The organism is Mesorhizobium sp. CA8 (assembly GCF_020164955.1).
In the GTDB taxonomy this organism is placed as follows: domain Bacteria; phylum Pseudomonadota; class Alphaproteobacteria; order Rhizobiales; family Rhizobiaceae; genus Mesorhizobium.
Map to the genome: position 1 here is coordinate 1 of NZ_JAIUHG010000029.1, position 87,653 is coordinate 87,653.

The following is an 87,653-nucleotide window of genomic DNA, read 5'->3' on the forward strand; positions in this document are numbered from 1 at the left end:
ATCGGCAAGCAGCCCGCCGGCGAAGGCGCGCGCCTCCGCCAGCGTCTTGTTCATTTTCCAGCTGGTCCCGATCCAGACTTGCTTCGGCTGCGGCATGCGATGGTTCACTCCGTTGCGCCGACCAGGGCCCGGGCCGTCGGCTCGTCGGTGATAAGGCCCTTCAACCGCGCGCTCTTCAGCACCGCACGTACTGCCTCGATCTTCGTGGGGCCGCCGGCGATGGCGATGATGCGGCTTTCCGCCGGCCCGTCCAGATCGACGGCGAGCGTGCGGGCGGTCAAGGTTGTCTCCAGCACCCGGCCGCGCGTGTCGAAAAAATGGCCGAGCATTTCGCCGACGCCACCGACGGCAGTGATCTCGGAGATTTCACGCGGCTCGATCATGCCGGTCGCCACAAGCTGGGCGCCGGCATCCGCCGTGCCGATGCCGACGAATTTCAGTCCCGCCCGGTTCGACATCTCGAATATCTCCCGCACGCCGCGCTGCGCCAGGAGTACTTCGCGGTCGTCTGCGGAATTGGCAAAAAAGGGGACCGGCATGACGTAGGCCTGTGCGCCGGTCTTTTCGGCGAGTCGGTGCATGACGTCGTGCGGATTGGCGGCATAGTTGCGGGTCAGGCCGCCGAGCAGCGAGACGAAGCGGACGCCGGCTGCCTCGAAGCGCGGCAACTGATGCACCGCGGCGGCGAGCGTGCGACCATGCCCGATACCGATGACCCTGTCTTCGCCGCGCTCCATCTCGCGACGCAGGAAACTGGCGCCCGCCAGCCCCAGCGCCCGCAGCGGCAAGCCTTCCTCGCCCAGATCCGGCGCAACCTCGCAGAAATCCAGTCCGAACCGATCGCAGAGCTGGTTCTCCAGCAGGACGCATTCGACGATAGCGCCGTCGATCGAGACTTTCACCGCGCCGTCGGCCACCGCCCGGGCGATCAGACGATGCGCCTTCACCGAAGGCAACCCGAGCCGCTTGGCCACCTCGGCCTGAGTGAGACCGCCTGCATAGTGCAGCCAGGCGGCGCGGATCGCGAGCGACCCTTCCGCGTCCAGTTTACCCGGTCGTTTCAAAACATGCAGTCCTTTATCGCGCGTTTGGGCGTCATCGGCAGCCGGCTCAGATATTCAGGCTTTGCACGCCGGTGTCGATATGCGGCGCCCAGAAAGCTATGCTCTCGGCGATCTGAGCGATGACCTGCCGATCCTCCGGCTCACGCTCCTTGAAACTCAGCTCCAGGCAGATCTCGTTCTCGACGGCGCCGCCTTCGGCCAAGGCCTGTAGCAGCGGCTTGGGTTGGATGCGGCCCCTGCTGTTGAACGCGGCGGTGAAGGGGCGGTGTCCACCCTTGTCCATAAGGCTTTGTTTGATATGGATGATCGGCGACACTTTGGGCACCGCGCGCGCCCAGGCATAGGGATCGTAATCATCCGGATCGGCACTGGTCACGTCGCCGTGGTCGATGTCCGCCATCATCCACATCGGCACCGCCATTTCGGCTTTGGTCAGCCTGTCCTGCAGCTTCAGGCATTCGGCGATCGTCTGGCCGAACTCGCGCCCGATGCTCATCGGTTCCCAGAAGACGTATCGCAGCCCGGCACCTTTGGCATGCTCCGCCACCTCTGCCCAGCAGTCGATGGCGATCCCGATCAGCTCCTCGCGCCGGGCCGGATCGTCATAATCCTTGAAGGTGAAGATGGCGAACTGGGTGCCGATGCAAACGCCGCCGAGGTCGGCGGCAATGTCGGCGAAAGTTTTGAACCAGTCGACATAGTATCGGCGAACATCGCGGTCGGGATGGCCGAAATGGTTGAGCCGGCCGTACGGACCGGTCATGCCGCTGGTGACGCGGACGCCGGTGCGCCGCAGGGCCGCCGTCATCTGCCGGGTCAGCCGCCGGATCAGGGGCGCTGGCCAGCTCGGATTGATGAACTCGTGCGTCAGCTGCAGGTCGCGCAGCCTGAGGTCGCGGGCGACCGTCTCGATCAGGTCGTCCGGCTCGGCAAAGCGGTTGACCAACGGGTTGGTGTTCAGCGAAAGTGTCAGCGCCATGGCGCGTGGGTCCGGAACGTGGTTGCGGGTCGAGGTCGCATCAGATTTCACGCGGCCTCGGCCAGGCGCTCGGCGTCAAACCACATGGCGAAGGCGCCCCGTTCGGCCTCGGTGAGATGCAGGTGGTGCTTGGTGCGCCGCAGCAGGATGTCGTCGGGCGCGCGCGCCCACTCCTTGGCGACGAGATAGCGCACCTCCGCCTCGTAGAGCAGGCCGCCGTGATGACGTCCAAGGCCATCGAGCCCGGCCGCGTCTTTGACGAGGTCCCTGGTGCGCGCACCGTAGAGCCGCCCATAGTGATGGACGAGATTGCGCGGCATCCACGGATAGGTCTCGCGCAGACCGTTGGCGAAGGTCTCGTAGTCGGCGTTGGGGATTTCGCCGCCGGGCAGCGGCGCGGTCTCGGTCCAGTCCCCGCCCATCTTCGGGAAAATATGCTTCAGCCGGTGCATACCGCGCTCGGCCAATTCGCGGAAAGTGGTGATCTTGCCGCCGAAGACGTTGAGCAGCGGCGCGCCGCCGCTCTCGTCGAGGTCGAAGACATAGTCGCGCGTCACGGCGGAGGGATTGCCCTTGCCGTCATCGAACAGCGGCCGCACGCCGGAGAAGGAGTAGAGCACGTCCTGGCGCCGCAGCTTCTCCTTGAAATAGCGGTTCACCGCCGCCAGCAAATAGTCGATCTCGGCCTCGTCGGCCCTGACGTCCTCGGCGCGGCCGTCATAGGCGATGTCGGTGGTTCCGATCAGCGCCATGTTCCCCTCATAGGGATTGATGAAGATGACGCGTTTGTCATGGTTCTGCACCAGATAGGCATTGGCGCCCTGCCAGAACTTAGGCACGATGATGTGGCTGCCTTTGACCAGGCGCACATTGCGCGACGAGTTCGATCCCGCGACACGGCCGATGACGTCCGAAACCCACGGACCGGCGGCATTGACGAGACAGCGGGCGCGAAAGACGCGCGTTTCCCCCGTCATCGCGTTTCTCGTCGTCACCATCCAGGCGCCATTCTCACAGCGGGCTGAGACGGCAGGCGAGCGGGTGAGCACCTCGGCCCCGCGTTCGGCGGCGCCGACAGCGTTGAGCACCACCAGCCGCGAATCGTCCACCCAGCAGTCGGAATATTCGAAGCCGCGCGTATATTGGTCGAGCAACGGCGTTCCTTCCGGATCGCGCTCGAGGTCGAGCGTGCGCGTGCCGGGCAGCCGCTTTCGGCCGCCCAGATGGTCGTAAAGGAACAGGCCGAGCCGCACGAGCCAGGCCGGCCGATCCTGCGGGCTGTGCGGCAGCACGAAGCGCATCGGCCAGATGATATGGGGCGCGGCCTTGAGTAGAACCTCGCGCTCGATCAGCGCCTCGCGCACCAGCCGGAACTCGTAATATTCGAGATAGCGCAGACCGCCATGCACGAGCTTGCCGGAGCGCGAGGACGTGCCCTCGGCAAGGTCGTCCTTTTCGCATAGCACGACCGACAGGCCGCGGCCTGCTGCGTCCCGCGCGATGCCGGCGCCGTTGATGCCGCCGCCGATGACGAAGAGGTCGACCATTTTCGGCTCAGGCCCCATCCTATGCTCCTTGCGGCGTTTCGGCGGCAGCCGTGTTGCGGCGCTGGGCGGCGAGCATGTCCCAGGCTGGCCCCAGGGCATGGCGTGCCGCGCCGAATGCGGGAAACAGCCCGTCATAGGCGCTCATCAGCGCCGGATCGGGCGCCTCGGCGGGCCCGAGCAGCGGCGTGACCCAATCGGCGATGCAGGCGCCCATGTCGGGGTAGGCGCCGATGGCGACCGCCGCCATCATCGCGCAGCCGGCGGCACCCGCCTCCTCGCGCGATGAGACGCGCACCGGCGCGTGAACCGCCGCCGACAGGATGCCGCGCAATCTTTGCGAGCGGGCCGCGCCGCCCGACAGCCGCAGCTCCGACGGCAGGTCGCCCATGGCAGCGTAGCAGTCGCGCATGGCAAGCCCCAGTCCCTCGATGACGGCACGCACCAAGCTCGAATAGCGATGGTTGACAGACAGGCCGACGAAGCCGGCGCGGGCGTTGGCGTTGACGAACGGCCCGCGCTCGCCCGCCTCCGAAATATAGGGGTGATAGACGATCTGGCCGGGCTGGCTGTCGCCGAGCCAGTGATCGATGCGGGCGACCAGATCGCGATGACCGGCCTCCTGTCCGAATTCCTTCAGCACGTCCGCGGCAAGACCGAGAACCCAGTCGATGTTGAGCGTGGTCGCCATGTTGGTCTGGACCTGCGTCACCAAATCCGGAACCGGGAGTGTGATGACGTAACCGGAGCCCTCCTTGTTGAGGTGCACGGCGCCCGTCGGCACGGCGCGCATGTGGACGCCGGTCGAGCCCACGATCGAGCAGGCGACATCCCCCTCGCCGCCGCAGACCCCGGCGCCGAGCGCGGTCATGACCATGTCGACATAACCGAGGCTGACGGGAGTGCCGGCTTTCAGTCCGGTCTCGGCCGCTGCGGCTGCCGTCAGCGGATGGGTCACCATGGTGCCGTCGATGATCTCGGGCAACAGCTTGCGCCGGCCGGAAAGGCCTAGCGCCTCGATGACGGCGTCGTCGTAGCGGCGGGTACGAAAATTGCCGAAGGTGAAACTTGATTCCGAAGGATCGGTGGCGCGCACGCCGGTCAGGTTCAGATAGAGCCAGTCCTTGCAGTGCAGCGCCACTTCGGCACGGTCGAGAAGCTCGGGCGCGTGGCGGTCCATATGGGCCATCTGACTGCCTTGCTGGCAGGTGTTGAGCCCGGTTCCCGTCGCCTCGAAACGGGCACGGCTAAGCGGGCCGGCAGCCAAGCGCTCGACGGTGGGCGCAGCGCGGGCATCGAGCCACAGCCATGCGTCGGCGACCGGCGTGTCTTGCCGACCGACGAGCCAGGTGCCGTCGCCCTGCGCGGTCACCGCGAGCGCCGCGGTGCGCGCCACAAGGTTTTCAACCTTGTCGCCGAGCCCTCGAAGCGCAGCGGTGCAGTCGCGCCAAGTCTGGGAGAGCGACTGCGTCGCCGAACCGTCGGCGCCGGACGCGTACCGGTTCGGAACCGAAGCGGACGCGATCTGGCGGCCGTTCAGCTCGAAGGCGACCGCCTTGATCACCGACGTGCCGGAATCGATACCTATGATGACGTCAGCGCCGGCCACGGATCTCTCCGCTTCCGATGCGACCATGCCTGGATCGGCAACAGGGCAATGTCCGTCTCCTCCTGATTTTCCCGCCCGAAGCCACCGGCGAACGGGTGGCGGCGAAAGATACGCCGTTGCGCACTCCTCCGTAACGGCGCCTACGCAGTCCACTCTAAGTTATCACGGAAATAACACAATGCATGATTTTTTTTGCAGACAACGAAAATTTTTTCAGCTACGCTGATATCAGTCAGGAGGAACTCGACGATCCGCCTTCCATCGTCTCCGGCAGGCGGACAGGAAAGCGGACAAACGGGCGGCCGGATGCTTCAGGCTTGTTTTCAACTTGCGCTGCAGCACAGTACGGCGTGTGTAATAACGATATAAATCAATTGTTTATCTCTGATAAATTGGCCATCGCAGCATGTTTCTGCCGTGCCTGCGAGATAGATCATCTCAATGATCGGCCATAGGATCAATCGAATGCGCGAGGCTGTTCCGAGAGATGCCGGTTTGAAAATCGTATGGCTAAAAGCCCCTTTCGACGGGTCACTATCGGGACCGAAGCGGAATTCCGATCTATCATACTTGACGCAAAAGATAACACGAATATAACATAGCGGTCGTAGAATGGACGTCGATGCAGCGGAAGGAAGACGCCGCATCGCCGGTCAAGGGTGGAGGAAATCGATGCAAGCAAGCGACCCGACCATGCGGCAGGCCTGCGTCGTGCATCCGCGACCATCGTTGCATCGGCCCCTGCCCGCCTCGTTTCATCGTCGGCAGGGCTCTGAATGATGAATGCCATGTCGGCCCCGAAGGCCCCGGCCGCGCCACGCCGCAGTCTCACGATCGCGATCGGTCTCGGCGTCGTGGTCTTTGCCGCGATCGCGCTCGACACGAAGGTGGTCCGGATCGGATCGTCTGCCGACGTTGGCCAGGAGGCGTTTTCGCCCGACCGGTTCGGCGAAAAGGAGTTCCCGCGCATCCAGGCCTTCGTCGTCGAGCACGCCGTCAACGCCGCCACCTTCGGACCGGCGGTGATGGCCGACAAGAACGCGGCCGCCAAGCAATACGGAACCGCCTCGTCGACCGGCGCGATCATCCCGATCAGGCTGACGGCGGTGGCGGGCGAAGCGAAATCCGGCGTCTACGAGCTCAAGGCCGACGGCGTACCGGCCGACATCCATATTCGGGTGCAGGCCGGCCCGGCCATCAACGGCACCGATCTGCGCGATGCGACGGGTGACATCGTCTTCGGCAAGTTCAAGAACCAGATCGAATACCAGGACGCCGGCTCGGGCATCAACCGCGCCATGAAGAAGGCGACCCTCGACGCTATCGACACCGCCGGCCTCTCCGGCAAGACGCTGGAGATCTTCGGCGTCTTCCGCCTCATCAACCCTAAGAACTGGCTGATCACGCCGGTGAAGGTCACCGTCAAATGAGCGACGCTGCGACCTCCCGGCCGGCCGGCGAAGTGGTTCTGGCGGCGCGCAACATCGCCAAGTCCTACAACGGCGTGAGGGCGCTGAAGGGCGTCAATTTCGACATCCACCGCGGTCAGGTGACGACGCTGTTCGGCGAGAACGGCGCCGGCAAGTCGACGCTGATGAAGATCCTCTCCGGCGTGGTGCAGCCGACCTCCGGCGAGATCGTTCTCGACGGCCAGCCCATCGTGTTTTCCTCCTCCACCGACGCGCGGAACCACGGCATCTCGATCATTCATCAGGAGCTTAGCCTCGCGCCCAATCTGTCGGTTCGCGACAACATCTTCATGGGGCGCGAGATCACCGGCCCGACCGGCGTCAACTACGCCGAGGAGGAACGCCAGGTCCGCAGGCTGCTGGCGGAACTCGAGGAGGACATCGATCCACTCACCCCTGTCGAGGAACTACGCCTCGGACAGCAGCAGATCGTCGAGATCGCCCGCGCGCTTTCGGTCGACAGCCGTATCCTCATCATGGACGAACCGACATCGGCGCTTTCCGCCACCGAGGTCGAGGTGCTCTTCAGCGTGATCCGCGACCTGACCGCCAAGGGTGTGTCGATCGTCTACATCTCGCATCATCTGGAGGAGGCGCTGCAGATCACCGATCATGCCGTGGTGCTGCGGGACGGCAACATGACCGCCTACGCGCCGCGCGCCGATATCGATCTCGAATGGATCGTGCGCAACATGGTCGGCGAGAACTATGATCTGGGCAGTCCGCCGACCGGCCATGATTTCGGTCCGGTCATGCTCTCGATCCGCGAACTGACCGTGCCGGATCCGGCCGGCGGCGGCTACAACGTCGTCGATCGCATGTCGCTCGACGTCAGGGCCGGCGAGATCGTCTGCATCTATGGCCTGATGGGGGCCGGCAGGACGGAACTGCTCGAGACCGTCGCCGGCAAGCTGAGTGCGACGTCCGGCGAGATCGTGCTCGAGGGCAAAGAGATTTCCCACCTCCCCATCGGCGAGCGCATCTCCCGCGGCCTTGCGCTCGTGCCCGAGGATCGCCAGCGCTACGGTCTCGTCCAGACGATGTCGGTCGGGCAGAATCTTTCGCTCGCCTCGATCATGGAATTCACGCGCGGGATATTCACCTCAGTCAAGCTCGAGCGGGCGCTGGTCCAGAAATCGATCCGGGACGTGACGGTCAAGACCGATGGACCGGACGTGCCGATCGGGTCGCTGTCCGGCGGCAACCAGCAGAAGGTGGTAATCGGCAAGATGCTCGCCACCGATCCTAAGGTCATCCTGCTGGATGAACCCAGCCGCGGCATCGACATCGGCGCCAAGGCCGAGGTGTTCCGGATTCTGGCTCACCACGCGGCGGCCGGGCAGGCCGTCGTGTTCACGACATCGGAAGTCAACGAATGCCTGTCGATCGCCCACCGCATCATCATCATGCGGCGCGGGCGGATCTCGGCCGAGTTCACTTCGGACATCACCAAGGAAAAGATCATGGCCGCCTCGGGCGAGGCCGTGGCGGCCTGAGCGGAGCACGGGAAAGAACAATGACGCAACCGAGCGCCGATGGCATCTCTTCCCCGGCCGCGGCCGTGAGGGGGACGACAATCAGCCCTATCAAGCTCTTGCTGAAGGGCCGCGCCTTCTTCGCGTTGATCGCCATCATCATCGTCTTCTCGTTTCTGTCGCCGAACTACCTCACCGTCTCAAACCTGCTGATCATGTCTTCGCATGTCGCCATCTACGGCATCCTGGCGATCGGCATGCTGGTGGTGATCCTGAGTGGCGGCATCGACCTGTCGGTGGGCTCGATCCTGGCGCTGTGCGGCGTGGTTGCCGGCGCGCTGATGCAGGGTGTCGAACTGACGCCGCTCGGTGTCATCCTGTTTCCACCTGTATGGGCGGTGGTCGTGCTGACCTGCGCGCTCGGCGCCTTGCTCGGCGCGCTCAACGGCATCCTCATCGCCTGGTTCAGGGTGCCCGCCTTCGTCACCACGCTGGGCGTCATGTACATGGCGCGCGGCATCGCGCTGCTGCAGACCAACGGCCTCACTTACAACAACCTCGCCGGCCGGCCGGAGCTCGGCAACACCGGTTTCGACTGGCTGGGCTTCAACCGGCTATTCGGGGTGCCGATCAGTGTGCTGGTCCTGGCCGCCCTCGCCGTGCTGACCGGGCTGATGCTCAGCCGCTCCTCCTTCGGCCGCTGGCTCTATGCCGCGGGCGGCAACGAGAACGCAGCCGATCTGTCGGGCGTGCCTGTCAAGCGGGTCAAGATCACGGTTTACACACTCTCCGGGATCCTGTCGGCCATCGCCGGCCTGGTGCTCTCTTCGCAGTTGACGTCGGCCGGGCCGACCGCCGGCACCACCTACGAGCTGACCGCGATCGCGGCGGTCGTCATCGGCGGCGCCGCGCTGACCGGCGGCCGCGGCACGGTGCGCGGCACCATGCTGGGTGCCTTCGTCATCGGCTTTCTTTCGGACGGCCTCGTGATCATCGGCGTGTCTTCCTACTGGCAGACCGTCTTCACCGGCGCCGTCATCGTGCTCGCAGTGCTCATGAACACCATCCAATACGGGGCCCGCGGCATCCGACAGTGACGCCGCGCCCCGCCAAAGAGCTTCTCCGGGACCGCAAGGAGACTGTGCCGGAAAGAAGGCCGAGACAAATCGGCAACCGCAATCCGAAACCGCAATATGTAGAGGGAGTGAGAGAAATGATCGATAAGACCAGAAGGATCCTGTTGGTCGCCGCCGCGGCGCTGCCGTTGATGGCAAGCCAATCCTGGGCGGCCGGCTTGATCAGCATCATCGTGACCGATCCGGCCAATCCCTATTGGCTCACCGAAGGCCAGGTCGCCAAGGCCACGGCCGAGAGCCTCGGCTACACCGCCAATGTCAGCGCCCACAAGGGCGACACCAACACCGAAAGCACGATGATCGACACCGCCATCACCAACAAGTCGGTGGCGATCATCCTCGACCCGGCCAATGCCGACGGTTCGATCGGCGCGGTCAAGAAGGCAATCGCCGCCAACATCCCGGTCTTCCTGGTCAACGCCGAGATCAACCAGGACGGTCTCGCCAAGGCGCAGCTCGTCTCCAACAACGCCCAGGGCGCCGCGATCGGCGCGCAGCAGTGGGTCGAGGCGATCGGTGACAAGGGCAACTATGTCGAGCTGTTCGGCAACCCGGCCGACAACAACGCGGCGACGCGCTCGAACGGCTACGAAACCGTGCTCACCCAGTATCCGGATCTCAAGAAGGTCGGCAAGGAAGTGGCCAACTGGGACCGCACCCAGGGCTACCAGAAAATGCAGTCGCTGCTGCAGGCCCATCCCGACATCGTCGGCGTCATTTCCGGCAATGACGAGATGGCCCTCGGCGCCATAGCGGCGCTGAAAGAAGCCGGCAAGCTCTCCCAGGTGAAGGTCGGCGGCTTCGACGGCTCGCCGGACGCGGTCGCCGCCGTCAAGGCGGGCGAGATGCAGTACACGGTGCTGCAGCCGGTGGCGGTCTTCTCGGCCGAAGCCGTGAAGCAGGCCGACAAGTTCATCAAGACCGGCTCCACAGGTGCTGCCTCCGAGAAGCAGCTTTTCGACTGCGCCCTGATCACCAAGGACAATGTCGACAAGTACACCGGGCCGTTCACGCTCTCCCAATGAACCTCCGGACTGGGGCGCGCGGCGTTGCGCGCCCTTTTTCCTGCCGCGCAAAGGCATTCGATGCGCAAAACCCTGCCCGCCCCCGAGGTGCCCGCTTGCCATCGGCGCCAGATATGCGAATGGCATCGGCAGGAGAGGCTTGGATGACAGATCGCGAGATTCGGCCCGAGCAGGCCTTGAAGACCCTTGCCGGGGATCAGGTGCCCGCCGACAGCCGCCACGCGCGCCAGCTGGCGCGCCGCCGGATGATTGCCGAGGCCGTCATGGTCGAGGGCACGATGCGCATCGAGGATCTCACCGAGCGCTTCGGCATCAGCCTGATGACCGCGCATCGCGACTTGGACGAACTGGTCGAGAAGGGATTGCTGCGCAAGACGCGCGGCATCGTCTCAGCCGCCCCGACCAGCCTCATCGAATCGAGCGATGCCTACCGCTCGTCGCGCCAGGCGGCGGAGAAGCGCGCGATCGCGCAGGCAGCCGCGGCCTTCCTGGAACCTGGCCAGGCAGTCTTTTTCGACGATTCCACCACCGTCCTGCAGCTCGTTCCGCACCTTGCCGCGCGCGTGCCGCTGACGGCGATCACCAATTCCATCACCCTGATGAACGCGCTCAAGGACACGCGCGACATGACGCTGCTCGGGCTCGGCGGCCAGTTCTACAACTGGTGCAATGCCTTCATGGGGCCGGTGACGGTCACGGAGATCCGGCGGCTGCGGGCCGATCGCGTCTTCATGTCAATGTCGGCCATCACCGACGGCATGGTGTTCCACCAGTCGCCGGAAATGGTCGAGACAAAGCGCGCGATGTTCGACAGCGCCGCCATGCGCATCCTGCTGGCCGATCACACCAAATTCGAGCGCCGGGCGCTGCATGCCATGTGCGCGCTGAACGAGTTCGACGTCATCATCGTCGACGACGGAACTCCACCGCGGCAGGTCGAGGAGATGAAGGCTGGCGGCATGACGGTCGTCGTCGCCGCCGCGCGACCAGAAGATGTTACAGTCGCCTGATTGTAACATCCGTTGATGTTAATTTCACATGATGCTATGCGAGAACCTCAGGAGATGCACGCGACGTGCATGGCGAGGAACGCATGCCCTGTCTGCTGGGGATCGATAGCGGCCTGACCGTCACCAAGGCGGTGGTTTTCGACGAGGCCGGCGCGCCGCTGGCCGTAGCCCGCCGCCGCTTGCCGCAGATCATCTCCGAACCGCGTCATGTCGAGCGCGACATGGACGAGCTGTGGCGCGCCGCCGCCGAGGCAATCGCGGAAGCGCTCTCCGGCTGCGGCAGGCCGGGCTCGGACATTGCTGCCGTCGCCGCCACCGCGCATGGCGACGGGCTCTATATGCTGGGTCGCGACCGCCGACCGCTCGGACACGGCATCCTGTCGCTGGACAGCCGGGCCGGAGAGGTCGCCGCCCGCTGGCAGACCGACGGTACGGCCGCCAAGGCGTTGTCGCGGACCGGCCAGACGCCGCACGCCTCGGCGCCATCTTCGCTGCTGGCCTGGATGCGCGAGCGCGAGCCGCAGCGCTTTGCCCGCATCGGCCATGTGCTTGCCTGCAAGGACTGGCTGCGCTTTTGCCTTACGGGAAGCCTGGGCACCGACCTCACCGAGGCCAGCACCTCGTTCACAGCCGTCGACAGCCAGGCCTACGCGCCGGACATCCTGCAGATCTTCGGTCTCGAAGCGCTCGGCGACGCGCTGCCGCCGGCGGCGCGGCCGGACGAAATCGTCGGAGCCGTCACGGCGCAGGCGGCCCGATCCACTGGCCTGCTTGCCGGCACCCCGGTCGTGGCCGGCCTGCACGACGTGACCGCTTCGGCGCTCGGCATCGGCGGCTATGGCGAAGGTGTAGTCGCGATAGTTGCCGGCACCTATTCGATCAACGAGACGGTCTCCACCGCGCCGCGCATCGACGCCCGCTGGTTCTGCCGCAACGGCTTGAAGCTCGGCGAATGGAACAACATGTCGATCTCGCCCGCATCGGCGGCAAATTACGACTGGTTTCTCGACACACTGTGCGGTTCCGAGCGGGCGGCGGCCGAAACCGACGGACGCTCGATCCACACCATCGTCGGTCCGGAAATCGAGGCGGCGTTGGCGCGGCCCTCGACGCTGCTCTTCCATCCCTATCTGTTCGGCTCGCCGCATGGCCCGGCCGCCAGCGCCGGCTTCCTCGGGCTGCGCGGCTGGCATGACCGCGGCGACATGCTGCGTGCGGTGATCGAGGGCATAGCCTTCAACCATCGCGTCCACGTCGATGCGCTGCGCGAAGGTTTTGCCCCGCGCGAGGCGCGGCTGACCGGCGGCATTTCCCGCAACCCGGTCTTCGCGCACATCTTTGCCGATGTGCTCGGCATGCCGATCACGGTGACCGAGACGGAAGAAGCCGCCGCATGGGGTGCTGCGCTCTGTGCCGGCGCCGGCGTCGGCCTGTTCGCCTCGCCGCGGCACGATCCGCGCGACGTCGCAGCGCTTGGCCGCACCTACCGGCCCTCCCCCGAGCGCAGCGCCGCCATGGACAAGCGGTACCGGCTGCACTGCGACATCGCTGACCGCCTGGCGCAAGCCTGGCCGTCAATCGAAGCGCTGGCGGAAGGGGGGGAGCGATGAACGCGGACAATCGCCGGCAGGACATTGCCGACTATGTCATACAGCATGGCGAGGCGCGCATCGACGAGCTCGTGACGGCATTCGGCGTCTCGCGCATGACCATCCATCGCCACGTCGACGAGCTGGCGCGCCAGGGTGTGCTGCGCAAGCTGCACGGCGCGGTGAGCGCGCAGCCGTCCGGCGTCTATGAAAGCCTCTTCCGTTTCCGCGAGACGCATGCGGCGGCGGCCAAGCGGGCGCTTGCCCGCGCGGCCCTGGCCGAGATCGAGCCGGGTCAGGTCGTGCTGCTCGACGATTCGACCACCGCCAACGCGCTCGGCCCGCTCCTGCCGCAGATCGCGCCGCTAACCGTCGTCACCAACAGCCTGTCGCTGGCGGAGCAGCTGGTGGACAAGGACGAGCTGAAGCTGATCCTGCTCGGCGGCGAATACCATCCGACCTACAATGCCTTCATTGGCCATATTTGCGAGAACGCGCTGCAGAAGATCAGGGTCAATCTGCTCATCTGTTCCGCTTCGGCGATCGACAAGACGGCGACGCTGATCCAGGACCCGCAGGTGGTGCGCGTGAAGCAGGCGATGGCCGCGGCGGCCTCGCGCAGCGTGCTGCTCATCGATTCCTCCAAGTTCGGCAGGTTAGCGCTGCACCTGTTTGCGGACCTCACCGACTTCGACCTGGTGCTCAGCGACGACGGCCTTCCCGAAGAGGTCGCCGGCAACTTGCAGGCGGCCGGGGTCAATCTCAAGATCGTGCCGGTGCAATGACCGGGACGACACGCGATGTCGATGTCCTCATCATCGGCGCCGGCATCAACGGCGCCGGCCTGTTTCGCGATCTGTGCGAACAGGGTCTCAAGGTCGCGATCGTCGACAAGGCGGATTTCGGTTCCGGCACCAGCGCTGCGCCGTCGCGGCTGATCCATGGCGGCATCAAATATCTCGAAACGGGTGAGCTGGGCCTCGTCGCGCAATCGACGCTGGAGCGCAACCTTTTGCTGCGCAATGCCCCGCATGCCGTGCGCCCGCTGCCGACCGTCATCCCGATCTTTTCCTGGTTGACCGGCATCGGAGCCGCGCTGCGCACCCTTTTCGGCAGCACGACCGCGCCGCGCAGCCGTGGCGCACTGCTGATCAAGATCGGCCTTGCCATGTATGACTTCTACGGCGCCCGCCGCCGCGTCATGCCGCGGCACAGCATGTGGTCGAAGGCGCGGGCGCTGAGCGAGATACCGCCTTTGACACCGGGCATCGTCGCCGCCGGCACCTATTATGACGCCACCGTCCGTCATCCCGAGCGGCTGGTGCTTGAACTTCTCCAGGATGGCGTCAGGGCCAGCCCTCAATCTATGGCTCTCAACTACGCGCAGTTGCTGGGCAGCGACGGCAGCGTTGTGCGCTTCGCACTGCCCGACGGCGGCGAGTTTGGTTTCCGGCCACGCATCGTCGTCAATGCGGCTGGGCCATGGATCGATCATGTCAACGCGGCGCTCGGCGCGCCGTCTCGGCTGATCGGCGGCACCAAGGGCTCGCACATCGTGCTCGACCATCCCGAGCTGCTGCAGGCGCTGAACGGCCGCATGATCTATTTCGAGGCCAATGACGGCCGCATATGCCTGGTGTTCGACTATCTCGGCCGGGCACTGGTCGGCTCGACCGACACCCGCGCCGCCGAACCCGACGCGGTACGCTGCGAGGATGATGAAATCGACTATTTCCTGGCAAGCTTGCGCGAGCTCCTGCCCGGCCTTGCCTTTGGGCGCGAGCAGATCGTCTATGCCTATTCCGGCATCCGCCCGCTGCCGGCATCGGACGGCACTGCGCCGGGCCTGATCAGCCGTGACCACTCGGCGCCCGTCATGGAAAGCGAGGGCGACCGGACCTGGCCGATCATCTCATTGGTAGGTGGCAAGTGGACGACCTTCCGCGGTTTCGCCGAGGAGGTGGCGGACATGCTGTTGTCCAGGCTTGGCCAGCCCAGGCGGGTGAGCACGCAAAGCCTCGCCATCGGCGGTGGCCGCGACTTTCCGGCCGATGCAGCCGCGCATGGCCGCTGGATCTCCGCCGTCACGGCTGAGACAGGCGCGTCGCCGGCCCGCGCGGAAGCAATGCTCGACCGCTATGGAACGACGGCCCATGTCATTCTAGCGCACGAAGCTGGACGGCAGGCCGAGCCGCTTGCCGGCTCATTCGAATACACGCAGGCGGAAATTGATTGGTTGGCGCGCAACGAACGCGTCGTCCATCTGGCAGACATTGTCATGCGACGAACGGCGCTGGCGATCACAGGCCGGCTCAATCGCAGCAGCCTTGCACAAATTGCCGACACGGCAGCGGCCGCGCTGGAGTGGAATGCCGAACGGCGTGAGAAGGAGCTGGAAGCGACTTCAAAGGAACTCACGGAGCGGCACCGATTTTGCTTTCAATAGCCGAGCTCCCATGACGGTCGATGCCGACGAGTTGAGCCGTGCCTAACGGCCACCGCGGCGGCGGCCAAAAGCCGCAAAGCCGCCGTGCCACCCTCCCCAACCGACCGCATCAAGATCGGCAATGCGGACGCGAGCGGCCAAAGCGCGCATTTCGTCGTTTGGCTTCATCTTCAGGTCGACGAAGGCGGCACACAGACCGGTCAGGAATTGGTGGTGTCGGTGCCATATGACGCGCAGATGACATTCGACGGTCTCGCCACCCAGGCTTTCGAGAAGGCGCACGCCATGCTTCGCGCCTGCTGCGAGATTGACGAGACCATGTGGTGGAAGCAGTTCAACCGCAGCCTGGCGCCGCTGCCCGAGTGGACGCCCGGCGCCCAGTAGTGGCAGGCGCCGAACCAAGCGCACTGAGGGCGGGTTCGATTTCGCATCGCCTGCCTCTGGCCCACGACGAAGTCCGGCATTGTCACCCTGCGATGCCCGCTCCGGGCGAAGGCAAAGCTCTGCTTGAATGGCCGACGTCAGGCGCAAAGCTGGGCGCCAAACTCAGGCAGCCGTTGTAAACTGCTCCTTCGACCTTCGAGATAAGAAAAGGCGAGCAGATTGAAGACGTGCTCGTCTTTTCTGGATAGCTATCTGGAGGCGTTGAGCGACGCGGCGTTGTCACAGCTTTGGGTCCCAATCCAAGGGGGCAATCACGATGAAACGCGATTGCCTTTTCCCAAACGGCTCTAACTACCAGGGCGCTGAAAAGTCAGCGAGCTGTCCGTTAATCCCTGCGAAGATGGTGGACCCAAGTCGCGCCTTTGCTCCAACGCCCTCAAAATCCTGATCTAATAATGATTGTGTTGAATGCGTTTCGCTGATTAGCTGTCTTGCATAAGTCCGGGACAAGGTTGGCAATGTTGTCCGGGGAGGACCGCGATGCCGGTGCTTGAAGTTCGCCATGTTTCCAAGAACTTTGGAGCCATCCAGGCCCTGACCGACGTCAGCTTCCAGGTAGAGCGGGGCGAAGTCGTGGGTCTCATGGGGGACAACGGCGCCGGCAAGTCGACGATAGTCAAGACAGTGGCCGGGAACTTCCCGCCGAACGACGGCGAAATCGTAGTGGACGGCGAGGTTTGTCAATTCCACAAACCCGTCCAGGCCCGTGCCAAAGGAATCGAAGTCGTCTATCAGGACCTGGCGCTTGCCGACAATCTAACGGCCGCGCAGAACGTCTTTCTTGGCCGTGAGATCAAGAAGGGCTTCTGGCCGATCAGGGTGCTCAATAAGCAGGCGATGATCGACCGCTCGGCAGCGCTGTTCGAAGAACTCAAATCGGAAACCCGACCGCGCGACCTGGTCAGGAAGATGTCGGGTGGGCAGCGCCAGGCGGTAGCCATCGCACGAACCCGGCTTTCGAACGCCAAGCTGGTGTTGATGGACGAGCCGACCGCCGCAATCTCCGTACGCCAGGTGGCGGAAGTGCTCGAATTGATCCGACGCCTCAAGGCGCAAGGGGTCGGGGTCATGTTGATCAGCCACCGCATGCCTGACGTTTTCGCCGTCGCAGATCGTATCATCGTGCTGAGGCGAGGTTCGAAGGTTGCCGACAAGCAGGTCGACAACACCTCGCCCGAGGAAATCACCGGACTAATAACGGGGGCCATCCGTGGCGAATAGTGCTCGGCAGTCGGTTAGCGTCAGGGAGTCGCTCGTGGAAACCAGCCGCCCGGCCATGGCGGACTTCATCCCGACCAAGGAGAAGACGGCACTGCAGCGTGTGGTTTCAAGTCAGCCATTCTGGGTGACAATCGCGCTCATTGCTCTCGTCATGTTGATGACAGCCATCGAGCCGAGCTTCGGCACCTCCGAAAACGTCGCCAACGTCACGCGCAACTTCGCACCTTTCGGCCTCATGGCGCTCGGCATGACGGTGGTGATCATCACCGGTGGCATCGATCTGTCGGTCGGCTCGATCATGGGCCTAGTGGCCATCGTCGCCGGCCTGTTCCTGACCTGGCACTATCCTTGGTACGTCGCCTTCGCTATCGGCCTTTTCTCCGGCCTGGCCTGCGGCGCGGTCAACGGGTTCTTTGTTGCTTATGTCGGAATGCCGTCCTTCGTGGTCACCCTCGGGATGCTGTCCGTGGCGCGTTCGCTGGCGGTCGTGTTCTCGGCCAACCAGATGCTTTACCAGTTCGGGCCCGATGCTCCGATCGTGAAGGCGATCGGCCAGGCGAGATGGCCACTGCATGGGCCGCAGGACTGGGCACCGCACTGGATACCGGGACTGTCGTCGCAGTTCTGGACCATGGTGATTCTGGCCCTGATCGTCGGCTTCGTGTTCAATTTCACTGCCTGGGCCCGACATCTGTTCGCCATCGGTGGCAACGAGGAGGCCGCCCGGCTTACCGGCGTGCCGGTCGACTGGATCAAATTCCAGGCCTATGTCTTCTCGGCTTTCACCGCCTCGCTCGCCTCGCTGCTGCTGCTTGGTTACAACGGCTCGGCCATCAACGCCATGGGCCAAGGTTATGAGCTGCGCGTGATCGCCGCGACAGTCATTGGCGGAGCCAGCCTCATGGGCGGCGCCGGCACGGCGTTCGGCGCGATAATCGGTTCGGCCTTCCTCGAGGTGATCAGGAATGCACTCCTGATGGCCGGCATCGATTCAAACTGGCAGGGTGCCTTCGTGGGCGCCTTCATCGTTCTTGCGGTTCTTTTGGGCATGCAAACCGGCGGCAGATCGATGCTCGCAGCGTCGCTGGCAGCCTTGATGCCCAAACGAAGCCGTTAGAAACCCGCCGGCGGGAGGCCTGCGGGATCACACCAAAGGAGGAGAACGTCCCATGAAAAAACATCTGCTCACGGCGGCCGTGGCGCTTGGCGCAATGGTGCTCGCCGTTTCCGGCGCCCAGGCGAAATACACCTTCGCCCTGGTGCCGAAGAACATGAACAATCCTTTCTTCGACCAGGCACGCGACGGCTGCAAGAAAGCCGAAGCCGAATCGAATGGGGCCTTGGAGTGCATGTATATCGGCCCCGGAGAGCATGGCGGCGGCGACGAGCAGGTACAGATCGTGCAGGACCTCGTTGCCAAGAAGGTGGACGGCATCGCCGTGTCGCCATCGAATGCCGCGGCGATGGCAGTCGCGCTGCAGGCCGCCAAGGAAGCCGGCATCCCGGTCCTCACCTGGGATTCCGACCTCCTGCCCGAGAACAAGGATCTTCGCGCCGCCTATATCGGGACCCACAATTATGAGATCGGCGTGAACCTTGCCAAGCTTGCCATGCAGATTAAGCCCAAGGGCGGCACGATCTGTATCCAGTCGGGCGGCGCGGCGGCGGCCAACCACAATGAGCGCATGCAGGGCATTCGCGATACGCTTTCGGGCACCAAATCGGCAGCCTCGCCCGGGGACCGGCTGACGGGCCAGAATGGCTGGACCGAAATCGAAGGCTGTCCGCTCTATACCAACGATGATTTCCCGCTTTCGGTGCAGCAATTCGAGGACATCATGGGGAAAAACCCGAACCTCGACGCATTCATCCCAACCGGTGGCTTCCCGCAGTTCATCCCAGACGCCAACCGAGCTGCGGTAGCCCCGTACAAGGACAAGATCGCCTCGAAGGCCCTGGCCCTCGTCGTCGCCGACACGCTTCCCGTCCAGATCGATCAGATGAAGGAAGGTCTCTCCCTTGGCCAGGTCGGCCAGCGGCCGTTCGAAATGGGCTACAAGACGATGATGGCATTGAAGGATATGAAGGACGGCAAGGCTCCGCCGGCTGACCCGACCTACACCGGCCTCGACGTCTGCACTCCGCAGACGGCGGATACCTGCGTCGCCAAATAGGGCTTTGGGCGGGAGGAACTCCCGCCCTTTCGTTGGAGCGAGATGCGGCTAAACTGAAGCATTCTCATCTCGCTCCAGGGGTTTCAATGTCGGAATTGTTCTCGCTCAACGGCCGTGTCGCACTGGTCACGGGTGCTTCGCGCGGCCTCGGCTTCGCCATGGCCAAAGCACTTGCGGAAAACGGTGCGACGGTAATCGTCAACGCTCGCGGCATGAACGCCCTCTCCGCGGCGGCGGAAAGGATCGGGGCCGAAGCCCTGCCGTTCGACGTTACCGACGCGGCGATCTCAAGGGCGGCGCTCCAAGGGATCGTCGAACGCCGCGGCCGCCTCGATATTCTGATCAACAACGCCGGCATCCAGCATCGCAGGCCTTTGGTCGAATGGGAGGACGAGGATTTCGACCGTGTGATTGCGGTCAATCTTTCGGCCTGCTTTCGCATGATGCGTGATGCAGCGCGCCTCATGCTGCCAAACAAATTCGGGCGCATCATAAACACTGGATCGGTTGCGGCGATCCTTGGCCGTCCCACCATTCACGCCTATGTGGCGGCAAAGGCGGGCCTGCACGGGCTGACGCGCTCCGCCGCCGCCGAAATGGGCCGTCACGGTATAACCATCAACGCGATCGCCCCCGGCTATTTCGCCACCGAGCTCAATACCGCGCTTATCAACGATGAGGCTTTCACCAAGTGGGTCGAAGCACGAACCCCTGCCGGCCGCTGGGCGCAGCCTGAGGAACTCGGCGGAGCCGTGGTGTTTCTCGCCTCTAACGCTGCCGCTTACGTCAATGGACATGTGCTGACGGTTGACGGAGGTCTATCGGTTTCCCTCTGACTTGCGAACCGCAGCCCGTCAGAGCCTATTCCGGAAGGCATTGTCGGCTTCGACGTCACGGCCGCGCGAAGGTGGCGGATCAGGTGCGGTGTTATTTATACCGGCTCGCCCGCCACGATCGCGAGCTGGTTTGGCAGGCGATTTTCGGAACTCGACGCTGATTCATCTGTCGTCAGGTCGAGGGCCACTGAAAGACCGTTCGCACCCTCGACGGGCCGCCTGTCTATTCCCGCGATTCGGCTGATCGACCCCATTATGAATGATCACGAACTCGTCACCGCCTAGTCTGGCAACAGTGTCGTCCTCGTTGTGGCTGTATTGAACACTGATCGACCCCTACGGCCAGGTGAATACCCGTGGAATGATATGTCACGGCCTCTGCGATGCCGAAACAAGCTCCGCTTTCAAGCGCGCCGTCTCCATCCCGACTGCGATGAAACGGCGCGCATGGCGGGCAAGCTCCATATTATCGGTCCACAGATTGCGCCAGATCGCTGTCTTCCTCGACAGGTTCTCGTCGACGATCTCCGAAGAGAAGGATTCGAAGCTGAGATCGTCGTTGTAGCCTATAGCCGTCAGCGCGTCGAAGATCGCGGCGAAATCGATGCTACCGGTGCCGAGAAAGCCGCGGTGGCTCTCGCCGATATGGACATAACCGATCTTCTTCGCGGCATGGCGGATGGCCAGCCCGACATCGGCCTCCTCGATGTTCATGTGGAAGGTGTCGAGATGCAGGAAGATGTTGTCGGAACCGGTGTCCTCGATGAAGGCCAGCCCCTGCGCGGCGGTGTTGAGCAGGTTGCTTTCGAAGCGGTTGACGATTTCGAGGTTGAGCGTGACTCCGGCCGCCTTGGCGGTTTCCGCGACCCTGGCGAGTGTCGCGGCGCTGCGGTTCCACTGGTCACGCGTCGGCGCCTCGGTTTGCAATCCGTGGCTGGTCGAGAGAATGCCGCCGACTTTTTGGCCGCCGAGATCGCGCGTGAGCGCGATCGTGCGGTTGAGGATCTCGACACCGCGGGCGGCGACGGCCTTGTCGGCGCTGGAGATGTCGCCCTCGGCCGGCAGGCCGATGCTGATGGCGACGCCAAGGCCGAGATCGGCGATGCTTTTGGCCAGCTTGCCGATATCGACATCGGCCGGATCGAGATAGGAGAACTCGATCAGGTCGAAACCGGCTTCTTTCGTGTTGGCCAGCGTGCGTTCGAGATCCGCCTGCGCCGAGCTCGCAGACCAAACGAAAGAGTGGATTCCAATACGCGACATGATCATCTCCATCCGATGGATAGGGCGCGGCCGGGTCGAACGACCCAGCCGCGCCAGCCTTGGGAGCAGCGTTAGCGAGCCGCCGTCCAGCCTTTGTAGTCCTTCAGGTTCTCGGCGGTGATCAGCTTCGGATCGAGCAGCACGGTCGGCTCGGCCGGCTTTTTGCCGGCAAGCACCTCTGCCGCCATCGTCAGCGACTGACCGGCCATGACATAGGGATCCTGCGAGGCTGAGGCCTTGATCATCGAGGTGCCGGATGCGAACTCCTTCTCGATGTCGGGGGCGCCGTCGACCGCTGTGATGATGAATTCCGAGCGATTGAGCTGCTTGGCGGCGAGCTGCGCGCCGATCGCCGTCGGGTCATTGATGGCGAACACCGCGTCGATTTTGTCGAAGCGAGTGAGCAGCGACTGGAACACTTTCAGGCCGCCGTCGCGCGAGCCTTCGGCGTTCTGGTCATCAGACAGGATCTTGATGTCCGGATGCTGCGACAGCACGTTCTTGCAACCCTTGACGCGCTCCAGGATCGAGGACGAGGCCGGGCCGTTGAGAATGACATAGTTGCCTTTGCCGCCGGTGTGGTCGACCAGGTACTGGCAGGCTTCCTCCCCGGCCTTGACGTTGTTGGTCATCACGGTGACGTCGGCGCCTGGCGCCGAGACGTCAAAGGCGGCGACCACAATGCCGGCCGCCTGCGCCTTCTTGACAGCGGGCGCGATCGCCTTGGCATCGACTGCATTGAGCATGATGACGTCCACGCCTGCGGCGATGAAGGAATCGATCTGCGAGACCTGCTTGTTGAGGTCATAGTCCGCCGACACCGACGTCACCTCGACCTTGGGATTGATCTTCTTGGCCGCGTCCTCGATGCCCTTGATGGTGGCGACGAAGAAGGGATTGCCGAGCAGGCCGACCGAGATGCCGACCTTGTTTAGGTCCTTGGCCGATGCCGGCGCGATGACGAGGGCCGCGAGGGCTGCGCCGCAGAGCAGTTTGGCGATGGTCTTCATTTACTTGCTTCCTCCGATTGCCCCGCGCCTCTCACGGTGCGTTACACAATCCGGCTCGTCTGGGCCGGCGACCAAGGTCAATCACGTTCTTGCTCCGGCCTGCAGCCGGTAACGGTCGAGGGCGACCGCCACGATGATGACCAATCCTTTGATGATGTACTGCCAGATGTCCGAGACACCGGCCAAAATGAGCCCGTTGGAGAGCACGGCGATGATCAGCCCGCCGATCAGAGTGCCCCAGATCGAACCGACGCCGCCGACGAAACTGGTGCCGCCGAGAATGACGGCGGCGATTGCATCGAGCTCGTAGGACTGGCCGAGTTGCAGGCCGTTGGCGGCGTAGAGCCGCGCCGCCGACATCACGCCGCCCAGGCCCGCGAGCAGGCCCGACACGCCGTAGACGAAGAGCAGCACCAGCGGCACCTTGATGCCGGTGAGGCGCGCCGCCTCGGCATTGCCGCCCACGGCGTAGATCCAGGTACCGAGCACGGTGCGTTTGAGCACCAGCCAGGACAGCACCACCACCGTCAGCGCGATGATGACCAGCCAGGGAACCCCGAACAGCGAGCCATTGCCGATAAAATCGAAAGGCAGATCGGGATTGAAGACTGTCGTATCCTCGCCGAGCAGGCGGGCGACGCCGCGCACGGCGGTGAGCGAGCCCAGCGTGACGATGAAGGGCGGCAGCCTGATGTAAGCGATAAGCAGCCCGTTGATGATGCCGAAGCCGAGGCCGAGCAGTATAGCGGCCGGAATGCCGAGCATGCCCCAGTCCGGCACCAGCGACACCAGCACCGCGACCATCGCCGAGGCGGCGAGGATCGAGCCGACGGAGAGGTCGATCCCGCCGGTGAGAATGACGAAGGTCATGCCGGCGGCGAGCACGATATTGATCGACGACTGCTGGGTGACGATGAGCAGGTTCGTGCCGGTGAGGAAGCGTGGATTGATGAACTGGAAGCCGACGGCAAGCAGGAGCAGAACCGGCAGCATGCCGAGCGCGGCGAAGGCCGTGCGCAGCCGCCTGCTCCTAACCGCTGCCTGATCCGCCGCCTTCGTCGCTGCTGAGCTGTCGATCATCGCTGGGCCGCTCCCGTCGCAAGTTCCATGATCTCTTCCTGACGCAGCGGCCTGCCTTCCGACGCCGTCACCTCGCCGGCGATAGTCCCGTCGCGCATGACCAGCACGCGGTCGGCCACCCCGATCACTTCAGGCAGTTCGCTGGAGATCATCAGGATGGCGATGCCCCTGCCGGCGAGGCTGTCGATCAGCCGGTAGATTTCCGACTTGGCGCCTACGTCGACGCCACGCGTCGGCTCGTCGAGGATGACGACCTTGGGTTCGGTCTCCAGCAAGCGGGCAAGCAGCACCTTCTGCTGGTTGCCGCCCGACAGCGACCCGGCATTGGCCTGCGCCGAACGGGTGCGGATCGACAGGTCGGCGATGGCTTTGGCTGCACGCCGCTCGGCATTGGCGAAGTCGCGAAAACCGCCGGCCCGCGCATCCCTGGTCAGCACGCCCATATTGATGTTGTCCGAGATGGACATGTCTAGGAACAGGCCGAGTTCCTTGCGGTCCTCGGTGAGATAGGCAATGCCGGCATCGAGCGCTTCACGCGGCGAAGCGATGGCGATCGGCTTGCCGTCGAGCTCCAGCTCACCTGTGCTGCGCCGGTCGGCGCCGAAGATGAGCCTGGCGAGCTCGGTGCGGCCGGAGCCGACCAGCCCCGCAAGCGCCAGCACCTCGCCGTGGTAAAGATCGAACGAGCAGTCCTTCAGCAACCCGCCGTCCGACATGCCGCGAACCGACAGCGCAACCCGGCGCTGGCTGTCCGGCGGTCGGTGATCCTTCTTGTAGAAGGCCGAGAGATCGCGGCCGACCATCATCGAGACGAGGCGCGAGGCGTTGAGATCGGCGCGTTCCAGCGTGCCGACATAGCCGCTGTCGCGCAGCACGCTGACGCGGTCCGCGAGCTGGTAGACCTCCTCCATACGATGGCTGATATAGATGATGGCGATGCCTTGCGCCTTCAGCGTGGCGATCACCTCGAACAGCCTATCGGTCTCACGCGACGTCAACGAGGTCGTCGGCTCGTCCATGACAATGATGCGAGCGCTGGTCGATAGCGCGCGGGCGATCTCGACCAGTTGGCGCTCGCCGAGCGACAGGCTAGAGACCAGGGCGCGCGCGGAAAAGGAGACGCCGAGCCGCTCGATGATTTCTTTGGCGCGACGGTTGCACTGGTCGCGATCGACGATGCCGAACCTGCGCGGCTCGTTGCCGAGGAAGATGTTCTGTGCCACCGTCAGGTTGGGTGCAAGCGACAGCTCCTGGTAGATCACGGCGATGCCGTGGGCGCGAGCTTTGATCGGGTCGCCCGTGGCGACCGGCGCTCCGTCGATCAGGATCTCGCCGCCGGGATCCGGCCGATAGGCACCGGAAAGCACTTTCATCAGCGTCGACTTGCCGGCGCCATTCTCGCCCATGAGCGCATGCAACTCGCCGGCATTGACGGTGAGCGACACGTCCCGCAGCGCCCGGACAGGACCGAAGGTTTTGGAGATATGGCGCATCTCCAGCACCGGCCTTTGCGGCGCGACATGGGCGGCGGCGCTCATTGCGCACCTCCTGCCGCCGCGCCGGCGATGTGGCGCCCGGCAATGAGGTCGCGCCAGTCGTTGCGGTAGCGGTCCAGGCCCCTGAAGTCCGCGGCGTGTACCGGCTCCGGCGTATCGGCGGCGAATTCGCGGCCGATGCTTTCGAATGCGAGCGCCGCGGCGCCCGTGGCGCTGCCTTCAAGCGTGGCGCCCTGCATGAAGGATTGCCCCGGCCGCAGTGCGGCCAGGAGAGCGGCAAGCAGCCCATCGGCATTCAGTCCGCCATCAACGATGACCGTATCTCGCGAACGGATCAGGTCGAGCGACAGATCGATCATCAGCGCCACATAAAGCAGCGCCGCGGCCGCGCGCTGCCCGGCATCGGAAATGGGCCCGACGATTTCGCCTGTCCGGCCCGGCAGCGGTCCGCCGGGGGCAAAGCTCGGCAGGGCCATGGTGCCGGCGTCGATCGTCCGCTGTATCGAGGCCGGCGCAATCGCGCCCTGCCAATTGCCGCTGATCACAGCGAATTCGCGCCCGCCCATGAAGCGGATCGTGGGCACCGGGCCGCCATCGACATCGACATTGACGAGCATGTCCCGTTCACGGTCGAGCGCCTCGAGCGGGCAGTCGGGGTTGAGCACGATGACCCAGGTGCCAGTCGATACAACGGTGAGCGGCCCGAGCTCCTGCCGCCGATAGGCATGCAGCGCGGCGTTGCTGTCATGGACGCCATTGTGGATGGCGACCGGCCTGCCGGCCCGGCCAAGCCGCCGCTCCCCGGTGACCACGCCGGCGCGCGCGAAGACGGGCATGTGGCCGCGCCAGCCTTCGGCGTCGACCAGCGAGGAGAAGTCGCGCCTGCGCGGCGCCCACAGATGCGAGTGGCAGCCGAGATAGGAGACTTCCGAAACGGCGCGACCGCCAAAGCGCCAGCTCCAATATTGCGGGTAGCCGAGGATGGCCTTCGCCGCCGAAAAGGCGTCGGGCTCCACTTCCTTCAGCCACAGCATATGGCGGCCGTAATTGAAGCCGAGCGGCAGGCGCGGCGAGAAGGTCTCGGTGTAATCGGGAATGCGGGGATCAATCCGCGCGGCGATGTCGGCCGGCGGCTCTTGTTCGTAGTCGAGGATCGGATGCGTCAGCGCCGTATCGCCGACTAGAGCGAAGGTGCAGCCATGGCCGGACACCATCAGGCCTTCGATGCCATGACCGTCAACGGCCCGGTTGACGGCGTCGAGCGCCCAATCATGCAGCGCTGCCTCGTCGAGCACACTGAGGCCGCCCTTGCGTATCCATTCGGGCTTCGTGCGCTGTTCGCTGAGGATGCGGCCGTCCTGGCCGAAAACGAACAGCTTGGAATTGGTCTTGCCGAAATCGAGTACCGCCACCTTCACTGGACGGCCCCCGATGAAGGAGCGATGCGCACGGCGACCCCGGCATCCTCCAGCATGCGCGCATCGGCGTCGGAAAGGCCGTCATCAGTCACCAGCGTGCCGATCCGCGACAGCGGCAGCGCGACGTTGCGGGCGTGAATCGACAGCTTGCGGCTGTCGGCCAGCACCACGATCTGGTCCGCGCACAAGCTGAGATCAATGATCGAGCGCACCAGCAGCGGATGCGATTCCAAAACGCCCTCGGGGCCCAGTCCCTGGGCGCCGAGAAAGAATTTCGAGGCATAGAACGGCACGGCCTGGGTGAGTGAATGGATTATGCCGGGCTCGCGGTGCAGATCGCCGCCGGCAATCGTCAGGCTGCAATGGCCGTGATCGCCGAGATACGCAGCGAGCGGCATGGAATTGGTAAAAAGGCGGATGTTGCGGTCGGCAAGCTTGACGCCGAGATGAAAACACGTCGATCCGCCATGGACGATAACCGCATCGCCATCGCGCACCATGGTGGCGGCGACGGCGGCGATCTGCCGTTTGGCATCGACTGCCAGATCGCGGTTCTCGTCATAGGGCCTGGCATAGGCGATGCCGGCCTGCGATGCGCCATCGAGCGCCGAAATGCCGCCATAGACTTTCCTGGCCTCACCGGCCTCGTCGATCTTGTCGATGTCGCGCCGGACTGTCGCCGCCGAAACGCCAAGCCGCTCCTGCAGCTCGCGCACCGAAGCGAACGGGCGGTCCCGCAAGAGCTCGACGATCTGACGCTGGCGGCCGGAGTCGCTCAACTCTTTCCTCCCGATAATGCCCTTTTGCACGGCATTTGGTGCAACTTACTCAGCATCGGGCGAATTGCAAGCCGATTTGATCATACTAGATCACTATTGACGTAAGTCGCTCGGGTCTGCGATATCAGCGCCAACCGCGCTCCCGCGATGGGGAATTGTTCAAGACCGCCGAGCCGTTGGAGGAAGCCATGCCGACCACGACCGATGCGCAGGAAATGGCTGCCCTGCGAGCGCTTTCGGCCACCATCGGCGCCGATCCGCATCTGACCCAGGCAGCCGGCGGCAACACATCGCTGAAAGCCGGCGACACGCTATGGATCAAGGCCTCCGGCACATGGCTGAAGGACGCTCTGACCGACGACATCATGGTGCCGGTGGCGATGGGTCCGCTCCTCGAGGCGGTCGAACGACGCGATCCGACCGCGGACAAGCCGCAGGCATTTGCGATCGGCGCCCTCAACCCGCGCGGCTTGCGGCCGTCGATCGAGACCACCGTGCATGCGCTGATGCCTCAGCGGGTGGTGCTGCATGTCCACTGTGTCAACACGATCTCGCTCGCCGTCCAGACCGATTGCGAGGCCGAGGCCACGCGGCGTCTCGATGGCGTCGCGTGGGCTTATGTTCCCTATCGCCGGCCGGGCCTGCCGCTTGCGCAGGGTATTGCCGAGCGGCTCAGGCCCGGGACCGACGTGCTGATCCTCGGCAATCACGGACTGGTCGTCGCGGCGGAGACTGTGGCCGAGGCGGAGCGTCTGCTGTATCGGGTGAGATCGCTCCTGGCGCGTCCGGCGCGGGAGACGGCGATCCCGGATACCGCGGCGCTGAGAGCGCTCGCCCGTGACAGCGGCTACCGGTTGCCGGCAGAAGCCGAGGCGCATGCAGTGGCGCTCGATGCGGACAGTTGCCGCATAGCAGAGGCCGGCAGCCTCTATCCGGACCACGTCATCTTTCTTGGCCCTGGCTCCGCGGTGGCAAGACCGGGCGAGCAGGTCGCCGACGTCGTTGCCCGGCTAGGTACGGACCCTGTCGCAATCCTCTTTCCGGGCGCCGGCGTGCTGATGCGCGGCGACGCAAGCTCCGGCGCGGACGCCATGCAGCGCTGCCTCGCGGATGTGACCGCGCGGGTCGACATCACGGCGCGGCTGAATTATCTCACCGACGCCGAGAATGACGAGTTGGTCAACTGGGATGCCGAGCAGTATCGCCAGAAACTCAACACTGCGGTTTAGGCGAATGGTGTCGCTTGCATTAGGCATCGACATCGGCACTTCCGGGTCGCGCGCCGTCGCGATGCGTCCGGACTTCTCCATCGCCGCGAGCGCCGCCGTGCCGCTCGAGCGCTTCGGAGCGAACGACCGCGATCCCGCCGTGTGGTGGTCCGCGGTCGGAACGACATTGCAGGAGTTATTCTCGCAAATCGATCGCAGAGCGGTGCGAGCGATCGCCGTCGACGGCACGTCCGGCACCGTGCTGCCGGTCGATCGCGTCGGGCGGCCGCTGGCCGAACCGCTGATGTACAACGACAAGGTTTCGGATGCCGCCATACTCGCCGCAATCACCGACGCGGCACCGGAGGCAAGCGCCGCACATGGGGCAACGTCCGGTCTCGCCAAGGCGCTCTGGTTCCAGCGCCTGCCGGACATCCATGCCGTGCTGCATCAAGCAGACTGGATCGCCGCACAATTCTCGGGTCGCTTTGATGTCAGCGACGAGAACAACAGCTTGAAGACCGGCTACGATGCCGAGGCGCGTCGCTGGCCGGAATGGATCGCGGCGACCGGCATGCGCATGGAGCTTCTGCCGACCGTCGTCAGGCCAGGCACCCTGAGCGGCAGGCTTACGGCCGCCGCCGCCGATCTGTTCGGGCTGCCGCGCGACGTCGCGGTGGTTGCCGGCACCACCGATGGCTGCGCCTCTTTCCTGGCGACGGGCGCGGCGACCGCCGGCGACGGCGTCACCGCGCTTGGATCGTCGCTGACCATCAAGATCCTGTCCGACCGGCCGATTTCGGCGCCGCGCTACGGCATCTACAGCCATCGGCTGGGCGATACCTGGCTGTCTGGCGGCGCGTCGAACACCGGCGGCAAGGTGCTCACGCAGCATTTTTCGCTCGCGCGCATCGTCGAGCTCAGCGCCGCGATCGATCCGGCGACGGAGTCCGGCCTCGACTATTATCCGCTACGCTCCGTCGGCGAACGTTTTCCCATTGCCGATCCAATGCTGCAGCCGCGCCTGCTGCCCCGACCCGAATCCGACGCCGACTATCTCAAGGCGATGCTGGAGGGCATGGCGGCCACCGAGGCGCTCGGCTATCAGAGGCTCGCCGAACTCGGCGCGCCGAAGCTCACCTCGGTCCGAAGCGTCGGCGGCGGCACTGCCAATGCCGCCTGGACCGCGATCCGGCAGCGCAAGCTCGGCGTCGAATTCCTGCCGGCCCTGTCCGACGAGGCTGCGGCAGGAACGGCAAGGCTGGCGCTGGCCGGCGCAAAGGAAGCGGGGCTGCTGTGAGTGCGAGACAGGCCGTACATCTCGACGGGATCGCAGCGCTCGCAGAGCGCTACGACGTGTTCCTGCTCGATCAGTTCGGCGTGCTGCATGATGGACAACAGCCCTATCCCGGCGCGGTCGAAGCCCTGTCGGCGCTGAAGCGCGCCGGCAAGACGGTGACGTTGATCTCGAATTCCGGCAAGCGGGCGGAGCCCAATGAACGGCGGCTGTTGAAGCTTGGTTTCGAAGCGGGAAGCTGGGACCATTTCGTCTCATCCGGCGAGGTGGCCTGGCGCGTCTTCAGGAATATGACGAACTTGGGCGAGCTGCGGGCTGGAACAAGATGCCTGCTGATCAGCCGCGACGGCGACCGTTCGGCAATCGAGGGCCTGCCCCTTGTTCTGACCGAGCGCGGCGAGAACGCCGAGCTGGTGCTCATCGCGGCCAGCGAAAGCGACCGCTACGACCTCGATCACTACCGCGGGCTTCTCGGCCCGGCCGCGGCACTGAAGATACCGTGCTTCTGCACCAACCCGGATCGGATCATGCTGACCGCGATCGGACCGCGTTTCGCCGCCGGCGAGATCGCCGATATTTATGAACGCCTCGGCGGCAGCGTCACCCGTATCGGCAAACCCTATCCGGCGATCTATGAGGCCGCGCTGGCGCTTGCGGGAAATCCGGCGCGCGGCAACGCGATTTGCGTCGGCGACAGCGTCGAGCACGATATAGCTGGAGGACGTGCCGCCGGCGTGGCGACCGCGCTGGTCAAGTCGGGTATATTGGCCGACAGCGGCGACCTGACCGCGCTTTTCCAAGAGCTTGGCGCGTGGCCCGACTACACTCTGGACGCGTTTCGCTGGCGTTGACGGGGAATTACAGCATCGCTTTTGATCCGGAATGTCAGGCGGAGATTCGCGGTCTTCCCAAGGGAACATTTGCCAGACGGCGAGCCTCCGGCTGATCGTAGCGTGGCTTGCGGCTCCGTTGCAAATTTCAGTCCGGCACAGAAACTGGCACCAAGAGCTTCACGCCGCGGCGATGATTTCAAACTGTTCAGCAATAGACGGATTAGGATTGTAGGCGTATCTCGCCTGTCGTTTGCGCATCACATCGACCATCTCGACCCGGCCAGGGTTGCAGTCCGCTTGCGAACGACTTGAAGCCGAGCATCGGCCGCGGCACCCGGCGAACGCCGTCTCCACTGTCGCGGATCGAGCCCGCGCGAGCGTACTATTATCGATGCCGGTCTATCGCTCGCATTCTCGAGCACGTCCACCATACGGTCCAACCCAGACCCGTCCGGAGCAAGTTTATAGCGTTTCTTCACAGTCACATCTTCTTTTGAGCAACATGGAACGAGAAGGCGCCGGAAAGCGGCTGAGACCCCCAACGTCGTCCCGACTTTCTCGCCAGCAGCTGGCGAAGGATTTGGTTTCGACGATTTTCGCTTGCAAGATGGCACTGGGCGAAGCGCCCCTGAACTTGTTATGTACTTCTGCGCCGAATCAACGACATACTGAGCCAGGGCCTATCGCAACGGAGTTTGCTGGCTACATGGCCCCTTGCGCTCCGACGATCGTCGACATCCCCCAAGCCCCCCGCCCGCTCGGCGATCGTCGTTCCTCTCAATGTGGTCTGCAAAAAACGCGCGCTGCCGTTCCGAAGAGCACAGCTCCCTGATCCAAGAAGCGAGCTATTCGGAGTCGGGTTTAATGCCGACCGTGTTGCCGTCACCATGCACCGCGTCGCGGTCCCAATCGTTGGTCTTGCCAGGCGTTTTGGCGGCCGCTTCCCGTTTTGCTTGACCAAGTATCTTTGGGCGGCTGGTGCTGCTGCTTTTCCGTATGTTTAGATTTGTCGCGGCGGGGCATTCAGACCTCCTTAGGGGGCACCAAATTTCTTAACCGACAGGCCAACGAACAGTTCCAGGTTGAACCCACCACTGCACCTCGCGTTGCAAGCTCAGAGGAAGCCGCGCAGGGAGATAAGCGATGCCTCGGATCGCGACCTTCAACGTCAATGGTGTCAACGGCCGCCTGCCGGTGCTCCTGAAGTGGCTTGGCGAGACCCGCTATGACGTGGTGTGCCTTCAGGAGCTGAAAACGTCCGACGACAAATTTCCGGTAGAGGCCATCCGAGGCGCCGGCTATGGCGCTGTCTGGCACGGCCAGAAATCCTACAACGGCGTGGCCATACTGGCGCGTGGAAGGAACCCGGTCGAGCGCCGCCGCGGGCTGCCGGGCGATCCCGATGATACGCACAGCCGCTATCTGGAGGCCGAGATCGACGACCTCGTCGTCGGCTGCATCTATCTACCCAATGGCAATCCCGCACCAGGCCCAAAGTTCGATTACAAGCTCCGCTGGTTCGAACGTCTCATCACCTATAGCAAATCGCTGCTAGGCGAGCGCACCGTCCTTTGTGGAGACTACAATGTCGTGCCCACGGAGATTGACGCCGTAGTACCTGCGCGGTGGTTGGGAGATGCCGTTTTCTTCCCGGGAAGCAGGAACGCCTATGCCCGCATGGTGAGCTTGGGCTGGGTGGACGCGATGCGTCGGATCCATCCGGGCAAGGGCATCTACACCTATTGGAATTTCTCCTATCGCGGAGGCTACGACCGAAGCTCCGGCCTGCGCATGGATCATCTGCTTGTAAGCCCGTCACTTGCGGAAACGATTCAAGCTGCAGGTGTCGATGTCGAGACCCGTGGGTGGGAAAAGCCGAGCGACCACGCGCCAGCCTGGATTGATGTGGGCGGACAAAGCAGGTCGCGCTGACCCATTCCTGCGCCCTCGGCCCGGCCTTTGCGCCTTTCCTCAGATCGTGGTGGCCGCTGCCGGATAGATCACTGACCCGTCGTCTCGAAGAACCGCGCCAGCCGTTGGTACGGCCTTCTCGACCCGGCCATTGCCCATCAGGTGGAAGACCTCTTCGCCATGGGCGAGAAGATAATCAGCTATAATCCGGCGGTGGCACCGCCACCAGACCGCCTCCGAGCACATCATCGCGCAGCGACGCGGCCGGAGTGCGAGCAGGCGATCGAGTCCGCTTCGAAATTCCGCCGAGAACGCGTAATCCGCGTAGTTGTGGAAGCTTTGGTTTCTCCACGCGCCGTTCGTTTCGGGCGGAACCGCATCCACCTTGCCGCGCCGCCCGCCGAGCGGCACCACAATTTCATAGGCGATCTGCGCCTCAGCGAGTGACGCAGCCAGGCGTTCGCTATCGAACTGCGGGTAGGCGCGGGACCCGGGCAGGCGCCTCACGTCGACGACGATGCCGATCCTCCCCTGCCGAAGGATATCGATGAATTCCTCAATTTTGCGGTTCGAATGCCCGACGGTGAAGAACGGTATATGCGAGCGGTTGGTCGACTGCTTGGAATGCATCCTACATGACGTGGCGGCCGCTTCATTGTTCCAAGCACCCCAGGGTTAGACCAAATCTCGGGACGAGAACTGAACTGGCCGGATACGGAGCATCTTCGGTCGCCGTGATCCGCCATGGCTGCGCCACAGGAAGCTAGAGGGTGCTCGAAGTCGGCTCGCGTAACTTCCTCGTGACCTGGAACGCGGGCCGGAACAATCGAAGAGACCTCCAGTTTGGGCTAGCTCAATCAGCTTGAGGCAGACCAAGTCCAATCGAATGGAGCATGCCATGAGATTCCCCCGCTGCACGACGACTGCGGCCGCCGTTTTTATATTCGCGACTTTCCCTGCTCTCGCCCAGACAAACGCAACCCCTGGGCCTACCCCGGCGACCGAGCAGCCCGGAGCCGGGCAGTTGCCGAATGTAAACGGACAAGCGGGCGGCCCGACACGTGAAATGATCCGCCAGATGGTTGACCAAGCCATCCGGGAGAGGATGCAACAGGATCGAAGCTCCGAGCTGGCCAACAATCGTCAAGAAGAGGATGACAACGCTCGGGACGATGCAGATCGTCATGGCGATCGTTGGCATAAAAACCGTGATGGCGGTCCGGCCGGTGAGCACAGGATGGCTGCACACCATGGCCCGCGTATGATGCGCGGCGCAGGAATGCGACTGATGTTCGCGTTTTTGGACACGAATGGCGACGGATCATTGTCTGAGAACGAGGTTCAGGACGCTGTCGGGCGGATCTTCTCTGCAATCGACCAGAATGGCGACGGCAAGATCGACATGGATGAGGTCCAGTCCTTCTTGCACGGCTCTGGCGGTGAAGACATGCAGTAGTAGCTCTCCCAGCAACCAGGCCAATACGGCGCTTCGCGATGCAGGCGTGCCAATCTCTGCATCGCTCGAATGGAGATGCTTAGAGGGCCCCGACAAGCACTACGCCCCACGGCGGATGGAGAATACCTATGCGGGGCACTCATTCATAAAGCTAAGCCTTGTCGAAGGCTCTCTTAGCGACTTCAGAAATTGCTGATGCTGCGAATGCTCCCGATCTTGGGCGCAGCACTAATCATTGACTGGCGGCGACGGAACTGCCCGTACGTTTCGTCGATGACGGGGGCTAGCGGTCGTCCCGATATGTCGCGCTGACGCCGGCTCTGAGAGCGTCGAGATCAAGCGCCATCGGCAGTCCGGCTCAGCACAAAAGAAGCGGCGCAGCTTCCATCGGCGATCCTTGACGCCGAAACAGCCTCCACCCCGGAACAGCTTGCAAGGTAGTGTGCTGGGAGTTCTGCAAATTCGCTGAGAGAGCCCGTTACGAGAAGGTGCGCGAGGCCGGCATCGTCGTGAGCCAGGCGGTGCTGATCGCGGTCGGCATCGACTGGGACGGGCGGCGCCAGATCCTGGCCGTGGAGATGGCCAATCGGGAAAGCCGCTCGGCCTGGAAGGACTTCCTCGTGGCGCTCAAGGCGCGGGGCCTCAGGGGCGTTGAACTGGTCGTGTCCGACGATCATGCCGGCCTGGTCGCGGCGATCGGCGAGGCGATCCCGGAAGCGGCCTGGCAACGCTGCTACGTGCACTTCCCCAAGAACGCGCTCGATCACCTGCCGAGGAAACATGGCGACGACTGCCTGCAGGAGCTCAGATGGCTCTACGACCGGCGCGATCTCGCCGAGGCCAAGGCCGATCTCGCCGCGTGGCTTGCCAAATGGTCGGGCCGCTATCCCAGGCTGACGACGTGGGTGGAGGAGACCATCGAGCGCACGCTGACCTTCTTTCGCCTGCCGCGCCAGCACCGCAAGCACCTGAAGTCGACCAACATTCTGGAACGCCTCAAGGAAGAGATCAGGCGCCGCACTTATGTCGTGCGCATCTTTCCAACGCCGAAAACTGCCCTCCCCCTTGACTCCCGTAAACGCATCTAAGAAACATATCATATGAATAGTATGAATAATAGAAAAGCCTTCAGCACGGCGCGCGCGTCGAGATCAGCAGTCGTGGTTTCGAGCGGCTCCACAGCGCTGCACGCCACCGTCGTCGAGCAAATCGGGCTCAGGATTGTGCAAGGCGCCTTCCTGCCCGGCGAGGCACTGCCCAATGCCGACGATTCCAGCGAGATGCTGGGCGTCAGCCGCACGGTCCTGCGCGAGGCGATCAAGGTATTGGCGGGCAAGGGGCTCGTCGAATCGCGGCCGAAGACCGGCACTCGGGTGCGACCGCGCTCCGATTGGAATTTCCTCGATCCGGACGTTCTGTCGTGGCGCTACGCCGGCCGCGTCAGCGCCGACGATGTCCGCGCGCTGTTCGAATTGCGCCGTGCCATCGAACCGGTGTCGGCCGCACTCGCTGCCCAGCGGGCAACGCCGGCGCAGATCGCCGAGATATACGCCGCACTGGCCGAGATGGAAGCGGTAAGCGATGACGGTGACCGCTTCACCAAGCCCGACCTGGTGTTCCACCAGACCATTTTGCGCATGACCGGCAACGAGCTGATCGGCTCACTGGCTGCACTGGTCGAAACCGCGTTGGTGATGAGCTTTCGCCTCTCCAACGACAATCCGGAAGGGCAGCGTCATTCCTTGCCGTTGCACCGCGAAGTGGCCGAGAAGATCGCCGCCGGTGACGCGCTCGGTGCGCAAAAGGCACTGCTGGTACTCATCGACAATGCCGAGGACGACGTGCGCCGCAGCGTCGAGAATCGCAACAAACGCCCCAATGGTCGGAGCCGGCAATCGTGAGCGAACCGAAACGCAAACTGCGGTCCCAAGCCTGGTTCGGAGGCGAAGGCAAGAACGCTTTCATGCACCGCAGCTGGATGAAGAACCAGGGCATACCCGCCGATGCCTTCGACGGCCGCCCGGTGATCGGCATCTGCAACACCTGGTCGGAACTGACCCCTTGCAACGCCCATCTGCGGGCGCTGGCGGATCACGTCAAGCGCGGCGTCTATGAAGCCGGCGGCCTGCCGCTGGAGTTTCCGGTGATGTCGCTGGGCGAGAGCAATATGCGCCCCACCGCCATGCTGTTTCGCAATCTGGCCAGTATGGATGTCGAGGAATCCATCCGTGGCAATCCAATAGATGGCGTGATCCTGCTCGTCGGTTGCGACAAGACCACACCGTCGCTGCTGATGGGGGCCGCCTCATGCAACCTGCCGACCATCGCCGTCTCAGGCGGGCCGATGCTCAACGGCAAGTTCCGCGGCCAGGATATCGGCTCGGGCACGCATGTCTGGAAATTCGCTGAGGAAGTAAAGGCCGGTCGCATGCCGGTTGCCGATTTCCTCGCTGCCGAACAGGGCCAGAGCCGCTCGGCCGGCAGTTGCATGACAATGGGCACCGCCTCGACCATGGCCAGCATGGTGGAAGCGCTCGGCATCGGCATGCCGGACAATGCCGCAATACCGGCGGTGGATTCGCGCCGTGGGGTGCTTGCCCAGATGGCCGGGCGTCAGATCGTCGATCTGGTCCACCGCGACGTGAAGATCTCGCAGATCCTCACGAAGCAGGCCTTCGAGAACGCCATCCGCGTCAACGGCGCAATCGGCGGTTCGACTAATGCGGTTCTGCACTTGATCGCCATCGCCAACCGGATCGGTGTTGATCTTAGCCTTGAAGACTGGGACCGCCTCGGCCGCGACGTTCCGACCATTGTCGACCTGATGCCATCGGGCCGGTTCCTGATGGAAGACTTCTACTATGCCGGGGGGCTAGCTGCGGTAATGGCGTCGCTTGATGAAGTGGGGCTTCTTCATCGTGACGCCATGACCATCAGCGACAAGACGATCGGGGAATTGATCGGCGGGGCGGCCAACTACAGCAGCGAAGTCATCCGTCCGTTGAGCAATCCGCTCACCAGGCAAGGCGGCATCTCGATACTGCGCGGGAACCTGGCGCCCAATGGAGCCGTCATCAAGCCGTCGGCGGCAACTCCCGAACTGATGCAGCATCGCGGCAAGGCGGTCGTCTTCGAGAACATCGAACATTTCTATGCCCGCATCGACGATCCCGAGTTGGATATCGACGCCTCATCGGTGATGGTGCTGAAGAACTGCGGACCGCGCGGTTATCCCGGAATGGCCGAGGTCGGCAACATGCCGCTGCCGGCCAAGCTGCTCAAGCAGGGCGTCTCCGACATGGTGCGCATCTCGGACGCGCGCATGAGCGGCACCGCCTTTGGCACCGTCGTGTTGCATGTGGCGCCCGAGGCCGCGGCGGGCGGCGCGCTGGCCCTGGTGCGCGACGGCGATCTCATCGAGCTTGATGTCGCCGGGCGCCGCCTGGAGTTGCTGATATCGGATGAGGAACTCGCCATCCGCCGCCTTGCCTGGAAGCCGCCGGCACCGCCCGAAGGCGGCTACCAGAGCCTCTATGTCGAGCGCGTGCTGCAGGCTGACAAGGGCTGCGATTTCGACTTTCTCGTCGGCCGGCGCGACGCCGGCATCCCCCGGCATTCGCACTAGAGAGGCGCGCGATAATGGATCAAATCGGCGCCTACGCGACCTATCCGAGCCTCAAGGGGCGCAGCGTCTTCATTACCGGCGGCGGCAGCGGCATCGGCGAAAGCCTGGTGCGCCATTTCTGCGCACAAGGCAGCCACGTCGCATTCGTCGATCTGGCGGAAGAGCCTTCACGACGCCTGGTGGAGGCGATCGCGGCCGAGCGACATGCCGCACCGCTGTTCATTCCCCGTGACCTGCGCAACGTCGAAGGTCTGCAGGCCGCCATCGCACAGGCGGCACGGCACAACGGCCCGATCGAGGTACTGTGCAACAATGCCGGCAATGACGACCGCCATCAGACCAAGGACGTGACGGTTGCCTATTGGGACGACCGCATGGCGGTCAATCTGCGCCACCAGTTCTTCGCGGCTCAGGCAGTGCGCCCGCAGATGAGGGCCCAAGGCGGCGGCTCGATTATTAATTTCGGGTCAATCACCTGGATGGTCGGCGATCCCGATTGCCCTGCCTATGTCACCGCGAAAGCCGCCGTCTACGGCATGACGCGGGCGCTGGCCCGTGAGTTCGGGCCGGAGCGCATCCGCGTCAACTGCATGGTGCCGGGCTGGGTGATGACGGAGCGCCAGATGCGGATGTGGCTGGATCCGGCCGGCGAGCGCCAGATCGAGGAAAGGCAGTGCCTGCCCGAGCGGCTACATCCTTCCGATATCGCGCGCATGGCGCTGTTCCTCGCCGCCGACGACAGCCGCATGTGCACAAGCCAACAATTCATCGTCGATGCGGGCTGGGTGTGATCCCTACCGCAGCAAGGAGAAAAGGGTATTTCATGCGTCTTGTTCAGTTCAGAACCCCGGATGGCAGCAGACGGGTTGGCCGCGTCTCCGATGACGGCAATCACCTGCACCCGCTCGAAAACACCGGCAGCGTCCTGGAACTCGCCGAAGCGGCAATCACGCAGGGCGCGTCCATCGCGTCGCTGGTTGAGAAGCGGACGCGCGATGCGGTTGTCGACTATGACGAAATCTTGCGCGACTGCCGCGTGCTGGCACCGGTCGATCATCCGGAACCGGCGCGTTTCCTGGTCACCGGAACCGGCCTGACCCATACCGGAAGTGCGGCCGCGCGCGACAAGATGCATGTGCTGACCCATGGCGAGGACGCCGAGGAATCGGATTCGCTGAAGATCTTCCGCATGGGCCTGGAGGGCGGCAAGCCCGCCGCCGGGCGGATCGGAATTCAGCCCGAATGGTTCTACAAAGGCGTCGGCACCTGCCTCGTGTCGCCTGGCGCCGACCTGCCCATGCCGGCCTTCGCACGCGCCGGCGCGGAGGAAGCCGAGATCGTCGGGCTTTACCTCAACGGGCCGGATGGCCGCCCCTACCGCATCGGCTACGCGCTCGGCAACGAATACTCCGACCATGTCACCGAGGCTGAGAACTACCTCTATCTCGCCCACTCGAAACTCCGCTCCTGCTCGATCGGCCCGGAGCTCTTGGTCGGCGACCTGCCCGACGAAGTGCGCGGCCACTCCCGCATTCTGCGCGACGGTGCTGTCATTTGGGAGCAGGAATTTCTGTCGGGCGAAGCGCACATGTCGCACTCGATCGCCAATCTCGAACACTTCCATTTCCGCTACCCGATGCATCGCAGGGCAGGCGACCTGCACGCCTATTTCTTCGGCGCGGCGGTAATGAGCTACGCCTCCGGCATCAAGACGGCTTCCGGCGACGAGTATGAAATCCAGGCACCGACATTCGGAAAGCCGCTGCGCAACCGGATGGTTTCTGTGCCGGACGAGGGACTGGTCGTCGTCACCAAGCTGTGAGGGCAGAAGTCCTGAAAGTACGGTCCACCAGAACGAAAATGGGAGATTAAAATGGGACTGAAGAAACTGTTTGTGACAATGGCGACTATCGGGCTCGGCATCGGCCTGATGACGTCGGCGGCGCTGGCCGCGAACCTGCGCGTACTGGCCTGGGACGGTTACGCCGATCCGGACTGGGTGAAGGACTTCACCGCCAGCACGGGCATCGGCGTCGATGTCGTCTTTATCGGCAGCGATGACGAGATCTGGGCCAAGATCAAAGGCAGCGAAGGACAGGACTTCGATGTCTTCGCCGTCAACACCGCGCAGTTGCAGCGCTACATCAAGGCCGACCTGGTGTCGCCGATCGACCTGACCAAGCTGCCGAACCAGAAAGAGGTGTTGCCACGTTTTCGTGACCTGAGCACGGTGAGCGGCGTCACCAAGGACGGCAAGGTCTATGGAATTCCGTTCTGCTTCGACTCCATCGGGCTGATCTACGACACCGACAAGGTCAAGCCGGCGCCGACCTCGATGTCGGTCCTGTGGGATCCGGCCTACAAGGGCAAGATTCTCGCCTACGACAATGGCGAGCACAATTTCTCGTTCACCGCGCTGACGCTCGGCTACAAGGATCCATTCAACCTAAGCGCGGAGCAGCTGGCGGCGGTCAAGGCCAAGCTCGTAGAGCTCAAGCGCAATGTGCTCAGCTTCTACACCACCGCCGACGAGGCGCAGCAGATCTATCAAAACAACGACGTTGCGCTGATCTGGGCCAATTACGGCCAGCAGCAGGTCAAGGCCCTGCAGAAGATCGGCGCCCATGTCGCCTACGTCAATCCCAGCGAAGGCGCTCTTGCCTGGCTCGACAATTGGGTGATTTCAAAGGGTGTCCGTGACAATGCGGCGGCCGAGAAATGGATCGACTTCATGCTGAGCAAGAAGATTGGCGCAGAACTTTCCGAGCGCACCGGCTTCGGCAACACGGTGACGCAAACCAGCAGCGCCGGCGGCAACGACAAGCTGGTCTGGCTCAACAATGTCGAGGATCCACTCAAGCGTTCGGACATGTGGAACGAGGTCAAGGCAACGCCCTGACTTGGCTGTCCCAACTTCAGAGATCCGGCGGTCCGACACGTTTCGGACCGCCGAAGCGTAAGCGGGAGCATTCCATGAACCAGAACACCGACCTGCTGACGCTGCGGGGCGTCTCGAAATCCTACGGCATGGTTTCCGTGCTGCACGATGTCGACCTGTCGATCCAGGACGGTGAGTTCCTGACCGTTCTTGGACCGTCGGGCTCCGGCAAGACCACAGTCCTGCGGCTGATCGGCGGGCTGGAGCCGCTGACAGCAGGCGAGATCCGCCTGGACGGCCAGGACATCAGCCGCATGCCGATCAACCGGCGGCCGTTCAACACCGTGTTCCAGGATTATGCGCTGTTTCCACATATGACCGTTTCCGGCAATGTCGGGTACGGGCTTTCGGTGCGCCATGTCCAGCGCAAGGAGGTCGCGCGCCGCGTGGCAGAAGCCCTCGAGTTGGTCCAGCTCGGGCGTTTTGCCGATCGATTTCCAGCCCAGCTCTCCGGCGGCCAGCGCCAGCGCGTCGCGCTGGCCCGGGCGCTGATCTGCCAACCGCGCCTGATCCTGCTCGACGAGCCGCTCGCCGCACTCGACCTGGAGCTGCGCCGGCAGATGCAGGAATTCCTGAAATCCATCCAGCGCGAGATCAAGACCACCTTCCTGTTCGTCACCCACGACCAGGAGGAAGCCATCGGCATGGCCGACCGGATCTGCGTTATGCAGGCCGGTCATATCTGCCAGCTCGGCACGCCGCATGAGCTTTACTACAAGCCGAACTGCGAGTTCGTGGCCCGCTTCTTCGGCGAAAACAATCTGGTGGCCGGAAAACTCGGGGCGGTTGAGGGTGAGCAGCGGCCGATCGAGACGGCACTTGGCCGCCTGATCTGCTCGGTAAGCGATCAGCCGCTTCTGAAGGCCGCGCCGGATGGCGCCAGCGCCTTCGCGGTGTTCCGTCCCGAGGCCTTGCGCGTTGCAGGGTCCACGGAAAGCGACAATCATTTTTCCGGGACCATCGCCGACCTGGCCTTCGCTGGCTCATCGACGGTCGCCACAATCACGGTGGGTACGGACAACGCCGCGCAACGGCTTCGGCTGCGCGTGCCGAGCCGGATTGACGGCAGCGCGCTGAAATGCGGCGAAACGGTCTCACTTTCGTTCGCGCCGCATGAAGGCCATCTGGTGCTGGCATGAGCAAAGCTGGATCGACACACATCGAGGAGCGGCGCTTGTCGCTGCTTGCGGCGGTGTTGGCTTTCGCTCTGCCTGTCGTCTTTGTCGTCGTGCCGCTGGCGCTCTTCCTCGTCTACAGTTTCTTTAGCGTCGACCAGGGTACGATCGTCTATGCGCCGACGCTCGGCAACTATGTCAGGTTCGTCACCGACTCGATCTTTGTGCCAGTGTTCTGGAATACTATCGTGCTGTGTGTGTCGGTGGCGATCATCTGCATCCTGATTGCTTACCCCGCCGCCTATTTGCTTACGACGCTGAAAGGGCGGTGGCGCTATGCCTTGCTCATGCTGCTTCTGGTGCCGTTGCTGATGAGCTACGTGATCAAGATCTACGCCATCCGCAGCATCCTTGGCCTCAACGGCTTCCTCAACAAGGCACTGGTGGCGCTCGGCATCCTGCAGCAGCCGTCGACGCTTTTCGTGTTCAACATGAACGCCATCCTGCTGACGCTGAGCGTGCTTTTGATCCCCTTTGCCATCCTGCCGATCTTCCTGTCGCTGGAGCGAATTCCCCAGACCCTGTTGCGCGCCTCGGACGACCTTGGCGCGAGCGGCTTGCAGACGTTCCTGCGCGTTACCTTGCCGCTCAGCTTGCCCGGAGTCGTCTCGGCGGCGAGCTTCGTCTTCGTTCTGGCGATCGGCGATTTCCTGACGCCGCAGATGGTCGGTGGGGTCAGCGGCTTCACCTTCGGCCGCATCCTCTATAGCCAGTTCGGCACGGCCTATAACTGGCCGTTCGGCGCGGCTCTGTCGGTAGCGCTTGCTGTCGTGGTGATCTGTGCAATCCTTATCGGCGAACGTTTCGGACGAAACCGGGGGACGTCAGTATGATCGCCCTGCCCCGGCCCTCCACCCTCTTCCTGGCCGCGGTCACGGCGCTGGTGGCCGTGCTGCTCTACAGTCCGCTGTTCGTGCCGATCGTGTCGTCGTTCTTCACGATCTCGCATGGCGACGTCGACTGGTCGTCGCCGACCCTTTCGAGCTATCAGGCGCTGGCTGGGAACAACGACATACTAGCTGCCCTGCGCACCACGCTGATCGTCGGCCTTTGCACCGTCGTGCTCTCGGTGGTCAGCGGCACGCTGCTGGCGCTCTACTATCACGGCGGCCGCTCAGGACGCTCAATCCTGCAGTTCATCATCTTCCTTCCATTCCTGATGCCGCCGATCATCAGCGGCCTGGCGCTGCTGATCTTTTTCCGCGAGATCGGCCTCGAACGCTCGTTGCTGACGGTCGTTATCGGCCACACGGTCTTCGTGCTTGCGATTGTCTATCGCACCGTGCTGATGCGGCTGCAGTCGATGAGCCGCACGCTGGTTGAAGCATCCTATGATCTCGGCGCCACCGCCTGGCAGACCTTCTGGCGCGTAATCTTGCCAAACCTGTCGAGCGCGATGGTCGGCGGCGCCATCCTGGCCTTCGCCCTGTCGTTCGACGAAACGATGATCACCATCTTGGTCACCGGTACGCAAAGCACGCTGCCAGTCAGGCTGTGGGCGATGATGCGGCTTGGCTTCTCGCCCGACATCAATGCGCTGGTCGCGCTGATCCTGATGTTCACAGTGCTTCTGTGCGTGCTGGCCGCCCGTTTTCTGGTCCCCCAGCAGATGGCAATGGAACGGAGCTGATCTTGCTCTGCGTTTTAATTAAAGGGCGGAAAGAAGTTGGGAGGCGTCAGGCTGCGATAGGGACCAGATTCTGGTCGAGAGGCCGGTTTCTGTGCTCGTCAAGCTAGGAGGTCCCGCCGCGCCATGGCGGCGGCGTTCTGCAAGGCGTCAGGGCGGCCGCAATGCCCCATGCGCCGGTCTGATCGAGCCGCGCGGCATGGCCCTCCCTTGCTGGATCATCGGGCGCGACCAGCTGGCCCTGCTGCTGCCCAGTAAGGCTATAGGCGGACATGTCAGACCCACAGAAACACCCAGCATAGGCACTCTGATTTCGCGCTGTACGGCTCAGGATACAGCGCCTCTTGAACCGCTAATTGCTCGAATTAAATCAAGGAAGCCGGCTGCCAGGAAGGGGCCGGCAGCGTTGGGTGGTTTGAAAACCGCTTCGCGACGCGAGACAAACTTGTATCCATGTTGCTCATAAGGAGGATGTGGCTATGAGGACCACTTTCGACTTTGCTCCTCTGTTGCGATCGACCGTGGGATTCGATCGCACGCTCGACGCACTCGAATCCGCGAGCCACGTGGCGTCGATGGACAATTGGCCGCCTTACGACATCGTCAAGTCCGGTGAGGACGACTACCGCATCAACATGGCGGTGGCCGGCTTTACGCAGGACGAGCTGACCGTCACGCAAGAGCAGAACATGCTGATCGTGGCGGGTGAAAGGTCGGGCGATCAGGAGGCGAACGGAGGATACCTGCATCACGGTATTGCCAGCCGCGCCTTTCAGCGCCGCTTCGAGCTGGCCGAACACATGGAGGTCGTCGGCGCGAGTCTGTCGAACGGTCTGCTCATCATCGATCTGAAGCGCGCGATTCCCGAAGAAATGAAGCCGCGCCGCATCGCCATCGCCTCGGGCGAAGCGCTGCCGAAGGCCGAGACCAAGCAGATCGAGGCAGAGAAGCTGGCGGCCTAAAGGCATTCCCGTCAGCGGTTTTCTGCAAGGCGCCAGGCGGCACGCAGGCGCCAACGGGGAAGCTTTTGAAATCGACAGAACAGAAGGGAGATAAACCATGAGTGTCCGTGATCTGATCCCGTGGGGCCGCTCCAGCAATCAGGTTCTCACGAACCTTCGAGCCGACGATCGAAACCCGTTTCTCTCGCTCCATCGCGAGGTGAACCAGCTGTTTGACGACGTGTTCCGCGGCCTTGACGGCCGTCTGCCCACATTGGGTTCGCTGTCCTCCTTGAGCGGAGCTTGGCCGAGCGTCGAAATCTCCGAAACCGACAAGGAGATCAAGGTGGCGGCCGAGATCCCCGGCCTCGAGGAAAAGGACATCGAGGTGCTGCTTGACGATGGCGTGCTGACGCTGAAGGGCGAGAAGCGCTCCGAGACGGAGGACAAGGCCAAACAGTTCTCCGAACGCTTCTACGGCCACTTCGAGCGACGCATTCCGCTTGGAACGGAGGTCGAGGAAGACAAGATCGACGCGCATTTCAAGAATGGCGTGCTGAACATCGTGCTTCCCAAGAGCGCGAACGCGCAGTCGCAGGTGAAGCGCATCGCGATCAAGAGCTGACAGGAGGCGTCGGGCCGGCGACGGCCGAATCAGGCGTCGCCGGCCTGCGTCCATCGCCACCAGGGAGGGATGAACGATGCACGAATATGTCAGGCAGACACAGAATATAGGAACGACCTACGCAACTGCGACACGGCCCTCCAACGATAATCGGCGGGCGCCGCTTGCGATGGGCCGCTCGCTGTTCCCCCAGGATGCGGTCGCCCGCATTGACAAGCCGTCCCGGTCGGTCATGACGTCCGGGAGGGTACGGACGAAGGGCTGGCGGCTGACATTCGAACGGCGCGCAGCTCCCTTTATCGAGCCGCTGATGGGCTGGACGGGCGGTGGCGATACGTTGACCCAGATCGAGCTCAACTTCCCGACCCGGGAGTCGGCCATTCGCTACGCTGAGCGGCAGGGTCTCCGCTACACGGTTCAGTGCGCTGACGCCGCGGCGGATCGCAAGCGCCGTGCGACGGGCTCTGCTCATGCCTTCTCCGACGCGACGCTGAAGAAGCTCGGCCTGGAAGAGCTTCAGGAGAGCTACGGGCATGCCATCGATGGCTCTGCAAATCGCAGCGATCCTTCGGGGCCTGAAACCTGGGCGTCACCGATGGAAGTGGTGCGCGATCGGGCGCTGCCGCTCGAGGCCAAGCGCTCGATACTCATCAATTGGGCCTGGACCGAATACCTGATCGATCAGGCGACCAATGAGGGCATGCCGGAGAACAATCGGCCGTCGCGTCTCGACGAAGTCGAGCAGGCGCTGCTCGCGCTCGAGCGGCAGGTCGCGGACGGCCGATGCGCGCCGCTCGCACGCAACGCAGCATGAGGTGCGGTCATGGACTCCCTCGTCGTCTTCGATTGCGCACAGGTAATTCCGAACAGGTTCGCCTTGACGCTGGCTGCTGCCGCCCGCAGCCGGGCCCTTCACAGGGGCGCGGAGCCGCGTTCGAACAGACCGGCAGCCAGCGCGAGCGATCTTGCGCTCCACGAAATCGCGGAGGGCGCATTCACGCCGGCCGAGTTGGGACTTTTTCTCGAAGGAGAGAGCGCACCGCGGCTGCTCCTCGCCCACCGCATTGGAACAAAAGCTTCGCGGCGGCGCTCCCCCAAGGAGCGCCGCCGCATCCGTCTCCCTCGCGAAGAGACGGTTCATTAATGGCGCACACAATCGACAAGGAGGAATGAACGATGCTGAAGTCACTGTCTTCGAATAGCCGGACGGCGCTCGATGTCGTCAACATCGTCGTCGGGCTCGGTCTTTTCCTGTCTCCCTGGTATCTCGGCTATACGGGGGAGAGCCACGCCGCGTGGAATGCTTGGATCGTCGGCGCGGTGGTTGCGTTGATTGCGGTCGGCGCGCTGGTGGCGTTCCGTGAGTACGAGGAATGGGCCAACCTCGTCCTCGGTCTATGGTCGATCGCAGCGCCCTGGCTGCTGGGCTTCGCGGCCGTAACGGCTGCCATGTCGGCTCACGTGATCGCCGGCATTGTCGCTGCGGTGGTCGCCGCCGGCAATGTCTGGTCGGCCCAAAACCGTCCGCTATCTACGGCCTGAAACAGGCGCTTTGGCGGGTCTCTATAAGCCGGGCCCGCCCCCTCATCAGAAAGAGCGGGACCGGGATCATGGAAATGAACAAGAAGACCCGATTCAATATCGGCTACTGGGTCGTCGCCTTCCTCATGCTGATGGCCTTCCAGTACTTCTTTGCGACAGCGAGACAGGTCGCGCAGATTCCTTACAGCGATTTTGAGACATACCTTAACCAGGGCAAAGTCGCCGAGGTGGCGGTTTCGGACCGCTTCATTCAAGGCCGTTTCAAGGCGCCGCTCAACGGCCGGCCCATGTTCATCACGACACGTGTCGAGCCCGACCTGGCGCGCCAATTGCAGAGCCATGGCGTGGTCGTGACCGGCCAGATCGAAAGCACTTTCCTGCGTGATCTCCTCTCATGGGTCGTACCAGTTCTCATGTTCGCCGGCGTGTGGATGTTCATGCTCAAGCGCACGGGCGGCGACCTGGGCGGCGGGCTGATGCAGATCGGAAGGTCCAAAGCCAAAGTCTATGTGGAGAAGGATACCGGGGTGACGTTCGCCGAAGTGGCCGGCGTCGACGAGGCGAAGGACGAACTGAGGGAGATCGTTGATTTCCTCAAGGACCCGAGAAGCTATGGCCGGCTCGGCGGCCGTATGCCGAAGGGCGTGCTCCTCGTCGGCCCGCCCGGCACCGGCAAAACGCTGCTCGCCAAGGCGGTGGCGGGCGAAGCCGGCGTGCCGTTCTTCTCGATTTCCGGCTCGGAATTTGTCGAAATGTTCGTGGGCGTAGGCGCGGCGCGCGTGCGTGATCTGTTCGAGCAAGCGCGCGCCAAGGCGCCCGCCATCATCTTCATCGACGAACTCGACGCGCTGGGGCGCGCCCGCGGCATCGGTCCGCTCGCTGGCGGTCACGACGAGAAGGAGCAGACGCTGAACCAATTGCTCGTAGAGCTCGATGGGTTCGATTCATCGACGGGTCTGGTGCTGCTCGCCGCAACGAACCGGCCCGAAATTCTCGATCCAGCGCTTCTCCGCGCGGGTCGCTTCGACCGGCAGGTTCTGGTGGATCGGCCCGACAAGGCTGGGCGTATCCAGATCCTGAATGTCCATCTAAAGAAGGCAAAGCTCACGAAGGATGTGGATGCCGAGAAGATCGCGGCACTCACGCCAGGCTTTACCGGCGCGGACCTCGCCAATCTCGTCAACGAGGCAACATTGCTTGCAACGCGTCGCAGGGCCGATGCGGTGACGATGGACGACTTCAACAACGCCATCGAGCGGATCGTCGCGGGACTGGAAAAGCGCAACCGCCTGCTTAATGCGAAAGAGCGCGAGATCGTCGCCTATCATGAGACGGGTCACGCGCTCGTCGCCATGGCCCTGCCCGGGGTCGATCCGGTGCATAAGGTCTCGATTATTCCAAGGGGCGTGGGGGCGCTCGGCTACACGATCCAGCGCCCCACCGAGGACCGCTTCCTGATGACGCGCGAAGAGCTGGAAAACAAGATGGCGGTGCTCCTCGGCGGGCGCGCCGCGGAACAGATCGTTTTCGGTCATCTCTCGACCGGCGCGGCCGACGATCTTGTCAAGGTCACCGACATCGCGCGCGCTATCGTCACCCGCTACGGCATGACCGAGAAGCTCGGCCATGTTTCATTGGAGAAGGAGCGTCGTTCGTTCCTCAGCACGGATCAGCCCTATTATGGGCCGCAGGACAGGTCGTATTCCGAACAGACCGCTGCCGCAGTCGACGAAGAGGTCAAGCGCATCGTGGATGAGACGTTCGATCGGACAGTCAATCTCCTTCTCAAGCGCAGACATGTTCTGGAGCGGATCGCTTTGAAGCTCCTGGAGGTAGAAACGCTCGAGGAAAGGGAAATCGCAGCCATGGTGCAGGCCAAACAGGTTTCAGAAGCGAGCGCCTGAGGTCGCGGCAGGCCATGGCGCCGCCGGCACCTATGCTTTCAGGTCCAAGCGTCGCCAGCGCCTTCCGGAGCGGGTTTCGCCGTCGCGACGTTGTTTTGTCCTGACGGTCGGAGTTGTCGTTTCAGTGCAGCCCTAACGCTTCAGATTAGGCCTGATCGCCTCGACCTCTTCTCGCGTGTTCGTATCGGGTAATTCGCCCAGGCCCTCCGGATTTGGTGCGGGATTCGCACGCGTATCTTTTGGCGGCTTTCCCTCCGGCTTGACGCCGGACGGTTTGGATTCCTCCCCTTTTTTCTGCTTCAGCTTTTTCGGCATCTTACTCCTAGCCTCGCATGGCACCGGGACCTGCAACGGCATCATTGAATGCCGCTGCAGAAGCTTTGGCGGAACGTTACATGCGAACAGTTGGTTCCTGCCAAAAACGAGGCGGCGGCGGGCGCTGGAACCCATCGGAGGACAACTCTCGTTATGGGGCCGGGCTGGCCGGCGAGCTGCCTCACTCCCACTCGATTGTATTGGGCCATGATGCCTGCTGATTTTGGCCCCAAGCGCATTCTACATGACTGGGACGACGCGGAGTGCCTGCAAATTCTCTCACTATCCAGCGGACGGCGCCGAAGCAGGCCAGGGTGTTGATCGTCGAGCAGGTCGGCCCCGGCCCGGACACCTCGCATTTCTCCAAACTGTTTGACGTTCACATGCTGGTCTGGGGCAGCGGCCGGGAACGCACGGGGGAGGAATACGCTGCGCTGCTAGAAAGCTCCGGCTGGAAATACCGCCACACCTGGTATCCGCCTTCAAAGATGCTGGGCATCGTCGAGGGCGTGAAGGAATAGCGGCGCCCTCTAGGATATCCCACACCTCTCACTCCCACTCTATTGTTCAAAACCAATGTATGATTTAGCTTGGTTTTTTCTTGTTTTCTGCGCGAGAAACCGACCCGCGGGCCGTCAAAAAGTTACGGTCTTGGTTTTTAAAGGGAAGTTTCTTTACAAATTTTTTTGCTGGGTTCGACATCTATCGCTGTCGATCGGTCCCCTGACGGCCGTTTGCGGGCCAACAATGTGCCGCTCGGCCAGCGCAAAAGTACCGTCACTCCTATAGCAGAGACCTCCCTCATGCGCGAGCCTGGCGGGCCTGTCCCCGCTTTCAAGGACGGTCGGCCGGAACTCTTCAGCCGGTACACCGCACGCCGCACCGGGGCGGATACTGTCACGGGTCTCTGTACCGCAAGGCGTCGACGAGCAGCGAAAACGCCGGAGGGAGCTGTCGGCGATCGGGATAGTAGAGATGATACCCCGAAAAAGGCGGGCACCAATCGTCGAGAACGCGTTCCAGCTTCCCCGATCTAAGCAGCGCGTCGGCCTGATCCTCCAAGACACACGCGAGGCCTACTCCCTCCGCCGCAGCCGCCAAAATCATGGGTATGTCGTTGAGTATCAGCGGACCTTCGACGCGAACATTGAGGTCGCGGCCGTCGCGGCCGAATTCCCAGGTGTAAAGGCCGCCTTTGGTCTGCATGCGAATGTTGATGCAGGCATGCGCGGTCAGATCATGGGGTGTGTGGGGACGACCATGGGCGGCGAAATAGGAAGGCGCGCCGACGACCGCCATGCGCAGTTCGGGGCCGATCCGAACGGCGATCATGTCCTTCGCCACCTGCTCTCCAAGCCGGATGCCGGCATCGAAACGATCGGCAATGATGTCGGTGAGATGGCTGTCGATCGAGATCTCGACCGTCACCTCCGGACAGTCCTTCAGCATCTTGGCGACCGCCGGCCAGAGGATCGTCTCGGCTGCATGCCGGCTTGAGGTGATCCGCACCGTGCCCGCGGGCCGCTCGCGCAGAGCACTGAGCGCCGAAAGCCGTGCATCGATTTCGTCGAAGGCCGGGCGCAGGGTGGCGATCAGCTGTTCTCCCGCCTCGGTCGGCGCAACGTTGCGGGTGTTGCGGGTGAGAAGCTTCAGGCCCATCCCGGCTTCCAGCCGCCGGACGATCTGGCTGATCGCCGATTGAGAGGTGCCGAGCTTGGCGGCCGCCCGCGTGAAACTGCGCGCTTCAGCCACGGCAAGGAAAACCGCCAGATCGCTCAGTTCCTCCCGCTTCATTGATAAGTTCCAGATATAACCGCATGCACAACTTAGCACCTAATAGCTGAGACTCCTACCACCTATGTCATCTCTACGCGGCTCGCGGCTCGGAACGCCCTGCAAGCCTAATGGAGACGGCACATGACGAGAGACGTGATCGTGGTAATCGGCGCCGGAGGAATCGGGCAGGCGATCGCGCGGCGGCAGGGTTTCGGCAAGACGATCCTGCTAGCCGACTGGAACGAAGAGACGCTCGCGAAGGCGGCGGCAGATCTGGACGGCGCCAGCTATGCGGTGGTGGCCCAGAAGGTCGACGTTACCTCGCGCTCGTCGGTGCAGGCACTGGCGGAAGCCGCCGCGGCGCTGGGTCCGGTCATGCAGGTGGTAAACACGGCAGGCCTGTCGCCCAACATGGCCCCGGTCGAGAAGCTGCTCGAAGTTGATCTCTACGGCTCAGCCCTGGTGTTCGAGGAGTTCGGCCAGGTCATCACCAACGGCGGCGCCGGCCTCATCATCTCCAGCATGGCCGGCCACATGATGCGCCAACTACCTGAAGAAGACGAGAAGCAACTCGCCCACGCGCCCGCGGATGAGCTGCTCGCATTGCCCTGCGTGCAGGCCGACGCCATTCCCAATACGCTGGTCGCCTATATGGTCGCGAAGCGCGCCAATTTCCTGCGCGTGCAGGCCGAGGCGATGCGCTGGGGCCAGCGTGGCGCGCGCGTCAACGCGATGAGCCCTGGAATCATCGTTACGCCGCTGGCGGCGCATGAGCTGAACTCCGAGATCGGCGACATCTATCGCGCGATGGTCGAGGCTTCGCCGTCGAAGCGGATGGCGCCGCCCGACGAGATCGCCGTCGCGGCGAGCTTCCTGCTCGGTCCCGATGCCGGCTTCATCACCGGCAGCGATCTTCTCATCGATGGCGGTGTCATCGCGGCGATGCGCGCCGGCAAGCTGCCGACGCCGGGCTGAACGCCCTTCCTTCTTCTAAAACGATCGAAAAGGATTGAACCCATGAAACAGCGCATGCTTGGAAGCCTCCCCGTGAGCGAGATCGGCTACGGCACGATGAGCTTCGCCTCAACCTACGGAGCTTCACCCGACCGCTCCGAAGCGATCCGCGTCATCCGCGGAGCGCACGATCTCGGCGTCACCCTTTTCGACACGGCGGAGGCCTATGGCCCCTGGACCAATGAGGAGTTCGTCGGCGAGGCGCTGCGGCCGTTCCGCGACCAGGTTGTGATCGCGACCAAGTTCGGCTTCAACATCGATCCTGCCACCGGCGAACGGCGGAGCGGCGTCAACAGCCGCCCCGATCACGTGCGCCAGGTCGTCGACGCCAGCCTGAAGCGCCTCGGCATCGAGACGATCGACCTGCTCTACCAGCATCGCGTCGATCCGGCCGTGCCGATCGAGGACGTCGCCGGCGTGGTGCGCGACTTGATTGCGGCGGGCAAGGTCAGGCATTTCGGCATGTCAGAAGCCGCGGCTGCCACGATCCGGCGCGCGCACGCGGTGCAGCCGGTAACCGCGATCCAGAGCGAATATTCGCTGTGGACGCGTGAGCCTGAAGCCGAAGTGCTGCCGCTGTGTGCCAAGCTTGGCATCGGCTTTGTGCCGTGGAGCCCGCTCGGAGCCGGCTACCTCACCGGCAAGGTCGATGCGTCGACGCCGATCGAGAGCAGCGACTTCCGGGCCGCGTCGCCGCGCTTCACCACCGAGGCCCGCGCCGCCAACCAGGCGCTGATCGAACTCCTCAAGCGCATTGCTGCGGACAAGAAGGCGACTCCGGCCCAGATCGCGCTCGCCTGGCTGCTCGCCCGCGCGCCGTTCATCGTGCCGATCTTCGGAACGCGTCGGCTCGATCGCGTCGAGGAGAATCTAGGTGCGGCCAACGTCGTGCTGACGCCAGCGGACCTCGGCGAGATCGAGACCGCGATCGGCAAGATCGAGATCAAGGGCGAGCGGCTCCCGGCGGAGATCCTGAAGCTCTCCTATCGTTAAGGGGAGCTTACCCGATGAAAACGCGCGAACTCGGCCACAGCGGCCTTACCGTCTCCGCTCTTGCCCTCGGCTGCATGGGCATGAGCATCAACTACGGCGCGCCGCGCGACAAGGTGGAGATGATCCGCCCCGTCCGCCTCGTCACCAAGTCGGAGGTCGGCATCGGCGAGAGGTTCGGCGTTCATGGCGCCCGCTGAACATCAAAGGAGTAGATCATGAAACAAAGAATGCTTGGGAAGCTCGCCGTCAGCGAGATCGGCTTCGGCTGCATGGGCCTCGACTTCAGCTATGGCCATCGCGTCAGCCGCGAAGAAGGGATCACGCTCATTCGCCAGGCGGCGGAGCGCGGCGTCACCTTCTTCGACACCGCTGAGATCTACGGCCCCTTCACCAACGAAGAGCTGGTCGGCGAAGCGCTTCGGCCCATCCGCGACCAGGTCGTGATCGCCACCAAGTTCGGCTTCGACATCGATCCCGACACCGGAGAGAATCGCGGCGTATCGAGCCGGCCGGAGCACATCCGCGGCCATGTCGAGCGCTCGCTCAAGCGCCTCGGCGTGGAAACCGTGGATCTCATCTACCAGCATCGCGTCGACCCCACCGTTCCGATCGAAGACGTCGCTGGCGTCGTTCGCGACCTGATCACGGAGGGCAAGGCGAAGGGTTTCGGCCTGTCCGAGCCCGGCGTGCAGACGCTGCGCCGTGCGCACGGCGTGCAGCCCGTCACCGCCGTCCAGAACGAATATTCGCTGTGGTGGCGGGCGCCGGAAACCAACGGCATCCTGGCCACCTGCGACGAGCTCAGCATCGGCTTCGTGCCCTACAGCCCGCTCGGCAAGGGGTTCCTGACCGGCACGATGCGCGCAGACACCAAACTCGACAAGAGCGACTTTCGCGCGGCGATCCCACGCTTCCAGCCAGAGGCGCTCGCCAAGAACCAAGCGTTCGTGGACCTGCTGAAGCGTATTGCGGCGGCAAGAGGCGCCACCCCGGCGCAGATCGCGCTCGCCTGGCTGCTGGCCCAACATCCCTACATCGTGCCGATCCCCGGCACCACCAAGCTGCACCGGCTGGAAGAAAATCTGGGCGCCGCCGATATCGAACTGACCGCGGGCGATCTCGCAGAGATCAAGTCGGCGCTTGCCGGTCTAGAAGTCGAAGGCGACCGCTATACGCCCGCGGGCAATGCGATGGCCGGCGTGGAAGCCCCCACGAAGGAGATTGTCTGATGTCACAGGTTGTCGTCGTCGTGGGAGCCGGTTCCATCGGCCAGGCAGTCGCCCGACGGGTAAGCGTGGGCAAGACGGTGCTGCTCGCCGACCTGCGCCCGGAAAATGCGGAGGCCGCTGCCAAGGCGCTGAGCGATGCTGGCTACGATGCCCGCACAACCACCGTCGATGTTTCTTCGCGTGGATCGGTCGAGGCGCTGGTCGCATACGCGGCCGCACTAGGCGAGGTCACCGGCCTCATCCAGGCCGAGGGCGTCTCGCCCTCGCAAGCACCGATCGAGGCGATCCTGGAGGTCGATCTCTACGGCACGGCGCTACTGCTGGAGGCGTTCGGAAATGTTGTCGCGAAGGGGGGCTCGGGCGTCGTGATCTCGTCTCAGTCCGGGCACCGCATGGCGCCGCTCACCATCGAGCAGAACCGGCAACTGGCGATCACCCCTGTCGACGAACTGCTCGACCTTCCGTTTCTCCAACGGGTCAGGTGCAGGATACGCTCCACGCCTATCAGCTTTCCAAGCGCGGCAATGGACTGCGCGTGCAGGCGGAAGCTGTGCGCTGGGGCCGACGCGGCGCCCGCATCAACGCGATCAGCCCCGGCATCGTCATGACGCCGCTCGCCAAGGACGAACTGAACGATCCGCGTGGCGAAGGTTATCGCAAGATGATCGAGAGCTCGATCGCGGGCCGCGCGGCCACGCCTGATGAGATCGCCAACGTTGCCGCCCTGCTGACGGGGACAGATGGCGCCTTCATCACCGGCAGCGACTTCCTGGTCGACGGCGGGACCACGGCCGTCCACTGGTTCGGCGAAGCCAACCGGGGATAATTCTCGATCAGTCCAGATTTCAATCCGTGGGCAAGGTCTTGCTCCGGCCAAAAGGCGAAAAGACCATGATCGGAAAGCCAACGCGCGGCGAGTTCCATCGGCGGCAGATCCTGCGAGGGGCAGCTCTCGCCGCGCCTCGAGCTGGACTGTCCCAGCGGCCTCTGCGCAAGGGTCCGGTCGGGGCGCCGTGATCTTCCTTTCCAGATCCAGCAATACGCGGATGCTGGCGGGGGACCTGTCGCGCCGCTTCCATCCCGATCTGGTCGAGATCCGCCCGCGTGATCCCTGGCCCGAGGACTACGAAGAGATGGTCGATTGGGCGACGCGCTGGCGCAACAGCGACCAGCTTCTGCCGCTGAAATGGACCCTCGACCTCGCGGATCGTGCCTTCATATTCCTGGGCTTCCCAATTTGGGGCGGGTCGCTGCCCGCGCCTATGCGAAGCTTCCTCGCGACCGCCAATCTTGCCGGCAAACCCGTGCTGCCGTTCATCACACACGGGGGCTTCGGCGCCGGCGACGCGATGGCCGAGGTTCGCCGCCTGATGCCCAATGCCGCTTTTGCCGAACCTCTCATCCTGCAATGCGATCAGGAGCGCGCCAGCCTGAACGCATTGCGAGGCTGGCTGAGCGATGTAGCTGCCGCGATCCCGCGCTGAGAACGGCGAAATTCTCGTCTAGATCTTTCTCGATCCGGAGGGTTGCTCATCGTCCGCAGCGGTGAACTGCAATCGGGTGGCCTCTAGGATCGTCCAAACTCTATTTCGTGCTATTGACTGGACAATCTACGCTACAGTGCCCAAACCTATCCGACCTTATCCCCCGTCATTCCCACTCTATTGTTCCAAACCAAGGTAAGTCGTTGATCTAGCTGGGTTTTTTCTTGCCTGACGCGCGAAAAGCCGACCTCCAGGCCGTCAAAATCTTACGGTATTGATTTTAAAGGAGAAATCGCACAAAAATATTTTGCGCGGTTTCGGCACCTATTGAGGTAGATCGCCTCTCGAAACTGATCTTCGGCTGCTTGGCGTCGCTCCAGAGCCCACCGAAAAGTACCGTCATCTCTCCCGTTTTCAGCCCGTCCGGTTTTGGACAAGCTTGGCGATAAGTTGACACCTCTCCAACGGATCTCAGGATCTTGGCGGAGCTGCGGTGGGGTTTGCCGGGCGGGCGAGTGGATTGTTGCGCACTAACGCTTGCGCAATAAAACCGGTACGACGTGGTGAAAAGCGATTCCCTCATCGCGGTGTTCACCTCCGGTAATCGCTGCAAACCATGCTGCCGCAGCGCCAAGCGCGGAGCCTGCAGCAGTCGCAAAGCTAAAAATGGCAGCTATGTGGGCTGAAAGCCGCACCGTGCTTTCGTTGATTTGCGCGTCGGGGCGATTGACCACGGCGGCCGCGCCGTGCCCATCAATCATTGCCAAGAAAAACGCTGCTCCAAGTGTCGCTAGGGCCCAGACTGCGATGCCGTGTATGCCATCGCGGAATTCGCTTTCACTTTGGCTGCTATCTTCCCAGCGCGTGCGCATTCGTCCAGCTACATAACCGCCAGCTGCGGAACTTGCTATAGCAACGATAACTACCCACAGCCCGGCCACCAGCACATTCCAGGAAGCGCCACCGGTGGGAAGAGTCGGAGAACCCAGCGCCAAACCAGCGCTCGATCCGAATTGCAGAAGAACCACCGAAATGGCGCAAGCGATGACACCCCCGCCAAATATGCCTCCCCACTCAAGATAGGACGAGGTAGCCCCTTTTGGGGTCACTGCAGCGCTTTCCGTTGGGGCTATTTTGGCCATGATCTTACCGAAGTCCAAAAAATGATAGAATGAACAAAACGATCACGACGAGGCCAACAAGATAGATTATTCCGTTCACGGCATCCTCCTCCTGATTGCGGACCGAAACACAACGTGTCCGTGATGTTTTGGTTGCAAAGAGCCCGGCCCGGAAATCTGAACATTGACGATAATTGGAAATTCCGCCTGAGATCGGCATTCCCAATGATGTGCGCGTCTAAGCAGCAGCAAAGCTGATTCAATGCATCCGTTGCCCTGCTTCGACCGGAATGCATCGTCGGCAGGGTTGGCAACCTTCTCGCCGTGCAGGATCGCAATCCATAGATCTGCTTCAGAATGTTTCGCACGTGCATAGCCATCGCCAGAGCCCCGCGGTCAACGATTTTGCCACAGTGGGTCCTTAGATCGTCCGGCCTGATTTCCATCAGAAGACGATTGCGCCATACCGGCAGAAGCTCGCGCTCAAAGACAGAACGTCGCATGGCTCGGGTGCTGTCGGCCATCGATGCGCTGGTCAGCCACTTCTCGCCGAATTCTGCGAAGCTCTTCGTTCCTTGATGCGGCGCTTCTCGCGCTGCTTCTCGATCGCACCGGTTCACGTGCCCAAAATCAGTACGAAAAGAGGGCTCCTCGCAAAAGTCAAGGTGCCCTCACCGGCTCCTATCAATTCATTAGAGACAATGGTCTAAAAACCTTCCTGATTGCTACCGACGTCGGGGCATCTGAGTTCGAATTGGATGAAGCTACCGGAGCAGCATCGATCGCATTAAGATGGGCAATGCGGACGCGAGCGGCCACGGCGGGCACTTCTTCGTCGTTCCGGTTGGCAGGGCTGTTCAACCAGCCGCACTTGCGATGCCTTGGTTCTTCCGTCTGGCCAGCAAAGTCGTGAGCCAGTCCGGATCCATCTCCGGCACGGACGAAAGGAGCAGTTCTGTGTAGGCTGCGTGGGGCGGCGTCAGTATCTCGGTTTTTAAGCCCTGCTCCACTACCTTCCCCTGATGCATGACTACAACCTCGTCGGCAATCGCTCTTACCGTTGCGATATCGTGGGTGATGAAGATGTAGCTGATGCCGAGTTCGCGCTGCAGGCGCATCAGCAGCGTCAACATCTCTTCCTGTACAATCTGATCCAGTGCCGAGGTGACCTCGTCACAGATGATGAGCTCCGGATTTGCAGCCAGCGCCCGGGCTAGGCAGATTCGCTGCTTCTGCCCTCCGGACAATTCTCCGGGCAGCCTGTCGAGGAAACCTTCATCCATCTCGATCATGTGCATGAGTTCAGCGATCCGCCGGTCGCGCTGCTGGCCTTTTAAGCCTAAATAGAATTCGAGCGGACGCGCGATTATCTCCTCGACAGTCTGGCGAGGGTTAAGCGCGCTGTCCGGCGACTGATAGATCATTTGGATGCGCCGCAGCAGGTCTTTCGAGCGTTCCTTCAGGGACAATGGGAGCGGCTTGGCATCAAATGAGATCGACCCGGATATGGCAGGCAGCAAGCCCGTGACAACACGGGCTAGCGTCGATTTCCCAGACCCCGATTCGCCCACCACTGCCACGGTTCGGCCACGCGGAACCTTGATGGACACGTCAACCAGCACCTTAACCCTTCCGGCATACGCGGCGGTGACATTGTCGATCGACAGGATGTGATCGTGGGTCTGAATCTCCGGCTTGGCGAGCTTGCGCACGGCCCAGAGCGTGCGGGTGTATTCCTGGGCAGGTGCCGTCAGCATCTGCCGCGTGTCGGCCTCTTCGACGGTTTGCCCATGGCGCAGAACCATGATCCGGTCCGCCATCTGCGCCACGACTGCCAGATCGTGCGTCACGTAGATCGCTGCCGTGTTGAAATCTTCAACAATCCTGCGGATCGAGGCCAGGACCTCGACTTGTGTCGTCACATCGAGCGCAGTGGTAGGCTCATCGAATACGATCAGGTCGGGTCGGCAAGCCATAGCCATGGCTGTCATGGCTCGCTGCAACTGGCCACCGGATACCTGGTGTGGATACCGGAAACCTATGCTCTCGGGTTCTGGAAGCTGGAGGCGTCGATAAAGGTCAATAGCGTCGGAATTGGCCTTGTCTCGGCTGGCGATCCCGTGCGCAACTGCCGTTTCCACGGTCTGATCGAGAAGCCGGTGAGCCGGGTTGAACCAGGCGGCCGCGCTTTGCGCCACGTAGGCAATGCGGGAGCCCCGCAGCCGCCGCCGGCGGGCTTCGGTCATTGACAAAAGATCGACGCCGTCGAACAGCACCGAGCCTTGGGTAATACGGCATCCCGGCTTGGCATACCCCATTGCCGCAAGGCCGATAGTCGACTTCCCGGCGCCGGATTCACCGATTAGTCCGAGCACTTCTCCGCGTTTAAGCGAGAGATCCACGCCGCGCACGATCGGGTGCCACCGCTCATCGGAAAAGCCTTCAACATGGAGGTTCCGAACCTTGAGAAGATCTGTTCCCTTTTCGCGCGCGGTGCCACTGCTATTTTTCATCACGCAGTCCGCTGGTCGAATGCAAAACCCAGTCGACGACGAAGTTCACCGCTACTGTGAGGAGGGCAATGGCCCCCGCCGGTAGCAGCGGCGTGACGTCGCCGTAGGTGATCAGCGTCGCGTTTTCCCGCACCATCGACCCCCAATCAGCCGATGGCGGCTGTATGCCGACGCCCAGGAACGACAGTGCTGCAATGGTCAGAAACACAAAACAAAATCGCAGACCAAATTCCGCTATGAGCGGCGGCAGAATGTTGGGGAGGATTTCCCTGCGCAGTATCCATGCGGGACCTTCGCCGCGCAATTGCGCGACCTCGACAAAATCCATCACCACTACGTTGAGCCCGACGGCTCGCGCCAAGCGGAACATCCGCGTTGAATCGAGCAGCGCTATGATCAAAACGAGGCTGGTGATCGACGAGCCGAATATCGAGAGCAGCATCAGCGCGAAAATCAGGCTTGGGATCGACATCAACACGTCCACCGCACGTGACAATAGCTGGTCTGGCCAGCCCCGGTACATTGCAGCCAGAAGGCCTAGCGTCACCCCCGCTGTAAACGATATGGTTGTTGTGGCGAAGGCGATGCCGATCGTGTTGCGAGCCCCGTAGATCAGTCGAGTAAGCATGTCGCGACCGAGTTGGTCGGTCCCGAACATAAACTCGTGGCTCCACGGCGCGAATGCCTCGCTAAATACCTGCGTTTCTCGATACGGAGCGATCAGCGGCGCAAACAAGGCGACCAGAATGTAGCAGAGGGTTACACCCATACCAAACCAGGCACTGAGCGGGGCCTTCTTCAGCGCTATCCTCATGCGAGACCGGCGCGTGCGCTTTACCCTGGGCGCTCCGGTGGTCTGGATGACGGGCTCTGCGCTTGTCATCGTGGGTGCAAAAGCCTCGGGTTGGTTGCGATCGAAATGATGTCGGCGATCAGGTTGAGCAGAATGTAGGTAGCGGCGAAGACAAGGGCGCAGGCCTGCACGACGGGTACGTCTCTCGATTTCACGGCATCGACCATCAGTTGCCCGACGCCGGGGTAGACGAACACCACCTCGACAACCACGACACCGACGATGAGATAGGCAAGATTGAAGGCGACAACCGTCACGATCGGGGCCCAGGCGTTTGGCAAAGCGTGCCGAAGCACGATCACCATTGGCCGCATTCCCTTCAACCGAGCCATGTCGATATAGGGGCTTGAAAGCATGTTGATGATTGCCGCGCGCGTCATTCGCATCATGTGAGCGACGATGACGAGTGTGAGCGTGATGGACGGCAGGGCTGCACGCCAGACGTGCTCCCAGAACGGAGTCTGGTCGCTGATGTTTGCCAGGGTCGGGAACTTCGGTACGACGTTCAGGGTCCAGTTGATTGAAACCGCAAGCCAGACGGGTAAAGACTGTGCGAACTGGGTGCCGGCGAACGTATCGCGCGAGATGATCAGGAAGGCGAGTATGTAGGCGACGAAGAATTCAGGGAACGAGATCGTCGTAAGCGTCACCGTGTTTACAAGTCGATCGAACCAGCTGTTGCGGTACAGGGCCGCAAGAATGCCCAACCCCAATGCCAGCGGCACCGCGACCAGCGCGGTCATTACCGCCAGGAACATGGTGTTGTAGAGACGAGGGGCAATGATTTCCGCGACGGTCCGCCGATAGCCGGTGCGACTTGCGAACGAGGATCCAAAGTCACCCTGTGCCATCTTACCGATCCAACTGAAATAGCGTTGGATTGGCGGGCGATCCAGGCCGATCTCGTGTTGAAGGGCCGCGACCGTTTCCGGGGTAGCAGATTGACCGAGCGTCGCCTTGGCGAAGTCGCCGGGCAGCATTGCGATCGCCGAAAAGATGATGATCGAAACGATGAACAAAGTGACCAGGCCGAGGCCCAATCGTTGCAGAACCGTTTTTGCGACCGGATTCACACGCATGCGTATACCCAGGGGCGCGCCGTCCGCAGCGCGAGCGGCGCGCTTGGCGAGCACCCCTATGCCTCGGCCGTCCACCAGCGCTCGGCCATCTTCAGTCCGTCATTTTCCCAATTCGGCGCCACATCGCCATGGGCTAGTTTCTTGGATTTGGCGCTAACGAAATTGTTGAACACCAGCACGATGCTGCCGCCATCGTCATGGGTCAGCTGCTGCATTTCGCCATACATGTCGGCGCGCTTGGCCTCATCCGTCTCGGCTCGGGCTTTGACAAGCAATTCGTTGAAGCGGGGATTCTTCCAGAACGACTCGTTCCAGCTGGATTCGGCTGCGAAGGCTTGTGTGAACATCCAGTCGGCGGTCGCGCGACCGCTCCAATAGGAAGCGCACCACGGCTTCTTGAGCCAGACGTTATCCCAATAGGCGTCCTCAGCCTCGCGCACCACATTGACGTCTATGCCACACTGGGCGGCCGTCTCGCGAATGAGCGCGGCCGCGTCTACCGCACCCGCGAAAGCGGCATCTGCCACGGAGAGGTCGACCTTCAGCTTTTCCATTCCCGCCTTCTTCAGATAATGGCGAGCCTTTTCGGGGTCGAAACTGTGTTGCGGCTGCGGGTTTTTGTAGAACTTGATCGCCGGCGCGATTGGATCGTCATTGGCAACGGTAGCATGGCCGAGGAAAATCTTGTCGGCGATCTCCTGACGGTTGATCGCCCATTTCATTGCCATGCGGACATCCGGATTGTCGAAAGGCGCCATGGTGACGTTCATCGGCAAAGTATAGTGGCCGTAGCCGGTGATCTCGATGATCTCGATTTTTGGATTGCGCTTTAACATGCCGAGTGTCTTCAGATCGGCGCGTCCAATATAGTCCACTTCTCCGGTCGAGAGCGCAGCCATGCGTGCGGCCAAATCGGTAATCGCGATGAATTCCACCTCATCCAGGTAAGGCTTGCCGTTCTTGAAATAGTTGGGGTTGCGCTTGAGCTTGGCCGAAACTCCCGGCTGGAAATTCTCAAGCACGAATGCGCCGGTTCGAGCTCCTGATGCCCAATCGGCTTTCCCCTCCACGCTCGGCATGATGACGAAATGATAGTCGCTCACGATGTAGGGGAAATCGGCGTTGCCGCTGTTAAGCGTAAAGACGACCGTTTCGGGACCGTCGGCCTTAATATCGGAAACGGGTTCAAGCAGAGACTTCGCTGCCGACTTGGTGTCGGCACCCATGTGATACCGCATCGAGGTCACGACATCGTCCGCCGTCACGGTCTTGCCGTTGTGGAAGGTGGCGCCCTTGCGCAGCTTGAAAACCCATGTCTTGGCGCCATTGGAAGATTCGAAGCTTTCGGCTAGGTCCGGCTGTATGCCACCCTTGGCGTCGACCTCCGTGAGGCTGTTGGACATGGCCCCCGAGAAAGCTGTTTGCGTGAACGTGTCGGGATAGCCGGCCGGATCAATGGAATCCGTCGTCGCTCCGTGCGCCATGCCGAGCTTGGCGAAGCCGCCTTGCTGCGGTTGTGCCCGGGCCGTGGTGACGAAAATCTGATCGGCTGCTGCGACGGTCAGGCCTGCCGCCACCCCTAGATGAATGAAGTCGCGGCGGGAAACCTTGCCACGCCCGACCAGACTTTGCGCGATGCGAAGTTTGTACTCAGATTCCGACATTTTCGTTCTCCCATTGGCGGATTGTTCCGCGCTCTTTTCAACCCTCGTCGTGCAGTCGATCCGTCAGCTCTTCTTCCCTTGCTTTTCGCCTCTTCGAACCACTGATCGTATGGCCTTCATGCGGTCACATAGATGTTGCCGTCCTCGACCATGACGGGGAATGTCCGCGCGCGGACCGTTGGGTCGACAAGTGCCGAACCCGTCTTGATGTCGAATTCCCAGCCATGCCAGGCGCAGCGCACGATCTCGTTTTCTCGATGGTAGATGAACCGCGCCTCCTCCACCGGCGCGGTTGTCCCGCATTGCGGCCCCTCGCAGAGCGGCGCACCGCGATGCGGACAGATGTTGAGCAGCGCATGGAAGGTTTCTCCGACGCGGAACACACCCACCGAAAGACTGCGGACCTTGGCAATGAAGGGTGTCCCGGCTTTGATCTGGTCGACGCGGCAGATGTAGGTTTTCTCGGCCATATTCTGCTCCGTCAGGCAGCATTCGCGGTTAGGATGGCAGGAATGCGCTTGTAGACGTCGAGCGCATTCTGGCCCATCACCTTCGTCCTCCAGGAGGGCGGGATGTGCAGCGTGTTGGCGTCGTCATAATCCCAATGCGGATAGTCTGACGCAAACATCAGTGTGTTCTCGCCGTCCATCGCTTCCAGAATGGACCAGAGATGCTGGACGTTGGGGGGCTGCTCCAGCGGCTGGGTGGAGAAGCGTATGTTGCGCCGGCAGTACTCCGATGGCAGCAACTTCAGCCATGGCGTCTCCTTGCGCAGCGCCTTGTAGTCGGCGTCGAGGCGCCACAGCACCGTCGGCACCCAGGCGACGCCGCATTCGATGACGACGAAATAGAGTTCTGGCCATTTCTCGAAAACGCCATGAGCGATCATGCTGGCGACGTGGCTGATCGCCGACATGTGCAGGATGGCGTGCGTTTCCCAAAAGAAGGTCGTCGGGGCAGGGGCGACGGCGTTCCAGTTGACGCCACCATGGCCGCCAAGGTGAATGGCGAACGGCAGTCTCATCTCCGCACAGGCCTCGTAGATCGGGTGGTAGAAGGGATCACCATAGGGCTTCACGGAGCCTTGGGAGGCTAGAACCTGGACCATGCGAGGATGACTGCCCAGCCGGCGGATCTCGGCGGCCGCCAGCTTCGGGTCCTGAGGCGCAATGATGATCGAACCCATCAAGCGGTCGTCCTTCGGCAACCACTCGGCGATCTGATAGTCATTGTAGGCACTGACCAGCGCACTGGCGTAATAGGGGTTTGCGAGAGTCGAAGCTTCTATCGGCTCGTCCCCGGTCAGGATCGCCACTCCGACATTGTATTTGTCGAGGTGTTTTTCCTTCATGATCCGGTAGTTGTCGGCTTCGGTCTCGGGCCGCACATCTTTGCGGGAGAAATCCTGCGGATGAAACCAAGGGCGATGGCCGTGCGGGAAGGATCCTCTGGGGCCGGTCTTCTCGCCCTCGATGAACATGTCCTTCCAGATGCCGGACAGATAGGGCTCCAATACCGTGGCGCTGGACCAGTAGTTGTGACAATCGCAGTCGACGATAAACACTTAGCTTTCGCTCCCTCTCCGGACGGCGGCATTGCTTGCCGATCAGTTCCTACAGCTTCCGCCTTGACAATTGTCGGATCAAGCCAATGATCTCTGGGTAATGATCGGGTTTTTCGATTGGGGGCGACGCGTGCAGCTGGACCACATAGAGACGTTCCTCGACATTATCGAATCGCGGAACTTCAACCGGACCGCCGACCGGCTGAACATTACTCAGTCGACGGTCAGCACTCGGATCAAGAGCCTCGAAAGCGCGGTAGGGTCGGAGCTTTTCCGTCGTGGTCGCGCCGGCGCTGAGCCGACTGCGGCGGGGCGACGTTTCGAAGCCTACGCGCGGGCGATGGTTTCGACCTGGTCGCAGGCGCGCCATGATGTGCGCGCATTTAACCGGTTCGAGGGAACCCTGCGCGTGGCCGCACAGGTTGGCATGACGCGCTCAGTGCTGCCCGGGTGGGTGGAGACGCTCTGTCAGGCGCTTCCCAAAGCCTCGATCCATGTAGAATCCGACTATTCCAATCAGATGGTGACGGACCTCAGCATGGGCAATCTCGACATAGCGGTGCTGTATGCGCCGCGCTATCTTCCCGAAATTGCCTACGAGCACCTCATGGTCGAGGAATATGTGATGGTCTCGACTTTTGCGAGGACGATGTCGGAGGTCAATCCTGACAGTTACATTCGTCCGGGCTACACCGTCGTACTTGAGAAAACCCATTCGGAGCTGATTCCTTCTCTGGCAATTTCGCGGCTTTCCATGGGATCCGAGAGCCTGGCGGAAGCGATGCTGCGGCGAACTGGGGGGAGTTGTTACATGCGCAACGACGATGCCCGCAGGTTTACGGCCGAGTGCCCGTCATTCCTGGTTGAGGGCGCACCGACGCTCTACCAGCCCGTCCATACGGCCATGCTTGCCCGGCGCAAGCATGAGCCAATCATCCGCAAAGGGCTTCGTGCGCTGCAGCTGGCGGTGATGTCACTCGAGACGTAAATCGAAATTTCCGATTAAAAAGCAGGGATCGAGGCACTGTTCCGGAAAGCGTCTGGCTGCCATGTTTGCGCGTCAATTGAAGAGCCAAACATGAACGCGCATACTTCGTTTCCGGCTTCCGATTTTTTCGCAAGGATGCGGCAGCGGCAATGGGCCGAGGCATCGCCACAGGCAATGCTCTGTCGCGCGATCATCGACGAGACCCATGACGTGAAGACATTTGTCTTCTCGGCTGCGTCAGACCGCATGTTCTGCTTCAATGCGGGGCAATACGTAGTCCTTCACCTCACGGTCGATGGCGCCGCGGTCGCCCGGTCCTATTCCGTTTCGTCGCCGCCTACACGACCGCTCGACTTGCACATTACGGTCAAGCGGACATCAGGCGGGCTCGTTTCCAATTGGCTCCACGAGAACCTGCGGCCTGGCGACCAAATCAAGATTGAAGGCCCGCTGGGCTCGTTCAACCTCGACGGCTTGCCGAGCGAAAAGCCTCTCTTTCTTGCAGGCGGCAGCGGGATCACGCCTCTTATGTCAATGCTGCGAACGCTGACAGACAGGGCGTGCGATCTGGACCTGCGTCTGATCTACAGCGCGCGGTCGCCGCGAGACATCATCTTCAGGTCGGAACTCGATGCGCTCGCTGCGCGATTCCCCAACCTGGCTGTGACATACGTCTGTTCCAAGGCAGACCCCTCGTGGGCAGGACCGACTGGCCGCATAGACGGCCCCATACTCCTGCACCTCGTACCCGATCTTGGTGATCGCACGGTCTACGCCTGCGGCCCCGAACAGTACATGAAGGCGCTGCGGGACGGTCTTGGCCAGGCAGGCGTTGATCCACGGGGCTATCATGAGGAGAGCTTCGGCGGGTGCCCGGGCGGTGTTGCTCCGGACGCAGAATCTGCCGTTTCGTCCTCGGTCCATTTCACCCGTTCTGGATTAGAGCATCGCTGCGCGCCCGGAGAGACCCTGCTGGAGGCGGCGCGCAACTGTGGCGTCTATGTTCCCACTGGCTGCCAGCAGGGAATTTGCGGCACTTGCCGGATAGCCAAGCTTTCGGGCGAAGTCGCGATGCATGATCTGGGCGGCCTCACGCCCGAAGAAAAATCGGCGGGGTATGTCCTGGCCTGTTGCAGCCGCGCGCAAGGCGCTGTTTTACTCGATCTTTGACCTCGGTTGAGGTTCTCAACGGGTGATTCCTAATTGACGGCCAAGCTTGTCACCGCCCGCGATTCCAGCTGAGTTCCACGCCTGAGTTGCTAGAAAGGCAGAGTCAGAGCTGTGTGGCCACGTGCCTCCGGGACGGCTTTTGAGCGCCTGAGGCAGCATCAAAATCTAAGCTGCGTTCGGTGGCGATTGTCTGCTGCCAAGGAGTGGCAATGGCCTGCTGCCGGTCTTTCGGCAGGCGGCAAAGCTAATATAGCTTGTCCCTCGAACTCGACGGGGCTCAGACAACCGGCACGAGTGCCTTCGCCGAGGGTTGTAGAAGCTTCTTGCCCTTCTCTGCCGGTTCGGTGAATTCGTAAAAGCCATCGGCTGGTATCAGGCAGCGGTTCGAGGCGAACTCGCGACCGTCCGAGCGGAAAATTGTAGACCGGCCTCTTGTTCGGTCCAGGCCAGCTCCACCGGCGCTGAACAAGGTCACCCTCGCTGCTCGCGCCATCGACCGGGCGGATGATCGGCCCGATATCGGTTATCTTGATGTCCTCGCGCGCCTGGATGTTCGGCGCACCTTCACTGAAGCGGATCTTGATCTTGAGATCGGCGAAGTCCTCCACGATCGAGGCGACATCCACCATCAGCCGATAGTCATTGCACATGTCTCGCCTTAACTCTGCGGCATTGCGCGGCGGCTTCGTTCCTGTTATGTTCTTTTGGTATGAGCGCAACAGTTTTCGATTCCGACAGCCCGCTCGCTGAACCCCGCCTCATCATAAGACGCTATGGCGGCGATGTTGAGATGCTCAAGCTGCGATGGGGACTTCAACCGAAGGAACCAGGCGGGCGCCCTTTCACTGTGGTGCGCGCAGAGGATCGATCCTTCCCGAGCCATCGCTGCCTCGTGCCGGTGTCCGAAATTCCGGCATCGCAGCCAGGGGAGGAACTATAGCTTTCGCCTCGCCAATGGTGACTGGTTCTATTTCGCCGGCATCTGGCGGCCGGCGACGCGCGATTGGCCGGAAGCCTACGCAATCCTCACGATCCAGGCGAATGACGACATCGCGCCTTACCATGATCGCCAGATGGCAGTGCTGCGCCGAGACCAGCGCTCGGCGTGGCTGGACAGGACGCGTCCCGAACACGAAGTGCTCCGTCCCCTTCCTCGGGACAGTTTTCGGATTTCCCGTCTCCATGAGGGGCGCGCGCAGGCTGAATTTGCGATCTGAGCGTTGTAGATCCGGTAGGACGAAGCACATATCCTGGCGAAGTGCATTGCAGGCATATGGCCCCTGACCGCAGCGCCGACCAGCGCAAGATCATCCATGTCGACATGGATGCGTTCTACGCGTTGGTCGAACAGCGCGACAATCCGGACCTGCGCGGCAGGCCGCTTGCCGTTGGCAGCGCCGCTGCGCGCGGCGTGGTGGCTGCCGCAAGCTACGAGGCCCGCGCCTTCGGGGTTCGCTCTGCGATGCCTTCCGTCAAGGCAAAGCGCAAGTGCCCCGAACTGGTCTTCGTGTCTCCCCGCTTCGACGTCTACCGGTCCGTCTCGGCCCAGATCCGCGAGGTGTTCGCCGAGCATACCGATCTCATCGAGCCGCTCTCGCTGGACGAGGCCTATCTCGACGTGACGCAGAACAGGCTCAACATTTCGTCTGCCACGAGGATCGCCGAGATGATCAGGGCGAAGATCCTGCTGGTGACCGGTCTCACCGCTTCCGCCGGCATTTCATATAACAAATTCCTCGCCAAGATGGCGTCCGACCAGCACAAGCCAAACGGCCAGTTCGTCATTACGCCCCGCCATGGCCCGGCCTTCGTGGAGACGTTACCAGTCAAGAAATTTCATGGTGTAGGCCCCGCGACGGTCGCCAAGATGGAGGCGCTGGGCATTAAGACCGGCGCCGATCTCAAGGACCGCTCGCTTGTCTTCCTGCAGCAGCATTTCGGCAAGTCAGGACTCTGGTACTATAAGATCGCGCGCGCCATCGACGAGCGCGCGGTCGAGCCGGATCGGCCGCGCAAATCGATCGGCGCCGAAGATACGTTCCCAGCCGACATCTTGGAGCTCGCTGGAGCAATCGCCGAACTCAAGCAGCTGACAGCCAAGGTTTGGGGGTACTGTGAAGGAACGTTATCCGGGGCCGGACGATCACGCTGAAGGTCAAATTTGCCGATTTCCAGCAGATCACGCGCAGTCGCACCGTGTCGGTGCCAATCGAGTTCTCTGACTTCGAACCTCTCGCGGCCGGTCTCCTGAGGTCGGTGTTTCCGGTACAGAAGGGAATTCGGCTGTTAGGCATCACGCTTTCGTCGCTAAGCGATGTGTGGCCGCCGGAACAACGGCAACTTCGGTTCGAACTTTAGGATGCCGCGAAAGGCTTTAGGCCGAGCGGGACGGATGTTCAATACCGTGTTGCGGGACTTCGATGCACTGGAACGGAAATGAGGATTGCAAGATGAAGCTGCTTTTCATTCCCATGTTCGATAGGGGGCCAGCCGTCATCGTCCTTGCCTTATGTCTGTTGCTGGCTGGCAATCTCGCTGCGCGAGCGCAAGACGCGTTTTATCAGGCTTCGCCGCAAGAGGTCCTGGGACCCCCTGGAACCATTATCCGGCAGGAGCGGCTGTTCTTTGGCCTTTTCCTTTCGGCGAAAGCCTACCGCGTGCTCTACAGATCGACCGGGCTCGAGGGCGAACCGATCGCAGTCTCCGGCACGATCGTGGTTCCGACGGGAGCAGCGCCCGCCGGCGGAAGGCCGATTGTAGCGTGGGCGCATCCGACCTCGGGCATTGTTCCGCGCTGCGCGCCATCGCTCGCGTTGTTCAAGTTCCAGCAGATCCAAGGTCTGCGGGACATGGTAAGGCACGGCTACATCGTCACGGCGACCGACTATCCCGGACTCGGCACGCCCGGTCCCCATCCTTATCTCGTTGGAATAAGCGAAGGCCGCGCGGTGCTCGATTCGCTGCGTGCGGCTCGAAACCTGTCGGACGCGGAGGCCGGATCGCAGGTTGCAGTCTGGGGGCACTCGCAAGGCGGCCAGGCCGTCCTCTACGCCGGCCTTTTGGCCAAGCGGTATGCGCCAGAGCTGCGCCTGGTCGGGGTTGCCGCGGCTGCACCGGCCACTGATCTCGGAACCCTGCTGCGCGATGATTTCGCGACGCCGGGCGGCAAGAACCTTCTCGCCATGACGTTGTGGTCCTGGGCACGCGTCTTCGGCGCGCCCATAGACAATGTCGTTCTTCCGGCAACACGGCCCGTGGTCAACCGCCTCGCTGAGGATTGCATAGAGTCGCCAATTGACATCAAGCCGCGAGCCGAGATCGGCAAAGAGCTTCAGCAGCGCTTTCTGCGGGTCAAGAATCTGACCAACCTGCAACCGTGGCGGTCGCTGCTTGCCCAGAACACAATCGGCATCCTGCCCAGCAACATCCCGATTTTCCTGGCACAGGGCGAGGCGGACACCACCGTCGATCCCGCAGTGACCCAACACTACGCAAAGCGGCTTTGTGCAGCCGGCAACCCGGTCCAATTGGTTATGATGCCGAAAGTCGGGCACGCGCTCGCTGCCGATAGAAGTGCTAGAGCGGCGGTCGAATGGATGTCCGATCGGTTCACGGGCGGAGCCCCGCCGAGCAACTGCGGGAGCTGACGGCAGTCCAACCGGGTGCACAAACTCTTGTAAGTCAAATAGGAGCGCTCCATTGAGCTCTGTCGTCATCGGGGGAAGCGCTTTCCTTTGCCTGTTCGGAGCCGCATTGTTTGGAATCTTGCTTAGGCCCCGCGCTCCGGAGCACCATCTAAGCACTGATTCCAAGGATACGATCCGACTCGAGCCCTTCGCCATGGCACGAGTCTGGGGCCTTCATGTGCGGGCCAGCCCGTTTCACCCGGCGATGCGCCAACATCTACTCGAACTCGAGGCCCCGAGGGGCAGATTTTCTAGGAAGCCTTTGGCGCCGCGCCGCTGACTGCGAGCAGGAAGCTTGAGCACGAAAGCCACCTCGCCTTTCAGCGCTCGGAGTCCGCTGTGATGCCGACCACGATGCCAAATCCTGAAAGGCCGAAGCTAATGGTGTTTACATCGACAAGATCGTGCCGGATGGGCGTATGTGGCACCCTGCAAGGTCAGGCTTCGTCAGGCGTAGTCGACATGCCTGGGCGGTCTGTCGAACCCGGGGGCGCAAAGACGGCTTCATCCTGGCCTGTTGCAGCACACCAAGGAGCAACGTCGCAGTCGAACTGCAATCTACGCCGTCATCGATTTGAGCGCTTTGAGAAGGCGAACATGGGTGTGTGAATGATGGTTCCGGATATGTACGGCGGAATAGATGGGATGTGAGATCTTCGGCGCATCGGTAACGAGCTGCGCGACGCCTTCCTGCCGCAATTTCATCGCCACGACGTCGGTGACGAAAGCGGTGCCGCCTCGGCTTCGCAACAGATATGCAACGGCGCCACCATTTCCGGTCGAGACCGGGCTGTTCTCCAGTTCCGGGAGCATCTGCTTGTGGGCGTGGTTGAAGTAGGCCGAATAATTGGCGCGGATATAGTCACCAGACGTGACCTCGCCGAAGGCAACGCCGCGCGTCGAAACCATGACGAAATTCTCCTCGGCGATCTGCTCGTAGTGCATGTCAGGCAGGTGCTGCGGCGAATAGAGCACCGCCAGATCAAGGCTGCCGGTGGTCAGATCGAGGATCATCTGGTTGGAGTAGTCGATCTCGACATAAATCGCCAGTTTCGGGATCGTCGCCCGCACCCATTCCAGCCACCCTTCCAGCACCCGCTCGTACAGCTCGAACTGGATGCCGATGCGGATCAGGCGGTCGAATTTGCCGACCGACTGGATCTCGCGGCGGGCATCCAGCCAGCGCAGCCTGACCGCGCGCGCGTGCTCTTCGAACCGCAGGCCGGCGACCGTCGGCTCCGTGCCGCTCTTGCCGCGGATGAAGAGCTGTTTCTCCAGCAACGTCTCGAGCGCGCGGATGCGGCTCGAGACGGTTGACTGGGTGATGCCAAGCCGCTCTGCGGTCCTATTGAAGTTGCGGGTTTCGATCAGGTCAAGGAACGTATCCAAGAGTTCGATCTGCATTTCGAGCATCCGGCGGGAGGAATTTCCCGCAACGGCTAGCGCTTATTGGGCCTGCCCGACAACGGGTAATCGGATTCCTCGATCAACGTCTCGCCGCCGCTTGCGTTGCCGGGACCTGCCGCCGAAGCGCACAGTTGCGTCATCCATCCCATCCTCCATGGTAGGCAAGACATCCATGTTCATCGTCGACACCGACGTACATAACTACTGGTCCAGCGCCGAAGTGCTGCTCCCCTATCTCGAGCCCTACTGGCGCGATTTTCTGGTGCGCGGCGAGAAGCCGGGGCCGAGGGGAAGCTTTCCGCATGGCCACCGCCCCTGGCTGCATCCGGAAGGATTTTCGCGCCACGACATCCGCCCGGAGACGGAGGAAGACAACTACCTGATCATGAAGGAAAAGCACCTCGATCTCTATGACATCGACGTGGCGATCCTAACCGCTGACGAGCCGCTGGAGGCGTCGACGCTGGCCAACTATCACTACGCCAACGCACTGGTGAAAGCCTATAACGACTACATGATCGACTGGTGGTTGCCGAAGGACAGCCGCTTCAAGGGATCAATCATCATTTCGCCGACCGATCCGCACGGCGCCGCTGCCGAGATCCGACGCCTCGGCGACCACAAGGACATCGTCCAGGTCCTGGCGAGCCACGGCTCGCAGCGCCCCTACGGCGACCCCTTCTACCATCCGATCTACGAGGCCTGCGCCGAGGTCGGCCTGCCCTTCGCAATCCATTTCGGCGGCCAGGGCGGCGTCAACCACAATGCGGTCGCCGGCGGGCCGACCTCCTACTACTGGGAAACGCACGCTTTGCTCAGCCAGCCCGCTATGACTCATGTGGTCAGCATGATCTCCAACGGTGTGTTCGAGAAATATCCCGACCTCTATTTCGTCGTCATTGAGTGCGGCGTGTCGTGGGTTCCGTCGCTGATGTGGCGGCTCGACGCCAACTTCAAGGCGCTGCGCAAGGAAACGCCGTGGCTGAAGATGCTTCCGTCGGAATATTGCCGCCGCAACATCCGCTTCAGCACCCAGCCACTTGAGCAGCCCCAGAACGTCAGGCATCTGTGGGAAACGCTGGAGCACATGGACGGACAAAACACGCTGCTTTTCGCCTCCGACTATCCGCACTGGGATTTCGACGCGCCGACCAACCTGCACGTCCCGCCGGCCTGGCGCGACAAGGTCATGGGTCTGAATGCGCTGGAGGTTTACAAGCGCATCGAGGCTTCGGCTGCCACCGCGAGGATTGCCTCATGACCACCGCGGCCGCCTGGGGGCTCACCTTCGCCTGCAAGACCGCGGACGTGCGGGTCGGCGAACCCAAGATCGTCACCATCGGCCGCATCCCTGTGGGAATATTCCAACTTGAGGATGGCTATGCGGCCCTGCTCAACATCTGCCCCCACCGAGCGGGCCAGCTCTGCGAAGGGCCGATATCCGGCACCACCAAGCGTACGGACAAGACAGAGTTCGTCTACGTTCGCGCCGGCGAGCTCATACGCTGCGCATGGCATGGGTGGGAGTTCGATATCCGGTCGGGCAAATGCCTTGTAGACGACAAGCTGAAGGCGCGCACATTCCCCGTGCACGTCGACGGCGATGAGATCTATCTCGAAATGGCCCGAAAACCGTAACCAGACGAGGTTCGCCAATGGAAACCGTGAAGTTTACCCAAATGAAGGACGGCGACCGCGAGGACTATGCCTTCCTGACCGCGCATGAAACAGAGTATGCGGCCGGCACAGCCGACCGGCTCCTGGCAGCGATGGTCGAACTCGACAAATCGCTGTCAGGCTACAAGGTGACGCGGCTCGGCCATTCGCTGCAGGCCGCCACGCGCGCCTGGTATGCCGGCGCCGACACCGACTGGGTTGTGTCCGCGTTGCTGCACGATATTGGCGATATCTATGCCCCCTACAACCACGACGAATACGCCGCCGCCATCCTGCGTCCCTTCGTACGGGAGCAATGTGCGTGGGTCGTTGAGAAGCACGGAGATTTCCAGCTGATCTACTACGGCGAGCATGTCGGCGCGAACCCGTGCAAGCGGGATGCGTTCAAGGCTAACGCCTATTTTGATGACTGCGCGGAGTTCTGCGAAAGATGGGATCAGTCGAGCTTCGATCCTGACTATAGAACCCGGCCGCTCGAGTTCTTCGCGCCCATGGTGCGCGAGGTCTTCGCCCGCAAAACCTATGATCCCGCAGTTGTCCGCACGGGCCAACGCGAAGCCCTGTCGAATATCGCGCTCGCCGAGGCGCGTTCGGCAACGTAAGAACGCTGTCCCGCATTTCGACGGCATGCCCAAACTGTCACCACGCGCCACCGGTGATCTGGAAATCTTCCGTTCAAGGCCAAGGTTTGCTGCTGTAGCAACCAAGTCGTTCGCACTTTTGACGCCGCACTCCATCAGGGCTCAAACTTGGGCGGTAGGATCCGATAGAACGCCCCGTTTGAGCGATGTCCAAGCTGACGTCTAGGGCCGACATGAGGCGCAAAGCTCCCGTGGCATTTTCGAGCCCGGACCGGAATGTCGAAATCGGATCTCGTACTAGCTGCCCTCTCGCGCGATGCCTCAGGTCGCTGAGGCCAAAATGTGCAGTGGTTATGTTCTGTGGTTGCGTCCACGAGAGATCTCGCATATCTTTGTTGAACGATTGTTCAACAATGCGTTTGAGAAGCCACGATGCAGTGCAACCCCCGTTACGAAATCCTGTTGGAGCCGGTAGCAATAGGACCCGTGACCGCGCCGAACCGCTTCTATCAGGTGCCGCATGCAAGCGGGATGACCAACGCGCTGCCGCGCGTTCGCGCGGCATTTCGCGAAGCCAAGGCCGAAGGCGGATGGGGCGTGATCTGCACGGGGGCGTGCTCGATCGATCCGACATCGGACGATGCGCCGCTGCCTTTCGCGACGCTGTGGGACGACAACGACATCCGCGCTCACGCGCTGATGACGGAGGCCGTGCACCGCCATGGATCGCTTGCCGGCGTGGAACTATGGCATGGCGGCGCATCGGTGATGAACCGGACAAGCCGCCTGCCGCCGCTGTCGCCATCCGGCATTCCGTGGATGGCCACGCATGTCGGCTTCATGGGCAATCTGCGACCGAAGACGATGGACAAGGCCGATATCAAGGAGGTGCTGAGATGCCAGGCCGAAGCGGCACGCAAGGCGCGCACGGCCGGCTTCGATGTCGTCTATGTCTATGCCGGGATGGGCTATCTCGGCTACGAGTTCCTGCTGCCGGAATACAATCATCGCGTCGATGAATATGGCGGCTCGATCGGGAGCCGTGTCCGCTTCGTGCGCGAGATGATCGAGGTGACGAAGGATGCGGTGGGCAAGGATTGCGGTGTCGCGCTTCGTGTGAGCCTCGACGAACTGCGCGGCCGGCCCGGGCGCAACCAGCCTTCGGAAGCCCATGAGCTGATCGAACTTCTGGCCGACCTGCCCGACCTGTTCGACGTGAAGATGGACTCAAGCCCGACGGATTGCTCGGCATCGCGCTTCACCGGCGAAGGCAGCCACGAGCCGGTCATCGATTTCGTCAAGTCGCTGACGAAGAAGCCCGTGGTCGGCGTTGGGCGCTTCACCTCACCGGACACGATGGTGTCGCAGATCCGACGCGGTGTGCTCGACTTAATCGGCGGCGCGCGGCCGTCGATCGCCGACCCCTTCCTGCCTGCCAAAATCCGCGACGGCCGCGAAGTCGAGATCCGTGAATGCATCGGCTGCAACATCTGTATTTCGAGCTGGCATGACGGCGTGCCGGTGCGCTGCACCCAGAATCCGACCGCCGGCGAGGAATGGCGGCGCGGCTGGCATCCCGAACGCGTCGGGCGCGCCGGCAGACCCGAACGCATCCTCATTGTCGGCGGCGGACCGGCCGGGCTCGAATGCGCCATGACGCTCGGCCGCCGCGGCCATGAGGTGATGCTTGCCGACGCCAGCCGCGGCTTCGGGGGGCGGCTGACCTTCGAGAAGACGTTGCCAGGGCTGTCAGCCTGGAATCGTGTCATCGAGTACCGACTGGGCCGCATCGGCGAGATGAGCAATGTCTCGCTCTATCCCGAAAGCACGCTCGGCGCCGACGAGATCATCGACTTGGCACCGGAACGCCTGGTGCTGGCAACCGGCGCGCGCTGGACGAACATGCTCTATTCCTCGATGGAGATCCCCGTCGGGCGGCTCGACCATGCGGATGTGCTCACACCCGACGACATCGCCGCCGGCAAGCTCCCTGAGGGGCCGACGCTGGTCTTCGATTTCGACAATTACTACATGGGCGGCGTCCTCACCGAGCATCTGGCCGCCCAAGGCATCCCGGTCAGCTATGCGACACCGTCCGGCCATGCCTCCGCATGGACGATCATGACCAACGAGCTGCCGCTGGTGCACCGGGCGCTGGCGCGCCGCAACGTGCCGGTGACGACGCTGCATCTGCTGAAATCCTTCGATGGCGAGACGGCGACGCTGGCGCATCTGTTCACCAGCGAAGAGACCCGCGTGGCCTGCCGCTCGGTGCTGATCGTCGGATTGCGGTTGCCGCGAAACGAGTTGTTCGAAGCGCTGACCGAAAGGGCGGACGCGCTTGGCGCGGCGGGCATCCGGAGCGTCGATCGCATCGGCGACACGCTGGCGCCTGGCGCCATTGCCCATGCGGTGCATAGCGGCCACAAGCTGGCGCGCGAAATCGGCGAGACGCTTCGCTGGCGGCCTTACCGCCGCGACACGCCGATCGTCGATGCGGCGGCGGATTTCCAGATGCGAACGGCAGCCGAATAGAGCAATCCAGGAAAGGTGTGAAGCGGCTTTCCGTTCGGAATCGCGTCAAACAAGGAGGTCCAGAAAGTCATGGAGCGTATCGCAGCACGTCGCAGGCCCGGCCGCCCCCAGCGCGAGGTAGGCGGCATCGCGCAGCGGCCATGGAAGCAGCTGACCCGGCCTTACGCCCCGATCGAGATCCTGTCGGCCGACCAAGTGCGGGCGATCCACGAAATGGGCCTCACCATCCTCGAGGAGATCGGCATGCGCGTGCTGCAGCCTCGGGCGCGCCAGCTCTATCGTGCCGCCGGCTGCAACGTCGACGAAGGCGAGATGCGCGTGCGCTTCGACCGCGCCATGGTGATGGAGTGCGTCGCCATGACGCCGTCATCCTTCGAGCTGCGCGCCCGTAACCCTGAAAAGAACGTCAAGGTCGGCGGGCGGCATTGCATCCTGTCGTCGGTCGGCGGGCCGGCCTATGTCATGGACAATGACCGCGGCCGCCGTCCCGGCACCTATGCCGAGATGCGCGACTATCTGAAGCTCATCCAGTCGTTCAACGTGCTGCATCAGGAAGGCGGCGGACCGTTCGAGCCGCTCGACCTGCACCAGAATACGCGCCACCTCGACCTCTACTATGCCGAGATCACCTTGCTCGACAAAAACTGGCAGCCGCAGGCGCTGGGTCATGGCCGCGCCATCGACGCGCTGGAAATGGTGGCGATCTCGCTCGGCACGACGCGCGAAAACCTGGCGCGGGAGATGCCGGTGTTCACCGGCATCATCAACACCAATTCACCGCTGCAGCTCGACGAGCCGATGGCCGAGGGGCTGATCGCGCTGGCCGAGCACGGTCAGGTCAACGTCATCACGCCGTTCACGCTGGCCGGAGCAATGAGCCCGGTGACGCTTGCCGGCGCGCTGTCGCAGCAGCATGCCGAGGCACTGGCCGGCATCGTGCTGACGCAGATCGTTCGACCTGGGGTGCCGGTGATGTATGGCGGCTTCACCTCAAATGTCGACATGAAGACCGGAGCACCCGCCTTCGGCACGCCGGAATACACGCAAGCGGCACAGATCACCGGACAGCTCTGCCGGCTGATCGGCGTGCCGTTCCGCTCCAGCAACGTCACCGCCGCCAATGCGGTCGACGCGCAGGCCGCCTATGAGAGCGCGATGTCCCTGTGGGGCTGCCTGATGGGCGGCGCCAACCTGGTGCTGCACGCGGCTGGCTGGCTCGGCGGCGGGCTGACCGCGTCGTTCGAGAAGCTGGTGATCGATGCCGAGATGCTGCAGATGATGTCGGCCTATTTCGATCCGCCCGTCGTCGACATCGACACGCTGGCGCTGGACGCGGTGCGCGAGGTCGGCCCAGCCGGGCATTTCTTCGGCGCCGCGCATACCATGCAGCGCTACGAGCGCGCCTTCTATTCGCCGCTGGTGTCCAACTGGGACAATTACGACACCTGGATGGAACGCGGCCAGATCACCGCGCGGGAACGGGCCAACGTGATCTGGAAACGCATGGTCGCCGACTACGAGCAACCGCCGATCGATCCCGGCATCGACGAGGCGCTGCGCGATTATGTGGAGCGCCGCAAGCGCGAGGGCGGATCGCCGTTGAACTGAGTCAGGCGTTCCGCAAAGGCCCGACCTGCGCCTCGAGCATCTCGAAGCCGGCGGCCTCGGCCGCCTGCGGCGTCACCACGCTTTCGTCGAGACACCATTCGAGCCAGAGCCCGTCGACCAGCGCGATGAAATTGCGCGCCAGCGCGGGCGCGTCGACTCGTCTGTCGCGCTCAACCGCAACCGCCGCGATGTCCTCGGCAAGTTCTGCGCGGTAAGCGTCGTAGAGCTCGCGATGCGCCGCCTTCAGTCGCGGGTTGACGGCGATCTCACCCCACAGCGACAGCCAGATCAGCAGGTTCTCGCGGCTGAAATATTCCGGCGCGAAGTTGGACCGCACCAGGGCGGCCAGCGCGGCCTCGGGATGCCAGCCGGACGCCTCGGCGCGGCGGCGCTTGGCTTCGTCGATCTGGTTGTTAACGCTGGCATAGAGCGAGGATTTGTAGACCTCGACCAGCAGCCCATCGAGGCTTTCGAAGTGGTGGTTGATGAGCCCGCGCGAGACGCCGGCCTCCTTGCAGATACGATCTATGGTGAAGGCGCCGATGCCGCCGACGGACAGGCACCGCGTCGCCGCCTCGATCAGCATGGAGCGGCGCACATCGGCCTGTTCGCGGCTGAAGCGCGGCGCCTTCTTCGCACCGCGCTTCGTTTTTGCAGCTTCCGGTTGGGCTTGCGTCATGCAACCCAGCTAATCGATTACGCCCGTCCTGTCCATCAAGCGATCATGCCGTCTTCTTGAACAGCACAGGATTGGGGTGACCGTCCGGATAGATGACGGGTTCGAACGCGGTCTTATGGATGGCGACCAGCGGCTGGTGACAGATGAAGACGAATCCGCCGGACTGTTCCATCAGATCCTCCATGCGGTTGGACAACGCGACTCGCTTGGCTTCGTCGCTTTCGGCAATCAGTTGCTGATAGCTGATCTCGAATTCGGGGCTGTCGAAGCCGGACCAATTGTAGGTGCCGATCTGGTCGGGGCGGAACCAGACCAGGTTCTCGGACGGATCAACACCGCCGGCGAAATCCATCAGCGCCAGGTCGATGTTCTTGTAGCCGTCGCCTTGCGTCTTGTCGCCGACGCCCCAGAAGGCGGCTTCGTCGTAGGGCTGGATCTCGACCTTGATGCCGGCTTGCTCAAGGCTGGCCTGGATGATCTGCGCGGCTGCGGTGCGGATCGAATCGTTCATCACCGTCAACGTCAATGACAAGTCGCTGACGCCTGCCTCCGCAAGCAGTGCGGCGGACTTCTCATAGTCGGGCGCAGCGATCAGATTGCTCAGGCGCGCGAATTTCGTGCCGGGCTGGACCACGCCTGTGGAGCGCTTGGTGAGATTGTCATAGACGCCGGTTAGGATCTGTCCGACATCGACGCCATATTGCACGGCTTGCCGCACCTTGAGATCCTTGAGGCGTGGGCTGAGCATGTTGATCGTCAGCCAGACATAGCGGGTCGACTGCGCCTCGATCAGTTTCGTATTGGCGGGCGGTTTGGCCTTCACGGCCTTGGTCGCCGAAATGGCGATCTTGGTGTAATCAAAGGCGTCGGCCTCGTAGGCCAATTGCGCCGCCTGATCGTCGGCGACGACATAGATCTCGACCTTGCCGAAATCCGGCTTCGGTCCCGGCCAGTCCGGATTGGCGGTCAGCGTCACCTTCTGCTTCTGCTGCCAGTCCGAGAAGAGATAAGGACCGCAGGTCGCCGGCGGCTCGGTGGTGAATTTGCCGCCCGCCTTCTCCGTGCCGGCGCGGCTGATGATGTGGCCGCCATAATAAGGCAGGCTGGTGACGAAGATCGGCTGGTACGGATCCTTGAGGTAGATGATGCCGGATCTGGCGTCGACGACTTCGACACGGTCCAGCTTCTCGAATTGATAGGCCCAGGGCGACGACAGCTTCGGATCGGCTATTCGCTCGTAGGAGAATTTCACGTCTTCGGCGGTGACCGGGCCAAGGCCGTTCGACCATTTCAGCCCATCGATCAGGGTGAAGGCGATGGTCTTCGGATCCTTCAGCTCGAGTTTCTCGGCGCCCCAGAGCGACCACGGCGAACCTTGCCTGAGATCGCCAAGGCGGTTCAGCGACACATAGATGCCACGCATCATGACGTCTTCGATGCCGCCGATCATGAAGGCGGGATCAAGCGTCTGCAGGTCCCCTTCCATGCGGATGCGCAGCGTGTCGCCGGCCGCCGACCAGGCAAATCCTGGTTTCATCGTCAGGCTGGCGCCCAACACGCCGGCAGCTTTCAGGAATGCACGTCTGTCCATGGTCCGATTCATCATATCAATTTCCCCTTGGGTTTGCGGAAGCGCGTGAGACGGCTTCCCGTTCTCGCCCGCCGGTCTGCAGCGGGAAATGGCAGCGCACCAGGCGACCGGCGCCCATCGGCCGGTAGATCGGCGCCTCGGTCTTGCAGCGGGATTGCACGAGCGGACAGCGCGTGTGGAATTCGCAGCCGGAGGGCCGGCGGAACACGCTCGGGATTTCGCCGGTAATGGCAAGATTGTGGCTGCGCCGGCGTGGATCGGGGATCGGCTCGGACCGGATCAGTGTCGCAGTGTAGGGATGCAATGGGGCGGAGAAGACCTCTTGCGTCGGTCCTGTCTCAACGAGCCGGCCAAGATACATGATGGCGAGCCGATCGCTGACATGGCGGATCATCGCCAGATTGTGGGTGACGATCATGGTGGCGAAGCCGAGCTCGCGCTTGAGCTCGCCGATCAGGTTGAGCACATCGCCCTGCACCGAGACATCCAGCCCGGCGGTCGGCTCGTCGGCAAGCAGCAGACGCGGTTTCATCGCAAGCGCCCGCGCGACGCCGACGCGACGGGCCTGCCCGCCCGACAGTTCATGCGGAAAGCGGTCGACGAAGGAGGCCGGTAAGCCGACCAACGCCAGCAGCGCCTTCGCCGCAGCGCGCCGGTCCTGCATTGGCAGCCCCTGGATGACCTGCGGTTCGGTGAGCAGCGTGCTGACCCGCAGGCGCGGGCTGAGCGAGGCGACCGGATCCTGGAACATCATCGCCGAGCGCCGGCGCATGGCGCGAAAATCGGACGGGGTCGCGACCTCCCTCCCCTCGAAGACGATGCGGCCGGCCGCAGCCCGGACGAGGCCGAGAATGGTGCGGGCAAGCGTCGTCTTGCCGGAGCCGGATTCGCCGACCAGCCCAAGCGTCTCGGCCGGCATCAGCGACAGCGTGACGTCGTCGACGACATTGAAGCCGGGCAGCGGGAACGGATTGATCAGCCGGTCGAGCAAGCTGCTGCGACCGAAGCTGACCGACAGGTCCTCGACGGCAAGCAGCGGGCTCATGGCGTCGCCACATAGCAGCGGGCAGCATGGCATGCGGTGAGCTTCACCAGCGGCGGCGCGATGGTCTTGCATGGCGCGAAGGCCTTGCCACAGCGCGGCGCGTAAACGCATCCCGGCGGTGGTTGGATCAGGCTCGGCAATGACCCGGGAATGGTCGGCAGCCTGTCCAGCCGATCATGGAAGCGGGCGGGATCGCAGGCGAGCAGCGCCTGGGTATAGGGATGGCGCGGATCGTGGAAGATCGCGTCGACCTCGCCGCCCTCGACCACCTCGCCCGCATACATGACATAGACACGGTCGCAGAGCTCGGCGATGACACCCAGATGATGCGAGACGACGATGACGATGCCGTTGTATTCGCGCCTGAGCTCACGCAGCAGATGGATGATCTGCGCCTCCATGGTGACGTCGAGCGCGGTCGTCGGCTCGTCGGCGATGAGCAGGCCAGGATCGGTCAGCAAGGCGGCCGCGATCGCCACGCGCTGGCGCATGCCGCCGGAAAGCTCGTGTGGGTAACTCCGCATGCGCCGTTCGGCATCGGCGATGCCCACGCGAGCGAGCATTGCGGCGATGCGGGCCCTCTTTAGCGTGCGGCTGAGATCCTTACGGTGGTGCTGGAAGTCGACGAGCTGGTCGCCGATGGTCAGCACCGGGTTGAACGCCGTCATCGGGTCCTGGCCGACAAGCGCGATCTCATCGCCGCGCAGCAGCCGCTGGCGATGCGCGTCGAGCTTTGCCAGGTCGACGCCGTTGTACCGGATCGCCCCGTCGATGCGGGCGTTGGCCGGCAACAGGTTGGCCAGAGCGGTGACCAGCGTGGACTTGCCGCAGCCGCTCTCGCCGACAATTCCGATGACCTCGCCGGGATGCGCTTCGATATCGACATGGCGAAGGGCGTGCACGCTACCGTGCGGCGTCTCATAGCGGACGCTTAGACCGCTGGCGGCAAGCGTGCCGCTCATGCCGGCCTCCGCAGTTGCAGGCGCGGGTCCAGATAGTCGCGCAGCCCCTCGCCGAGAAAGGTGAAGCCGAGCGTCGCCAGCACCAGCGGCAGGCCGCCGAAGATCACCATGAAGGGTGCCGAGCGGATGCTGGTATAGCCGTCATAGAGGATCGAGCCCCAGGACGGCGTCGGCGGGCGCACGCCGAGCCCGAGGAAGCTCAAGCCGGCCTCGACCATGATGACGACCGGAATGTCCATCGACAAAAGGATGATCAGCGGACCGACGACGTTGGGCAGGAGGTGGATGAAGATGATGCGTGCCGCACTCGCATCGAGCAGACGCTCGGCAAGGATGTAGTCGCTGTTCTTCAGCGCCAGCGTCTGGGCCCGGATCAGCCGCGCGTAGCTTGGGAATGACGTCGCGGCGATGACGATGATCAGCGTGCCGGTACCGGCGCCGAGCACGGTGATGACGGCAAGCGCGAACATGATCATCGGCAGCGAATTCATGCTGTCGAAGCTGAGCACCAGGATGGCATCGAGCCAGCGCGGACCGTAGCCGGCGACGAGGCCGAGCAGCAGCCCGATGGCGCCGGCTATGGCCACCGAGACCATGGCGATGGTGAGCGCCGTGCGCGCGCCGTAGATGACGCGCGACAACAGATCGCGGCCGAGATGATCGGTGCCGAACCAGTGCGCCGCCGAGGGAGGTTGCAGCTTGTGCAGTACGTCGATCTTGAGCGGCGAATAGGGTGCAAGCCAGGGCGCGAAGATCGCAGTGACAAGGAAACCGGCGACCAGGAGCAGCGCCACGCGGGTGAAGGGATCGGCAAGCAATGCGCGCAACAGAACAAGCCGTTGTCGATCGGGCGTGGATGGAGCGGCCTCAGCCACGGAAGACATCACGGACCCTCGGATCGAGCCGCGCGATGAGAAGATCGGCGGCGATGGTGATGGAGACGTAGATGGCGGTCATGACCAGCACCGTGCCCATGACGACGGGATAGTTGCGGGTGCTAACGGCGTCGGTGATCAGCTTGCCGATGCCGGGCCTGGCGAACACCGCCTCCACGAAGACGGCGCTGGACAGAATGCTGCCGAGGCCGACCGCGACCAGCGAGATGGTCGGGATGATGGCGATGCGCAGCGCATATTTGGAGACGATCTTCCACTCCGGCAGGCCGAAGGAACGGGCGGTGCGGATATGAGGCTCGCCCATCACCTCCATCATCGAGGCGCGCACCATGCGGGCGATATAGCCGATCCACCCGAGGGCGATCGCCGCGGCCGGCATGACCAGCGCCCTGGCTTGGCTTAAGAAATCGCCGGCCTCGCCCGCCCCGATGGCGGGCAGCCAGCGCAGCGTGACGGCAAAGAGCAGCAGCGAGTAGATTGCGACGACGAAGGACGGGACGGCGATGACACCGACCGAGAGCACGCCGATGGCGGCATCGGCGGCCGTGCCGCGCCGCATCACCGACAGGCAGCCCAGCGGCACGCCGATCAGCAGCGCCACGGCGAGCGCCGTCAGCCCCAGGACAAGCGTGTTCGGCAACGCTTCCAGGACCAATGTGGAAACGGGCCGGTTCGACCAGACATCGTAGCCCAGATTGCCGGTCAGCGCGTTGCGGAAGAATTCGACGATCTGCCACCAGACCGGCTGGTCGAGTCCCATGCGCTCGATCAGCAGCCGCTTCAATTCCGGCGTGGCGCGCGGACCGAGCGCCACGGTCGCGGGATCGCCCGGAACCAGGAAGACGGCAGCATACATGGCGACCATGACGAGGACGAGGATCAGGAGACCGAGACCGATGCGCTTCACTGCATATGCGAGCATGGCCTCCCCTCCTTCAGGCGAAATCGCGCCTGATGCGCCGTGTCGCCGAGGCGCTGTGCACGAGCTTGCCTCGTTCTCGGGCTTCAAGGCGCCAACTCAGGTTGAAATGCGTTTCATCCGCCGTCAGCTCGGTCACCGCCCTCGCTTCGGTATCGGCATCGGCGCTGGCGATCGTCCATCGATATTCGGTGACGAGCTTTGCCGAGAGAGGATCGCCGCTGCTGATGCTCATCGTATCGCTGTTGGCGGAAGACACGGTGATGGCGCGATCGTCATAACGCCTGCTTCCATGGTCCGAGGTCAAGGCGATGATCTGCAGGCCCGAGCCGACATCTTCGGTGACGATGCGACGGTCGAAGCCTTCGGCCAGCGTCGTGGCCGGGACCGGCGGCGCGGTTTCGGCAGGCTCGAAGCGCACGTCGCGATCGCGCGGCGATGGCGGCCGCACCGGAAGAACCAGCTTGCTGTCGCCGCTCGAGACCGACAACACCGACAGTTTCGGCTGCGGCCACAGGATTGGCCAATGCTGGTTGGCCAGCGCCAGCCGGACGCGGTGCCCCTTGGGTATGGCGCGGGCAAAATCGTTGAGCTTGAGCTTGACGCGGAACGGTGTTCCGGTCGGACAGGGCGTCGGATGCTCGTGGCTGTCGCGGTGGCTGAGGTTGAGCACGCCGTAAGTCATCAGCGCCGAGGTGCCGTCCGGATAGACGTCGCAGAGACGGGCGGCAAGGTTGACATGCGACTGGTCGACGCTGACGAGCAGATCGAGCTCGGCCGCGCCAAGCAGGGTCAAATCATCTTCCAGCGGCAAAGTGTCGAAGCACAGCGCCAGGCCGTCCTCGCGGCGCTGGTCGATGGGCATGTCGGGGCAGGAACCACCGTAGCCGCCCCAGCGGCCGCAGTCGCGGCCGGCGGTGGCGGGAGAGCATACCGACAGCGTGGCGCCAGGTACCGGTTGGCCGTCCAGTCCGGCGGCGTTCAGATGCAAGACGCGGCGCTCGACACGTGGCGACGGCCATTGGTCCTCGGCCGCCCAACTGCCGGCATGATCCGGAAGATAGAAAGGCTGCGGCCGCTCCTCGCCGGTGATCCAGACCCGGTAGAGCGGCTCGTCCATGATGCCGGTGTCTTCGGCGCAAAGCCAATGACGCCACCAGCGCAGCGCCTCCTGCAGGTAGCCGATCAGCGGACCCGGCGCGCCGCGACAGGGATAGGCATGCGACCACGGTCCGACGATGCCAAGCTTCGGCCCCGGCAGATGTTCCAGCAGGCGCGGCACGAAGTTCGAATAGCTGTCCTCCCAACCGCAAACGGCCATGACGGCGCATTCGATCGCGGCATGATCCTCGCAGACCGAACCCTGCCGCCAGTAGTCGTCGCGACGCTGGTGCGCGAGCCAGATTTCCGATAGCGAGCGTGTCGCTTCAAGACGGCTCATCCACATGGCGCGCCAGGCATCGCCGACAATCTGCGGGTCGGGCGCCATCGCCTTCTTCACCAGCATGAAGTTCGACCACATTTCCTGCTCGGTAAGCAGCGCGCCGCCCATATAGTGGATGTCGTCCGCATAGCGATCGTCGGTGGCGCAGTTGGCGATGATGGCCTTCAGCGCCGGCGGCCGGCGCGCAGCGACCTGCAGCGCGTTGAAGCCGCCCCAGGAAATGCCGGTCATGCCGACATTGCCGTTGCACCAGGATTGCGCCGCCAGATGGGCGATGATCTCGCAGGCGTCTTCCTGCTCGCGCGGCAGATACTCGTCTGCCAGGTCGCCATCGGAATCGCCGGAGCCGCGGATGTCTATTCGGGCGCAGGCGATGCCGTATCCGGCGAGCCAGGGGTGGATGTCGACGTCACGGGCAACGGTGCCGTCGCGCCGCCGGTAAGGCACCATTTCGACCACGACGGGCACCTTGGCCTGAGTGCGCGGGCGCCACACTGTGGCGGCGATTTGCGTGCCGTCAGCCAGCGCGATCCAGTATGGATCGACGGTTTCGACGGCAAAGGGAAATTCGGTCCGTACCACGGCGGGTGCTCGTCAACTCCTTGTTGAACGTTCGTACAACAAGAACAGCCCGGATGCAATGGTCTTTTAGTCAGTTGCGATCAAAGGGTAGGCAGAAATGTATTCACCCACCGCTGAAGCTACCCGAGAGTCGGCGTTCAGGTGAGGCGCTCCCGCTTCTGCAATGAGCCCCTTCGCGCGTCGTGGCGAACCGGTTGATGATTTATTGTTGCAGTGTGGTGGACAAACTGATGACCCTGAGCAGAGGCACGGCTGCTTGCCCAAGGCCATTGCCGCTAGCCGACTTCTCGGGCGCGGGAGACGCACGATTGGTGGTTGGGGGTAGCCATTCCGCCGATTCATGGCAGAGCGATGGTACTTCGTGCCGCGATGGAACGCGCTGCCAGAATCGCGAAATCAGAGGCTCCCTGAGAATAGCAGGCTGCGCTGAGGGTCTGCTTCCTTGAACCTGCAAAACCAGGAATCGTGTCAAGCCGGACCTGAAGTGCAGCGGTCAGACCCTTACGCTGCCGTCATGTTCCCCTTCAGTGAGACGAAACGAGCAAAGGTAGGGGGCTACTTCGTCATATCCCGGCGCGTCGGGATATTTGGGCGAGCAGGCTTATCACGCCCTGGCCGCCGACCGGCTGGCGGTGAAGGAAAGCATGAGCGAGATCTCCACGCGGCACGGCGTCCAGGCGCTGATCTAGCCCGCGCGTTGGTTTCCGAGCCGCGCTTTGTCCTGCTCGACGAGCCTTCCGCCGGCCCTGTCGCGCCGGCCATGGTGATCCAGACGCTGGAGCAAATCACGACGCTGACGAAGCAAGGCATTGGCATATGATGGTCGAGCAGAACATCGGCGAGGCCATGCCGATAGCAGACAAACTCTACATCTTGGCCGCCGCGACAGCATCGCCTGCTCGCCTCCCGACAACGCGCCGGCCGCCGTCTTGCGCCGCCTGGCCAGCGACGGATACTGGGCGATCAACATGTCAATGCGCCTTTCCACCAGCCGCTTGTCGGTGATAGCGTAACCACCCATGCGCAGGTCGTTCATCACGATCAGGCGCGGGAACACGCCGCCGCCCTGCGGCATCAGCACCAGTCCCTGGCGTACCACTTGGTGCACGGGCAGATTGGAAAGCACAGTGTCGCCAAGGCGGGCGGCGCCGCTCCACACCGGCAGCGCCCCGGCGATGGCCTTTAGCACGGTTGATTTGCCGCAGCCGTTCGGCCCGAAGATGCAGGTGATTTTCCCGAGCTCAGCCGTCAGTGAGATGCCATGGACGACCTCGTGATTGCCGTAGCCGGTGATGATGTTCTCGGAGGCCAGCGTGCTCATTGCGGGCGCCCCAGGTAGGTCTGCATGACTTCAGAATTGCGCACGATGTCCTGGAAAGAGCCGCTGATCACCACCCGTCCCGAATCCATGAAGACAATTCGGTCGCAGACGTTGCGAACCATCTCCATGTCATGTTCGATGACGAGGAAGGACACGCCCTGTTCGCGTAGCCGGGCGCGACCAGAGCGACGTCATCCTGAAGGAAGCCTGGCAGCACAGAGAGCGCTGCGTCCCCTCGCCAGCAGTGATCGACCGCGACATGCTGCACCAGATTGCCCTGCCCGATGACATCTGCACGGGTCGCAATTTCACACTGATCCGACGGTTCATCGAGAGTTAGGCGTGTCACGCCGGACGCGGTCGGTGATTGCGATCTGGGAGATGGCAAGCAGGAAGAGTGGCGACTGCACTGCTTCGCCGATCCCGATGCCGCAGCGACTTCCTTGACCACTTCATCGGATGGCACACTCACTCTGACCCTGCATGTCGCCATCGAAAGCCAGCTTTTCGTTCTGATCGCGTAGTGCCCTGCACTTCGCCAAAGTAGGTGGAACAACCGCCTGCTGTGACAGTTGGGGCGTGTCTCCGGGAGTTGCACGGTGCCGGCAGAGAGACCGCGTCAACGCTCGGAGATATGATCTGAGAGCTCCATGCGCGTCTTGATTGGACGCATTATCCCAAACACGTGACCAATCGTTGTGTTGTTCGCCAGTAGATCCGAATCACTGCGCCTGCTCATCTGGTTGCCTGTAATATCGGGCCTGCCCGGCTGCGCGGGCGGCGTGCTCGACCCGCAGGGACCGATCGG

Annotated in this window: 80 protein-coding genes and 7 pseudogenes; 52 read left to right on the forward strand and 35 right to left on the reverse strand. The window is 62.9% G+C overall.

Going from position 1 to position 87,653, the window contains the following annotated elements:
* The 5 genes and pseudogenes from LB553_RS30850 to LB553_RS25360 form a co-directional block, all read right to left on the reverse strand.
* A pseudogene (locus tag LB553_RS30850) lies at positions 1–96 on the reverse strand (triose-phosphate isomerase); the annotation flags it as partial.
* A gap of 8 nt (positions 97–104) precedes the next feature.
* Positions 105–1,046, reverse strand: coding sequence for a sugar-binding transcriptional regulator (locus LB553_RS25345; protein ID WP_224517383.1), 942 nt, complete (start codon positions 1,044–1,046; stop codon positions 105–107).
* A 64-nt stretch (positions 1,047–1,110) separates the two neighbouring features.
* Positions 1,111–2,043, reverse strand: coding sequence for a sugar phosphate isomerase/epimerase family protein (locus LB553_RS25350; protein WP_224517385.1), 933 nt, complete (start codon positions 2,041–2,043; stop codon positions 1,111–1,113).
* Between the two features lie 47 nt (positions 2,044–2,090).
* A complete protein-coding gene (locus LB553_RS25355; protein WP_224517237.1) occupies positions 2,091–3,608 on the reverse strand; it encodes a glycerol-3-phosphate dehydrogenase in 1,518 nt (505 codons plus the stop codon).
* A 1-nt stretch (position 3,609) separates the two neighbouring features.
* Positions 3,610–5,196: an FGGY-family carbohydrate kinase gene (locus LB553_RS25360; RefSeq protein WP_224517239.1), complete on the reverse strand. Its 1,587-nt coding sequence runs from the start codon at positions 5,194–5,196 to the stop codon at positions 3,610–3,612.
* A 182-nt stretch (positions 5,197–5,378) separates the two neighbouring features.
* On the opposite strand from LB553_RS25360, the gene LB553_RS25365 reads away from it, so the two are divergent.
* The 14 genes from LB553_RS25365 to LB553_RS25430 all read left to right on the forward strand — a co-directional run bounded on the left by LB553_RS25365 (position 5,379) and on the right by LB553_RS25430 (position 20,021).
* Positions 5,379–5,651 (forward strand): hypothetical protein, encoded by a 273-nt coding sequence (locus LB553_RS25365; protein ID WP_224517241.1) that lies wholly within the window; start codon positions 5,379–5,381, stop codon positions 5,649–5,651.
* A 324-nt stretch (positions 5,652–5,975) separates the two neighbouring features.
* Entirely contained in the window at positions 5,976–6,626 is a 651-nt protein-coding gene (locus LB553_RS25370; protein ID WP_412033379.1) for a DUF2291 family protein, read from the forward strand.
* The gene (locus LB553_RS25375) at positions 6,623–8,161 is read left to right on the forward strand and encodes a sugar ABC transporter ATP-binding protein (RefSeq protein WP_224517245.1); all 1,539 of its coding nucleotides are present in this window, start codon (positions 6,623–6,625) and stop codon (positions 8,159–8,161) included. The genes LB553_RS25370 and LB553_RS25375 overlap by 4 nt, the downstream gene beginning before the upstream one ends.
* A 20-nt stretch (positions 8,162–8,181) precedes the next feature.
* Complete coding sequence (locus tag LB553_RS25380) at positions 8,182–9,237, forward strand: ABC transporter permease (protein ID WP_224517247.1); 1,056 nt, start codon at positions 8,182–8,184, stop codon at positions 9,235–9,237.
* Positions 9,238–9,353: 116 nt separating this feature from the next.
* A complete protein-coding gene (locus tag LB553_RS25385) occupies positions 9,354–10,301 on the forward strand; it encodes a D-ribose ABC transporter substrate-binding protein (RefSeq protein WP_224517250.1) in 948 nt (315 codons plus the stop codon).
* A 143-nt stretch (positions 10,302–10,444) separates the two neighbouring features.
* Entirely contained in the window at positions 10,445–11,311 is an 867-nt protein-coding gene (locus LB553_RS25390; RefSeq protein ID WP_224517252.1) for a DeoR/GlpR family DNA-binding transcription regulator, read from the forward strand.
* A gap of 83 nt (positions 11,312–11,394) precedes the next feature.
* Positions 11,395–12,921 carry an FGGY-family carbohydrate kinase gene (locus LB553_RS25395; RefSeq protein ID WP_224517254.1) on the forward strand — a complete coding sequence of 509 codons (1,527 nt, stop codon included), beginning with the start codon at positions 11,395–11,397 and terminating at the stop codon, positions 12,919–12,921.
* The gene (locus LB553_RS25400; protein ID WP_224517256.1) at positions 12,918–13,685 is read left to right on the forward strand and encodes a DeoR/GlpR family DNA-binding transcription regulator; all 768 of its coding nucleotides are present in this window, start codon (positions 12,918–12,920) and stop codon (positions 13,683–13,685) included. Before LB553_RS25395 ends, LB553_RS25400 begins: the two co-directional genes overlap by 4 nt.
* Complete coding sequence (locus LB553_RS25405; RefSeq protein ID WP_224517258.1) at positions 13,682–15,346, forward strand: glycerol-3-phosphate dehydrogenase/oxidase; 1,665 nt, start codon at positions 13,682–13,684, stop codon at positions 15,344–15,346. The genes LB553_RS25400 and LB553_RS25405 overlap by 4 nt, the downstream gene beginning before the upstream one ends.
* A gap of 84 nt (positions 15,347–15,430) precedes the next feature.
* A complete protein-coding gene (locus tag LB553_RS25410) occupies positions 15,431–15,730 on the forward strand; it encodes a hypothetical protein (RefSeq protein ID WP_224517259.1) in 300 nt (99 codons plus the stop codon).
* 540 nt (positions 15,731–16,270) lie between these two features.
* The gene (locus LB553_RS25415) at positions 16,271–17,011 is read left to right on the forward strand and encodes an ATP-binding cassette domain-containing protein (protein ID WP_140839132.1); all 741 of its coding nucleotides are present in this window, start codon (positions 16,271–16,273) and stop codon (positions 17,009–17,011) included.
* 34 nt (positions 17,012–17,045) lie between these two features.
* Positions 17,046–18,128, forward strand: coding sequence for an ABC transporter permease (locus LB553_RS25420; protein WP_224517261.1), 1,083 nt, complete (start codon positions 17,046–17,048; stop codon positions 18,126–18,128).
* Positions 18,129–18,180: 52 nt separating this feature from the next.
* A complete protein-coding gene (locus tag LB553_RS25425) occupies positions 18,181–19,185 on the forward strand; it encodes a sugar-binding protein (protein WP_140839134.1) in 1,005 nt (334 codons plus the stop codon).
* Positions 19,186–19,271: 86 nt separating this feature from the next.
* Positions 19,272–20,021: a glucose 1-dehydrogenase gene (locus tag LB553_RS25430; RefSeq protein ID WP_224517263.1), complete on the forward strand. Its 750-nt coding sequence runs from the start codon at positions 19,272–19,274 to the stop codon at positions 20,019–20,021.
* A 369-nt stretch (positions 20,022–20,390) separates the two neighbouring features.
* Here the strand turns inward: LB553_RS25430 and LB553_RS25435 are convergent, their stop codons facing one another.
* The 6 genes from LB553_RS25435 to LB553_RS25460 all read right to left on the reverse strand — a co-directional run bounded on the left by LB553_RS25435 (position 20,391) and on the right by LB553_RS25460 (position 27,067).
* A complete protein-coding gene (locus LB553_RS25435; protein ID WP_224517265.1) occupies positions 20,391–21,284 on the reverse strand; it encodes a sugar phosphate isomerase/epimerase family protein in 894 nt (297 codons plus the stop codon).
* A gap of 71 nt (positions 21,285–21,355) precedes the next feature.
* A complete protein-coding gene (locus LB553_RS25440) occupies positions 21,356–22,294 on the reverse strand; it encodes an ABC transporter substrate-binding protein (protein WP_224517267.1) in 939 nt (312 codons plus the stop codon).
* 81 nt (positions 22,295–22,375) lie between these two features.
* Positions 22,376–23,374 (reverse strand): ABC transporter permease subunit, encoded by a 999-nt coding sequence (locus LB553_RS25445; protein ID WP_224517268.1) that lies wholly within the window; start codon positions 23,372–23,374, stop codon positions 22,376–22,378.
* Positions 23,371–24,912, reverse strand: a complete 1,542-nt coding sequence (locus LB553_RS25450; RefSeq protein ID WP_224517270.1) for a sugar ABC transporter ATP-binding protein — start codon at positions 24,910–24,912, stop codon at positions 23,371–23,373. The genes LB553_RS25445 and LB553_RS25450 overlap by 4 nt, the downstream gene beginning before the upstream one ends.
* The gene (locus LB553_RS25455) at positions 24,909–26,288 is read right to left on the reverse strand and encodes a carbohydrate kinase (protein ID WP_224517273.1); all 1,380 of its coding nucleotides are present in this window, start codon (positions 26,286–26,288) and stop codon (positions 24,909–24,911) included. Before LB553_RS25455 ends, LB553_RS25450 begins: the two co-directional genes overlap by 4 nt.
* Complete coding sequence (locus tag LB553_RS25460; RefSeq protein ID WP_224517276.1) at positions 26,285–27,067, reverse strand: DeoR/GlpR family DNA-binding transcription regulator; 783 nt, start codon at positions 27,065–27,067, stop codon at positions 26,285–26,287. The genes LB553_RS25455 and LB553_RS25460 overlap by 4 nt, the downstream gene beginning before the upstream one ends.
* A 188-nt stretch (positions 27,068–27,255) precedes the next feature.
* Here LB553_RS25460 and LB553_RS25465 point away from each other — a divergent pair, with 188 nt between their 5' ends.
* The 3 genes from LB553_RS25465 to LB553_RS25475 are packed head-to-tail and all read left to right on the forward strand — an operon-like array spanning position 27,256 to position 30,423.
* The gene (locus tag LB553_RS25465; RefSeq protein WP_224517278.1) at positions 27,256–28,296 is read left to right on the forward strand and encodes a class II aldolase/adducin family protein; all 1,041 of its coding nucleotides are present in this window, start codon (positions 27,256–27,258) and stop codon (positions 28,294–28,296) included.
* A gap of 4 nt (positions 28,297–28,300) precedes the next feature.
* On the forward strand, positions 28,301–29,575 hold the full coding sequence (locus LB553_RS25470) for an FGGY-family carbohydrate kinase (protein WP_224517280.1): 1,275 nt from the start codon (positions 28,301–28,303) through the stop codon (positions 29,573–29,575).
* Positions 29,572–30,423: a TIGR01459 family HAD-type hydrolase gene (locus LB553_RS25475; protein ID WP_224517281.1), complete on the forward strand. Its 852-nt coding sequence runs from the start codon at positions 29,572–29,574 to the stop codon at positions 30,421–30,423. The genes LB553_RS25470 and LB553_RS25475 overlap by 4 nt, the downstream gene beginning before the upstream one ends.
* A gap of 159 nt (positions 30,424–30,582) precedes the next feature.
* On the opposite strand, the pseudogene LB553_RS25480 reads toward LB553_RS25475, so the two are convergent.
* Positions 30,583–30,748 (reverse strand): annotated as a pseudogene (locus LB553_RS25480) (IS6 family transposase); the annotation flags it as partial.
* 800 nt (positions 30,749–31,548) lie between these two features.
* Here LB553_RS25480 and xth point away from each other — a divergent pair.
* A complete protein-coding gene (gene xth, locus LB553_RS25485; RefSeq protein WP_224517283.1) occupies positions 31,549–32,337 on the forward strand; it encodes an exodeoxyribonuclease III in 789 nt (262 codons plus the stop codon).
* Positions 32,338–32,376: 39 nt separating this feature from the next.
* Here xth and LB553_RS25490 read toward each other — a convergent pair whose 3' ends face one another.
* The gene (locus LB553_RS25490; protein ID WP_224517285.1) at positions 32,377–32,946 is read right to left on the reverse strand and encodes a DUF488 family protein; all 570 of its coding nucleotides are present in this window, start codon (positions 32,944–32,946) and stop codon (positions 32,377–32,379) included.
* Positions 32,947–33,340: 394 nt separating this feature from the next.
* Here LB553_RS25490 and LB553_RS25495 point away from each other — a divergent pair, with 394 nt between their 5' ends.
* The 16 genes and pseudogenes from LB553_RS25495 (at position 33,341) to ftsH (ending at position 48,149) form a co-directional block, all read left to right on the forward strand.
* Positions 33,341–33,772, forward strand: a complete 432-nt coding sequence (locus tag LB553_RS25495; RefSeq protein WP_224517287.1) for an EF-hand domain-containing protein — start codon at positions 33,341–33,343, stop codon at positions 33,770–33,772.
* Positions 33,773–34,245: 473 nt separating this feature from the next.
* A pseudogene (locus tag LB553_RS25500) lies at positions 34,246–34,839 on the forward strand (transposase); the annotation flags it as partial.
* Between the two features lie 33 nt (positions 34,840–34,872).
* Complete coding sequence (locus LB553_RS25505) at positions 34,873–35,673, forward strand: FadR/GntR family transcriptional regulator (RefSeq protein WP_224517289.1); 801 nt, start codon at positions 34,873–34,875, stop codon at positions 35,671–35,673.
* A complete protein-coding gene (locus LB553_RS25510; protein ID WP_224517291.1) occupies positions 35,670–37,397 on the forward strand; it encodes an IlvD/Edd family dehydratase in 1,728 nt (575 codons plus the stop codon). The genes LB553_RS25505 and LB553_RS25510 overlap by 4 nt, the downstream gene beginning before the upstream one ends.
* Before the next feature lie 11 nt (positions 37,398–37,408).
* On the forward strand, positions 37,409–38,188 hold the full coding sequence (locus LB553_RS25515) for an SDR family oxidoreductase (RefSeq protein WP_318011533.1): 780 nt from the start codon (positions 37,409–37,411) through the stop codon (positions 38,186–38,188).
* A 32-nt stretch (positions 38,189–38,220) separates the two neighbouring features.
* Positions 38,221–39,219 (forward strand): AraD1 family protein, encoded by a 999-nt coding sequence (gene araD1, locus LB553_RS25520; RefSeq protein ID WP_224517295.1) that lies wholly within the window; start codon positions 38,221–38,223, stop codon positions 39,217–39,219.
* A gap of 51 nt (positions 39,220–39,270) precedes the next feature.
* Positions 39,271–40,296, forward strand: a complete 1,026-nt coding sequence (locus LB553_RS25525; protein WP_224517297.1) for an ABC transporter substrate-binding protein — start codon at positions 39,271–39,273, stop codon at positions 40,294–40,296.
* Between the two features lie 74 nt (positions 40,297–40,370).
* The gene (locus LB553_RS25530) at positions 40,371–41,474 is read left to right on the forward strand and encodes an ABC transporter ATP-binding protein (protein WP_224517298.1); all 1,104 of its coding nucleotides are present in this window, start codon (positions 40,371–40,373) and stop codon (positions 41,472–41,474) included.
* Positions 41,471–42,343 carry an ABC transporter permease gene (locus tag LB553_RS25535; protein ID WP_224517300.1) on the forward strand — a complete coding sequence of 291 codons (873 nt, stop codon included), beginning with the start codon at positions 41,471–41,473 and terminating at the stop codon, positions 42,341–42,343. Before LB553_RS25530 ends, LB553_RS25535 begins: the two co-directional genes overlap by 4 nt.
* On the forward strand, positions 42,340–43,140 hold the full coding sequence (locus LB553_RS25540) for an ABC transporter permease (RefSeq protein ID WP_224517302.1): 801 nt from the start codon (positions 42,340–42,342) through the stop codon (positions 43,138–43,140). The genes LB553_RS25535 and LB553_RS25540 overlap by 4 nt, the downstream gene beginning before the upstream one ends.
* A gap of 476 nt (positions 43,141–43,616) precedes the next feature.
* A complete protein-coding gene (locus LB553_RS25545) occupies positions 43,617–44,099 on the forward strand; it encodes an Hsp20 family protein (protein ID WP_224517303.1) in 483 nt (160 codons plus the stop codon).
* A 97-nt stretch (positions 44,100–44,196) separates the two neighbouring features.
* Positions 44,197–44,703 (forward strand): Hsp20/alpha crystallin family protein, encoded by a 507-nt coding sequence (locus LB553_RS25550; RefSeq protein ID WP_224517305.1) that lies wholly within the window; start codon positions 44,197–44,199, stop codon positions 44,701–44,703.
* Between the two features lie 76 nt (positions 44,704–44,779).
* Positions 44,780–45,517, forward strand: coding sequence for an NADH dehydrogenase ubiquinone Fe-S protein 4 (locus tag LB553_RS25555; RefSeq protein WP_224517306.1), 738 nt, complete (start codon positions 44,780–44,782; stop codon positions 45,515–45,517).
* A 9-nt stretch (positions 45,518–45,526) separates the two neighbouring features.
* On the forward strand, positions 45,527–45,847 hold the full coding sequence (locus tag LB553_RS25560) for a DNA-directed RNA polymerase subunit omega (protein WP_224517308.1): 321 nt from the start codon (positions 45,527–45,529) through the stop codon (positions 45,845–45,847).
* Between the two features lie 32 nt (positions 45,848–45,879).
* Positions 45,880–46,245 carry an SPW repeat protein gene (locus LB553_RS25565; protein WP_224517310.1) on the forward strand — a complete coding sequence of 122 codons (366 nt, stop codon included), beginning with the start codon at positions 45,880–45,882 and terminating at the stop codon, positions 46,243–46,245.
* A gap of 68 nt (positions 46,246–46,313) precedes the next feature.
* Positions 46,314–48,149, forward strand: coding sequence for an ATP-dependent zinc metalloprotease FtsH (gene ftsH / locus LB553_RS25570; RefSeq protein ID WP_224517313.1), 1,836 nt, complete (start codon positions 46,314–46,316; stop codon positions 48,147–48,149).
* Positions 48,150–48,281: 132 nt separating this feature from the next.
* On the opposite strand, the gene LB553_RS25575 is transcribed toward ftsH, so the two are convergent.
* Positions 48,282–48,464 (reverse strand): hypothetical protein, encoded by a 183-nt coding sequence (locus tag LB553_RS25575; protein WP_224517315.1) that lies wholly within the window; start codon positions 48,462–48,464, stop codon positions 48,282–48,284.
* 263 nt (positions 48,465–48,727) lie between these two features.
* Between LB553_RS25575 and LB553_RS25580 the strand changes: the two genes are divergently transcribed.
* Complete coding sequence (locus tag LB553_RS25580) at positions 48,728–48,985, forward strand: methyltransferase (protein WP_224517316.1); 258 nt, start codon at positions 48,728–48,730, stop codon at positions 48,983–48,985.
* A 376-nt stretch (positions 48,986–49,361) separates the two neighbouring features.
* Here the strand turns inward: LB553_RS25580 and LB553_RS25585 are convergent, their stop codons facing one another.
* A complete protein-coding gene (locus tag LB553_RS25585) occupies positions 49,362–50,258 on the reverse strand; it encodes a LysR family transcriptional regulator (RefSeq protein ID WP_224517318.1) in 897 nt (298 codons plus the stop codon).
* A 123-nt stretch (positions 50,259–50,381) separates the two neighbouring features.
* Between LB553_RS25585 and LB553_RS25590 the strand changes: the two genes are divergently transcribed.
* From LB553_RS25590 to LB553_RS25615, 7 genes are read left to right on the forward strand one after another with little or no spacing between them, the layout of a single operon-like run.
* Positions 50,382–51,215: an SDR family oxidoreductase gene (locus LB553_RS25590; RefSeq protein ID WP_224517320.1), complete on the forward strand. Its 834-nt coding sequence runs from the start codon at positions 50,382–50,384 to the stop codon at positions 51,213–51,215.
* Positions 51,216–51,257: 42 nt separating this feature from the next.
* Positions 51,258–52,247, forward strand: a complete 990-nt coding sequence (locus LB553_RS25595) for an aldo/keto reductase (protein ID WP_224517325.1) — start codon at positions 51,258–51,260, stop codon at positions 52,245–52,247.
* 14 nt (positions 52,248–52,261) lie between these two features.
* The gene (locus LB553_RS25600; protein ID WP_224517327.1) at positions 52,262–52,444 is read left to right on the forward strand and encodes a hypothetical protein; all 183 of its coding nucleotides are present in this window, start codon (positions 52,262–52,264) and stop codon (positions 52,442–52,444) included.
* A gap of 18 nt (positions 52,445–52,462) precedes the next feature.
* Positions 52,463–53,476, forward strand: a complete 1,014-nt coding sequence (locus tag LB553_RS25605) for an aldo/keto reductase (protein ID WP_224517329.1) — start codon at positions 52,463–52,465, stop codon at positions 53,474–53,476.
* Positions 53,476–54,084 (forward strand): SDR family NAD(P)-dependent oxidoreductase, encoded by a 609-nt coding sequence (locus LB553_RS25610; RefSeq protein WP_263484228.1) that lies wholly within the window; start codon positions 53,476–53,478, stop codon positions 54,082–54,084. The genes LB553_RS25605 and LB553_RS25610 overlap by 1 nt, the downstream gene beginning before the upstream one ends.
* A complete protein-coding gene (locus LB553_RS30610) occupies positions 54,012–54,302 on the forward strand; it encodes an SDR family oxidoreductase (RefSeq protein WP_318011530.1) in 291 nt (96 codons plus the stop codon). The genes LB553_RS25610 and LB553_RS30610 overlap by 73 nt, the downstream gene beginning before the upstream one ends.
* On the forward strand, positions 54,217–54,960 hold the full coding sequence (locus tag LB553_RS25615; RefSeq protein ID WP_224517331.1) for a flavodoxin: 744 nt from the start codon (positions 54,217–54,219) through the stop codon (positions 54,958–54,960). Before LB553_RS30610 ends, LB553_RS25615 begins: the two co-directional genes overlap by 86 nt.
* A 530-nt stretch (positions 54,961–55,490) precedes the next feature.
* Here the strand turns inward: LB553_RS25615 and LB553_RS25620 are convergent.
* The 8 genes and pseudogenes from LB553_RS25620 to LB553_RS25655 form a co-directional block, all read right to left on the reverse strand.
* Positions 55,491–56,102 (reverse strand): hypothetical protein, encoded by a 612-nt coding sequence (locus tag LB553_RS25620; protein WP_224517333.1) that lies wholly within the window; start codon positions 56,100–56,102, stop codon positions 55,491–55,493.
* 273 nt (positions 56,103–56,375) lie between these two features.
* Positions 56,376–56,691, reverse strand: a pseudogene (locus LB553_RS25625) (phage integrase central domain-containing protein); the annotation flags it as partial.
* 247 nt (positions 56,692–56,938) lie between these two features.
* Complete coding sequence (locus tag LB553_RS25630; protein WP_224517335.1) at positions 56,939–58,594, reverse strand: ABC transporter ATP-binding protein; 1,656 nt, start codon at positions 58,592–58,594, stop codon at positions 56,939–56,941.
* Entirely contained in the window at positions 58,584–59,408 is an 825-nt protein-coding gene (locus tag LB553_RS25635; RefSeq protein ID WP_224517337.1) for an ABC transporter permease, read from the reverse strand. Before LB553_RS25635 ends, LB553_RS25630 begins: the two co-directional genes overlap by 11 nt.
* A 65-nt stretch (positions 59,409–59,473) precedes the next feature.
* Positions 59,474–60,526, reverse strand: coding sequence for an ABC transporter permease (locus tag LB553_RS25640; protein ID WP_263484234.1), 1,053 nt, complete (start codon positions 60,524–60,526; stop codon positions 59,474–59,476).
* Positions 60,527–60,582: 56 nt separating this feature from the next.
* Positions 60,583–62,190, reverse strand: a complete 1,608-nt coding sequence (locus LB553_RS25645) for an ABC transporter substrate-binding protein (RefSeq protein WP_224517339.1) — start codon at positions 62,188–62,190, stop codon at positions 60,583–60,585.
* A 116-nt stretch (positions 62,191–62,306) separates the two neighbouring features.
* Positions 62,307–62,660: a Rieske (2Fe-2S) protein gene (locus tag LB553_RS25650; RefSeq protein ID WP_224517341.1), complete on the reverse strand. Its 354-nt coding sequence runs from the start codon at positions 62,658–62,660 to the stop codon at positions 62,307–62,309.
* Positions 62,661–62,671: 11 nt separating this feature from the next.
* Positions 62,672–63,754, reverse strand: coding sequence for an amidohydrolase family protein (locus LB553_RS25655; protein ID WP_224517344.1), 1,083 nt, complete (start codon positions 63,752–63,754; stop codon positions 62,672–62,674).
* 100 nt (positions 63,755–63,854) lie between these two features.
* Between LB553_RS25655 and LB553_RS25660 the strand changes: the two genes are divergently transcribed.
* Both LB553_RS25660 and LB553_RS25665 read left to right on the forward strand, forming a co-directional pair.
* Entirely contained in the window at positions 63,855–64,742 is an 888-nt protein-coding gene (locus tag LB553_RS25660; protein WP_224517345.1) for a LysR family transcriptional regulator, read from the forward strand.
* 90 nt (positions 64,743–64,832) lie between these two features.
* Complete coding sequence (locus LB553_RS25665; RefSeq protein ID WP_224517347.1) at positions 64,833–65,912, forward strand: hybrid-cluster NAD(P)-dependent oxidoreductase; 1,080 nt, start codon at positions 64,833–64,835, stop codon at positions 65,910–65,912.
* A 319-nt stretch (positions 65,913–66,231) separates the two neighbouring features.
* Here LB553_RS25665 and LB553_RS25670 read toward each other — a convergent pair.
* Positions 66,232–66,562, reverse strand: a pseudogene (locus tag LB553_RS25670) (SOS response-associated peptidase); the annotation flags it as partial.
* 59 nt (positions 66,563–66,621) lie between these two features.
* On the opposite strand from LB553_RS25670, the pseudogene LB553_RS25675 reads away from it, so the two are divergent.
* The 3 genes and pseudogenes from LB553_RS25675 (at position 66,622) to LB553_RS25685 (ending at position 69,559) form a co-directional block, all read left to right on the forward strand.
* Positions 66,622–67,129: pseudogene (locus LB553_RS25675) on the forward strand (SOS response-associated peptidase family protein).
* Positions 67,130–67,185: 56 nt separating this feature from the next.
* A pseudogene (dinB, locus tag LB553_RS25680) lies at positions 67,186–68,270 on the forward strand (DNA polymerase IV).
* A gap of 92 nt (positions 68,271–68,362) precedes the next feature.
* Positions 68,363–69,559: an alpha/beta fold hydrolase gene (locus tag LB553_RS25685; protein WP_224517349.1), complete on the forward strand. Its 1,197-nt coding sequence runs from the start codon at positions 68,363–68,365 to the stop codon at positions 69,557–69,559.
* A gap of 597 nt (positions 69,560–70,156) precedes the next feature.
* On the opposite strand, the gene LB553_RS25690 is transcribed toward LB553_RS25685, so the two are convergent.
* Complete coding sequence (locus LB553_RS25690) at positions 70,157–71,002, reverse strand: LysR family transcriptional regulator (RefSeq protein ID WP_224517351.1); 846 nt, start codon at positions 71,000–71,002, stop codon at positions 70,157–70,159.
* A gap of 175 nt (positions 71,003–71,177) precedes the next feature.
* Here LB553_RS25690 and LB553_RS25695 point away from each other — a divergent pair, with 175 nt between their 5' ends.
* The 5 genes from LB553_RS25695 (at position 71,178) to LB553_RS25715 (ending at position 77,406) form a co-directional block, all read left to right on the forward strand.
* Positions 71,178–72,266 (forward strand): amidohydrolase family protein, encoded by a 1,089-nt coding sequence (locus LB553_RS25695; protein ID WP_224517353.1) that lies wholly within the window; start codon positions 71,178–71,180, stop codon positions 72,264–72,266.
* On the forward strand, positions 72,263–72,643 hold the full coding sequence (locus LB553_RS25700) for a Rieske (2Fe-2S) protein (RefSeq protein WP_224517355.1): 381 nt from the start codon (positions 72,263–72,265) through the stop codon (positions 72,641–72,643). The genes LB553_RS25695 and LB553_RS25700 overlap by 4 nt, the downstream gene beginning before the upstream one ends.
* A gap of 17 nt (positions 72,644–72,660) precedes the next feature.
* The gene (locus LB553_RS25705) at positions 72,661–73,284 is read left to right on the forward strand and encodes an HD domain-containing protein (RefSeq protein ID WP_224517357.1); all 624 of its coding nucleotides are present in this window, start codon (positions 72,661–72,663) and stop codon (positions 73,282–73,284) included.
* 411 nt (positions 73,285–73,695) lie between these two features.
* A complete protein-coding gene (locus tag LB553_RS25710) occupies positions 73,696–75,798 on the forward strand; it encodes an FAD-dependent oxidoreductase (RefSeq protein WP_224517359.1) in 2,103 nt (700 codons plus the stop codon).
* 69 nt (positions 75,799–75,867) lie between these two features.
* Entirely contained in the window at positions 75,868–77,406 is a 1,539-nt protein-coding gene (locus LB553_RS25715) for a trimethylamine methyltransferase family protein (RefSeq protein WP_224517361.1), read from the forward strand.
* A 1-nt stretch (position 77,407) separates the two neighbouring features.
* Here the strand turns inward: LB553_RS25715 and LB553_RS25720 are convergent, their stop codons facing one another.
* From LB553_RS25720 to LB553_RS25765, 10 genes are all read right to left on the reverse strand, one after another.
* Positions 77,408–78,085, reverse strand: coding sequence for a TetR/AcrR family transcriptional regulator (locus LB553_RS25720; protein ID WP_224517362.1), 678 nt, complete (start codon positions 78,083–78,085; stop codon positions 77,408–77,410).
* 43 nt (positions 78,086–78,128) lie between these two features.
* The gene (locus LB553_RS25725; protein ID WP_224517364.1) at positions 78,129–79,676 is read right to left on the reverse strand and encodes an ABC transporter substrate-binding protein; all 1,548 of its coding nucleotides are present in this window, start codon (positions 79,674–79,676) and stop codon (positions 78,129–78,131) included.
* Between the two features lie 16 nt (positions 79,677–79,692).
* Complete coding sequence (locus LB553_RS25730; protein WP_224517366.1) at positions 79,693–80,721, reverse strand: ABC transporter ATP-binding protein; 1,029 nt, start codon at positions 80,719–80,721, stop codon at positions 79,693–79,695.
* Complete coding sequence (locus LB553_RS25735; RefSeq protein WP_224517368.1) at positions 80,718–81,683, reverse strand: ABC transporter ATP-binding protein; 966 nt, start codon at positions 81,681–81,683, stop codon at positions 80,718–80,720. The genes LB553_RS25730 and LB553_RS25735 overlap by 4 nt, the downstream gene beginning before the upstream one ends.
* Positions 81,680–82,510, reverse strand: a complete 831-nt coding sequence (locus LB553_RS25740) for an ABC transporter permease (protein WP_224517370.1) — start codon at positions 82,508–82,510, stop codon at positions 81,680–81,682. Before LB553_RS25740 ends, LB553_RS25735 begins: the two co-directional genes overlap by 4 nt.
* Before the next feature lie 40 nt (positions 82,511–82,550).
* A complete protein-coding gene (locus LB553_RS25745) occupies positions 82,551–83,501 on the reverse strand; it encodes an ABC transporter permease (RefSeq protein ID WP_224517372.1) in 951 nt (316 codons plus the stop codon).
* A 13-nt stretch (positions 83,502–83,514) separates the two neighbouring features.
* Positions 83,515–85,524, reverse strand: coding sequence for a CocE/NonD family hydrolase (locus tag LB553_RS25750; protein ID WP_224517374.1), 2,010 nt, complete (start codon positions 85,522–85,524; stop codon positions 83,515–83,517).
* Positions 85,525–86,209: 685 nt separating this feature from the next.
* On the reverse strand, positions 86,210–86,845 hold the full coding sequence (locus LB553_RS25755) for an ATP-binding cassette domain-containing protein (protein WP_224517376.1): 636 nt from the start codon (positions 86,843–86,845) through the stop codon (positions 86,210–86,212).
* Positions 86,842–87,000, reverse strand: coding sequence for a hypothetical protein (locus LB553_RS25760; protein WP_224517378.1), 159 nt, complete (start codon positions 86,998–87,000; stop codon positions 86,842–86,844). The genes LB553_RS25755 and LB553_RS25760 overlap by 4 nt, the downstream gene beginning before the upstream one ends.
* A gap of 464 nt (positions 87,001–87,464) precedes the next feature.
* On the reverse strand, positions 87,465–87,653 hold a 189-nt coding region (locus LB553_RS25765; protein WP_224517381.1), incomplete at its 5' end, for a hypothetical protein.

Excerpts from the sequence above, each read along its gene's own strand:
- LB553_RS25725 (WP_224517364.1), bottom strand. The coding sequence starts at position 79,676 with ATGGACAGACGTGCATTCCTGAAAGCTGCCGGCGTGTTGGGCGCCAGC.
- LB553_RS25440 (WP_224517267.1), bottom strand. The coding sequence starts at position 22,294 with ATGAAGACCATCGCCAAACTGCTCTGCGGCGCAGCCCTCGCGGCCCTC.
- LB553_RS25695 (WP_224517353.1), top strand. The coding sequence starts at position 71,178 with ATGTTCATCGTCGACACCGACGTACATAACTACTGGTCCAGCGCCGAA.
- LB553_RS25390 (WP_224517252.1), top strand. The coding sequence starts at position 10,445 with ATGACAGATCGCGAGATTCGGCCCGAGCAGGCCTTGAAGACCCTTGCC.
- LB553_RS25370 (WP_412033379.1), top strand. The coding sequence starts at position 5,976 with ATGAATGCCATGTCGGCCCCGAAGGCCCCGGCCGCGCCACGCCGCAGT.
- LB553_RS25610 (WP_263484228.1), top strand. The coding sequence starts at position 53,476 with ATGTCACAGGTTGTCGTCGTCGTGGGAGCCGGTTCCATCGGCCAGGCA.
- LB553_RS25435 (WP_224517265.1), bottom strand. The coding sequence starts at position 21,284 with ATGTCGCGTATTGGAATCCACTCTTTCGTTTGGTCTGCGAGCTCGGCG.
- LB553_RS25525 (WP_224517297.1), top strand. The coding sequence starts at position 39,271 with ATGGGACTGAAGAAACTGTTTGTGACAATGGCGACTATCGGGCTCGGC.
- LB553_RS25735 (WP_224517368.1), bottom strand. The coding sequence starts at position 81,683 with ATGAGCGGCACGCTTGCCGCCAGCGGTCTAAGCGTCCGCTATGAGACG.
- LB553_RS25605 (WP_224517329.1), top strand. The coding sequence starts at position 52,463 with ATGAAACAAAGAATGCTTGGGAAGCTCGCCGTCAGCGAGATCGGCTTC.
- LB553_RS25690 (WP_224517351.1), bottom strand. The coding sequence starts at position 71,002 with ATGCAGATCGAACTCTTGGATACGTTCCTTGACCTGATCGAAACCCGC.
- LB553_RS25650 (WP_224517341.1), bottom strand. The coding sequence starts at position 62,660 with ATGGCCGAGAAAACCTACATCTGCCGCGTCGACCAGATCAAAGCCGGG.
- LB553_RS25715 (WP_224517361.1), top strand. The coding sequence starts at position 75,868 with ATGGAGCGTATCGCAGCACGTCGCAGGCCCGGCCGCCCCCAGCGCGAG.
- LB553_RS25350 (WP_224517385.1), bottom strand. The coding sequence starts at position 2,043 with ATGGCGCTGACACTTTCGCTGAACACCAACCCGTTGGTCAACCGCTTT.
- LB553_RS25590 (WP_224517320.1), top strand. The coding sequence starts at position 50,382 with ATGACGAGAGACGTGATCGTGGTAATCGGCGCCGGAGGAATCGGGCAG.
- LB553_RS25540 (WP_224517302.1), top strand. The coding sequence starts at position 42,340 with ATGATCGCCCTGCCCCGGCCCTCCACCCTCTTCCTGGCCGCGGTCACG.
- LB553_RS25705 (WP_224517357.1), top strand. The coding sequence starts at position 72,661 with ATGGAAACCGTGAAGTTTACCCAAATGAAGGACGGCGACCGCGAGGAC.
- LB553_RS25395 (WP_224517254.1), top strand. The coding sequence starts at position 11,395 with ATGCCCTGTCTGCTGGGGATCGATAGCGGCCTGACCGTCACCAAGGCG.
- LB553_RS25465 (WP_224517278.1), top strand. The coding sequence starts at position 27,256 with ATGCCGACCACGACCGATGCGCAGGAAATGGCTGCCCTGCGAGCGCTT.
- LB553_RS25445 (WP_224517268.1), bottom strand. The coding sequence starts at position 23,374 with ATGATCGACAGCTCAGCAGCGACGAAGGCGGCGGATCAGGCAGCGGTT.
- LB553_RS25490 (WP_224517285.1), bottom strand. The coding sequence starts at position 32,946 with ATGCATTCCAAGCAGTCGACCAACCGCTCGCATATACCGTTCTTCACC.
- LB553_RS25645 (WP_224517339.1), bottom strand. The coding sequence starts at position 62,190 with ATGTCGGAATCTGAGTACAAACTTCGCATCGCGCAAAGTCTGGTCGGG.
- LB553_RS25450 (WP_224517270.1), bottom strand. The coding sequence starts at position 24,912 with ATGAGCGCCGCCGCCCATGTCGCGCCGCAAAGGCCGGTGCTGGAGATG.
- LB553_RS25585 (WP_224517318.1), bottom strand. The coding sequence starts at position 50,258 with ATGAAGCGGGAGGAACTGAGCGATCTGGCGGTTTTCCTTGCCGTGGCT.
- LB553_RS25640 (WP_263484234.1), bottom strand. The coding sequence starts at position 60,526 with ATGCGTGTGAATCCGGTCGCAAAAACGGTTCTGCAACGATTGGGCCTC.
- araD1 (WP_224517295.1), top strand. The coding sequence starts at position 38,221 with ATGCGTCTTGTTCAGTTCAGAACCCCGGATGGCAGCAGACGGGTTGGC.
- LB553_RS25380 (WP_224517247.1), top strand. The coding sequence starts at position 8,182 with ATGACGCAACCGAGCGCCGATGGCATCTCTTCCCCGGCCGCGGCCGTG.
- LB553_RS25720 (WP_224517362.1), bottom strand. The coding sequence starts at position 78,085 with ATGACGCAAGCCCAACCGGAAGCTGCAAAAACGAAGCGCGGTGCGAAG.
- xth (WP_224517283.1), top strand. The coding sequence starts at position 31,549 with ATGCCTCGGATCGCGACCTTCAACGTCAATGGTGTCAACGGCCGCCTG.
- LB553_RS25620 (WP_224517333.1), bottom strand. The coding sequence starts at position 56,102 with ATGGCCAAAATAGCCCCAACGGAAAGCGCTGCAGTGACCCCAAAAGGG.
- LB553_RS25535 (WP_224517300.1), top strand. The coding sequence starts at position 41,471 with ATGAGCAAAGCTGGATCGACACACATCGAGGAGCGGCGCTTGTCGCTG.
- LB553_RS25385 (WP_224517250.1), top strand. The coding sequence starts at position 9,354 with ATGATCGATAAGACCAGAAGGATCCTGTTGGTCGCCGCCGCGGCGCTG.
- LB553_RS25545 (WP_224517303.1), top strand. The coding sequence starts at position 43,617 with ATGAGGACCACTTTCGACTTTGCTCCTCTGTTGCGATCGACCGTGGGA.
- LB553_RS25730 (WP_224517366.1), bottom strand. The coding sequence starts at position 80,721 with ATGAGCCCGCTGCTTGCCGTCGAGGACCTGTCGGTCAGCTTCGGTCGC.
- LB553_RS25550 (WP_224517305.1), top strand. The coding sequence starts at position 44,197 with ATGAGTGTCCGTGATCTGATCCCGTGGGGCCGCTCCAGCAATCAGGTT.
- LB553_RS25660 (WP_224517345.1), top strand. The coding sequence starts at position 63,855 with ATGATCGGGTTTTTCGATTGGGGGCGACGCGTGCAGCTGGACCACATA.
- LB553_RS25470 (WP_224517280.1), top strand. The coding sequence starts at position 28,301 with ATGGTGTCGCTTGCATTAGGCATCGACATCGGCACTTCCGGGTCGCGC.
- LB553_RS25530 (WP_224517298.1), top strand. The coding sequence starts at position 40,371 with ATGAACCAGAACACCGACCTGCTGACGCTGCGGGGCGTCTCGAAATCC.
- LB553_RS25665 (WP_224517347.1), top strand. The coding sequence starts at position 64,833 with ATGAACGCGCATACTTCGTTTCCGGCTTCCGATTTTTTCGCAAGGATG.
- LB553_RS25710 (WP_224517359.1), top strand. The coding sequence starts at position 73,696 with ATGCAGTGCAACCCCCGTTACGAAATCCTGTTGGAGCCGGTAGCAATA.
- LB553_RS25355 (WP_224517237.1), bottom strand. The coding sequence starts at position 3,608 with ATGGGGCCTGAGCCGAAAATGGTCGACCTCTTCGTCATCGGCGGCGGC.
- LB553_RS25505 (WP_224517289.1), top strand. The coding sequence starts at position 34,873 with ATGAATAGTATGAATAATAGAAAAGCCTTCAGCACGGCGCGCGCGTCG.
- ftsH (WP_224517313.1), top strand. The coding sequence starts at position 46,314 with ATGGAAATGAACAAGAAGACCCGATTCAATATCGGCTACTGGGTCGTC.
- LB553_RS25555 (WP_224517306.1), top strand. The coding sequence starts at position 44,780 with ATGCACGAATATGTCAGGCAGACACAGAATATAGGAACGACCTACGCA.
- LB553_RS25595 (WP_224517325.1), top strand. The coding sequence starts at position 51,258 with ATGAAACAGCGCATGCTTGGAAGCCTCCCCGTGAGCGAGATCGGCTAC.
- LB553_RS25635 (WP_224517337.1), bottom strand. The coding sequence starts at position 59,408 with ATGAGGATAGCGCTGAAGAAGGCCCCGCTCAGTGCCTGGTTTGGTATG.
- LB553_RS25685 (WP_224517349.1), top strand. The coding sequence starts at position 68,363 with ATGAAGCTGCTTTTCATTCCCATGTTCGATAGGGGGCCAGCCGTCATC.
- LB553_RS25560 (WP_224517308.1), top strand. The coding sequence starts at position 45,527 with ATGGACTCCCTCGTCGTCTTCGATTGCGCACAGGTAATTCCGAACAGG.
- LB553_RS25755 (WP_224517376.1), bottom strand. The coding sequence starts at position 86,845 with ATGAGCACGCTGGCCTCCGAGAACATCATCACCGGCTACGGCAATCAC.
- LB553_RS25405 (WP_224517258.1), top strand. The coding sequence starts at position 13,682 with ATGACCGGGACGACACGCGATGTCGATGTCCTCATCATCGGCGCCGGC.
- LB553_RS25375 (WP_224517245.1), top strand. The coding sequence starts at position 6,623 with ATGAGCGACGCTGCGACCTCCCGGCCGGCCGGCGAAGTGGTTCTGGCG.
- LB553_RS25365 (WP_224517241.1), top strand. The coding sequence starts at position 5,379 with ATGATTTTTTTTGCAGACAACGAAAATTTTTTCAGCTACGCTGATATC.
- LB553_RS25745 (WP_224517372.1), bottom strand. The coding sequence starts at position 83,501 with ATGCTCGCATATGCAGTGAAGCGCATCGGTCTCGGTCTCCTGATCCTC.
- LB553_RS25425 (WP_140839134.1), top strand. The coding sequence starts at position 18,181 with ATGAAAAAACATCTGCTCACGGCGGCCGTGGCGCTTGGCGCAATGGTG.
- LB553_RS25600 (WP_224517327.1), top strand. The coding sequence starts at position 52,262 with ATGAAAACGCGCGAACTCGGCCACAGCGGCCTTACCGTCTCCGCTCTT.
- LB553_RS25575 (WP_224517315.1), bottom strand. The coding sequence starts at position 48,464 with ATGCCGAAAAAGCTGAAGCAGAAAAAAGGGGAGGAATCCAAACCGTCC.
- LB553_RS25400 (WP_224517256.1), top strand. The coding sequence starts at position 12,918 with ATGAACGCGGACAATCGCCGGCAGGACATTGCCGACTATGTCATACAG.
- LB553_RS25615 (WP_224517331.1), top strand. The coding sequence starts at position 54,217 with ATGGCGCCTTCATCACCGGCAGCGACTTCCTGGTCGACGGCGGGACCA.
- LB553_RS25430 (WP_224517263.1), top strand. The coding sequence starts at position 19,272 with ATGTCGGAATTGTTCTCGCTCAACGGCCGTGTCGCACTGGTCACGGGT.
- LB553_RS25630 (WP_224517335.1), bottom strand. The coding sequence starts at position 58,594 with ATGAAAAATAGCAGTGGCACCGCGCGCGAAAAGGGAACAGATCTTCTC.
- LB553_RS25415 (WP_140839132.1), top strand. The coding sequence starts at position 16,271 with ATGCCGGTGCTTGAAGTTCGCCATGTTTCCAAGAACTTTGGAGCCATC.
- LB553_RS25700 (WP_224517355.1), top strand. The coding sequence starts at position 72,263 with ATGACCACCGCGGCCGCCTGGGGGCTCACCTTCGCCTGCAAGACCGCG.
- LB553_RS25565 (WP_224517310.1), top strand. The coding sequence starts at position 45,880 with ATGCTGAAGTCACTGTCTTCGAATAGCCGGACGGCGCTCGATGTCGTC.